Raw genomic sequence first — 85,970 nt, 5'->3', positions numbered from 1 at the left:
CTTGGTAAGATTCATGATTATTTCTGTTATATATTTGAATGTGAGATACTTAAATATACAAAGAATGTAGAATCTTACCAATTTTAAACTCTATTTTTCCTGCCAATTATTAATCGAACTCAGGTTATTAAGATATTATCCTTGCTCTCAATACTTTTAGGTAGTTGCGGTGGTCCGAAGACCTACTCAGAAAAACGAGCAGTAAAGATCGAGGGCAAACCTGTAATAATAACATATCAGTATCATATTAATGCCGGAAGACTTTTATATAAATATAAAGGTTTCCTGGATGGTAAGGTTGGAGTTGGTTATTTCTCAGACTGTGAGAATCGTTCGGATGCTTACCTTATAAAGGAATGTGTTCCTATAGATCATCTGCACGGAAATTTGTCTAAAATAAAGCCAAATGCAACAGGGGAAGAAGCAATGAATGCAGGAGAAACCAGATGTCTGGTTCTGATTCCAGAAAATAAAGATACGATTGGTGAATTTACAATTGAATTTAGCGAAGATCAATTGGGAAGTTGGTAGAGATACCAACAGTGGGTTAAATTGAAATAAAGGAGAAAACCGTAATGACCTCCGGGGGGGACTGAAACAATTTATATATCTAAAATTTTACATTTATGTTTTGGATAGTTGTTGATTACTTCACTTACATACTCCTGGCTTATACAGCTTTAAGAGGCCTTGCTTATATTTTGAGCAAGGCCACAGGGCTTAAAATATATAATTCGCTCATTTTCAATTCAATAGTTTTTATACTGATCCTATTATCGGCTATATTTTCTTATTTCATAGTTATAAATATCCATTTTTTCCCCTTATCGTTACCTTTTAGTTTATATATCTCCATCATAGTGGTGCCTTTATTGTACCTAGGGTGTTATCATCCTTTGTATAAAGAATTAGATTACGAATATTTGGATCGTCCTAACCATTCAAAGTATAAATATACACTGCTTTGGATAGATCAAAACATGACCATGATAACAATATATTCTACTCCATTTTATATTGCAGTTAAAGGAATTTTTGGACAATAAAATTAATGCTCAGTTAAATGTTTTAAGAAAACAGAGTAGTTTTACACATATACGGGAAGATGTTAATTTTTAATATCTTCTTCCTGTGACTCTAAGTTTTTTAAAACAATGCATGACATCATCATTATCGGAGGCGGAATTGTTGGCCTGGCTACCGCGCTTCGTATAAAAGAGCAAAAACCAACGTTAAAGGTTTTGTTATTAGAAAAAGAAAACGGTGTTGCCAAACATCAGACCGGGCATAATAGCGGCGTAATTCATTCCGGATTGTATTACAAACCGGGAAGTCTGAAAGCGACAAACTGTATTCGTGGGTATGATATGCTTCTGGATTTCTGTAACCGTGAAAATGTGCCTTACGATCTTTGTGGAAAAATAGTGGTGGCTACCAAACCAGAGCAAATTCCACTTTTGAAAAACCTTTATGATCGCGGTATGCAAAACGGTTTAACCAAAAACCGGATGATAAGCGCTGCCGAAATTCGGGAAATGGAGCCGCATGTAAATGGTTTGGAAGGGATTGCAGTGCCTTATACCGGTATTATTGATTACACCGCAGTCAGTGAAAAGTATGCTGAAATATTTCAAAAGCTGGGTGGAGAAATCCGATTTGGGGAGAAAGTTGTCAATATAAAAAGTCTGACTTCAAATAGCGAAGTCGTGACTGCTTCCGGAAATGTTTACAGTACAAAACTGGTGGTCAATTGCGCAGGATTATATTCTGACAAAGTGGCACAGTTGACACAACCAGAAGAAATTAAAGTCCAGATCATTCCCTTCCGCGGTGAATATTATAAGATCAAACCGGAAAAACATCATCTGGTCAAAAATCTGATTTACCCGGTTCCAGATCCTAATTTCCCTTTCCTGGGCGTTCATTTTACACGTATGATCGAAGGAGGCGTAGAGGCTGGTCCAAATGCCGTGTTTGCGTTTAAAAGAGAGGGTTATAAAAAAACAGATATCAATTTCCCTGAATTATTCGAAGCGCTTGCCTGGCCAGGGTTTAGGAAAGTGGCTATGAAATACTGGCAGACCGGAATGGGCGAATACTATCGTTCCTTTTCCAAAGCTGCGTTTACAAAGGCTTTGCAGGAATTAATCCCTGAAATTCAAAGTGATGATTTAATTCCGGGTGGGGCGGGGGTTCGCGCACAGGCCTGTGATCACGACGGTGGGTTACTGGATGACTTCTCAATCATTGAAAATAAAGGCGCTATCAATATTTGTAACGCACCATCGCCGGCAGCAACTTCTTCACTTTCTATTGGACAAACCGTTTCGGAAAGAGTTTTAGCAAGACTTTAATAAGATATTCAATTGCTATAAACCAAAAAAGCTTCCTGATTGGAAGCTTTTTTGGTTTATAGCAATGTCTTATTTAAGCCTTCTTCATTTGCGACATTCCAAAAAGAATTACGTGCACAACTGCAAAAATCATTGAAAAATAGAACAAACCTGTTTGTTCTCCATTGGTCATCATCTCATGTGCAATGGCAATACCACCAAGAATCACAGAAAGAACAATTCCAGTCAATCCGGCAACTTTACGGCCATTCATGATCGTTGAAGGTTGTCCGTCAGATAAGAAACTGTTTTTGATACCATACCACAGATACACATCAAATCCGATGATCATCCATACGAATAAACGTATCCAGGTATCAAGCGGCAAAAATGCCATCATGAAGAAACACGTTCCAACACCCAGAATCGGGATCAAAGGCACAAGCGGTGTTTTGAAACCACGCGGAACGTCCGGCATTTGTTTTCTCATCACAATGATTCCGATACAAACCAGGATAAAGGCAAACAATGTCCCGATACTTGTCATTTCTCCAACAACACGTGCAGGTACAAACGCAGAGAACAAACTCACGAACAACATGAACATGAAATTGCTTCTAACCGGCGTTTGATATTTTGGATGCACGCTTGAAAAAATACGTGGAAGCAAACCATCTTTACTCATACTGAAGAATACGCGGCTTTGTCCTAAAAGCATAACCAGGATTACAGAAGCGTAACCACCTAAAATCGCAACGATAATCGCACGGTTCAACCAGGGATAATCCGGGTGAATTACACCTGAGGCATCTGCGCTTCCCATATGCTCAATCGCTACCGCAACTGGTGCAATACCATCCTGACCTTTGAATGAAGTATAATTTGTTACACCCGTCATCACGTGTGCAAAAAGGATGTACAAAACTGTACAAATAACAAGAGATCCTAAAATCCCGATCGGCATATCTTTTTTAGGATTTTTCGCTTCCTGAGCAGCTGTACTAACGGCATCAAAACCGACATAGGCAAAAAATACAATAGCCGCCGCCCGGACAATCCCACTAAAACCATATTCACCAAAAGTGCCTGTGTTGTCTGGAATGTAAGGAATGTAGTTAGAGTTGTCGATATACTGCCATCCTAAAACGATAAAGATTATAACAACCGTTACTTTCAATCCAACGATAACAGCGTTCACTTTTGCACTTTCTTCGGTACCTTTCATGAGCAATAAGCTCACCATGATCACAATAAATACCGCAGGAAGATTTACAATTCCTCCATCCCAGGGTCCGACCGTCAGTGCGGTGGGGAGGTGGACATCAAATCCTTCTAAAAATTTTATTAAATATCTTGACCAGCTTATACTTACCGTGGCAGCTCCAACCGCGTATTCAAGTACAAGGTCCCATCCGATGATCCAGGCAATGAACTCACCCATTGTTGCATAAGAATAGGTGTATGCACTACCTGCAACGGGTATCATCGAAGCAAATTCTGCGTAACACAGACCTGCAAAGGCGCAACCCAAGGCTGCAACCATAAAAGAAATTGTAATGGCAGGACCAGCCTGATTTGCCGCCGCACCACCTGTAATAGAAAACAAACCTGCACCAATAATTGCTCCTACACCTAATGCAACCAGGCTGCCAGGCCCAAGTGTGCGTTTTAGCTGATTACCTTCCCCAGTTGATTCTTTTAATAATTTGTCAATAGGCTTTTTGACCCAGAGTTGATTTGCCATAAAATGTTTTTGTAAATATTATGTCGTTGTACCCTAAAACTAAAATAAAATTTGCTAATTATTGGCATATGCAAAATATAAAAGAGGGAAAGTAAAACACTTTCCCTCTTTTATTATCTAAACCCTTATGCTTTTACAATTTTCCCTTTTGTTGTTGCAGCATCCGAACCACCTGCTACGGCCAGTGAAGCTTGTTTAATTTTTTCACGTTGTAAAATGTCAACTACAATTGGTGCAGCAACAAATAGTGAAGAATAGGTTCCTACAATTACACCCAGTAACATACAGAATGTAAATCCACGAATTACTTCACCACCGAATACCATTAGCACGATCAATACAAGCATTACCGAAATACCGGTTACGGCGGTACGGCTAAGTGTACTGTTCAAAGCATTGTTGATAATCGTTGGTAATGTTTCGGTAGTTGCTTTGTCATCTTTCAAATAATCACGAATCCTGTCATAAATAACAACCGTATCATTCATGGAATAACCGATCATTGTAAGAATGGCTCCGATGAACGCCTGATCAATATCCAATGAGAATGGAAGCCATCCGTTGAACAAGGAATATACAGCCAATAAGATAATAACATCATGGGCAAGAGATACTACCGCACCATAACTAAATGCCAGTCGTTTGAAACGTAAGAAGATGTAAACAAAGTTGGCAGCCAAAGCTAGTAAAACGGCATACAATGCATTGATCATGGTATCGTATGCAATTGTTGGACCTACTTTGTTTGAACTTACGATTGTTCCCTTGTTATCCTTAATCTTGGAAACACCTTCCATGATTTTTGTATCTGCTTTCTGATCAGCGTCAGGAGCAGTATCTTCAATCAGGTAATCTGTTGTGATCTTAACCTGGTCAAATCCTCCAAAAGTTTTTACTTCCGGTGAACTTCCAAGCGCGGCATTCATTACTTCACGAACTTCATCTGTTTCAACATTTTTGTCAAAACGAACTACATAAGAACGACCACCTTTAAAGTCAATACCAAGACCAAATCCTTTGAAGATGAATGAACCCACTCCAATGACCATGATCACAGAAGAAATGATATAAAAACGACGGCGTTGGGATACAAAATCGAAATTATTATCCTTAAACCAGTTTTTAGTCAAACCAGAATAAAACTTGTAAACTTTACCATTTTTGATCTGATATTCAAGGAACAATCTTGTAACGAATATCGCTGTGAACAACGATGTAAGCAAACCAATAACAAGTGTCGTGGCAAAACCTAATACAAGACCTGAACCAAATGTGTAAAGTATAATACCTGTTAGAAGCGTTGTAACATTGGAGTCAATAATGGCTGTCATGGAATGTTTGAAACCATCCTGAACGGCCAGTTTAAATGGCTTACCTTCTGCAATTTCAATCTTTATTCCCTCATAAATCAGTACGTTCGCATCAACGGCCATACCAATTGATAAAACTATACCCGCGATTCCTGAAAGCGTAAGCACCGCTCCAAGAGAAGCCATCACACCTAAAAGAAGGAACAAGTTTAAAAGAAGTGTGATATCTGCAATGAAACCAGCGCCGCTATAATAGGCCACCATGAAAACCAGAATTACAACCAAACCGATCACTGATGATAAAATACCGGCTGTAATCGCCTCTGAACCCAAAGTTGAACCAACAATGGCCTCCTCAACAATGTGCGTTGGAGCTGGCAATTTACCCGCTTTTAGCACGTTTGACATATCTTTTGTTTCTTCAACCGTGAAGTTACCTGTGATACTTGAATTACCATTTGGAATTTCACCCTGAACCGTTGGAGCCGTGTAAACAAGATTATCGATAATGATAGCAACCGGACGACCAATACTGTTGGCTGTCAGTGTACGCCATTTACGTGCACCTTCACCGTTCATACGCATGGTCACTTCCGGACGACCGCGGTCATCGTAGTCATGCGATGCATCAACGATCACATCACCTTCCATAGCAGCCTGGCCATTTTGTTTTTTGATAAAATACAAAGGCAGGATCAACTGATTGTTTGTACCTTCAGTTCCTTTACGATCCCACATGAAAACCAAATCAGCAGGGAACATAGAACGAACTTCCGGACGGGCAAGCATTTCGTTTGCACGCGCTGTATCTTTCAAATAAACACCCAAACCTTGTGGCATTGGAACAAAAAGACTTGTAAGTGCAGCACTCTGGGCAGCCAAAGCAGACGTATCGCTTTTAGCAGAATCTCCTTTTTGTTCAAGCTGAGCAGCCAATCCGGTTACTCCTGATTTCTTAGTAGTATCAGTTGATGACACCGCAGCAGCAGGTTTTCCGGCAGCTTTCACTCTTGCATCTTCTTTGGCAAGATAAGAACCCAACTGATCAATCGCAGGGGCTAATTCGTTGGTAAGATATACTTGTGCAAATTCAAGTTTCGCAGCACCTGATAACAAGCGACGAACACGTTCCGGGTTATCAACACCTGGAAGTTCTACCAAAACGCGGTTAGTACCTGGCAAACGCTGAATATTCGGGTTAGTTACACCAAATTTATCAATACGTGCCTGCGTGATCTGGAATGCTCTGTCAATTGCACCATCAATTTCTGTGTTCAACATTTTAATAACATCGCTGTCAGAAGAATTGCTGTTGATTTTCGTACGGTTGGCACTTGTAGCGAAAACACTTGCAAGACTGGTATTTGGCGCAGCTTCTTTAAAAGCCGATACAAAGATCTTTACGAACGCATTGTTATCTGCTTTTTTATCTGCCTGTGCAGCCGCTAGTGCTTTTTGGAATGCCGCACTGCGCGCATTTCCACCAGCCATACCTTTAAGGATTTCAGCAGGAGCAACTTCCAAAACTACGTGCATACCACCTTGAAGGTCAAGACCAAGGCTAAGCTCGCGTTCCATCACTTCTTGCAAAGTTTGTCCCAAATAGACATCTTCACGCCAAAGTGAATCAATGTAATGTTGTCTTTTCTTGTCATCTACTTTGCCGGAAGCATCCGTAGCGTACACTACTGCCTTTCCTTTAATGTTACGCGAAACGAACGTAAACGAAAGATAATAGGCGCTAATAAGAGCCAACACAAGGGTTAGCCCAATTATTCCATTCTTGTTAGTCATTGTTTTGTAAAAAATGTGATATTTTGAAATCGGATTTATTATGGATTGATATATGAGAATACGAAAGTTCTTCGCAAGACGCGATAATACTCATATGTCAACATGGAAAGATCAAAACGGAACTGTCACGGGGCATTTGTGACAATATATCGGGCAAAAACTCTACTGAAACAGGAGAAAAGAAAATACGATTCCTGGTAATCAACCTCAATGATGTGTTGACTTTCAATAAACTGCCAGACAGGCTGCGGAGCAAAATAAAAATAATGAGAGAAATCAAACGAGATGGACGGTGTAATAACCGCATCCAAAGAAAGTGCACTTACGGTAGCCTGCTGATCGTCCCCCGTATTGGAGGACTTTTCATGGGAAATTCCTTTGGCTATTGATTTTGTATTCTGAGCAAATTTCTGAACCGAATTCACATTATCTGACCACGACCGGGCTCCGGCCACCATGAGTAACATGGAAGCAAGCAATAAGCTAATGGTCTGGTTGATAATTTTTTTCGTCTGCACGATTCGGTCTTCGATTTAAAACGCAAATTTTAAACCAAAATATCACATTCGCAAATGGTTTGCCCGAAATATCTGAATTATCCTTTTGACAAACGTTAAATTATGAGAAGAATTCCTAAGCTTTTACTTCAAACGGCCATATTTCCGCATGATTTCCAATACTTTTTCTTTTGGTAATTCTTCTACTTTGTGTCCCTGAAAACCTTCGGACGTTTTGGCCATAAACAGCGAATTGATAATCGCTTCATTGGTAGCTTCAATGGTTGCCATGAAAAGTGGCGACACAAAATCGTTATGTAAAAGTGTCACACTGGAAGTTCCCTGCGTCGTTTCATGCGGAATTTGGTAAGCTGTTGAAAACGCGATCACATAATCGCCGCTGCCATTTGAAGCAATTCCGCCGGTTTCGGCCATACCCATGATAGCACGTTTTGCCAAACGTTTCAGATTTCTTGCATCCAAAGGCGCATCCGTCGCAATGATCATCATACAGGAACCATCGGAAGATTTGTCCAAAGATTCTTTAAAAGCATACTTCCCTAATTCTTCGCCAATCGGGACTCCATTCACTTTCAAAACACCGCCAAAATTTGTTTGGGTTAAAACGCCAACCGTATAACCACCCAGCTTTCCAGGCAGTTTCCGGGAAGAAGTTCCGATTCCACCTTTCCAGTTAAAACAAACCGTTCCGGTACCGGCACCAACATTCCCTTCCTCTACTTTTCCAGTTTGTGCATTTTTCAACGCTTCCAGAACATTTTCCTTTTTGATATGACGCCCGCGGATATCATTTAAAAAACTGTCATTTGTTTCGCCTACAACTGGATTCACCGAACGTACATTTTCATTACCTTTTTGATTTAATGTCCAGTCAATTAATGCGTCTGCGGCCGTTGGGACGCTTAATGTATTGGTCAAAATAATCGGCGTTTCCAATGTTCCCAATTCCTCCACCTGCGAGTAACCTGTCAGTTTTCCAAAACCATTTCCAATGTAAATTGCAGCCGGTATTTTTTGTTGAAACAGATTTCCTCCTTTTGGAATAATAGCCGTTACACCGGTTCGGACGTCCTTTTCGTTAACCAAAGTTACCTGGCCAACTTTCACTCCGGCCACATCCGTTATGGCATTAAATGGTCCAGTTGGCAAAACACCAATTTTTATTCCCAGTTCGCGGGGACGTTTTTGTGCAAAAAGTTGAACGGATAGAAATAGTAAAATGATTGGGAGTGATTTTTTCATCTCAGGAGTGTTTTAAATGTCCAAGATACAAAGGAACATGCAGCCTGCTAACGCAAATCCTTGATTATTTATAAAAACAAAAGCCGCCAGAAATTTCTGACGGCTTTAAAAATTGTATTATCAAAAATACATTAATCTTCTTCCGGTCTTGCTTTTGCAGGATCAACTATCGTTTCCATCCGGCTCACTGCCGACGCTCCAAAGTAACCCAATGCTTTTCTACCGTTTGGATCAGCATTTGTAACATTCGATTTAATGTTTGCGATAGGCGTAGCATATATCCCGCCATTGGTACTTTGATCAACAACCTGCTGCAAAAAGTAAAATGCTTCGTTGGTAATACTGTGCAATTCAACACCAACGTGACTGCCTGCCTGATATAGAGAATCATAAGTAATTGACCGTCGTAAGGGCTGGATAAATATCAAACCATCCGAAGGTGCACCTGCACTGAAAGCGGCATCATAGGCAATGGAAATTTTCTCGGCTTTATCCACATTCGTTTTCCCGTTCAGTACTTCCTTAATCCAGTAAGTATCACCTGCTCCTACAAAATCCCTGGCATAGAATTCAACAATATATCCTGTTTTCTGGCCTTTATCTTTGTCAGGTTTGATAGGAAGTGTCTCATTCGTATAGGCAATAGAATCTATTTTGGGAACACGTTTAATTTCATTTTGAGCCGTATAGACTTCCTTTTCATATTCAATTCTTAACGTATATTTTCTGCCAATACGGCCCAAGCTGTCCGTCGCCAAGCCCCAGGTATATTTCCCGTTTCCTGCCGAATCGGCGAAATTATAAACATTACCAATGTTGTCTGTAACCGTTACTTTCGCGCCTAAAACAGGCTGAATCGGATTGCTATCAAAGTAACCAGACGACCAGCTAAGTGTAATCGTTTGTTTTCCGGGCTGATTTGTAACCCAACCATCCACAACCAGCTGCGTAGGCCCTGTTTCTGTTTTTAAATCAATCACATCCTCGCAACCAGACAATCCGATGATTGCCATAAGTACGATGGCGATTTGAAAAAAAACTGTTTTTGAATTTATATTTTGTTTTTTCATGGCTAATTAAAACTTGAAATTATACGTAATAGAAGGAATAAGACTTCCAATTACAGAATACCGAACCGCTTGTGTTCTCAGCAAATTCTGAGCTTTTTCGCTGGCCGTTGGCTTATCCTCATTCTGGCGTGTATAAACCGAGAATGCATTTCTGCGGTTGTAGACATTGTAAATTGAGAAAACCCATTCTCCTTCACCAATTCCAAAAAGTTTTTTACGTGCTTTAAGTGTTGCCGCAAGATCCAGACGGTGATAGGCCGGGATTCGGTTGTTATTTCTGGCATTGTTGTAATTGTTGCCCAGTGAATATCCACCCCAGGTGTAACCATTCGTTGGAAAAGTGGCCGGTGTTCCCGAGGTGATCGTAAAGTTGGACGATAATGTCAGCCTTTTGTTAAGCTCATAAATAGCTACCGTAGTGAAGTTATGCGGTTTGTCAAAACGTGCGTTAAACCAGTTTCCATTATTCACGCCTTCAACTTGTCGTTCCGTTTTTGATAAAGTATAACTTACCCAACCTGTTAAGCGGCCTTTATTCTTTTTCAGATAAAATTCCGCACCGTAGGCTCTTCCTCTTCCGGTAAGCAAATCTCCTTCTACAAATTGATTCAACAACAAATCTGAACCGACCACGTAATCAAGCTGATTGTGCAGCTTTTTGTAATAAACCTCCACAGAAGCTTCGTACATGTTATCCTTGAAATTCCTGAACCAACCCAGCGCAACCTGATCGGCGAGTTCTGGTTTGATATTGGAAGAACTCAGCGTCCACACATCAAGAGGAGAACTTGCTGCGGTATTAGACAGCAAATGCAGATATTGTGACATGCGGTTGTAACTTATTTTCAAAGAAGAAACCGAATTCAAACCGATATTCACTGCAAAACGTGGTTCAAAGTTTCCGTATGTTTTGATAACATCTCCGCTTTGATATTCTTTTCCCGGGAAAATAGGCTGCTTTCTGATTCCCGCCGTAGTATCGCGGTAAGAATATTCAATGCCAGCTCCTAAACTCCTGAAATATGAATAACGGATACCGTATTGCAGGGAAATCTTGTCCGTCAGTTTTTGTTCGTTCGCAATATATATGGCAGATTCATCGGCGTGACGTGACGGAAGATCAAGATTCAGACCTTCCCCTTCGGAAACCGCAGTAGCTTTACCCGGACTAGAATCATAGTTGATATACTGTCCGCCAAAAGTCAGCTGGTTATTAGGCGTGATGTAATATGTAAAATCAGGTTTGATGCTTTTTGTCACAATTCTGGAATTCCAGACAAAACGGTCTTTTGCATTTTTATCATTCTCATTTTGCCCCAGATTATAATCGTAATTGCTGTAATAAGCTGTCATATTCATAAACAGTTTATTGGAAAAAATGTGATTCCAACGCCCCGTCAATGTTTTATTTCCCCAGCCAAAACCAAAATCACCACCTCCAAAAACATCCTTTCCTAAATAACCCGAAGCAAAAAATGTATCCTTATTCCCTAACCTGTAATTTACTTTGGCCGTTAAATCGTAAAAGTTGAACTTGGAGTCTTTCAAATCTTTGTTCAAAAATGGTTTTGCCAAAATATCAATATATGACCGACGGGCGGCTACAATAAAGGATCCTTTACCTGCCGCGAACGGCTGCTCATAGGTTAGGCGAGAGAAAATGGAACCAATACCGCCATTAATTTCACGTTTCTTAGAATTTCCTTCCTTCATCCTTACATCCAGAATCGACGAGATCCGTCCGCCATATTGCGCAGGAATTCCACCTTTGAATAACTTTACATCTTTTACAACATCAGGATTGAAAACGGAAAAGAAACCAAACAAGTGAGAAGAATTGAAAACCGGAGCTTCGTCCAGAAGCACCAGGTTCTGGGAAATATCGCCACCCCGAACGTTAAATCCGGAAGCACCTTCTCCAACAGTAGTAACCCCGGGCAATAACTGAATACTACGTATCAAATCAACCTCGCCAAGAAGTGCGGGCATTTTCCTGATCGTCTTCATTTCAACTTTATTGACAGACATTTCAATGCTTCGCACATTCTCATCGTCCTTTTTTGTTGAAATAGTAACTTCTTTCAGGTTTTCGCTTTCATCGGCTAATTCAATACTGACCGTTTGATCGGCATTCAATTCAATCGTCTTTGTATTTTTCTGATATCCTATGTAGGAATAAACGACGGTATAAGTACCAGCAGGTAACGTTAGAGAATAAAAGCCGTACGGGTTTGTTACCACACCCGTCTGTGCTTCACGAACATAAACGGAGACGCCGATCAGACCTTCCCCGTTTGCAATATCTTTAACATATCCGCTCACGGTATGTTTTGTTTGTGCAAAAGATGCTATGCTGAAAAAAGACAGCAAAAGCCCAATCCACTTTTTTTGTATTTTACTTTTCATGCTAATGTTTTGATGATTAATACGAAGACGGTTCAAGACAACTTATTACTTTTAATAAATTGAACTTTTCCTATTTGCAGGACAACCATTGAAAGACTTACCCCTATGATTACCTAAAAATAAAATTAAGATTTTATCCTACTGTAATGTAAAACAAGTGATAATCAGATTACCATAATATAAAAAAATGATAAACAGCTGAAAATGGGGAGTGAATGGGAGGAATTCTCCTCTAATTCGCAAAATCGGAATTAGTATTATTTGTAGAAATAATTACAACAGCTCCGGGATCGGAACATTCTGATAATAATTGACTTGTAGTTTTCTGTAAAACAGGATGAATGAAATCAGGGGCGATTTCATTTAGGGGAACGAGCGTAAACCGTCGTTCGTGTAGTCTTGGATGTGGTAAGGTAAGGCGCGCAGAATCCAGAATAAGGTCCTGATAATAAAGCATATCTATATCAATCACGCGGGCACCCCATCGTTCATAGCGAATTCTCCCAAGCTCATGTTCTATTTCCAGAACAAAGCGCAGGACTTCTTCCGGCATTAATCCGGTTGAAACGATAAGAATCTGATTTAAAAAAGCAGGCTGATCCAAAACGCCCCAGGGAGCGGTTTCATAAATGGAAGAAGCAGATTGAATTTTACCAATTCTTTCCTCAATCAGAGTTTCAGCCGATTTGAGAATTTGGGATCTGTCTCCAAGATTGGATCCTAAAAGAAGAAAAACGTTTTGAACAGGAGAATTCTCAGCCATTAGGATGTTGATAAGTATTTACGTTCTCTGTAATTTCTTTTCCATCTTAAGACTAAAATAATCCCAGCTCAAAGATTTTACGAAAAAAGGACTTCCCGAAAAAAGGAAGTCCTTTCCAATAAATTCGCAAATTTCTTAGAACGTAAGCGTTCCTTTATCGTATGCTTTTTGGATCGTAGCTTCAATACCGTTCTTGTTGATTGTACGAAGAGCAGATGTAGCTACTTTCAACGTAACCCATTCTCCCGATGAAGGAAGGAAGAAACGTTTCTTTTGTAAATTCGGGAAGAATTTACGTTTTGTTTTATTGTTAGCGTGAGAAACATTATTTCCAACGCGTGTTCTTTTACCAGTAATTTGACAAACCTTAGCCATGACGATCAATTTTTCCAAATGAGGGTGCAAATATAGGTATTTATTATTTTGGTGCAAATAAAAATAAAAGATATTTGAAAAATAATGTATTAAAAAGTCATTCTAAACCCCACACCGTGAACGTTATCAATGCGGATTGCAGGGTCTGCGGATAGATATTTACGCAATCTTGAAATAAAAACATCCAGGCTTCTTCCCATAAAATAATCGTCGTCTCCCCAGATCGCTTTCAGCAATTCGTCCCGGCGAATCACCTGATCCGGACGTTCCGAAAGATATTTTAACACCTCCGCTTCCCGAAAAGTGAGCGTTTGGAGGCTGTCATTTATTGATAAAGTCAGCTTCGTAAAATCGAAATTATATTTGCCGACCGTATTCGTTTTAGGCTGAACAGGTGTCGGTTTTCCAGAATTATTTCTTCGTAAAATCACTTCAATCCGTAACATCAATTCCTGAATACTGAACGGTTTGGTGACGTAATCATCTGCACCCAATTCAAACCCTTTGATCTTGTCCTCCTGTAAAGCTCGCGCAGTCAAGAATAAAATCGGGACCTGTTTGTCTGATTTACGGATATTTTCAGCTAACGTAAAACCGTCCATTTTCGGAAGCATTACGTCCAGGACACAAATATCGAAATGCTCTTTTTCTATTACATCCAAAGCTTCTGCGCCGTCGCTGGCGTGCACAACCTCGTAATCGTATTCTTCCAGATTATCTTTCGTAGCAAAGGCCAGATTCGGGTCGTCCTCGACGTATAAAATTTTCTTTTTCAATGTAACTGATTTATGTTTTAGGTTGAAGCAAAAATTATTTTTGAGGAATGCTGATACTAAACGTACTTCCTTGTCCCAGTGCGCTGTCAAGTTCCAGATTCCAGTGATGGGAGCGGACAATCTGTTTGACATAACTAAGGCCAATTCCTGAGCCTTTCACATTATGCACGTCAGCATTACTGATCCGGAAAAATTTATTAAAAATCTTTTTCTGATATTCCCTGGCAATTCCCAGGCCTTTATCCTCCACACAAATCACAAGACAGTTTTTCTTATTGAAAGTCCTGATAACGACCTCCGGCAGATCGGGGGAATATTTTATCGCGTTGTCAATCAGGTTGGTGATCATATTTCTAAAATGGAAAATATCGGCTTCAATAAAATGATTGGCCGCTTCATATTTCAGTTTTATTTTCCCCTCAAAAGGCAATAACAAAGAGTCGATAACCTGGTTCACATCGATTTTTTCTCTTTTTAAATTGAGCGAATTCCTTTCCGCCTTCGCAATGGAAAGCACCATTTCCACCTGCGTTTGCAATCTTAAAATCTCTTCCTGAACTATATGCACATACCGTTTATGACGTTCGGGCTGCGTAACGATGATATCTGAATTCAAAACATCAGCCGCGATACGAATCGTAGAAATGGGTGTCTGTAATTCATGTGTCATATTATTGACAAAATTCCGCTGCACTTCCGACAAATGTTTTTGTCTCAAAATAATGAAGAGCGCGTACGCAAAAAAACCGACGGCAAGCAAAACCAGCATCGACGACCAAATCCAGCCATTCAAATTCCCGACAATGTAAGCGGACTGTTCCGGAAATCTTACGCCGAAATAATAAGGATATTTGTCCGTACGCTCCCAGTTTGATGTTTTCGCGGAAGTTTTGTCATTCGTTTTTGTACTTAACGACATGCCATACCGCATCCGGTCCGTGGTACAATCATAAATTCCGACTTCAAAATCAGTAATCAGATTGTGTTTTTGAAAACTGTCCTTGATAAAATGTTCCAGTAAATCCGGCTGCGTTGTCGCGTTGGTATTGACAAGAAAATATTCCGGCGATAATTGCTCCACCGGATTTGAAGTCTGCATAACGCCATTAACCGACGCAAGTTCCTGGGCAACATCCTGCAAAGCAACATGCGCATTTTGATTAAACTGCCGATGACGGAGATCAAGCGCCTGTTTTACCCAGTAAATCTGGGTAATAACAACACCGATAATCAACAGCGCAGAAAATACAGTAAGCCAGCGAATGGAACGTCTTGGCATTGATGAATTAGTTTCTAATAAAGTTAAAAGTTATCAAAGTGTATGCCAGTCGATATTACAACAAAATTTCCCTTACATATCTCTTTGCAAATGATATTCATAAAGCGTTTCCATGGGCGACTTTGCAATTTTTCCAACTTTCAAACCTTTACTTTCTAAAACGGTTTTTAAAATTTCCCTGTAATAAAAAGCGATAGATCCGGTAAAATGAATCGGATAATTTTCGGCATCCTGATGTTTCAAAATATATTTTTCTGTAAAAAGAATAAACGCATCCTGAACCAGTTTGTTGATAAAATGATGATGAATATTTTTTGAAATAAATTCAGAGAATGTTGCGAAATAACGGTTTGGGAACGGCTGACGATACACTTTTTCAAGTACAAATAATCGGTTTGTGCCGGGATATGTTTCCTCAAACTGCTTTTGGAGATCCTGCGGCAATTCATTTTGCAGGAAATTGACCAGCAAAGTTTTTCCAAGATAAGATCCGCTGCCTTCATCCCCCAGCCAAAAACCAAGGGAGCCGATTGAATGCGCAATTTTATATCCGTCGTAAAATGCATTGTTCGCACCAGTTCCCAAAATACAGGCAATCCCTGGCTTATTTCCGCACAATCCACGTGCCGCTGCAAGCATATCCGAAGCTACCTCAATAATTTCCGCGGAAGGAACAGAATCCACCAACGCATCATAAATCGGGCGACTCGTAATTTTATCAGCACACCCCGCCCCGTAAAAAAATATCTGGTCGATCGGTGACCCTATAAAGGGTAATACTTCCTTTTCTAAAACTTCTGTAACTTCTTCTTTGGTCTGATAAAAAGGGTTAAGCCCTCCAGAATGAAGGCGGTATGGTGTTTTTCCGGTTGTTGCCACCAGCCAATCTGTTTTTGTGGAACCGCTGTCTGCAATCAGATAAGTATATTGTTTCAAGTGCTGTTAATTAAATGGTTCTGTTAATTTTCCTATGACCTTAAATTTCTCAAAAACACGTTCTGTGTGCGGCGCGTCTCCAAGTTCTTTGGTTAGGTCCTGTCCGGCCCAATGCTCATAATGATGTCCGTTTCGCCAGAGCCGGGATGTTGTAACGTCATAAATAAGTCCCTGGTATGCACACCAAATCTCTTCCTTATCCTGTCCGTTTCGTAGCGCGAGCTGAGACTTTGTATATTCTTTCATGTATGCCTGGTTACTTAAAAAACGGTTTTAATTATTTCCGGGGCGGAATTTAAGACGATCATTTCAGAATATTTTGATATTAAGACTAAAAAATCTGAACTTGTCGTTTAATTAGAAAATTATCCGTGAAAGATAGAATGAAAAAAACGTATACTTTACTTTGCAGCATTTTGCTGATCATCACACTTGTAACAGCAGGTTGCAGTAAAAAATCTCCCAAATCAGTTACTGAACGTATTGCAAAATCGTGGGCCGCTGAATCTGTAAAAGAAGGAACCGTTGTGGTTTACACAAGAGGAGGAGCGGGCAATATCCGCGCTGAATACTCCAATTTCAAACTGGTTTTGAACAGCGATGGGACAGCAACGTACACGGAATTTGATAAAAATATTTTTAGTGGAAAATGGACAGTGGACGGAGAGACAAGTTTGACCTTGTCGGGACTGACACCTCAGCCAAGTGGAAGCGGTGGTACCGTAAAATTCACGATTACTTCTCTTGACGATACCAAAGTTGTATTAACACGCGTGGATGCAAGTCCAAAAACAGGAAATACAATTAACCAATATACACTTTCAACACAGTAATTTTTAAGGTTTGAATCTGACTTCGTTTGATTGACTTATCAATTAACAGTCAGTTACTGAACTTTTAATGTTAAAATTTTATTGATAAACGAAGCCATTTCCCGCAAGAGATGGCTTCGTTTATTTTTAGCTAACTTTGCAACATGGCAGAATCAAGAACAGAAATCAGCAATTTAGGCGAATTTGGTCTTATAAAAAGACTGAATCAGGGGCTAAAAAATAATTTACCCGACAGTATAACAGGCATAGGCGATGACGCCGCAGTAATAGATTTAGGCACAGAATTCGGATTATTATCAACCGATATTCTTTTGGAAGGCGTTCATTTCGATCTGTCTTTTTTCCCTTTAAAACATTTAGGCTACAAGGCGATTGCGATTAACGTATCTGACATTGCCGCAATGAACGGAATTCCGCGTCAGGTTACGGTTGGTTTGGCTTTGAGCAATCGTTTTTCTGTGGAGGCCGTGGAAGAATTGTATGAAGGAATGAAAGCAGCCTGCAAGGATTTCAACGTGGATCTTGTGGGCGGTGATACTTCTTCTTCCTTATCCGGATTATTTATTTCGGTAAGCGTTTTCGGACGCGTGGCGAAAGACAGGATTACGTATCGGAATACAGCAAAAGCAAACGATCTTTTGTGTGTTTCCGGTGATTTGGGTGGGGCGTATATCGGCTTACAATTGTTGGTAAGAGAAAAGCAGGTTTTCCTGGCAGATCCAAATATGCAGCCTCAGCTTGATGGGAAAGAATATGTAATTCAAAGACAATTACGCCCGGAAGCGCGCATGGATGTGGTTTTTGAACTTGCAGCAGCAGGTGTAATTCCAACTTCGATGATCGATCTTTCTGACGGACTGGCTTCTGATCTTTTACATTTATGTTCCCAATCAGGCGTTGGTGCGCTGGTTTTTGAAGATAAATTACCAATCGACGAACAGACTTATGTCGGTGCCGTTGAATTAAATATCGGGCCGATAACCGCAGCTTTGAATGGTGGAGAAGATTATGAATTGCTTTTCACGGTACCGCAAAGTGATTATGACAAAATCAAAAACAATCCAAAAATCAGCGTCATTGGTTATATGACGGATAAAAAGGATGAAGTTTTATTGCATACAAAAGGCGACAACCGTGTCCCAATCACGGCACAAGGCTGGAATTAATTTGAATTGGCAAATCTGATTTTCACAATCTGATTTAATCCCAAAGGCTTTTTCACAAGCCACCCGTCCGACGGCTTTTCCGCCGTCGGACGGGTAATAAAAACCAAGAAAAGAGCCAAAAATTAGGAAAAAAATTTATCTCCCCCAGTTCAAAATCACTTTCTTAAATGCATCCTGCAATGACAGGGTTCGCTGGCCCGCCTTACCGTCACCCACAGGATTATCGCCTATCTGAACTACCGGCATTACCCACTTCGTTGTGCTTGTTGTAAAAGCTTCATCGGCTGTTGCCAGCTCGGAGTATAAAACCGGACGAATTTCTATTTTAAAATGTGGCTCAGCCAGCTCCAAAACCGCACGGCGCGTAATTCCGTTTAAAATATTATTATTCGAAGTGATCAGCGTATCACCTTTGAAAAGAAAGAAATTACTTCTCGTCAGTTCACTGATTTCACCATCCTTATGAAAAAGCAGATCAGATGCTCCCTGTTTTTTCATATCTTCAGCCATCAAAACCATATGAACATAGTTTGTCGTTTTGATTTCCGGCAGATCCCGAACGTATTGATAAGGCAAAACTTTAATTCCTTTTAACAATCCTGCCGGATTATCCTGAGGCAAAGCTTCTGTTCTGATCAAAAAATTTGGTTTCACGACATGAACACTATCAGGTGCATAACCGCCCGTCAAAACAAAACGAAAAGCGACTTCCTGTTCACCCGATAACGCATGAAGATCAGCCAGGATTTCAGCCGTTTCTTCCTGGTTTAAAGGAAGGGGAAGTTTGAGAAGCTTGGCCGAATTCTCAAAACGCTGCCAGTAATCATCCCAGCGAAAAGGAATGCCGTTGTAAGTCCGAAAATAATCAAACATACCGAAGCCGCGCAAAATAGCCAGATCGTTTGATTTAAAAATAGTAGAATCCAGGGGAGAAATTTCTCCGTTGAAATATAGATGAAAAGGCATTGGTACAATTTATTTTAGCCACGAATACACCGCGCGGCGGACCGCAAATATTCACTAATGTTTAATCATTCGCTCAAAACATGATTAGTGTAAATTCGTGCATTCGTGGCAGAAAAAAGATTAACGATATCCAAATATGGTAAGAATATTTTTTCAAATAATTCGCTTTGAGAAATAATTAAACGGATACTTCGGATTACTACATTTTCTACTAGTTCAATACATTTAATGCAAATACAGAACCATTCATCCCACTAACCTTTGAGTTTATCAACAGGATTTAGCTACTTTGCGTAGTTCTCATCAAAAGAGAAAATTTCGGATCAAAATAATTCGTTTTCAATAGGATTGAATACGTAGTAACAAGCCAAGAATGACAACAACAGAAAATTTGCTGCAAACCCTGCAAACTGAAATAGAACAAACTTCTTACGGAGAATCTCCTGCTGAACTTTACGAACCGATACGTTACATTATGGCCCTTGGCGGCAAACGTTTCCGTCCGCTTTTAACTTTACTGGCTGCGTCAATTTTTACCGATGACTGGAAAAATGCTTTAAAACCTGCCATAGCCATTGAAGTTTTCCACAATTTCACTTTGATGCATGATGATATTATGGATAAGGCACCGCTTCGCCGGGGAAAACTTACCGTGCATGAAAAGTGGAATGCCAATACCGCAATCTTGTCCGGAGATGTAATGTTGATCAGGGCTTATGATTTTTTGATTGATATAAAAAAAGAAAATCTGAGGAATGTGCTGGTGCGTTTTAACCAGACGGCGGCCGAAGTTTGTGAAGGACAGCAGCTGGATATGAATTTTGAAACCCGCTGGGATGTTACCGAAGAAGAATATTTAAACATGATACGCCTCAAAACGTCCGTCCTGCTGGGCTTTGCACTGGAATTAGGCGGAATTATCGGCGGAGCAGATTCGGAGGCGACAAAGCTGTTATATGAAGCTGGAGAAAGTATGGGAATCGGCTTCCAGTTAAAAGACGATTTATTGGACGTCTACGGCGATCCTGAAAAGTTTGGAAAACTTGTTGGCGGAGATATTATTGCCAATAAGAAAACGTTTTTACTGATTGAAGCTTTAACAAATGCAGAAGGAAAAACCGGTGAAGCATTAAATAACTGGATTTCCGCTGAAAATTTTGACAAAGACGAAAAAGTAGCCGCCGTGAGAGGAATATATGATACATTGGGCATCCGCGCTTTGACAGAGCAAAAGATCAGTGACTATTTTGCCAAAGGAATTGATTGTCTGGAAAGGTTAGCTGTGGATCCGGAAAGAAAAAAATCATTGCTAAAATTCGTTTACCAGCTTGTGGAACGGGAACAATAAAATGTTGATAATCGGTAAAAATTACCGCGTTTCAACTTTCATTTTTAATTTACTAAACAGAAATTATGTCTATCACCCTCATACTGATCATAATAACATCGGGTATAAGTTATTACGCCTTCAATAATTCGCTTCTCATGGATAGGCTGATTATGAATCCTTACAAGGTTACCAAACGGAATGAATATTACAGATTTATTACCTCAGGATTTATTCATGCCGATTTTGGACATTTAATTTTCAATATGCTGAGTTTGTGGTTTGTAGGAGAAGGGATTGAAAGACTTTTCAGTATGCTTTTCGGGCCAAGTGGAACCGTTTATTATCTGTTTTTATACATCGTTGGAATTATCGTCTCTGATATTCCTACTTTTTTAAAGCATAAAAACAATTCCAATTATAATTCTCTGGGAGCTTCTGGTGGAGTTTCTGCGGTTTTATTTGCTGCGTTTTTATATGCGCCGCTTATGCAAGTTTGTCTTTATTTCTTCATCTGTATGCCCGGATTTATATTCGGAATTCTCTTCCTGAGCTACTCGATTTATGAAGGACGCCGTGGCAGAAGTTATGTCAACCACAGCGCCCACATTTATGGTGCTATTTTTGGATTGGTATTTATGGCCGTTGTTTATCCGGCCGCAGTACCTGGTTTCTTTGAGCAAATTGCAACCTGGCGATTATTTTAATTCCGCCAGAACTGTAATACTACCAACCGTTTTATCCTGAAGATTAACTTTAATTTCTGCATCAAGCGGTAAGAAAATATCAACACGGGAGCCGAATTTGATAAAACCCATTTCGGTTCCCTGTTCAACTTTATCTCCTTCTTTTACATACCAGCGAATACGGCGTGCAGCTGCTCCGGCAATCTGGCGGAATAAAACTTCAACACCTGACGACGTTTCTGTAACAACCGTAGTACGTTCGTTTTCCGTACTCGATTTTGGATGCCAGGCTACCAGATACAATCCCGGATGGTATTTAAAATATTTAATCACGCCACTCACCGGATTCCAGTTCACATGCACATTGATCGGCGACATGAATATACTGATCTGACGTCTCGGACCTTTGAAATATTCGCTTTCTACTACTTCCTCAATTACAACTACTTTTCCGTCACACGGAGCGATAACCTGGCTTTCGCCTTTTGATACAACCCGTGTCGGTACACGAAAGAATTGTACGATAAGAAAAAATATAAATATACTGGCAACCAACGTGATTCTCGGGATCCAATATCCTTCGGGAAGCAGCATATTTATGCCCACATTAATCAGAATCAATATAATGGCGGCAATCGCCATGATCGTGTAACCTTCTTTATGAAGTTTCATGAAAGGGGAATTTCGTTTACTCTTTGTCTTTAAAAATACAAATATCGTATAAATCTTGATTTTACACGTATCAAAAAGCCTTGCCGATCTAATTTAGAAAGGCAAGGCTTCTTATTTTTCAACTATATATTCTTTTAGTTATGCCTGATGATTGTCATTATTCAATAACAACACACTCACCATTTTTAACTTCCTGCTCAACTTTTTTATATTTCACATCACGTAAAACACGCCCGTCGCGGTACTGAACGGAAACTTTTTGGTTACGATCCGCGATTTTATCCGCTTTGATTGGCTGAGCCTTTGTAGTGGATTCCATCTGACGGGCGTATTCATTGGGTCCGTCCAGATCAGCATCAAAATCTTCATCACGATTGGTTTGAAGAACAGGAGCTGGTGTCGGGCGTCTTACGGTTTGCTGAACAACCGGAGCCGGAGCAGCATCTTCCTGTGGAATATCAGCCTTCATTAAGAACGAAACCATATCAAAGTTTACTTTGCTAAGGAAGCGTTTGAAAAGCTCAACCGATTCAAATTTGTAGATCAACAATGGATCTTTTTGTTCGAACACAGCATTCTGAACCGATTGTTTCAAATCATCCATTTCACGAAGATGCTCTTTCCATTCCTGGTCGATCAGTGAAAGGACAATCGCCTTTTCCATTTCATGTGTAATCTCATGGCCGCCGTTTGCAAGAGCTTTTTTAAGATTTACAACGATACCAGTCTGGCGAATTCCATCACTGAATGGAATCATGATTTCAGTAATTGTAGCGCCGCGTTCTGTATGAATTGATTGCAGAATCGGCAATGCTTTTTCTGAAATTTCGTGATTTTTATCCTGATAATGTTTTTCAGCAGCTTCGTAAAGACGTTGTGTTTTTTCCTGTGGTTTCAGAGAAACGTTATCGTTTTCGCTGAAAGGAAGTTCAATTCCCAACGTTGTAATCGTTGCAAGATCAAGTTCTGTATAGGTTCCTGCGTTAGCAACCACTTCTTCACAAACATCATAAAGCGTGTTGGCAATATCGACTGCCAGACGATCTCCGAAAAGTGCGTTACGACGACGGGTATAAATTGCATCACGCTGGTAGTTCATTACGTCATCATATTCCAGAAGACGCTTACGCATACCAAAGTTATTTTCCTCTACTTTTTTCTGCGCACGTTCGATCGATTTGGTAATCATGCCGCTTTGGATCACTTCGCCTTCTTCCAAGCCCATTTTATCCATAACCTTCGCCATACGGTCTGAACCGAAAAGACGCATCAGGTTATCTTCCAATGAAACAAAGAACTGCGAAGAACCGGTATCACCCTGACGACCAGCACGACCACGAAGCTGCCTGTCTACACGGCGACTTTCATGACGTTCTGTACCAACAATTGCCAAACCACCTGCTGCTTTCGCTTCGGGGGTTAGCTTAATATCCGTACCACGACCAGCCATGTTGGTTGCAATCGTTACAGTACCTGGCTTACCCGCTTCTGCAACAACTTCTGCTTCTTTCTGATGTTGTTTCGCATTCAATACCTGATGTGGTATTTTACGAAGCGTAAGCATACGGCTGATAATTTCTGAGTTTTCAACCGAAGTAGTACCAACTAAAACAGGACGACCTGCTTCAACCAATTCTACGATTTCATCTGTAAGCGCATTATATTTTTCACGTACCGAGCGGTATACTTTGTCCTCGTGATCTTTACGAACTGCTGTTACGTTGGTAGGAATTGAAACAACATCCAGTTTATAGATTTCCCAGAATTCACCTGCTTCCGTTTCAGCCGTACCCGTCATACCTGCAAGTTTGTGGTACATCCGGAAATAGTTCTGAAGTGTTACAGTCGCGTAAGTCTGTGTCGCATCTTCAACGCGTACATTTTCTTTTGCTTCAATCGCCTGGTGAAGACCGTCCGAATAACGACGACCGTCCATAATACGACCGGTTTGTTCATCAACAATCTTAACTTTCTGATCCATGATCACGTATTCCACATCTTTTTCAAAAAGTGTATACGCTTTCAAAAGTTGATTGACCGTATGGATACGGGCAGTTTTTACAGAATAATCACGAATTAACGCTTCTTTCTGAATGACACGTTCCTGCTCATTTAAGGACTGATCTTTTTCAATCATATCCAGATCAACCGCAATATCCGGAAGGATAAAGAAGTTGGTTTGCTCCGATTCACCGGTAAGAAAGTCAATTCCTTTTTCAGTCAATTCAATGCTATTTTGTCTTTCGTCAATTGTGAAGAAAAGAGGAGCATCAGCTTGAGGCATCAGTTTCTGATTTTCTGCCAAATAAATTGACTCCGATTCCTGCATCAATTGCTTGATACCAGACTCACTCAAATATTTAATTAACGGTTTATATTTTGGCATACCGCGGTGAGCGCGGAAAAGCGCAAGAGAACCTTCCTTTTTGTCACCCGCAGCAATTTTTTTCTTTGCTTCATTCAGCAAATCCATTGCCAGTTTTTTCTGTGCTTCAACGATTCTTGAAACACGAGGTTTTAGCTCTAGATATTCCTGTTCGTCACCACGAGGAACAGGGCCACTGATAATCAAAGGCGTACGGGCGTCATCGATCAAAACAGAATCGACCTCATCCACCATAGCGTAATGATGTTTACGCTGAACAAGCTCTTCCGTAGTGCGTGACATATTGTCACGTAGATAATCAAAACCGAATTCGTTATTTGTTCCGTATGTAAGATTTGCTTTATAAGCGTTACGGCGTTCGTTTGTATTTGGCTGGTGGCGATCGATACAATCTACACTCATACCGTGGAATTCAAAAAGAGGCGCATTCCATTCCGCATCACGTTTTGCCAGGTAATCATTCACCGTTACAATGTGAACACCTAAACCAGCAAGCGCATTAAGAAACGCAGGTAAAGTCGCCACAAGGGTTTTTCCTTCCCCGGTAGCCATCTCAGAGATTTTTCCCTGATGCAAAACAACACCACCAATAAGCTGCACATCATAATGCTGCATACTCCATTTGATCGGCTGGCCGATTACATCCCAGGTGCTATTCCAAACAGCTTTATCACCCGTGATAACAACGTTTTTCTTCTTCGTTGCAATTTCACGGTCAAAGTAAGAAGCAGTTACTTCCAGACTTTCATTATCCTTGAAACGGCGGGCAGTATCTTTAACAATCGCAAAAGCTTTTGGAAGAATATCCAGCAATACTACTTCAAGTTGTTTATTACGATCCAACTCAAGTGCATCGATTTTCTTGAAAATCGCTTCCTTGCTATCCACGTTGGGTTCAGCAGCAGCTTCCTCTCTCAGCGTTACAATCTGATCATCAATCGATTTTAATTCAGAAGCAATATGTGCTTTCAGTCCTTCTGATTGTGCTCTAAGTTCATCGTTGGACAAGGAAGCCAGTTTCGCGTATTCTGCGTTGATCAGGCCAACGTAAGGAGTCAATTCCTTTAAGTCGCGCTCTGCTTTCGTGCCGAATAGCTTCGAAAATATTTTAAACATGATAGTATAGGTATTGTGAATCGTTCAATTTTATTAAAAAATATCAAGCCTGAACAGCCCAAAATGTCAGATTGTCAGCGTTTCAGTTCATTTTTCAATTACAAATGTAATTTATTGCGCATAGTAATCAGCAATATATCAGATAATCCTAAGGGTATTTTAATGTTTATTCTCAATTCCCGTAAAGCTTACATTCTTATTTCAAGACATAATTCCAGCGTTTCTCTACTTTATTAAACGAAACAATTTAAAGGTGTAAGACACAACGCATGTAAATTTTAACAAAAAATAATAGATCAAACAATTCAGACCTTGCTTCCTGCTATTGCTCCTCAAAAACAACCACTTTTCACTTCCTCAAACCACTCATATAGATTAATAACAACTACTGTGTATCACCTAGTACCTTTGAATCAACAATAACAAATAAAACGAACATAGCCATGAACAATAATAGATTATTCCGCGACGTAAATAATAAAGTAATAAGTGGCGTAGCAGCTGGTATCGCTGATTATTTACAAATAGATGTAGTGATTGTCAGAGTACTTTTTGTGATGAGTTTCTTTATTCCATCACACTTTCCGGTTTTCATTTTTTACATCATTTTGTGGATTGCAATGCCTAAAAAAGCAAAAGCTATCGACCACTTTGAAAATCCGGTAGCACATTAAGGACTTCATCAATTACCATATTGAAAACCGACAGAATAAAACTATTCAGTCGGTTTTTTGTTTTACATATAATTCTTAATTTTACGATAGTATGCAGGCATACTAATTTTCTTTTGTCAAAAATCTCACTGAAAATTCAGTTGATAAACTAACCTATAAATCTATGGACGCATATGTTGTTGCCGGCTACCGCACCGCGGTTGGAAAGGCTACCCGTGGTGGTTTTCGTTTTACCCGGCCAGACAATCTTGGTGCTGATGTCATTAAATATATTTTAGAAAAAATCCCGCAGCTTGATCCTGCGCGTGTTGACGATGTCATTGTCGGCAATGCCGTTCCGGAAGCAGAACAAGGTATGCAAATGGGAAGATATGTTGCGCTTTTGTCTCTGCCCAAAAGCGTTTCAGGTATCACCATCAATCGCTACTGCGGTTCTGGAGTGGAAGCGATTGCGATGGCTTCTGCCAAAATCCATGCAGGAATGGCTGATTGTATTATCGCCGGAGGAACAGAATCAATGTCGCTGGTGCCGACGATGGGCTGGAAAACGGCTTTGAATTTCGAAATTGCCCAAAATCATCCGGATTATTATCTCAGTATGGGATTAACGGCCGAGCAGGTTTCAAAAGATTTTAATATCAGCCGTGAAAAACAGGATGAATTTTCTTTTCAATCGCATCAAAAAGCACTGCGTGCACAAAAGGAAGGCTGGTTTGATAGTGGAATTGTCCCGATCAAAGTCCAGGAAACTTACTTTGATCCGATTTCCGGCAAGAAAAAAATTAAAGAAACCATTGTTGACAAAGATGAAGGTCCGCGTGCAGATACAACGCTCGAAGCTTTAAATAAATTAAAGCCGGTTTTTGCTGCTGGTGGTTCGGTAACAGCGGGAAATTCATCTCAAACTTCTGACGGAGCTGCTTTTGTGCTGGTAATGTCTGAAAAGCTTGTAAACGAACTAGGTCTAAAACCAATCGCACGTATGCTTTCCTATGCAACAGCAGGCGTAGATCCAAGAATTATGGGAATCGGTCCAGTGGCCGCTATACCAAAAGCGCTGAAACAAGCAGGATTGCAACTTGGAGATATTGAACAGATTGAGTTAAACGAAGCTTTTGCTGCCCAATCTTTGGCGGTCATTCAGGAGCTCGGTATTAACCCCGAACTTGTAAATCCAAATGGAGGCGCCATTGCGTTAGGGCATGCTTTGGGGTCAACAGGAGCCCGTCTTTCGGTTCAGCTTTTCAATGAAATGGAACGTAGAAACCAGAAATATGGCATGGTGACAGCCTGTGTTGGAGGCGGACAGGGCGTTGCAGGAATTTATGAAAGATTAAATTAAGACCGGTTACTAAATAAACCAGACTTTCTTTTTGTCAACAGGAAAATTAAATAATTTTCCTGTTGACAATTTTCATTTAAAACCAACACGAAAAATATCGCCGTTACGAATAAATTATATACTTAATAAAGTACTCATTGTTAATTAATTGCACTATTTTTCAAATTAAATTTTACAAAATCCGGTAACACTCTTTCCAGGTTCGTTTGAACAAAATTGAATATTAACCGATCATTTTCTATTGTTATAATACTAGAAACGCTATACTTTTTACAATTAACAGGCCATAAAAATATCGTTTATAACGAATCTTTATACTTATTTTACACACACAAGAGTTAATTAAACACCCCTAAATGACCAGCAATTACTTTCCTCCAAAGGAATTAATAAAAACTACCGGGAAGATCGACATCATTCAGGTTCTTCGCGGTATTGCAGTAGTTATGGTTATTATTTTTCATTTTAAGGATACTATTAGACCTGGTGAGTTTCTAAAAAAAGAACTGGATTTTTTATTTAATTCAGGAGCGGCCGGTGTCGATCTTTTTTTTGTGATCAGTGGATTTATTATGGTTTTCGTGACCCGAAATTCATCGGGAGGGATTCTTTATGTGAAAAAATTCTTTATTAAAAGATTCCTACGTATCTGGCCATTATACGTTATCGCAACCCTGGCCTACGCAATCATTGTAGCCCCGGTTGTAGCCAATATATCGCTGACTATTGTGGTCCAAATCCTCAAAAGTATTTTGTTTATTCCGTTGAGCTATCTCGATCCTCCATTCCTGGGCTATGCTTATCTGGGTGTCGGATGGAGCCTCAATTACGAAATGTATTTTTATCTACTTATCTCAATTTCTTTATTTGCCGGGAAATACAAATGGTTTCTTTTTGCGGTACTTATCGTTTCAACCCTTATAATTTTACCGCTTGCTTACGGGAATTTGACATTTAGGCCGTTGGAAACACGGAATTACAATTCATTGCTTGTTAATCTGATAACGAACCCAATCATTTGGGAATTTGTCTATGGGACGATAATCGGACTGTTTTATATTACACCAATTCCGGCAAGTATTTGTCAAATCATTTTTCAATCGCGGACTGTTGTGATCTCGGTAATTGTAATAGCTGTATGGCAGTATTTTTCCGGATTTTATGGCGGGCATGGGCCTCTTTACTGGGGACTTTCGATGGCAATGGCGTTTATGGCAATGATTTTTTATACCCGGGGAAAATCAATAAAATATCCATCCTGGCTAATTTATCTGGGCGACATTTCCTTTTCCGTTTATTTATGGCATGTTCCAGTGGCGGTACTTATCCATTATATTTTTGATCTGCTTTCTATTCCCGCACTTTGGTCAGGTGCTCCAACGCTTTTTCTTAATGTCTCTTTCACGCTTATTCTATCTCACATTTCTTACCAGTTAATAGAAAAAAAATTACATTCCATTTTTATAACAAAATTTAAAATTTAAGTTATAAAATCTACTTATTTCAATTTATATTCTTGTCAGAAATAACGGTGTATTTTTCAGAAATTATCTGCCGGTAATCTTTATTCCAAAACCGTTTTACAAATAATGTATAACGCTGCGAGATATATGTTTCCGGAAAACTTAATAAATGCCCTGTCTCCTTTTCATAATTAAGTTCAAAAGGCATTTTGAATTTCACCAGGGTATCTGATGTAGTTTTCGCGCCGGATATTACCGGATAGGACGAACAAAAAAACAGCGGTCCACTTTCGTACGGTAAAACATTATCCCCTGTTCTCTGGAAAAAAATAGTTGGTTTTATTGTCACCGCCGAAACGCTGCTTCCTTTTAATAAACCATATCCCAAAGAAGTAAGTAGTGCTCTTAATTTAAATCTTCTGGTTGTTTGATGGGGATCCAGCGCTCCTAATAATTTTATAATTCCGGGATCCAAAACCTCAAAATCAGCTTCTTTGGTGTAGGCAAGCGAAGAAATCGTAATATTCCCGGCACTACTGCCTGCAAGAAATATTTGTGATACATCGATGCCTAGTGTTTCTGCGTTGCTGGTAAAATAAAAAAGAGCCGCATAAGTATCCTGAACTGCCCGGTAAATCGTCCGTACAAGTTCCTGTTTATTACTTCCGCAAATATTGCTTTCACTTCCTCCGTTAAAACCTAATCGGTAGTTGATCGCCGCAACTGCATACCCTTTCCGTGCAAAATATTTTGCTTTTCCAATTTCGTTATCCAGCGATCCATACAAAAAAGCACCTTCATGGACAAAAAGAACGAATGGCCGTTTTTTCAATGTATCACTGATTGGAGCAAGAAATGAGAAATTGAGATCAACTGATTTACCTGTATAGTCATTGGCTTTACTATAAATTCCTGTTTTACTTGCCAAAGCCGTTTCCGGGAAAATATCCACATCTCCAAACCGTGATGAATTCCCTAAAATACTATCCGTTTTGTTTATTGCTGCAAATGCTGTTGTATCCGGAAAAGGGAAGGCGATGGTATCCATTGGATCGGTTTTATCGCCATCAGGATTTGGCTGGCTCGTAGAAGCGCAGGAAAAAAAAACGGAAGTAGTTACTATCAGGATCAGAAAACGAAAACAGACATTGTAAAGCATTAATAATTTGCATTGAGCAGGTAAATGCTGATTTAAAGGAAGAATTTAGTTGGTAAAAGTACTAATGAAAACCAACATTTTTAATCACAAAAAATGGAAAACATATTAAATTTTCGTGTAAGGTAGCCGTTCGATAACAAAAGTGCTATTTTTATTCCCTCTTTGCCCGATTTGCTTGTCTTCCAGATAGAATCTTTATTTTTGCCTTATTAACTATACGCCGTATTCATGGATGTGTCCATTATCATTATCAATTATCGTACCCCGCAACTCATAATTAATTGTTTAAAATCCATTTACCAACATACATCCGGCGTTACTTTTGAAATAATAATTGTAGACAACGATCCCGAAAATGGGGGCAAAAATATTGTGCTAGAGCAATATCCTGAAATTAACTGGATCGATATGGAATATAATTCAGGATTTGGGAGAGCAAATAATGAAGGGATGAAAGCTGCAAAAGGCCGGTATTTTCTAATCTTAAATGCTGATACACTTGTAACTGATAATGTAATAGGCCGTTTCCTGACACAAATGGAGGAGCAAAAAGACATATCGGCAGCAGGCGCATTGCAGCAGTATGCGGATGGCAGTCCAATGCCATTTTATAAAAGCTTCAACGAATTCCATAAAACCTTCTTCATTTTGCCTCCAAGCGGAATGATTGACCGCATCTTAAATAAGCTTTATCCTGAACCAGAATACAAAAATGACGGCCAATGCGACTGGCTTGTAGGTGCTTTCATTTTTGTAAGACGTGAGGCAGCCGAACTTTCCGGGAGATTTGATGAAGATTTTTTTATGTATGGTGAAGATGTGGAATGGTCGGGCAGGTTAGCTAAGCAAGGTAAACTATGCTATTTTAAAGACTGTACTTTCATTCATCTCGAAAACGACAATCCGTTCCGCAGGACCAGCATTTCCTGGATTAACAGATTCAGCACACAAATGCAGGTTTCCAATATGCTTTGGCTTAGAAAACAGTATGGCATTGGCCCATATCTCCTGATGATATTGCATTATGTTTCCATGATACCGGTACTTTTCTTGTGGAAAATGCTTTTAAATATTAGACAGAAGAAAAATCCTTTCGGCAATTTAAAAACCCAGATTATTTTTACCCGTAAAACCATGGTTTTGCTGCATTACTTCTGGCCGACTCTTTTTGCCCGGAAGCAATTATATAAAATTAAACCTTCCGAAAATATAGATTTACTCACCATATCATGAATGTTAGCCAACGAAAAAAAATACTTTTTTTTACCCCGTACGCCACACGAACGGGATCTGAAATGCTTATTTATTATATCCTTAAATATTTAGACAGAAGTAAATTTGAAGCTGGGCTCGTGTGTTTTGCAGAAGGGGAACTGATTCTTGATCTGCCCGCAGACATTCCTGTTTTTATCGCACCCGGCAAATTTTCCTTTTCTCAGAAAGTTGCTTTTCACCTTGGTTTTCACCCGATCCACAGAGCAATAAAGAAAATATCCAGGGATTTCCAAGCTGATCTTTGGTACGTCAATACGGTAATGCTGACTGACGTAATCAAAATTGCAAAAGAACTTAGTATTCCTGTGATTTCTCATATTCACGAGCTTTCTGCTATGTATTCACAGGTGAACAGTCATGATTTTGAAACGATAATAAAAGATTCCGATCTGCTTGTTGGCTGTTCTGATATTGTTTGTAAATGTCTTACAGAAGCTGGTGGTAAAACTGTCAGGCGATTATATCCGTTTGTTGATCTGGACGAAATAGCTCCGGATCAAGAGAAAGTACGTAAGATAAGACAGGAATGGGGTGCCGGTCCAACTGATTTTGTCTGGATGATGTCCGGGACTTCTTCTGAACGTAAGGGATTCGATTTGCTTCCGGATATTGCATTACAAATACCAAAAAATGCCAGAGTACACTTGGTTTGGGTTGGTAGTTTAAGCAATGATGGTTTGGTATATTGGACCAAAAAGCGCTGTGAACAGTTAAAAAACGTCAAAGTCCATTTGGCTGGCCCACAAAAAGAAGATTACTATTCTTACATGGAAGCCGCCGACGGATTTATGCTCACTTCCCGGCAGGAGCCCTTCGGTATGGTTTTAGTTGAAGCTGCCTGGTTGGGAAAACCGATTGTTTCTTTCGCAAGCGGCGGCCCTACTGAATTTATTACGCCGGGGCTGGGAACCATCGTACCCAATCTGGATATTCCGTTATTTGCAGAAAGTATTTTGCAGTGGAACAACAAATTATCGAGTTTTGACAAAGATTTTTCACGCAAGAAAGCACTTGCATACAGCGTTGAAAAGGGCGTGTTCCATTGGCAAAATATAATTGAAAACTTCACAACAGGTAAGAATATTTAAGTAGCAAATCTGAGCATGATATGAATGAATTTTTAGTTTCCTGGATTCCACTCAGGAAAATTACTGTGGCGATCGGATTTATTGCATTTTTAATCCATTTCAATTCTTTCGGGAATGTTTTACAAAAAAATACTGCCCGTGTAGAAGCTATTGATACACAGCGGCATATGGCTCTTCTGCTTCTTAATATCTCTGAAAATGAGTCGCAGGGCCCCGAACTGGATCTTATCAAAATGGCCAAACAGTATGGTTTAAATACCGTCTATCTTACTGTTTCCTGGGACAAAGTTTACCTTAATTCTCCAACAGATACACCAAAATGGGGTCGATTTGATGACCAGGTCAAACTGGCGACAAGTCTTGGAATGAAAGTGGCTATTCGCATCCACCTGGGCAGGCATACAACACGCTACGAGAATTTCTGGAAACCTCAAAACGGGGCCATTGATAATTTTGGCAAAATACTTAATTCCGGATATCACGACACGTCTTTTGGCTTTGACCAGCAAGAAATTGTCCAAAAAGGAGTTAATTTTGTAAAGGAAGTTACACAGCGTTATAAGTATCTCCAGACTCAAAAAAGCCTGCTTTTTATTGCTGTTACCAATACACCAACGCAGGAAGCAGGATATCCGGCCGGGAATCTGATTGATGAAAAAGAAAAGCCTGCTACCTTTGATTATTCTCCAAGCATGGTATCGGGGTTCCGAACATGGCTCAGCACTAATTACAAAAAAATTGACAGGCTCAATTATCTCTGGGGCACATCGTTCAAATCATTTGATCAGGTATATGTACCTTCAGCTAATTGGGATCCTTTTCTTTCTTTTGGACAGCGCTCTGGAAAAGACTGGTATTTGTACAGACATATTATCCTGAAAAATTATATCAATCAAATGATTGATGCAGTGAAATCAGTTGATCCTACAATAAAATATGTTTCCGATTTTGGCTCAATTTATGATAATGTATCCGCAAGCAGAGGAACGCTTGCTTACAAAGATCTGAGCGAAAAAGCTGATGGTATCAAATCAAATGACGAGCCTACTGCCGATCATCATTTTTCGATGGATGTGCTTAAAAGCGAGGCTCCTGCTGATTTTATTGTAGGAAATGAAGCTTTTTATAACTCATCCCTGGGATACACCGCAACAGCGGCCCAAATCAATGAAAATTTTGCTAACGGCGCAAATTTCATTGCCCTGCTTGTTTCAACAATATCGGACATTCAGCAACTGGAATCGACGATAAGACAAGCCGGTACGCGCTGGCTCAATACACCCATTCAGCCTGTAATATATAAAGACTCAACCGGATTCAGATTGTCTTCGGCAGTTGAAAAGGGAGGCTCCTGGAACGTAGTTTATAATGACTGGTCAAAAAAGGCCTATGCCAATCCCGCCAGTCCAAAACCGGTTTATATCAAACTGGTTGAAGATTTGCTTACAGCCGAATACTGGCTGGATGCTGCCAATCACGCGCCTTACGTTTTCAGGCCTATTCCAATGCAGATTATTGCAGTTAATAAGGATTTTACATTCAGACTCCCTATTGATACATTTTCTGATGGCGACGGTACAATTGTAAGTTCGAGGGTAGGTACATTGCCAACATGGCTCAAATTTAATTCCGGACAGTTAACAGGAAGACCAACGGCTTTGGGAGATTTCAGAATACTGGTGCAAGGCGTGGATGACGAAGGTGCAACGGCCGATGCTTATCTGACAATACGCGTAGAAAGCAAAGACAACACCAATAAACCACCGACTGTAAGCAGCAATTTCTCCAACATTAAAGTTGCCGTTAATGAGCCATTTACTTTTACAGTCCCTAAAACAGCATTCATGGACAGTGATGGTTCGATATCAAAAGTAGAAGCCAGTGAATTACCATCCTGGTTAACATTTTCAAACGGCGTTCTTACGGGCAGGCCAACGACAACAGGCGACAACAGGATTTCATTCAAAGCGTACGATAATCAGGATGCTTTTGTAGAAATTTATTTCAACGTACAGGTTGTTGAACCTCAGTTTTTAAATGATCTTCCTTACATCACGGCTACTTTTCCGGATAAATATGCCCAGGTAAATCATCCATTTAATTTCATTCTGCCTTCGGATATTTTTGCAGACAATGATGGATATATCTCCTCAATTACGGTACAAAACAGGCCTTCCTGGCTGGATTTTTCACTTAATGTTTTTTCTGGTACGCCAACTGAAGAAGGAGAATACCGCTTGATTATCCGGGCTTATGATAATTCAGGAGGGTCCGTTGAAACGGTTTTGGTGATAAAAGTTGAAATTCCGGTTATTCGTTTTGAAATCGTTAAAGGAGGACGTGCCATTGACCAAACGATTATCCGTTCACTAAATGGAAATGACGTTTTGGCTTACAGCTCTTTACCTTCTTTATTAAATATTTACGCCTACGGAAATTTCGAATATGATCAGGTCAATTTCAATTTGAACGGCCCTTACAGGAAAATATCTACAACGTCCAAATTTCCTTACGCGCTGTTTGAAGGCGAAACAGGGTTTGCGCCTTATGTTGGAAGATATACGCTAACCGTTATCGCTTCTAATAAAGATTCGGCTGTCGTTACAAATTCTATTCAATTCAGTATTTCGTCCGGTGATTCGGTCAATATTACTAAGGATATAACGGAATGGCAGTTTTATCCAAATCCGGTGCAGGATATTTTTAATTTCAAACTGCCCGATCATTCGGCATTAGGTCAGTTTCAGTATTCCATCGTTTACAGCACCGGACAGCATATGCCGGTTTCCAATAATTTTATTACCGTTCAGGATAATCTTGTTAATATGGACCTAACCCGAATGGGTCTTACCTCGGGAATCTATTATGTTCGAGTGGAAACGGATGGAAAGCTTGTCAAACAGTTCCGGGTTTTCAAAAAATAGTAGTTAAAATTGTTAAACAAAATCAGTAATTTTTCTTATTAGTATGCTTGCATAATAATTTGAAAGAGAATATATTTGTTATAAAAATAAATAGTATGCAAGCATACTATCATAGCCACCGGAGTGGTAAAATAATTTTAAAATATCGATCATTATGGCTGTTGCAGAAGATAAAAAAACGTCGATCAAAGGAGGTGAATTTTTAATAAAAGAGACACCTGCATCACAGATTTTTATTCCGGAAGAGTTTAACGAAGAGCAGCAGATGATTGCCAATACCTGCCGTGACTTTTTGCGGACGGAAGTATGGCCAATACTTAACGAAATTGACCAGGCAAAAAGTCCTGAGTTGATGTCGTCACTCATGGATAAGGCTGGAGAACTGGGATTGATGGGAACGGTTGTGCCGGAAGAATATGGCGGGTTTGGGATGAATTTTAATACGTCCATGCTGGTAGCAGAAGCAACCGGCGCAGGAAATTCATTCTCCGTTGCTCTTTCAGCACATACAGGAATTGGAACGCTTCCGATCGTATATTATGGAAATGAATCTCAAAAAGTACATTATCTTCCAAAACTTGCTTCTGGAGAATGGAAGGCAGCCTATTGTTTAACCGAACCAGACTCTGGATCTGATGCAAATTCTGGAAAAACAAAAGCAAAACTGAGCGAAGACGGAAAACATTACGTCATCAACGGCCAGAAAATGTGGATAACCAATGGAGGTTTTGCTGATGTTTTTATTGTTTTTGCCAAAGTGGTGGATGCAAGCGGACAAACGGATAAAAATTTATCTGCTTTCATTATAGAAAAAACTTTTGGTGGAATTACTATGAATGAGCCGGAGCACAAAATGGGAATTAAAGGTTCTGATACGCGTCAGATTTTCTTTAACGACTGTTTGGTTCCAGTTGAAAACATGCTTTCCGAACAAGGAAATGGTTTTAAAATTGCTGTAAATATTTTAAATATCGGCCGCATAAAATTGGCTGCCGCTGCACTTGGCGGGTCTAAACAAGTAACACGTCAGGTAATAAATTACGCCAATGAGCGCAAACAATTTGGAACTTCTATTTCAAATTTCGGAGCTATAAAACATAAACTGGCAGAAATGGCGATTCGAATGTTCACTACCGAATCTGCTGCCTATCGTGTCGGTCAAAATATTGATGACCTGATCATTACGCTAAAAGAAAAAGGTTTAAGCGATGCGGAAGCAAAATTAAAAGCCTTGGAAGAACTGGCGATAGAATGCGCGATCATGAAAGTGCATGGTTCAGAAGTACTGGATTATGTGGTGGATGAAGGCGTCCAGGTTTATGGCGGAATGGGTTATTCAGCAGATGCACCCATGGACCGTGCTTACCGCGACAGCCGGATCAACCGTATTTTTGAAGGCACCAATGAAATCAACCGTCTTTTGGTTGTTGATATGCTTTTGAAACGCGCGATGAAAGGTCAGCTGGATTTGATGGGACCGGCCATGGCAGTTGGAAAAGAAATTATGTCGATCCCTGATTTTAGTTTTGATGAGGATGAATCACTTTTTGCGGCAGAAAAGAAAGTGATCAGAAACCTAAAAAAAGCAGTTCTGATGGTAGCAGGCTCCGCTGTACAGAAATTTATGACCAAACTTTCTGACGAACAGGAAATTATTATGAACCTGGCAGATATGGTGATTGAAACATACGTAGCTGAATCTGTTTTGCTTCGCGTTGAAAAAAGAATTAATCTACTTGGTGCAGAGGCAAATGCGCTGCAAAAAGATATTGCCCAGGTTTATTTAAACGAAGCCGTAGAGAAAATTAATAATGCAGGAAGATCGGCCATCACCAGTTTTGCTGAAAGTGATGAACTAAGGGTTATGCTGATGGGTTTAAAACGTTTCACAAAAATAGAACCGCTGAACCTTAAAGAAGCACGTCGCCGGATTGCTGAGGCTCTGATTGCCAAAAATGATTATATTTTTTGATGTGGCCTTTAAGCCAATAAATAAAACAGAATTTTATTAACCTAGCTAACTAACTTATTCAAGAAGAAAACCAGATAAAAATCTGGAAAACTAAAAACCAAAGACGATTAATTGAAAGGCCGGAGCTGTGTTAGTTCCGGCCTTTTTTAGTCAATTTTTCCGATATATGGGGCCCTGTCGCTTAACAAGTGTTAACGAAGTAGTTTAACTCAGTTTTTTTCATGAACTTTCAGTCGGATTGCATGGTTTATTTTCATTATGCATATCACCCTAAACTCTGAGTACATTGCATTCTTTAATTGAGACTGAAAAACCACCTTTCATGACTGTTCATTCCGTTGATTTGCGTACTACGGGCCAGTTCCCTACGCTCCTTCTCGATTATCTGGATCAAAAACCTTCGTTAAAAGACTTTTATGGCACTTTTCCAACTGTTGAAAATGCCGCCGATATCATAAAACAAAGAGCAGATTTTAGTCTTGAAAAACGTCAGACATTGGTTAAAGTTTTGGAAGAACAGTACGCCGGACAACCATATCTGCCGGATTTCTCAATTCTTTTAGACGAAAAAACATTTACAGTAACCACCGGTCATCAGCTTAATATTTTTACCGGGCCGCTTTATATCATTTACAAAATTGTAACCATCATTAAGCTTGCAAGGGAATTAAAGGAAACTTATCCTGAAAATAACTTTGTGCCGGTTTACTGGATGGCCAGCGAAGATCACGATTTCGCGGAAATTGCATCGTTTCATTTATACGGACAAACGCATAAATGGGAAGGCGAGCATAAAGGCGCTGTTGGTCGGCTTAATCCAAAAGAACTTCACAGCATTCTTAAATTACTGCCAGACAGGCCCTTATTATTTGCAAAAGCATATCTGGAAAGTGAAACATTATCCGATGCCGTTCGATGTTATATGCACGAATTGTTCGGAAAAGACGGATTGATTTGTCTGGATGCTGATAACGCCGACCTGAAACGCCATTTTCTCCCTGTTATTAAAGAAGAGCTTACAACTTCCACTTCTGCTGAAATTGTAACGAATACCACTGCAAAACTTTCTTCGCTTGGCTACCATACGCCGCTGAATGCACGTGAAATCAATTTATTTTATCTTGTTGATAACCTCAGAGAACGCATTGTCAAAGAAGATAATCTTTACCGGGTTTTAAATACAGATCTTGTATTTACAGAAGAAGAAATCATTGAACTTGCCGAGGAACATCCGGAATATTTCAGTCCGAATGTAGTGCTTCGTCCTTTATATGAGGAAATTATTTTGCCAAACCTTGCCTATATCGGCGGTCCTTCGGAAGTACCTTACTGGATGCAGCTTAAAGGCGTTTTTGATCATTACAATGTAACTTTTCCGATGTTGATACCACGGAATTTTGCAATGTATATTACGGAACAACAACGTAAAAAAGTTGAAAAACTTCAAATCAGTTATGAAGATCTATTTCTGGATGAAGTAACGCTGCGGAAGAAATTCGTTGAAACACATTCAACAAATATTTTGGACCTTGATGAAGAAAAAGAATCTTTTTACGCGCTTTTTGAAACGATACTAAACAAGGCAACCGCCATTGATAAATCCATGATCGGTGCTGTAAAGGCGGAAGAAACGCGTATTAGACATTCTTTTGAACATCTGGAAAAACGTTTGAAGAAGGCGGAGGAGAGAAATCACGAAAGTGAAATTGATCAGCTTCTTACGTTGAAATACAAATTGTTCCCTGGAAAATCTTCTCAGGAACGTTATGACAATTTCTTGAATTTTTACCTGAATGATCCAACATTTATCTCGAAACTTATGGTCGCTTTCAAACCACTGGATTTCCGTTACAACGTTTTGATAGAGGAATAATTTAAAATCAGTTTTTTAGTTTCACATCACCATAGTTGGAAATCACGGTAATTTTCGCACCCGAGCCAGTTCCTATTTTTCCCTGGTATTGCTTGGATTGATTCCGGGTCGTTTTTTCTTGTTTAGCGGGTTGTTTGGAAAAATTCACATTAGGCGGACAGCTGAAATTTCCATTCATAACGGTTACATTAAAGCTGTTCGATTCCGCCGGAAGTGTCACGGTAGAAAATTGAGCCTGAATATTTAAATGTTCATCAGAAGAAGGAAGTTCTTCCATCCGGAAATTGTCTGAATAATTTAAATTGATCTTTCCCTTTCCACGAAGTTTCCCGATTACGGCTTCTGAATAATTGATATTCGTTGTCAGATCATTGACATCACCGATCGAAACCTCTCCGTTTTTAAAGTTAAGAATCAGCGTGTTGACCTGATCAAGTTTCAGATTTGAAAATTTGAATTCCATATTCCCACCTTCCATTTTCCCGATTTCTACCTTCCCAAATTGCGAATTGATAACATTTTGCAAATTATCAAGCGTGTTTGCATAGAAATTCCCATGTCTGGAATCAATGGTAAGCGGTGCTTCAAATACAGGTATATTAGTATCTCCGAACTGGTTTTTTACAACAAGCTCGTTTTCCTTTGGCATATAAATCGTGTAATCGATCTGGATAAAATTCTTTTCACCCGCCTTATTCCTCAGCGCATTCCACCCATTGCTAGCAAAACTGTTTTTATCAATTATGGTTTTGAGCCCGATAAGATTTTTTGACCTGCTTTCACCAATCGTTACCGAATTCATATATTCTGCGGCCTTCGGAGCACTTTGAGCGGAAGCCGTAATAATGATTTCAATTTTGATCTCATTTTTTTTCCAAAGATTTACTTTTACCTCTCCGTATTGGTTATCGATCATCAGCTGATCGCGCTCGTTTACTTCGAAAACCTTTACAATATTTTTTCGTTTTTCAACAAGCATAGAAACCTCAGGACCCAAGGCAAAAGCGTATGCAGGTAATAGTAAAGCAAGATTAAACAGTAGGTGAATTATTTTTTTCATGGCTTTGGGTTGCCTTTTTGATACGTTGTAAAATAGTCAGTTGCTGATTTAGTAAATCCACCTGGTATTGCAGATTTTCTATCATAGCACGAATCAACGCTTCCTGATTAGGAGCATTGCCCAGGTCAGATTTGAGATTCTGGTAGCTGTTTTCAAGACTTTTGAGATCAGCAGAAAAATCTTTGTATAATTCAGGATTACTGCTTGCCAGTTTGAAGATTTCGTTTCGTTTTTCATCAATCATTACATTGTACTGATTGAATTCACGGGCGTAAGCAGGCACTTGCAGTGCGACGCCAGGATCACGGGTTACACCATATTCCTTGTTGAGGTAGAAGAGATAACCGACACCAAGAGCCAGAATAACTCCGGCAGCAATACGCCAGTCGAAATAAGGATTGTGAAGTCGTTTTACTTTTTTTTGCGGCTCTGTGACTACCGAAGGAATACTATTTTCGATTCGGTCCCACAAAGAATCCTGAGGTAAGAAAACGTCGAATCCATCCCTATTATCCCGCACAAACCTTTCCAGACGATCTTTTTTATCAGAAGACTTTTTCATTGATTGTTAACATATAAAGTGTAAAGTTTCGATTCAAATGATACTGTTTTTGTTAGTTTATCTACTGTTTGTAAGTACTCCTGTTATCTCGATATCGTTGCGATCACCTTCCGTTAAGCTCTTCCGAGTATTTCTGTCAACTTTCTTTTTCCACGCATATATTGTGTTCTCGACGTCGTTTCGCTGATTCCCAAAACTTCCCCGATTTCCTCGTGGTCGTATCCTTCAAATAAATAAAGACTTACCACTACACGATACCCATCAGGCAATCTCAAAACTGCATTTCTTATCCTTTCCACTTCCAGAGTCGTATCATTTTCATGCCAGCCGAAGCTTTCATCCATTTCCTGACCGTCTTCCAGCGTTTCCTGAAACTCATCCATTTCCACCCATTTTACCTTTCTGCTCCGAAGGTGGTTAATGGATTTATTTACTACAATCTGCTTGAACCAGGCACCAAAAGTCGATTGCTGCCTAAATTGATGGAGGTTCGTAAATGCGTCCACGAATGCCTCTTGCAAGACATCTTCTGCTTCACCGTTATGATTTATTATCCGCATGCAAATGTTGAACATAGCCTTCGAGTAACATTTGTATAGCTCGTACTGAGCTTTGCGCTCTCCGAGTTTACAACGTTCTACCAGGTCCACATGCTGGTCGGTGTACAATTTCGTTTTCAAGCAGAAGGTTTAGATTTGAACGTTCTGTATTAAAGAGGCAGAAGATGATAAAGATGTTGCATCAAGGTACAAAATATTTTGTTGGCGGTTAGCGATTAGTGTTTAGCTATTAGCCAAACCCAATCAAAATTATCTTCTATATACGATCATGTTTTAACTTTAATAATTGTTTCTGAACAAACACAATCCCTCATTTGTTATCAAAAAGAAAAGCTCCCGTTTTGACTATTGCTTAAAAATAGCCTATTTTGTTACTTACAATCCACTGAATCTGTACATGAAGACGTTTAATATACCCGATTTTTACCGGAGCCAGATTATCACACCGATTAAGGAATTCCGTCGTAAAAACGATAAACTGAAACGTGATTTCACGCCAACTGTGCTGGATTTTGGGCCGGTGCAATTCCTGATCGCTCGTCATTTCGGATTTTGTTATGGGGTGGAAAATGCCATTGATATTGCTTACAAAGCCATTTCCGAAAATCCCGAAAAGCGGATTTTTCTTTTGAGTGAAATGATCCATAACCCTGATGTAAACAGAGATTTGACGGATCGCGGCGTAAAATTTATCATGGATACCAAAGGCAATCAGCTCATTCCATGGGAAGAACTGACACCGGAAGATATCGTGGTTGTACCTGCTTTTGGAACAACCATTGAAAATCAGAAGAAACTGGCTGAGCTCGGAATTAATTCTTACATATACGATACAACTTGTCCATTTGTAGAAAAGGTTTGGAATCGGGCAGAGCAAATCGGGCAAAAAGATTATTCAATTATTGTTCATGGAAAGCCATATCACGAAGAAACCCGCGCAACGTTTTCACATAGTAAGGAGAATGCGCCCACGATTGTCGTGGAGGATATGAAGCAAACCATTCTTTTGGCATCCTATATTACGGGTGAACTTCCGGCTCAACAATTTTTTGAAGATTTTAAAGGTCAATATTCAGAAGGATTTAATCCTGAAAAAGATTTGCAGAGAATCGGTGTGGTTAATCAAACGACGATGCTTGCTTCTGATACACAAGGCATTGCAGATTATTTGAAAAATGTAATGACAAAACATTACAGTCTCCGTCCGGAAGAAGTCGAAACGCATTTTGCCAACACCCGCGACACACTGTGTTATGCTACCAATGACAATCAGGATGCGACTTATGCCTTATTGACGCATCCGGCAGATCTCGTTATCGTTGCAGGCGGCTATAACAGTTCAAATACTTCGCATTTGGTAGAACTTTGTGAAGCAAAACTGCCAACTTATTTTATCGAATCTGTTAATAAAATTCTTGACAATAACCTGATCAGGCATTTTAATTTGCATACTAAGGAAGAAACGGTTTCGGAGAATTATTTACCGGTTAAATCGCCCGTTCGCATTATGCTTACTTGCGGAGCTTCGTGCCCTGATGCCATTGTAGAAGGTATTTTAGTGCGTTTATTATCATTTTTCAAAGATATCAAATTAATTGAAGAAGTCATGAAAGCGTTCTGATTCACGATATTTCTCTGACCGTTAACACAAATCAGGACAGACAAAAATAAGATTTGACACAATTACAGTTAATTTAGACGGATGGTTTTTAGTTATAAAAAATCATCCGTTTTTTATATCCGGATTTTGGATAAAAAAACGTTATTGCCGCAAATAAATTCTATTGGTCTGAAAATTCCGTTAACATCCTTATGAAAAAAAACGCTTCCCTTTTACTCCTCCTTATTCTCTTTTCTGCATATTTTTTCAATAGTTGTTCTTCCTTAAATGAAGTAAAAATTGCCGGAACAAACTTCAAAGATGAGATAGGCCAGTCTCAAAATCTTGTTTTTACTTTTAATAAAGATCTCGTTCCAGAAAGTAAGCTTAACGATTGGGATTCAACGCAGTACATTCAATTCGAACCAGCCGTTCGTGGAAAATTTAAATGGTCCGCGCCGAATGAACTGATTTTTTCGCCTGTTGCAGGTTTTGGCTCCGCGACAAATTATAAAGCCAAACTTACCGACAAATTATTATCTCAATCCAAAACAGATAAAAAGTACGACGTTTCCACCGAAACGGTAGATTTCCACACGCCTTATTTACAATTAATTGAAACGGAAAGCTGGTGGACACTTTCAAAAGAAACCAGCCGCCAGGAAGCGCGTTTAAAACTGATTTTCAATTATCCGGTTACCACTCAAAATGTTGCCGAAAGATTGAAATTAAAGCTGTCGGATAAATCTGTTTCTTATAAAATCCTTCCTTCTGCGGAAGGAAAAATAATTACACTGGCATTAGCTAATAGCGGCGCAGCAGATAATAATCCGGTGCCATTGCAGATTACTTTGGACAAAGGATTAAAAGCACAAAATACCACATACGTTACCAACGAAACGCTTGAAAGAACAACCAGTTTGCCTTCGCCGCTACATCTGGAAGTATCTGATATCAAGACAGGTTTTGAAAATAACGCCGCTTTTGTTCGTGTCATTACAACGCAAGAAATTATCAAAGAAAGTATTGAAACCGGATTTTCAATCAATCCAACCGCAACTTTGACCAGTGAATTAACAGAAAACGGTTTCATTCTGAGAGGTGATTTTAATGAAACTGATACCTATGCGCTTTTGATCAACAAAACATTAAAAGGCGTACTTGGAAAAACTTTGGAAGACGAAACTTCGCGTGATCTTTTCTTCGGTAAAATGCCCGCCGGGATATCTTTTGCCAATAAAAAGGCATTATACATGACGCCAAAAGGGTCGCGAAATATGGGTGTCCAGATTGTGAATGTGCCGAAAGTTCAGGTTAAAATTGCCAAACTATACGCCAATAACATCCTTAGTTACGTACGTTCAAACCGTTGGGAAGAATATGGGTATGTGGGTGAAGAATGGAAATCTATCGGATCGTTTAACTATGGCAATGACGAAGAAAATAATTTCACGGATATCGTTGTAAATAAAGTCATTGATACCGAAAACCTTCCAAAAGCAAAAGGAATTTCAGCATTAAACATTGCGCTGCCGGATGATAATGGTCGTCGTGGAATTTATCTTGTTTCAGTTAATTCAAAAGATGAAGCTTATCTGGGCGCCACAAAATTGGTATCAATTTCAGATATCGGATTGATTGCCAAACAAGGAAAAGATGAGCTTTGGGTTTTTGCCAATTCGATAAAAACGAATGAACCGCTGGCCAATCTTGAAATAACCTTAATCAGTACCAATAATCAATCGATTTTTACCGCCACAACGGATGGTGATGGTATTGCGCATATTGAAAAATTGGGCGAAAAAGCCCCTGGTTTTAAACTGGCGATGATTACGGCGGGCAATAAAGACGATTTTAATTATCTGCTTTTAGATGATACCCGCGTAGAAACTTCCCGTTTTGAAGTGGAAGGACAGCGCGATAATACTTCCGGTTTGCAGGCTTTTATTTACAGTCAGCGTGATATGTACCGGCCTGGAGAAACACTTCATTTTAACACGGTTATCAGAAATCAGAATTGGCAGGTTGCGGCGGAAGTTCCTTTAAAATTAAGACTGGTAACGCCAAATGGAAGGGAATACCGGACCTGGCGCAAAAGCACAAATAAACAAGGTGCCGTGGAAACGGAAGTTGCGATGGAAACGGCCGCGCTCACCGGAACTTACGTTTTGGAAGTATACAATGCCAATGATGTTTTGCTGACTTCCCAATCCGTTAATGTGGAAGAATTCATGCCAGACCGCATCAAAGTAGATTTGAGCGGTGCGCAAAAGGAATATGTTTCCGGCAATACCATTTCATTAACCGCAACTGCGCTTAATTTATTCGGGCCGCCGGCCAGCAACCGGACATACGAAATGGAATCCCAGCTGAAACGAAAAAGTTTTTTTGCAGCCGGTTTTCCTGAATACACCTTTGATATTCCCGCCGAAACAACTTTTGAAAAAGAACGTCGACAAGGAATTACCAATGAGCAGGGACAGGCAACAGAAAAATTCCCGTTGGCAGCCGGAATAAAAGATATTGGGGTTTTGGAAGGGAAAATATATGTTACAGTTTTTGATGAAAACGGCCGCCCGGTTAATCGTTTGCAGCATTTTGATGTTTTTACACAAAATGTTTTTTACGGAATTCATCTGCCCGATTCATATGTCGGAGTAAATGCGCCGGTTCCGTTTGAAATTGTTGGTGTCAATAGTAAAGGAGTTTTGCAGAACGGGGCCAAAGCAAAAGTAGAGATCGTCCGGCTTGAATATCAAACTGTTGTAGAAAAGAAAAATGAACAGCTAACGTATACTTCCAGAAAAAGTGAAAAAGTTGTGTACTCCAACATTCTAAATCTCGTCAATGGCAAAAATACTTTTCGGTATGTCCCGACAGTTTCCGGGGAGTACCAGGTAAGAATCCGGAGGCCGGAAGCGGAACATTACAGCGTCTCCCATTTCTATGCTTATGGTTCGGGTTATACCCAATATTCGTCTTTTGAAGTAAGCAATGAAGGACGGGTTTTAATGGAAACCGATAAAGAAAAGTACAATGTCGGGGAAACGGCGAAAATCCTTTTCAAAACACCTTTTGATGGTAGATTACTGGTAACTGTTGAAAGAAACAGCGTTCTGGAACATCACATTTTAACGACAGAAAAGAAAGCAGCTGAATTGAAACTTAGCCTGAAAGAGGAACATTTACCGAATGTTTTTGTAACGGCTACGCTAATCCGGCCGCTTGACAATTCAGATCTTCCGCTTACGGTTGCCAATGGATTTATTCCGGTTTTGGTAGAAGATTCAAAGCGAAATTTACCTGTTTCGATCACAACTGTGGATAAGTCAAGATCAAAAACGAAACAGCAGATCAAAATAAAAACGCAGCCCAATGCAGAGGTAACAATTGCTGTTGTCGACGAAGGAATTTTGCAAATCAAGAATTTTAAAACGCCGGATATCCATGGCTATTTTTATCAAAAACGGGCTTTGGAAGTTACCAGTCATAATTTATACGCGTTGCTTTTCCCTGAATTAAATATTTCAGGCGCATCCAGTTTTGGGGGTGACGGGTATGATCTCGAAAAAAGAATTAATCCATTGAGCAACGGAAGAACGGAACTGGTTTCTTTTTGGAGTGGACAAATTACTGCCAATGGAAGCGGTGAAGCAACTTTTGATATTAACATTCCACAGTTCAGCGGAGATTTGCGGATTATGGCTGTTGCCTATAAAGACAACGCTTTTGGTTCTGCAAATAAAAATATGAAAGTGGCAGATCCGGTTGTGATCAGTGCCGGTTTGCCTCGTTTTTTAAGTCCGGGTGATGAGTTGATTTTACCTGTTAATATCAGTAATACCGAGAAAAAAGCTGCCGACGCAACGGTTACCTTACAAGTGAGCGGACCGCTAAATTCCGGTTCCGTGCCTGCTGTTCAAAAAATGAGTATTCCGGCTGGCAAAGAAACCAGAGCTATATTTTCTTTAAAAGCTTTGGCTGCCATTGGTGTGGGAAAAGTGATTGTGAAGGTGAATGCTTTTGGAGAAACTTTTACACAACAAACCGAAATTACGGTTCGTCCGGCTTCGCCTTTGTTGACAACAAGCAGCTCCGGAGTAATCGCGGGCGGACAGCAGGGATTGATCAATCTTACCCACAATTTTATCCCTTCCACTACGGGAAGTCAGGTTGTACTAAGCCGTTCTCCGCTTGTTGGAGGTGGTGGAAAAGCACTTTCAACGTTGCTGGGATATCCATATGGCTGTCTGGAACAAACGATTTCAAAGGCATTTCCACAGCTTTATTTCGCAGATCTTGCCAAAGCAATGGCTACGCCGGTATATCTCGTCAAAACAGGAGAAAGTGATTTTAATCCGGTTACGAATGTACAGCAGGCAATCCGTAAAATCGAATCTCAGCAATTATTTAATGGCGGTGCCGTCATGTGGCCTGGGGCCGTTGTAGAAGACTGGTGGACAACTGCCTATGCCGTTCATTTCCTGGAAGAGGCGCGCAGGGCTGGATTTGAAATAAATCCAAAAACACTAAGCAAAGCGATTGATTATTTGACTGCCAAAACCGGAACAACCGCGACCAGGGAAATAGCGATTGCCAGTACAAATAATGATCTGCCCAAAGAATCTTTAACCAAAATTCGTAAAACGGTGGCTCGGCGGGAAACACTTTATTCGTTGTATGTTCTTGCTCTTACAGGTTCACCAAACCGTTCAGCGATGAATTATTATAAACAAAATCCTCAATTGCTGACGGTTGATGCCCGTTATCTGCTGGCCGGAGCTTTTCAGTTGATTGGTGACACAAGAAGTTTCAATTCTATTTTACCTAAAAGTTATGTATATCAAAATGGCAGTGCCGTTTTTGATGATAGTTATTCCTCGCCGTTGAGAAATCTTGGATTGGTATTAAACACGCTTTTGGAAACAGATGGAGATAATTTGCAGATTACGCCTTTGGCCCGCCAATTATCGAAGGCAATCCAGTCTGCTTCTTATATCAACACGCAGGAAGCCAGTTTTGCAGTTTTGGCGTTGGGAAAAGTGGCCAAGAAAACTTCTGCCTCAACGGTAACAGGCTCTGCCTTGATTAATGGAAAGAAAATCTCTGCTTTTGATGGTAAGGAATTGAAAATTACCAAAGGAATTGTCAATCAAAAATTAGCTATAACGACACAGGGAAAAGGTGATTTATACTGGTTTGCTCAATCGGAAGGCATGTCGGCAACGGGTACTTTTGTGGAAGAAGATCAGGGATTAAGTATCCGTCGCCAATACCTGACACGGGATGGAAAAACGGTTTCTGTTTTGCATCAGAATGATCTGGTTGTGGTAAAATTATCGCTCTCAAGTACCAATGGACTTCCGATTGAAAATGTAGTTGTGACGGATTTGTTACCTGCCGGTTTTGAGATTGAAAATCCAAGAATTACGGAGCCGCGCGATATGCCGTGGATAAAAAATGCCGCGATCCCAACTTATTATGACATTCGTGATGATCGGATTCATTTTTTTACAACGGCTGATAAAATTGAAAAGTCATTTTATTATCAGGTACGGATTGTTTCCAAAGGAATATTCACAACTGGGCCTGCGGCTGCGGATGCGATGTATCAGGGAGAATACAGAAGTTATTCTGGCGGAGGGAAATTGAAGGTCGAGTAGGTTTTTCTTAACCGCAATGGGCGCAATGGTTTTCGCAATGGACGCAAGGGTTATTTGAAGTTTTCAATACCTGTCGGACGGGTAACAAAAGTTCTAATTATCAAACTCTGGCGTCTATTGCGAAACCTATTGCGCCCATTGCGGTTAAACACATACGGTTAAAAACAAAAAAGACTGCCCCGAATCGGAACAGCCCATTTGAATCACTATGGCGAAATAATATATTTAATTAAATTCTCTGGCTCCATAGGAGCCTCCTGCCAGATTCGTAAATTCCCAGCACTTAACAGGCGACTCCTACGGAGTCTAATTCCCGGCTTTGAATTCTCTTTTCTATAAACAGGATGCTCCTATGGAGCGGTTGTTACTCCTATATTTTGGCATACTACCTTTCTACGGAGTTTCAATCATTAATTTATTTTTACACTTATTTTTTAATAACCGACTTTTCGATCAATTCCGGCCAGGCTGTTAATTCCGGCTGACCTGGTTTACGTTTTCCAAAAAACTGGTTGAACATTACACCTTCTTTATCGATCAATTCAATTCCTGTAACGATTCCATCTTCGGTTGGTTTTCTTACAACCCATGCTTCATCAATTGCATCTTCGCGCAAATGCAGGTTGAATGCCGGATCCATGATATTTAACCAAGGTCCCATAACCAAAATCTTCTTGATAGGTCCTGTATGTATCTGGATACAGTTTGGATTTGAAACAAAAACCATAACAGGCAATTCCGTTTCCGATGCTGCATCAAAAACCGCTTTCATACTTTCCGGTTTGATCTGATACGCATATCCTTCCGGTGCATAGCGAAGCGCTTCTTTTCTTGATAATTTATATTTACGAAGAAGTCCGAAGAACTCATGTGTATCTTTCAAATTCAGCCATTCAGCCTGAAATGCAGCTGCATCGATATCTCCGGCAGGTTCTTCTGCTTTTTTCTCAGGTTTGGCAGCCGTCAAATGCATAGCTTCCTGATCAGCAGCACGATATTTTTCTACTAAAACATCATAAGCTTCCTTATTACTTTGTTCAGTCAGGTAGATTTTATGTGTCGCATCTCCAAAACTGTTGAAAAATTGAAGACTGTGACGATCTCCCTCGTGAACTGCAAAACCGAATTTCCAGTCGCCAAGGAACATTCTTAAATCGATATCCGGCCCCAAAACCAATCCTACATGGTTATTGAAAGAAACATTTTCATACACACCTTTGCGCTCATGCACCACATGATCGTTGCGCGTAAGTGCCATCACATATCCCAAAGAAGGCACATCTTTTAGCAATTCACGGAAATCTCCTTCAAGCAAAATTATGTTTTCACCCAAGCCTGTGGCTACCAGATCCGCTTCGGTTGTATTCAATTCCTTGGCCGCGTCACGGATACGCGTTTTAGGATTTTCTGCTTTAAATTCAGCCCAACGATCTTTTAGTGCTGCACGGTCAGATATTATTTCTGTCTTCATAGTGAATAGGTAATTTATTATACGGAGATTTTTATGTTACTATTTTAAATAAATTTGTCAAACAACAGATACCGGCGTTGCTTCCGGAATAATCACCGGGAATGGCGTATCATCCGGCTGAATAATTCTAACGGATACCCCAAATGCCTCTCTTATATTTTCACCTGTTAAAACCTCATGCGCAGTTCCAACCGCAAAATTTTTACCCTTTTTCAACATCAAAACCTGATCAGCATATTGTAACGCAAAGTTCAAATCATGAACAACGGCGATGACTCCATAACCTTTCCGGGTCATTTCCCTCGCCAGCTGAAATGTTTCATACTGATGCAGCAAATCCATTCCGGAAGTTGGTTCGTCCAATAAAATAAATCCTTCCCGAACCTCCCAGATTTGCGCTAATGTCCTTGCTAACTGAACGCGTTGCTGCTCTCCGCCAGAAAGTGTTGGATAGACCCGGTCTCTGAAATGAGCAATTCCTACCTTTTGCAGACAATGATCTACAATCGCCAGATCCTTCTGCGAGGGTTTTGAATCATAAAAAGGATACCGGCCCATTAACACAATTTCCCGCACCGAAAAAGCAAGCGTGATCACATTTTGCTGGGCAAGTACAGCACGTTTTTGCGCCAGTTCCTTCAAACTATATTTTCTCAGATCTTTTCCATGGAAGGAAACCGTCCCGGAAGTTGGTATTATCTCTTTTGACAAAACCTTCATCAATGTGGATTTCCCAGCTCCGTTAGCACCCACAATAGCCCAAAATTCACCTTTCTTCGCTTTGAAATTGATATCCTGTAAAAGCGATTTATTTTTCACACCAAAATGTAAGTTGCTAGTTTCGATCATACACGGTTTCGTTTTTGATTCCAAAGAAGATACAGGAAAAACGGTGTTCCCAAAAGCGCTGTCAGAATACCGATCGGAAGTTCTGCCGGGGCTACGATTGTTCTTGAAATGGTATCTGCCAATGTCAAAACAATAGCACCGCCGATGGCCGAACCAACCAGTAAATACCGGTTATCCGGCCCAAAAATACTTCTGATAATGTGCGGAACAACCAATCCCACAAATCCAATGGTACCGGCAACCGCAACCGAGGAACCCACAGCCATAGTTGCCAAAATGATAATCGATCTTTTCAGGACTTTCATATTCACACCTAAATGTGCCGCCTGGCTTTCACCTAAAACCAACAAATTCAAAGACTTGGCAAGATAAGGCATAAAAATTATACTGCATCCGACGAAGGGAGCTACTGAGAGAACGGTGGTCCAGTTAGCACCGCCTAAACTTCCTAACGTCCAGAAAGTAATTGTTCTAAGCTGCTCGTCCGTAGCCATGTAAGTCATCAATCCCGTAAGTGCGCTTACAAAAGCATTGATTGCAATTCCACATAAAAGCATGGTTGTTATACTTCCTTCACCCGTAATTTTTGAAAGCTGATATACGAGCATTGTCGTTAAAGCTGCTCCCACAAAAGCGGCGAATGAAAGCGTATATGCGCCAGCATACTCGTTAATAATTCCAAAGAACTTGATATTCAGCATAATCACAATAACCGCAAAAAGCGAAGCTCCGGAAGTAACGCCGATCAATGTCGCGTCAGCAATTGGGTTTCGAAATAAACCTTGCAAAGCTGCACCAGCGATCCCTAATCCTGCACCTACTAAAATTCCTAAACAAACTCTCGGCAAACGGATCACCCAAAAAACAATATCTTTTTGCTCTTCCAGAATCGGATTATTTGTCAATCCTGTTTTATAAGAAATGATCCCGATTATTTCTGAAAATGAAATATGCAAAGCGCCTGTTCCGACAGAAAAAATAATACAGGCAAGCAAAGCAATACTTAAAATCAGGATAACCCAACCTGGCGAAAGTGGCTGTTTCAATTTCTCCTGAACCATTTTCTGATCCTTGCTTTTTAATTTTGCTATGATTTCTTCCTCTATCATTATTTCACCTTTTGAGCTAATTCAGTAGCTGCTTTTCCCAGACGGGGTCCAAATCCAGTCAAAAGCTGACCGTCCATCGATATAACTTTTCTGTTTTTACCGGCATTAGTATACGCAACACCCGGAACTTTCAAAAGTCCCTCTATACCATCAACACTTTCCAGACCGCTTGAAAAAAGAACGAGTACATCCGGATTAGCCGCCAAAAGCGATTCAGATGTTAAAGGTTTAAAATCAGTAAAATCGGTTACCGCGTTTTTATGCCCTATCAATGTGAACATCTTATCAAGAGACGTATTTTTCCCGGAAACCATGAGCGTACCCGTTCCGCGTGCATAGATGAAAAGTAATTTTTTCGGTGTTATAGTTTTTGGAAGTCTTGCCAAATCTGATTTCAATGATTTGATCATTTTTTCTGCCTGCGGTTTTGCATTAAAATAGGTGCCCATTTCACGAATCAGGTTTACAGTACCTTCCTCCGAATATTCCTGTTTGAAAGTCACAACTTTTTTTCCAGAACTATTCAATTGTTTTAGCACATTGACAGATATCATACTTTGGTCACTGGTTACGATCACGTCCGGATTAAGTGCCAGAATTCCCTCAGATGAAATATTTCTGTTGTGCCCGATTTTTGGCAGCTTCTCCAAAGATACAGGGTAAGTGCTTGTGACATCTACGCCAACAATCTGTGATTCGAGGCCCAGGCCCACTAATATTTCACTCAATGTGCCATTAGCCGAAACAATACGTAAAGGTGCCGGTTTGCCGGAAACTGAATTTGAAATCAGATAGAAAAACAAAATCAGCGTGTAGCCAACTCTATAAAAACTTGTGGTACGCATGAGCTTGTATTTTATTTATGATTTGAAAATATCCTGTCGATTTCCAAAACCAGTAAGGTTTCCTGTAAAAGGCATTTTATTTCCTCCACTTCATCATCATTGAATGACAACATGAAATTGGGTATAGGAGATCTTAATAAATGATTTCTTCCGTGAGGCAATGCAGTATCCTGGCTTTGAAACTGGTACTTGTCGTACAACATTTCATGAAATCCACTTAACCCGCCTTCTGAAAAAATGAATAGTACATTACCAAAAACAAAATTGTAATCTTCACAACAGCTGCATTGCCCGATGTATCCGTTTTTCGACTGACTTAAAATCCGTAACGATGAATAGGAATGTGAAGCGTCATGCATAACTGTGTATGGATAAAGTGCTCTGAGATAATTGATTTTTTCGGAAAACTATTCTGTTATCGTTTGATACGGACAAATATAGTAAAATATTATTTAGACCAAATATAAACAATAATAAAAAAATACTTTTCTCTCCCGGTGGCTAAGTGAGAAGTCTGTTAAAATCGTATCTTGACTACCATCTAAAATATGCATAAACTGGTTCATTCATTATTCTGAACTGTTTATTTATACTCCTTAACCACTCATTCCATTGAAGAAGCTTTTTACCAACCTCACCTTTTGGGTTCTTACTGCCATTACAGCTGGCGCCTTGCTCGGACATTATGATCCGGAAACAGCCGTCAAAATGGATGTTTTGGGAAAAGGTTTTATTTCAATCGTTAAACTATTTATCAATCCAATCATCTTCCTTACCATCACACTGGGAATTATTGGAATGGGTGATTTGAAAAAAGTAGGAAAAGTGGGCGCAAAAGCACTTCTCTATTTTGAAATTGTGACGACAATGGCGCTGATCGTTGGGGTTTTGGTTGCTAATATTATTCGTCCTGGTGATGGCGTGGTTACTGCAAATCTTCAAAAAGGAGATATTTCTGTATATGCCAATAAAGTACATGATTTCAGCTGGCTGAAATTTTTTCTTGACAATGTCACTTTACAGGTTCTTCTCGTTTCCCTGATTTTAGGTACTGTTTTAAGTAAATATTCAGGAAAGGACCAGATTATTACCTGGCTGAATTTCGCTTCAAAATATGTGTTCAGGGCACTTCACATTGTCATGATCTTTGCTCCGATCGGAGCTTTCGGAGGAATGGCCTTTACGATTGGAAAGTATGGAATTCACACGTTATTGCCATTAGCGAAACTGATGGGAACTGTGTACATAACAATGGCAATCTTCATTTTCGGCGTTCTGGGATTGGTTTTACATACCTACAAAATCAGTATGTGGAAATATCTGAAATACATTCGAGAGGAATTGCTGATCGTTTTAGGGACTTCGTCTTCGGAAGCTGCTTTGCCCTCTGTTATGGAAAAACTGGAACGAATGGGCTGCTCCAAACCTGTCGTAGGACTGGTAGTACCTGCTGGATATTCGTTCAATCTGGATGGAACAACCATTTATCTTTCCATGGCCACGATCTTTTTGGCGCAAGTATTTAACGTGCATCTGACGATTGGCCAAATGTTATCAATCATTGGTATATTAATGGTTACGTCCAAAGGTGCGGCAGGAGTGACTGGAAGTGGATTTGTGGTCCTTGCCTCTACGTTAACAGCTGTAAAGGTGATTCCCATAGAAGGCCTGGCCTTACTTCTTGGTATTGACCGTTTCATGTCTGAAGCCCGTGCTATTACCAACATCATCGGCAATGGCGTAGCGACGATCTGGATTGCCAATAATGAGAAAGAGTTTGACCGGGATAAGATGAATTATGCCTTTGCCAATGTCCGGGAAACTGAAAATATTATTACAGATAATTTGAAGGACGTAACGCAGGAATCTTCGAAGTGATCAATAATTTTGAAGAACTAATTTTCTTTTAAAAAATCGTTTTTTCAGGTAAAATCCTAATAATACTAAACTCCCAGCAATTGAAGCAATTAAAATGTACATAGTATTTTTCGATAACCCCATATCAACCGGTTCCACATTTCCAACCAATACCATTCCCGCCCAGGAATATGGCAGCTGATCGCTTTTTGACGCCGTTTTAAGCCATTCAATTTGAGCTTGCTGCAAGGCAATATCTAGCGAAACTCCTTTTTTCAACTGGTCATAGAATAATTCGGTCAGCTCATAAATCGATTTATTTTCAACACTCCAGAGTGTGGTCAAAGTCGACGGAATTCCGATCCCGGCAAAACCTCTTGCCAGACTAAAAACACCTTCTCCTTTTTGATTTTTACCAACACCAGTCCGACAAGCAGACAAAACAAGCAATTGTGTTTTTGATAAAACAGATGATGAAAGCTCTGAAAGAGTCAGGGTTGAATCGGCAAAATATAATGTCGGTTCAGCATCAGAACTGTCCGCGCTGGCGTGTGTAAGCAATTGAATGATACTGTGGGAAGATAATTCTTTCATAAAAGCACCTCTTGAAGCATTAACGCCAGTAAGGCTTTTGGAAAAAAAGAAATGTTTATTAATTGCTTCTAAAGCAATTTCAGAACCTGGCAGCGATGCTTGATTTAGCTTTTTAGAAAACCGGACAGGTGCCATTCCAAGAAATTCATTCGTGGAAGACATTCCCTTTTCCGACCGTTTCATTTTTACTAAAAAACTTGCTGAATAGGTATAGCTAAAAGCATATTTAGTAACCAGGAAATCCGCTTTTTCAGCAGAAAAGCTCAAACTTTCAAAAGGCAGAAAATTGCCGTCCGGTGAAATGATCACCCGGTTTGACTGGATTTCAAAAGGTTTTATCAACAATTCATATAACTTGTTTGACACAACTAAATAATGAGCAAATTGCTTATTCTGGATTTCCTTTCCTCCCAGCAATTTCTGAAATTCAGCCGTATATTTTTGATAATCAGCCAGTTTAATCTTTTTGAAATCAACATTTTTCCCGGAAATACTAAGTCCGTAAACAGCACTGTCTCCAACGAAGTAAGAGATTAGATTTTGTCCGTCAGGAATAACTTTTTCACGAACTTCTTCTAGTCCCGGTACATGATTATCGTATTTGTATGAGTAATATTGAGGATTTTCTTTTTCAAGCTTTTTGATAAATATCTGTTGTTCTTCCTGCGCATTGTAAAGATCATTTCGAAAGCCCGCATAAGATTTTGATCCGGGTTTACTTTCACTTAACTGATCCTGTAAATCTGAAATTTTCCTCCGAATTATTCTTTCCCGTTCCGCATCTTTTTCATTTAACCGCTGGTTTGCCCCAAGTTCATTTAATTGGTCATTAAGCATAACCGCGCGACTTTTTTCAAAGAAATAAAATGCGGTTTCAGGATCTTTCAGTAAAAAGCAGGTTTCGATAGCACGCTCATACATTCCTTTTGTGATATTTCTCCAAAAAAGTTTTGATTCTTTTCCTGTATGTTCCCAACGCATATAGTCTATCATGGTGTCAGCAAGCATATACGTTTTGAGCGCATATCGCAGCGTTGCCTTTGATTGGTTTTTATCCTTTGCAAAACTCAGTAAAGTATTCCCCTTATCCATCACCATAGAAAGGAGATACTCTTTTCTGGCTGCTATTTTCATTAAAGAGGCAGGAGGATTATTGGAAAAAGAACCAGAGGAAGTAAGATTTAATAATTGAAATGCCTGATCGAAATAGGCAAGAGACCGGTTCCACTCCTTCTTTTTAGCAGTTGCCAAAGCAATATCATAATTTACCAGTGCCTTATGATAAGGATCAACCTGCAACAGCAATGACTTAATGTAATACTCGACTGCTTTATCATACTGTTTTGCAGAAAAATACATGACGCCCATGTTTGTGTATAAGTAAACAGGAACTTTCTGTTTTTGCTCGTCACAAATGCTGATAACTTTATTGAAAAAATACAGTGCTGAATCCGTTTTATTAACAGAACTGTAATTCGTTGCCAGATATTCGTAGGTACTTATCAGCTCGTTAGTCCTTTTCAATGTTGCTGCCAAACGGATGGCATCATATGCCATCGCGTTAGACTCAGAATATCTTGCTAGTTTTTGATAGGAAAAGATTTTTTCAATAGATAATTCCAGAACTGAAAAAGGATCTTGTAATTCATTGGCCAGCAAAATACCTTTTTCCAGGGCGGAAAGTGCTTTTTCATAATCACCGGAAGAATTACTGATATAGGCTAGTTTTAAGTAACTTTTAACCTGAAAACTACGATGTCCCGGATCCGTTTTTACTCTTACAATTTCTTCAAAAATTGACTCCGCTTTCACATAATCGTTGTCATACAAATAACACTCTCCAATCAAAAACTTGATTTTTGGTTTTGAACTTATTTTGGTATCACAATGCGGCTTTGAAAAAATGGCATTTGCCATCTCGTAAAATTGTAAAGCTTCCTTTTTTCGATTCGTCCATGAATTGATTACGCCCCGACGTTGTAGTAGCAGTCCAAAAACCGAATCCGGTTTTGCACCGCAAGATTTCCACTGATTATACCAGTTGCTCAATAGTTTATCCTGAGCAGCTAGCCCCGGATCATCAATATTGGGATCAAGCGGCTGACTAACATTAAGCCATATTTTTTTAAAATCAGGGCACTGAGCAACCGTTTGCTTCGTGGAAAGCAATAGTAGTGATGATAACAGAAGAAAATTTATCAGACTAAAACCGCTCTTTTTCCACATCTACATCTGAGGTAATGAAATAGCCATTTTTGATGTATTTTTTTAGATTTTCTTTAACCCTTATAAATGGATTGGTATTGGTATTGAGGAAATCCCCTTTACGTTCTGGTAAACCTGAACGTACAATTTTTCCAATCGCATAGGCAGTTGCAAACGATGTACCTCTAATGACATGATTCACTCTGCTTAGTGGTTCAGGAAAACATCCGTCTTTGCCTGCCGTAATAGCAACATCTACAAATCGATTCGAATAATTTTCAAAAGGTTGGATTTCCGAATAAGCTAATCTGCTACTTGAATCAAAATTTTTGATATTTAAAGCTGTGGTGACGGTTAAAACATTATTGAATTCCTCACTATGACAAGCAGGATAACGCTCTGTTGAAGATTTTACCGCCAGCTCATGCACCCGGAAATTATCATCAAAGTCGTTACTATTTCCTGCTGCCGTTACAAACCATATCTTTCTTTTCTCAAACTCTTCTAAATAGCCTCTCAAACCGGGACATTGCTTTCCGTAGAAGCCCCAGCTGGCATTAATGATGTTGACCTTGACCTCTTTATGAAGAAGTATATAGTCAAACGCACAAAAAATATCAAATAAGAAACCTACACCACGATAATCATGCGTTTTTAAAATCATCAATCTGACATCCGTGCTTTTGTCGTAATCTTCTGAATCATTTTTCTTATAATTCCGGCATTGTTGTGCAATAAGGGCGGCAATACGCGTTCCATGTTTGTGTGTGTCATCGTCGTCAAATGGATTATTATGTTGTGAAGGAGCTAAAATATCACCAGTTCCTACAAAATTCCAACCTATCATATCCTTTTGTAGTGGACCTTGCCCTAACTCGTTTTTAGTATTTCCTCCATCATTAAACCATAGCGGACAGTCAGGTTCTGGAAAATCACACATTGTCCAGTCAAATTGAAAATCGATTCCTGTATCCAGAATTGCAACAATAGGAGCTTTCTGATGTTTACTGTTGTGTTCTGCCGCTTTTCTTAGCCAATATTCAGTCAGTGGCGTGCAGGAATTAGTAAAGATGTCTGACTCATCGTTGTTTAATATCCCCCCATTATTCCTGGAAGAACCGTCACTTGTTCTTGTGGGATCATGCGCCTGCGTTCCGGCGGGAGACGTTGTTGTCACAACGTTAAAGGCAACACTTTCAAATATCAAATTTCCATCACGAGTTTCCAGGCGCAAATTCTCTTCTTTGAAATGAAGATCCGCCCCTTCCAATAAAATTAAATTCGGGTTCCATATGCTTTGCCCCACCACTACAATTTCCTGAATTTCGTCTTCTTCTGTTTGATCAACATAACTTTTAATGCGGTCTTTGAAAGGAACTACTGTAATTCTGGCTCCGATTTTTAGTGGATCTTTCGCTACTCCTGCTCCGGAAACTTTAAATATTCTTTGATTGGCAACAATGATCCGTCGCTCATCGACCGGGTCGGCGATATAATGATTTCTATCATCCTCAAAACTATTGAGATACGACAATAAACTTTTTGGAACAGCGGCTCTTAAAGGTTTTGTACTCATAATCTGGGTCTGGGATTATATTCAAGTATAAATTTATCATTTCACCCACTTTTCAGCCTCCTCTTTTCCATCCAAGTTACCATCTATTACCTGCTGTAACAAACTGTCAGCCAATTTTTTATCTAACGGTAAACCACGTTGAATGTGCGCAATAGCTTCATAGAACCTTCCTGGATTTGAAAACAGATTTTTTTGTTCTCCTAGCTGATGAAAATACATAATCGCATTGTCGTAATCTTTCAGTTTTAAAGAAATAATCCCGGCAATTTTTTGTGCTTCTGCATTTTCCGGATCACGTTTCAAGACAGCCTGAATAATCGACGACGTTTTTTCGTAATCACCATTATTATACTCGTTGATAGCCTGTTGAAGGCTATCTGCCTTGCCATCCATTTGTACACTCAGTGTTGAAAAATTTTCCTCTACATAGATATCTGCCAATTGCTCTTTTTCCTTAATTCCGGAACTGAGAAAATACCATCCCAAACCACAAGCAATAAGAAGAACGGCCGCAGCAGCATAATAAACAAGTTGACGTGTTATAGTCTTTCCCGGATTTGTGGAAAGTTTCTGCCATTCCGCGTGTCGTTCAGCCAAAACCTTTTCTCGTCCATCTTCTTTCGCATTTTGTTTTATCAACAAATAAAAAGCAACCAAGTCAGCCAGTTCCGGACTTGTCCGTAATTCCTCCTCAAAGCGTATCCTTTCTTCTTCAGAGAGGTCTCTTTCAAAATAATCCTCAATTCGTTGTTCCATGACTTCCCCGATTTTCCACTATTCTTTTTTAACTCCTTTTAAATACATTTCCCTTAACTTTTCCATGCAGCGCAAACGGCTGGTTTTTACAACGGCGGCAGATTGATAACCCATTTCCACCGCTATTTCCTGATCCATAAAACCTTCGCTCCATGCTTTCAGCATCTGCTTACACTTGTCACCAAGCGCACGCAAACGTTCGTGTAAAACTTCCAGATCATACTGATCAATAAGCTGTTGCACAATACTTCTGGAATCGTCGGGAAGTATATTAATGTAATCATCAATTGTATTTCCCTTATGCACCTGCTGACGATTAGTCGCATTCTTACGGAGAAGGTCAACACATTTGTTATTAAAAATTTGATAGAGATACGTTTTGAGTCCCGAACGCCCTTCAAAACGGCCGTTTTGGATGTGTTCAATAATGGTGAGGATCGTATCTGAATAAACGATCGAGCATTCATCTGTGGAAAGTTTGTGTCTCCACACACCTTCACGAATGAGATAAACATATTTTTCGTAAAGGCGGTTTTCAAAAGAGCGCGAAGAGCCTTCTTTTGAAAAAATACCATCAATCAGGACATTATCAGAAAGTATTCTTTGGAAAAATGGCATGGTATGTGCGAATTACGTACTGGAAATATACATAAAAACGCCTATTTAGCAGAAATTTTTCGCCAGATGTTTCCTTGTCCGCTGTGTTTTTCGATTTAAAGGGCGATTCTTAACGCCGGATATTTTCCAAGTTGCAGTTTAACCCATTTACACATTACCTTTGACCGACAAAAAATTGCAGAAGGTATCATGATAAATCAGGAAACTACGATGTTGGCCCGTTCAGAAAGGGTTTTTATAGGAGAAGAATTTGATCTTAAAAAATGGGATGATCTTCAGCCATTTTATGATAATTTAAAAGACAGAGAGATTAATTCTGCTTCTGATCTGCGTCAATGGTTTTTGGATAGAAGCGAGCTGGAATCTTACTTATCTGAAAACTTTGCGTGGAGATATATCCGTCAAACCTGCGATACTGCCAATTCAGGTTTGATCAACGCACTGCAATTTTTCATTACAGAAATTCAGCCCAAACTCGCAGAATATGGTAACGAGCTGGATAAAAAAGCGGTCGAAAGTCCATATTTGAATGATTTGACAGATCAGGGATTTTCCGTTACCATACGTGGAATGAAAAAGGCCATTGAACTTTTCCGCGAAGAAAACATTCCATTGCAAACCGAAATGCAAACCGAAGAGCGCCGTTATGGAGCTGTTGCCGGAGCTATGACCGTAACGCTGGATGGGGAAGAAATGACTTTGCAAAAAGCCGCTGACCGTTTACAATCGTTGGATCGTTCGGTTAGGGAAGAGGCCTGGCGGACGATTGCCGAAAGACGTTTTCAGGATCATGAAGTACTGGATGAGCTTCTTAACAAACTGGTATCGCTTCGCGACCAGGTTGGAAAAAATGCAGGTTTTGCCAATTACCGCGACTATATGTTCGCAGCCATGGGCCGTTTTGATTATACGCCACAGGATTGTTTCAATTTCCATGATTCCGTAAAAGAAGCTGTCGTACCACTGTTGAACGATATGGCTACGAGCCGTAAAGAGGCTTTGAAGGTTGAACAATTGCGTCCATGGGATACCAAAGTTGACCCGAAAGGATTGGCTCCATTAAAACCTTTCGAAAGCGGAGAGGAGTTGCTTGACAAAACGATCCGTTGTTTCAGCCGTCTGGATCCGTTTCTTGGAAACTGTCTTCAGATCATGAAAAACATGAAACATCTGGATCTCGAATCAAGAAAAGGAAAGGCGCCGGGCGGATATAATTATCCGCTGGAAGAAATCGGTGTTCCTTTTATTTTTATGAATGCTACTTCCAATCTTCGTGATATGGTAACGCTTTTACACGAGGGCGGCCATGCGGTACATTCGCTGGTAACACGTGATCTGGCATTGAATTCCTTCAAACATACGCCATCAGAAGTTGCCGAGCTTGCGTCTATGTCGATGGAATTGATCACAATGGATTTTTGGGACGAGTTTTTTGATAACGATGCGGACCTGCGTCGTGCCAAAATCCAACATCTGGAATCCATCATTGAAACCCTTCCGTGGGTTGCGACGGTAGATAAATTTCAGCACTGGATGTATGAAAATCCGGAACACACCGCCGCAGAACGTACAGATGCCTGGGTTGAAATCTACAATCAGTTTACGGATAAAATAATGGATTGGTCAGGACTTGAAAATCTGCAAAAATATCTTTGGCAACGTCAGCTCCATATTTATGAAGTTCCTTTCTATTATATCGAATACGGAATCGCCCAGCTTGGAGCGATCGGCGTTTGGAAAAACTACCGTGAAAATCCTGAAAAAGGCTTGAAAGGATATCTTGATGCGTTGAAAATGGGTTACACCGCGCCAATTACGGAGATTTATCAGGCTGCCAATATTCCTTTTGATTTTTCCAAGAATTACATCACAGAATTGATGCAATTCGTACAAAGCGAGTTAGAACGATTAAAAATTTGATAATTCGTGTGATAACCATTTGGTGGTTATGTAAAAGGCGGTTATTTTTGTGCGTATTACTATGAACCAGTAGAGAGATGAAATTTAGTAAAATAGCCGCGTTTGTGGCATGTATCGCATTGTTGTCTTCTTGTGATTATCAAAAATATAACCACAAAGAGCAGAAAGACTTAAATGCCAAGAATGACTACGTTTACGGTGTAAGCCCAGATTCTTTACCACGTCAAATGGCTAATAAATATACTGCCGATCCAACAATTGAGCCTCGCGTAGATGCAATTCGTGCAAAATTATACGGCGGATCGGGTAGTGCATACATCAAAGAATAGTATCTGTATTTACAGAATAGATTTTATAAACAGGATATCCTTCAAATGAAGGATATCTTTTTTTTGATAATCCAGCGTATTTCATTTAAACAATATTTTCCATTCCTTTTGATTTGAATAAAAGATTGGGAAAATCTGTTCAAAAAAATTAATCAACTGGTCTGCATCCTATTTTGCTGATGACGTAATCAGAACTTTACTCTTGTCATCATACTTAGTTATAAAAATTCATATGTCTGAACTTACCTAATGATTACTTCATTTTATAGCAGAGACCTTTTTTCATGTTATAAAAATTTATATTGGCAAGGGACAAAAGTTTAAATAGATTAAGGAAATTCAGACAAAAAGAGTTATTTAAAGTCTTAAACAGCTGATATACTGGCTATTTATAACCAGTTATTTCTTATCAAAATTAAAATTGAACCGTAATTTTAATCTCAGTTGTGTAAGCGGTTGGGATAATTGTTCCTTTTTAATTTACTTTACACTCTTATTATACACATTAGAAATATAGTATTATTTTAATACAAGATTAAAAACCGTATTTTAAACTCAAAATGAATATAGCGCTCGTTACCGGTTCAGCCGGATTGATTGGAAGTGAATCTGTCGCTTTTTTAGCTGACAAGTTTGATTTAATAATTGGAGTTGATAATAATTTACGTGAATATTTCTTCGGAGCTGACGGAAATACAGCCTGGAATAAGAGCCGCATAGAATCCGCTTACACTAATTACAAGCACTATTCTGCTGATATTCGTGAGGTTAGCCAGTTGGAACCGATTTTCAAAGAATACGGATCTGATATTAAACTGATCATTCATGCAGCTGCTCAACCAAGCCATGACTGGGCTGCCCGTGAGCCTTTCACTGATTTCGGAGTAAATGCAGTTGGAACATTGAACATGCTTGAAATGACACGTCTTCATACACCGGAAGCAGTGTTCATTTTCACTTCTACTAATAAAGTTTACGGAGACAATCCTAACTACCTTCCACTTGTTGAGCTTGAAACACGTTGGGAAATCGACGAAAGTCATCCTTATTTCAAAAACGGAATTGACGAGCTTCACAGCATTGACCATACAAAACACTCGATCTTCGGCGCTTCGAAAGTAGCTGCTGATATAATGGTGCAGGAATATGGCCGTTATTTTGGAATGAAAACAGCTGTTTTCCGTGGTGGATGTCTTACAGGCCCTAACCATTCAGGAGCTCAGTTGCACGGATTCCTTGCCTATCTTATGAAATGCGCAATCACTGGAAATCACTACACGATTTTCGGATATAAAGGAAAACAGGTTCGTGACAACATTCACAGCCATGACCTTGTCAATATGTTCTGGCATTTTTACCAAAATCCTCGTCCGGGCGAAGTTTACAACGCAGGCGGTGGTCGTTTCGCAAACTGTTCAATGATCGAAGCAATTGCATTGTGTGAACAAATTACAGGAAATAAATTATCTCATTCCTATTCTGAAACCAACCGTGTTGGTGACCATATCTGGTATGTAAGTGATCTTTCTAAGTTTAAAGAACACTATCCAGGCTGGAATTGGGAATTTGGCTTAACTGAAACGCTTACTCAAATACACGACGGCATCTCTTCAAGATTGGCCAGCGTAAAATAATATCTTAGTCTTTATAACCTCCGAACGAGTAAAATCTATTATACTTGTTCGGAGGTTATTTTCATCACTACTATGCCTGAAAATTTTGTAATCATTATTCCACAGTATAATGACTGGGAGGCCCTTAATCTGTTAATACAAAAAATCAATACAGATTTAAGTCCGACCGTGTTGAAAAACTCATCTTTGCTCGTGGTTGATGATTGTTCTTCAAAAGACAGAACGGAGCCTTTCGTTCCTTTTGGTGGAAAAGCAATTCAGGTTTTACGTCTTTACCGGAATCTCGGTCATCAAAAAGCAATTGCAATCGGACTTTCATACGTTGCTGAAAATATTGACTGCGACAATGTGATTGTAATGGATGCGGATGGAGAAGATGCTCCATCTGACATTAACAAACTGGTTCAAAGATCATTAGAGGTTCCTGGAAAAATTATTTTTGCGCAGAGAAATAAGCGTACAGAAAATTTCATCTTTCGGTTTTTCTATATTATTTATAAAAACCTGTTTAAACTTCTTACGGGAAAAGTAATTACATTCGGCAATTTTAGTCTGGTTCCTCAGCAAAGACTCAAAAATCTGGTACGCGTTTCCGAGATCTGGAATAATTATCCGGGCGGAATCATCAAATCCAGAATTCCCTACGATTCAGTATCTACCGACCGGGCTACACGTTTGGCGGGAGAAAGCAAAATGAATTTTGTTTCTCTGGTATTACACGGATTAAGCACCATTTCTGTTCTGGTTGATACTACGGCCGTAAGAATATTGATTTTTTCCATATTCATGTCTGGCCTAGCCGTAGCGTTTATTATCGTTATTCTGTTTTTAAAACTGATCGGAAATGCAACACCGGGCTGGGCTTCTACTTTGGGAAGCACACTTATTATTTTAATGCTGCAATCCTTTCTGATCTCTTTATTCCTGGTGTTTATGGTATTGCAATACCGCTCTCAGCAACACTTCATTCCTGCAATACATTACCGCGATTTTGTAGAAAAAGTAGATACTGTCAGCTAAAAACGTATGGTAACTTTCGACAGCGCTCCCACATTATATTGGCTTCTTGGCTATTTGCTTGCGGGTGCCGTCATCGTATTTGCTGTATATAAAATTATCCCCGTAAAAGTTTTTATCGTACTCGCGATACTGCTTCTCGTTTTCATGCGTATGCCGGTTCTCGTTTTCAACAGAGAAATTAATGCGGATGAAAGCCAGATGCTCAGTCACGCCATTACTTTGTACGAAGATCCGGTTTACTGGCGCTCTGTTGATGGCACAACAATCGGTCCGCTTGATAATTATCTTCTGGTTGTCCCTAAGCTTTTAGGTTTTCAAATCAATTATTCCAGTGGACGGGTCATGGGTTTGCTTTGTACAATAGGTGCATTACTTTTTGTCTTTATGGCGATGAAAAACTGGTTTGGAGGATCCCTGTCCAGAATTGTAATAACGATTCCTTTCATTTTTCTTGCCTTCACGCAGGAGACAGATTTTGTTCATTATTCGAGTGAACAACTTCCTGTTTTTTTATTAGCGCTAATAATCTGGCTGTTGTCAAAAATTACGGAAAGCGAAAATCCATCTTCTGCATCTACATTTACTTTGGGATTCGTTGCGGGAATGATGCCTTTTGCCAAATTACAATCAGTGCCGCAAGCTATGGTTATCGTTCTGGCAGCGCTTTGGATTTGTTATCATTTTTTCAAAATAACAAGGCAGATAAAACCCTTGTTATTTCTGCTTTTAGGCGGACTGGCTTTCCCGGTTCTATTATTTCTCTGGGCAGCTGCAAATCACGTTTTTAGTGATTTTCTTGATTTCTATATATTTGGAAATGCGATTTATGCCGGTGAAAATAATTGGCTGTCGATTCCATTGCAAATGTTTAATCTGATTACGCTTAGCCCTGATTTTAAGATTTATTCTCTTGTATTGATCGTTCCGATTATTTTAGGAATTGCCTATTCATTTCTTCCAAATTCCTATAGAAAGTCGCAAACGCAATTCGTATTGCCAGCCACGTTGATTCTTTTGGTACTTGCAGGAATATATGCAGCTACAAAATCCGGAAATACTTTTATTCATTATCTTAATTTCTGTATCTATCCGTGGATAATGCTTGCAGCATATGGTTCCTTAAAACGACATAAACAGTTTACCGTGTTTTCAGTACTACTTTTATTTTGGTTTGCCGGAAATGACGTAATCAATTACCGCAAAGAACATAGAATTAATTCCTTTGAATCCATAGGAGGAGCAAATAAACTGGCAGAAAATCCTGTTGTAAAAGAGTTGAAAAAATTTACAAAACCAGGTGATTATATGGTTGTTTGGGGTTGGCAATGTCAATATTATGTTGAAGCACAGCTGGCACAGGGGACTGCGGAAAATCATTCTGAACGTTCCATTTTCAAACATGCATTGCAGGAAAAATATTTAAGCCGGTACCTCAGCGACCTCAACAGGACCAAACCATCGGTAATTCTGGATGCTGTCGGGAAAAATAGTATGTGGGTGCAAAATAAAAAAACGCAGGGAATTGAAAATTTCCCCGCGCTTGCGAATTTCCTCCATCAGCATTATACGCTGGTGTCAGATAAAAATGATATAAAATTATTTGTCAGAAAAGACAGGCTTACGACTCAACAGCAAGCAGATGTTCTCCCGTACCTTGCTGCAATAAATCACTAAGTGTTGTCTGGTCTAAAACGGCAAGGTTAGCATCTCTCCACTTTTCCAAAACGGTACGCAAACTACACGTTTCTTCGTCTTTACAGTCTTCACACCGACCATAAAAAAACATGGAAACACAAAGTGCCGGTGCAATAGGGCCGTCGATAATACGGAGTACTTTTGAAAAACTCACCTCGCCAGGTGGAATTCTTAGCAAGTAACCTCCACCTTTTCCTTTTTGGCTTTGTAAAACACCGTTATTTCTCAGATCCAGAAGAATTGCTTCAAGAAATTTCTTTGGAATTCTTTCTTTTTCTGCGATGTATGAAATCAGAACGGGTCCTTTTCCAAACTTTTCCGCTAATACTTTGAGCGCCTTTAGAGCGTACTTTGCTTTCTTTGATATCATTGTTGATAAGTATACTAAAATTTCGCCTAAAAGAATTTACCAGATTCAATACTCTATTCTATCCAGATAATTTCCGGATTAACCTAAACCTCTCGGGACATAACAAAAGATAACTGCTTTTTATTCATTACTTTGCTATTAGTCAAACGAGATGTTCGTAAATCAGAAACATCAAGAAACCACAATTTTAAAAAAATATCCTACTTACTCTACTAATTTATAGACTTTTCAATCTAATTTGTAATAAATACAAATATTAATCAAAAATATACACACTAAATGGCTGCGATTGTAATTCCTGATGTTGAAAAAAATCAGATTGAAATTATTTCAAGATTGTATTTATATGGTTCACAGGCTACTTTGGAAATCGGCAATAAGATTATTGATGAAATAAACAGAATGTATAATGAGCCGGAGGTTTTTGTTGAATTCAACGGAAAACAGTTTAACGTTTTATTTTCAATCGGTTTTAAAATAATCTCAGCAAGCGAAGCAATGATGCGGGCCACGGTCAATTTTAATTACAAAAATAATTTCATCCGGATTGAAGATGAAAATCGCATTACCAGATCTTTCATGGGTTACGGAATAGGAGATAACGTGGGGCATTGGCTTACGAGTGACAATCTGGGAACGTCCACCACCGCCGCACATGAATTCGGGCATAGCCTTGGTCTGGATCATCCCGCAAATCTTGATTTCCGGGGAAGTGATTCTCCGCCGCCTATTATGGCTCCGCGAGGCAGCCTTGTCAATCCGCAATATCAATGGGAGCCAACTGCCAAAGCTGGTGAATTCGGAGGAACTATGAACCCCAAATATAGAAAAGTGACAAAAGAAGAAGTTCTGCTTATTTTGAAAGATTTAAACTTTGAAAACAAGCAGAACAACTATATAGGGCAACTTTCCAATACGCTTTTTGACAAAACCGGCAACCCAAGCCGCTGGCTTGCCTGATTAATTCCTTGGCGGTTTGCCTCCGTTCAAAAGCCCCTGCATTCTTTCAAGCGTTTTCTTTTCTCCGCAAAGAGACAAAAATGCCTCTCTTTCAAGATCAAGAAGATATTGCTCCGTAACATTTTGTGGAGAACTCAGATCTCCGCCGTTGATAACATAGGCCAACTTATTAGCGATTTTTGCATCATGTTCGCTGATATAATTTGCTATTTTCATTTGGGCAATTCCAGTCATGAAAAGTGCCATTCCAGCTTTTCCCTGGACTTTTATATCATTTCTTTGTTTCGGCTGAGTATATCCATTATCCGCCAGATCAATGGCGGCTTGTTTTGCCTCTGCTAGTAAACGACTGCGATTTAACACGATCTGATCCTTATCCTGCAAATAATTCATAGCTCTCGCATCATGTGCGGAAGTTGAAACTTTCGCCTGGGCAATATTCATAAAAGCAGTCTGAAGAATATTCAGTTCTGTGTCGCCAGCCTGATACATATCCGAGCATCTCAGAGCCATCTCCTTAGTACCGCCGCCAGCAGGAATAATTCCAACACCAAACTCTACAAGACCAATGTAAGTTTCAGCGTGAGCAACCACTTTATCAGCATGAAGATTAAGCTCGCAGCCTCCACCCAATGCAAGCGTATGGGGCGCAGTCACAACAGGAATCGACGAGTAACGTGCCCGCATCATTGTTTGCTGGAACTGCGCGATAACCATGTTAATTTCGTCAAATTCCTGTTCGATCGCAAACATAAACAGCATTGCAAGGTTCGCTCCTGCTGAAAATGCCTCGCTCGATTCGTTTCCAATAACCAGTCCTCGGTATTCCTTTTCGGCCAGACTAATACTTTTCTGGATCCCTTCAATAACTTCGGAACCCATTGTATTCATTTTGGATTTGAATTCCAGATTCAGTATTCCATCACCAATATCATAAAGATTTGCACCAGCATTTTTCCAGACAATATTGTTCGTCAGGTTGCTCAGAATAATAAAACTTTCCTGGCCCGGAATCACTTTATATGATTTGGAAGGAATATCGTAATAAAGCTTTTTACCATTTTCCACTTTGTAAAAAGATTCATTTCCCGCTTCCAGCATTTCATAAACCCACGCTGCCGGTTTTGAATCAAGCTCTTCCATGATGCCCAGCATACTTTTTACGCCAATGGCATCCCAGGTTTCAAACAAGCCAAGTTGCCAGCCAAAACCTGCACAAATGGCCTGATCGATCCGAAATATTTCATCAGAGATTTCAGGAATCCGGAACGTGGCATATTTAAAACAATCGGCAAAAGTTCTTCTATAAAATTCTCCTGCTTTATCTTTTCCAGCCAAAAGCACACTGAAACGTTTGGATACGTCGCTGATTGCTTTGGTACCTTCCAAGGTCGCAAATTTCACTTTTTCAGAAGGTTTGTATTCAAATGTCTGAAAATCCAGCGCCAGAATAACCGACTTACCTTTGTCGTCTTTTACCTTTTTATAAAATCCCTGACCGGTTTTATCTCCGAGCCATTTGTTATCATACGTTTTCTGCATGATTCCGGGTAATATAAAAGCATCACGGGATTCATCTGTTCCTTCACCGGAAGCGTATAAATTCGCTGCTACATGAACGGTTGTATCCAATCCGACAACATCGGACAAACGATACGTTCCCGATTTCGGACGACCAACAACGGGTCCGGTCAATTTATCTACTTCATCCACCGACAAGCCCATTTCTTCGGCTACACGAATGGTTTGGATCAAAGCGAAAATACCAAGCCGGTTGGCGATAAAACCGGGTGTATCTTTGCAAAGAACTGTTGTTTTACCCAAAAATAAATCACCATAATGCATCAGAAAATCAACAACCGATTGATCAGTTTCCGGTGTTGGAATAATTTCCAGCAATCTTAAATAACGCGGAGGATTGAAAAAATGGGTACCGCAAAAATTCTTTTTAAAATCTTCACTACGCCCTTCCGCCATTAAATGGATTGGAATTCCGGATGTATTGGAAGTGATCAGCGTTCCGGGTTTCCGAAGCGCATCCACTTTTTCATATAAACTTTTCTTGATATCAAGGCGCTCAACAACTACTTCTATCACCCAGTCGTAGTTGCTGATATCTTTCAGGTTATCATCAAAATTCCCAAGTTTCACTCTTGATGCAAAAGCAGGACTATACAAGGCAGCCGGTGTCGCTTTTAAGGTTTGCTGAAAAGAATCGTTGACAATTCTGTTCCGAACAACGGGATGATCGGTTGTCAGCCCTTTTGCTTGTTCAGCATCGTTGGCCTCCTTCGGGACAATGTCTAATAGTAAAACTTCTACGCCAATATTGGCAAAATGGCAGGCAATACGCGACCCCATAATACCGGAGCCCAAAACGGCGACTTTACGAATTGAACGGTTCATTGATTTTTTATTTGTTGGGGCGGCCCTCGTGGCCGCCCTTTCTTCTATAATTAATAATTGTATCTTCCCGGATGACGTCGAATCATACTGGATATTTCAAAAGGGCGACCAAGACCATCTAGGATATTCGAGAGGGCGACCACGGATATTCGAGAGGGCGACCACGAGGGTCGCCCCTACGTTTTTAATTTTTGATTTTCTTCTTCAACCAGTCGGTTAATATCATTTATTACATCAAAAAAGACTGCAAGTTTTTCAAGCGGGATTTTATCACGGATCATGTTATTAAAAGACAAAACACCCTCCCGGGAAAGTTCTCTCTTTTCTTTGCCAAGATCGGTCAGAACAATCCTTACAAAACGCTTGTCGTTTTCATCTACTTCACGCACGATCAAAGCTTTTTCTTCCAGATTTTTCAGCATTCTGACCAGGCTCCTCGGCTCCATACCCAATAACGGTGCTATTTTTGTTGCCGGTGTACCATGCTCTAAATCAATGTTCAACAAAACATATCCAACCGCCATCGTAGTATCAAACCGTGCTGCATAAGCGTTATACATCCTGGAAATGGAATGCCATGCCCACTTAATCTGGAAGTCAATTGTCTTTTCCTTGCGCATCTTTTAGATTGATAGGTGTCGGTGATGTAACGTTTACAAATGTAATAAATCAAATTAATATTATGCAAGCATACTAATTTTGTCGCAATAAAAAACGCATCAGGTTTTTTATTGCCCGATGCGTCTGATTTTGATTATTTCTCGCTGATCAGTTTGTCCATCAACTGATTAAAGTCCGCCACAAATTCATCATAATATTTACCCGTTCCCGGACCAGAGAAACCTGTATGTATTTCTCTTACTTTTCCCTTTTTATCAACAAAAATTGTCGTTGGATAGGACATTACCTTGTTCAGCATGGGCAACGCTTTTGCTGTTGCTTCGTTGGTATTAGTACCAGCCAGCAAAATTGGATACGCTATTCCAAACCGACTAACCATTCTTTTAAGCTTCGGAGCAGAAACTGCTAAATCCGCGGAATGCTCAAAAGCAAGCCCGATAACTTCAACTCCGCGGTCTTTATTCTTTTTGTACCAAGGCGCTATGAAATTGGTTTCATCCATGCAATTCGGACACCAGGAACCCATAAGCTGAATAATGACAGGTTTTCCTTTAAAACGCGGGTCGTTAAATGAAAGCGGTTTCCCGTCTGCATCGGGAAAAGTAAAATCTATTGTTTCCAAACCTGGTTTCAAATAAGTCAATTTCGTAGCATGCGGCAATTTTGCGTTTTCATTCAAAATGGAAGTGAACGTTTTGTAGCCTTTAATTCCGGACCACATTGCACCTTTTAAAACACCATCTTTTAAAATGGCTGCCTTGATCAGATATGCATTTGAGCCGTCGAAAGTAGATAAATACAAACTATCGCCCTTCACATTTCCCGACAGAAAACGGTAATCGCCGGTTGGGGTTAAAAAGGAACCTTCAACAATACTTCCTTTCTGTGTAAAATTACCAACGGCTTCGGTTGAATCTTTGGTTACCTCATTTTTAAAAATCGTGGCATATTTTCCGGCAACATTTTTTACGCCCTCAAGTGCTTCTTCTTTGAAAAAACGATAATTTGTTCCGAAAGTAGCCTGGAAGGGTAACGAACCTGTTACGGTTTTCCCATCCAGTCTTTTATAAAGGCCGGTTAATTTTTCACCATCGACCAACGCCGTGATTTCAGAATCAAAAAGCTCCATCGGAATGTGCAGGGAATCTTTTTCAAAAAACGCACTATCCAATTTCAGACGTTCATTTCCGTTAACCGAATAAACGGTATAAGTTTTACCATCAGCGTTTTGCACGATGTCCAGAATGAACGGAAGTGTTTGTCCGTCACGGCTTAAAGTAGCGCGCCAGGTTCCGGGTTTCACTGAAGAATCTGCGGAAGACTGACAGCCCCAGAGACTTACAACGGCAAAAAACATAATAATCAATTTTATTGCTCTCATATTCAATTTATTAATATAGAATTACAGGTGTAACAAGAAAATTAAATCCCTCCTTAAACACAACTCGTACCATTGAAAATTGCTAAGTTTGTAACGGCCTGTTGGCAAGAAATAGTTCCTATCTACGTTGCTTTTAATAAATGGATCTTCCAAGTACATATCATGAACCTGTAATGCTGTCCGAATGTCTGGATGGATTGAATATTCGTCCTGACGGAACCTACGTAGATGTTACGTTTGGTGGAGGAGGGCATTCACGGGCGATTTTAGAAAAATTAACAACGGGCCGTCTTTTGGTTTTTGACCAGGATCCTGATGCTGTGGCTAATGCAGCGGAATGGAAAGATGATCCGAGATTTACCTTTATAGCTGCTAATTTCAGACACATTAAACGATATTTGAAATTACATAAAGCTGAAAAAGTAGATGGCATTTTGGCCGATCTTGGTGTTTCGTCGCATCAGATCAATACCCCTGAGCGTGGATTTTCAACCCGTTTTGATGCGGATCTGGATATGCGGATGAACCCGAGCAATGAAAAAACGGCGCGGGAAGTTTTAAATGTTCGTTCGGCTACGGAATTGCAATCTATTTTGAGCCGCTATGGAGAAGTAACAAATGCCCGTACGGCTGCGGAAGCAATCTTTTCATCGAGACATAATGCGCCGATTGAAACCATTAATGACCTGAAAGGAATATTGATGCGTTATGCGCCGAAACATCGTGAAAATAAATATTTTGCTCAGGTTTTTCAGGCACTTCGGATTGAGGTTAACGATGAAATGAAAGTGCTTGAAGAGTTTTTAATGCAGGTCCCGGAAATATTAAATCCTGGCGGAAGGCTTGTCGTCATGTCATATCATTCTCTGGAAGACAGGCCTGTCAAAAATTTCATTCAAAAAGGAAAATTTGACGGAGAAGTTGAAAAAGATTTTTATGGCAATGAATTGAAACCGCTTAAAAGTATTACACGAAAACCGATTGAAGCAACACCGGAAGAAGTAGCCAGAAATCCACGGGCAAGAAGTGCGAAATTGAGAATCGCAGAGTTGCCGCTTGTTTAAAATAATACGTTTCTGTCTTCTATAATATATAAAGGTTCAGCAGATTCCGTTTCTAAAATCCCGAAGGGATGACAGTATTATAGAAAGACATCGCCCCTGAACGGATTTCCAAACCCCAACGGGGTGGCATAATTCAGAATACTAAGACCTAATTTTTGACAAATGATTTTTAATAACACATACTGTTGTAAAAAACATGGCTGAGAATAAAAGACGACCAAAACCAACACCTGACAAACCGCCAAAACAACGGCGGGAATATAGTTTGTTCAATTGGTTGAACAAATTTTTTCCGCTGGATAAGGTTTTTGGTGAAAAATTGCCGGGAAAAGAAGAGCGGGTTCCTGTGAAATATTTCTATTATTTCGGTTGGATCGTGATTCTTTTGGTGATTTATGAAAGAATCGGTTTTCAGTCTGAAGAGTATGTCAGAAGCAGTATCAAATTAAAAAAAGAGGTAGAAGATTTACGGGCGGAATACACTTCTATCCAGGCTGAATATGAGAAAAGCGGAAAACAATCCGTTGTAATTGAAAAAGTAAAACCGGACGGTTTGGAAGAAAACCTGAACCCGCCAAAGAAAATTATCATTAGAAAAGAATAATACACTTCATTCCATTATTGTAACATCGGTATGAAAAGCGATACAGACAGCGGCCAGAATAACAAAAAAGCACTGATTTACCGGGCCCGCATAGTAGCCTTGTTTTTGATTGTTTTTGCTATCATGGTTTTCGGAAAACTTATTCAGGTTCAGTATTATGCCAAATTTAAAGGCAAAACATGGGCGGAATATGCCGAAAAAAATGACTTGAAACTGGATACAATTCCGGCCATGCGCGGAAGTATTTTTTCGAGCGACGGCAGTTTGCTGGCCACTTCATTACCTTATTACTATGTTGGATTTGACACCAAAGTGGCCGATTCAACTTATTTTTATGATAATGTCGATCAGCTTGCCCGGCTGTTGGTCAAAAATTTTGGTGAAAATACTTTTGATGGTTACAGAGATAAAATGATCCGGTACCGGAAAAGCAGAAGTAAACGGTATTTAAGATTAAAAAATAAGGAAATTGGTTACCTGGAACGTGAAAAAGTAAAAGAATGGCCATTCTTCGCCCGCGCAAAAAAGGGTGGGGGAGGAAAGTTTGAAATGATCTACAAACGTTACAAACCTTTCAGTCCAATGGCTGACCGAACCATTGGCGGAACGGATCCTAAAAGCGGCCGTGGATATATTGGTATTGAAGCAAGTTTTGACAAAAAACTGGAAGGAAAAGATGGAATAAACTGGGTTGAACTGGTAGAAGGCGGAATAAAAATTCCTGTGGGTGACAATTTAAATATTCAGCCGGAAACGGGAAAAGATATCTATACAACGCTGGATATGACTTTTCAGGATATGGCAGAAATTGCGCTGAGAAGAAAATTAACCGAATCACAGGCCGATTTCGGTTGTGTTATCGTCATGGAAGTAGCCACGGGTGAAATCCGTGCTATGGCGAATTTGACCAAACGGCCGGACGATAAATACGAAGAAGTTTTTAATTATGCATTAGCTGGCAGTACCGATCCGGGATCGACTTTCAAGCTGCCAACCATGATGGCGCTTTTGGAAGAAACCAAAATGGATCCGAATAAAGTGACGGTTAATACAGGCAAAGGCTCCATTCGTTTCAGGGGACTTTCCATTAATGATTCCAAACGAGGCGGACATGGTATTTTGACAGCCGCCCAGGTTTTTGAAAAATCGTCTAACATTGGTGTCCATTTGCTAATGCAGCGTTATTTTTTCTCCAAACCGGATAAATATCTTGGGTATCTGAAACAATTCCACTTGACGGAACCGACGGGAATTCATATGAAAGGAGAAAATCCTCCTTATATCAAAAACCGCTCTTCAAAGCAATGGAACAATTATTCGTTGACTTTTATGTCGTACGGATATGAAATGCGGATGACGCCGTTGCAGACGCTTGCGATGTACAATGCCGTGGCAAATGATGGCTATTGGGTGAGACCAATGGTGGTAAGGGAAATCCGCAGTGCAGAAAAAGTAGAGGATAAAATCCTGCCCTATGTTTCAGAAAAGCCGATTTGTTCACCTGAAACTTTGCGCAAAATAAAGATTATGCTGGAAGGTGTGGTGGAACATGGTTCAGCAAAAAATATCAAATCAGACCTTTACAGAATAGCCGGAAAAACCGGAACTGCTCAGAAATTGATTAACGGAATTCATACGGCCGGGAAATATTACACTTCTTTTGCAGGTTATTTTCCTGCCAATAAGCCTAAATACAGCTGTATTGTCATTATTGATACCCCTCGCGGTGCCAAGGAAAATTACCAGCTTTATGCGGGAAGTGTGGCTGCACCGGTTTTCAAAGAAGTTGCCGACAGGATTTATGCTCATGATGTAAGTATACAGAAAACCCAAAAAGATACGACCAGCGGTGAAGACAAACTGGTGAAATGGGCGGGTAGAACATCTGATTTAAAAGTAATTGGCGAGGAATTAAAACTTGCCGCACTTCCGGAAGATTCAGAGGAATATACTTCGGGTTCGGTCATTGCCAGAAATAAAACAAAATGGAAATCACGGAATATTGAATCAAAAGATGTTCCGGATTTGCAGGGAATGCCGATGCGCGATGCCTTATATATTTTGGAAAATAAAGGTTTCCGGGTAACCTTTAAAGGTTCCGGGAAAGTCGTGGACCAATCACTTCCTCCCGGCAGCAATAAAAGCGGACTTAAAACGATCCTGTTAACATTACAGTAAAATCCATTTATGGAAAGTATTCAAAAATCAATTCATAGCTTAGTCAGTGGCATTTCAGATGTGGTTATTCACGGATCTGAAAATGTTGTTGTCAACAAAATTATAATCGATTCACGCCGGATTATGCCAGGAAATTTATTTGTGGCATTAAGAGGCACGCAGGTAGACGGGCACCAGTTTATGGACATCGCGGCTGATCTGGGAGCTTTTGCGATTCTTTGTGAAGAGTTACCGAAAACTTTGCGGGAAGGAATTTCCTATATTCAGGTTATTGACTCGGCCGAGGCGATGGGCTACATTGCTGCTTCGTTTTATGATCAACCATCAAAAAAAGTAACGCTTATCGGTGTTACAGGTACCAACGGAAAAACCTCGGTAGCCACTTTCCTTTTTCAGCTTTTCCGCGCTTTAGGTTACCGTTGCGGCTTGTTATCAACGGTTCAAAACCAGATTGAAGACGAAGTCATTCCTTCCACCCATACGACGCCTGACGCTGTTGCGCTTAATGAACTTCTGGCTTTAATGCTTGAAAAAGGCTGTTCTCATGTTTTTATGGAAGTGAGCTCTCATTCCGTAGCGCAACACAGGATTACGGGTTTGAAATTCGCCGGTGGGATTTTTACCAATATTACCCACGATCATCTCGATTTTCATAAAACATTTGATAATTACATCAAAGCAAAAAAAGGGTTTTTCGATCAATTGCCGAAAAGCGCTTTTGCCCTTGTCAACATTGACGATCGTCGTGGTTCGGTGATGGTGCAAAATACCAAAGCGCGGATAGAAACGTATTCACTGCAAACCGTAGCAACGTATCATGGAAAAATCCTTTCGGATACGCTTACAGGTATGCATATGGAAATCAATAATCATGAAGTCTGGTTTCGGGTAATTGGTCGTTTTAATGCTTATAATTTGCTTTCCGTATATGGTGCTGCCGTGGCACTTGGAGAAATGCCGGAAGAAGTTTTGACCGCACTTTCCAATCTGAGCCCCCCTCCGGGAAGATTTGAACAAATTCATTCGGCTGATAATATTGTGGGTATTGTGGACTATGCCCACACGCCGGATGCTCTGGAAAATGTACTTCAAACCATTGCCCATCTGCGTCATGGGAATGAACAGGTGATTACGATTGTAGGTTGCGGTGGAAATCGTGATGCTGAGAAAAGACCGAAAATGGCAGAAATCGCTTGTAATTTGAGTACAAGGGTAATTCTTACTTCTGACAATCCGCGCTATGAAGATCCACAGGATATTCTTGACCAGATGTTAAAAGGTGTTCCGCCTTTGAAATATAAAAATACGACTGTCATTCCCGATCGACATGAAGCGATTCTTAAAGCGGTGGCAGAAGCTAATCCTGAAGATATTATTCTGATAGCAGGAAAAGGCCATGAAACTTATCAGGATATCCAAGGTGTGAAACATGATTTTGATGACAGACAGGTATTAAGAGAGGCTTTTTTAAATTTTCATTCCCAAAAAGAATAAAAATACAGGCCTCCATTGCGTATCCTGCAAGAAAAAGGCAACTTTGCAAGTGCTAATCACGATTTTACATGCTTTATTACCTATTCGAATACCTCGACAAGCAATTTAATATACCCGGAGCCGGCGTATTTCAATATATTTCTTTCCGTGCACTTGGGGCAACGGTGTTATCGCTTCTTATAGCGGCCACGTATGGAAAATGGATTATCAATTTTCTACGCAGGCAACAGGTAGGAGAATCCATCCGTGATCTGGGTTTGGAAGGACAAATGGAAAAATCAGGAACGCCAACCATGGGAGGGTTTATTATCCTGGCTTCGCTACTAATTCCTGTGCTTTTATTCGCAAAGCTTACTAACGTTTATATTGTTTTGTTGATCATAACAGCTATATGGACCGGGATGATCGGTTTTGTTGATGATTATCTTAAAAAATTTAAAAACAATAAAGAAGGACTTCACGGAAGATTTAAAATTGTCGGCCAGGTTGGGCTTGGATTGATTGTTGGATTAACACTTTCTTTCAACGACCACGTTAAAATCAGGATTTACGATCAACCTTTATTGAGCTCTTCGCTTGGTGAGGTGCAGCGTTACCGGGATATTGTTCATCCCATGGTAACAACACTTCCATTTTCGAAAAACAATGAATTTGACTACCGGACTTTGCTTTTTGGCTGGCTTCCGGAAGAATATACCTGGGTGATTTATACCATAATAGCCATCTTTATTATTACTGCTGTTTCAAACGGAGCCAATATTACAGATGGAATTGACGGTCTTGCTGCCGGTATTTCAGGAATTATTGCGCTTACATTAGGCGTACTGGCCTATCTTTCAGGCAATACCAAATTCTCTCAGTATCTGAACATCATGTACATTCCAAATTCGGGAGAGCTCGTGATTTTTTGTGCGGCATTTGTCGGGGCCTGTGTCGGGTTTCTCTGGTACAATGCATATCCGGCCCAGGTTTTTATGGGTGATACAGGAAGTCTCATGCTCGGAGGTGTCATTGCAGTTGTAGCGCTTGCGATCCGTAAAGAACTTATGATCCCCATTTTATGTGGGGTTTTCCTTTCGGAATTGGTATCCGTCATTATGCAAGTCAGCTATTTTAAATATACCAAAAAGAAGTTTGGAGAAGGCAGGCGAATATTACTGATGTCTCCGCTCCATCACCATTACCAGAAAAAAGGTATACACGAAGCAAAAATAGTAACCCGTTTCTGGGTTGTAGGAATTATTCTGGCAATTTTTACACTTGCAACTTTGAAATTGAGATAAAATAAACGAGCCCGTCGGAAAATCCGGCGGGCTCGTTTATCTTTATATCTATCTTCCAACCGCCTCGCTATATCGTCTTGGATCATATCCTTTCGCAAATAGCGGATATTGATCAAAAATTCTCCTTACGACACTTCGGTAATGATTATTTGAGTTATCAACACCTTTAAAAATACCGGAAGCATAACCTCTCCACACCACCTGATCACTCTCAGCATCAATCAAAGAAACGATTAATGTTCCCTTATCCAAGGCATATTTTATCGGCTCATACCGGAAGCCATCATTTTCAGTATCCACCCAGTTTTTGATAACCGGCTGCATATAACCCTGATATCGAAGGTTATCATAGAAAATACCATAATTCACTAATAATGTAGGTTTTTCAGCAGTAAGTTTGTAGCCTCTTACTTGCATCTGGCGACGAATGGCCTCGTAAATTTCTGTACAAAGATTGTTGGTATCCCGCTCACATTCCAGAAACGTATAGGAAGAATAATCTTTAAAATTTGTTTCATAACTGTAGTCGTGTTCAACAAACACTTTACGACCACCCGAGCAACCCGCTAACATCAATATCACTAATAAAGCGGCATAAGGTTTAATAGACTTCAGCATAAGCAATTCATTTTGTCAGGTTATAAATAGATATTATTCACTCTAATTTTGAAAACCCACTAATCAATAGCTTATGCCGTCCTGTCACCAGATCTACCCCATATAATAAGCTACTGCTTTACGCATTTCCGGAACAGAAACCACAATGTCATACGCACATTTGCCAGCTCCTTCCAGAAGAGAAAAGCGAACTTCGCTTCCTCTGTTCTTTTTGTCTTGTCGTGTCAACGCAATAATTGCCTCAACGTCCGACTCTTTAATCATTACTCTGCCATATGTAGCAAAGATAAATTCTTCAATATCAATCAACGTTTTCTGATCAATAAGACCTCTTTTATAGGAAAGGCAACTTTCCATGACCATACCTACGGCAATTGCTTCTCCGTGATATAATCTTTCATTTTCACTTTTTCCAAGGAAATACGTTTCAACAGCATGCCCAAGTGTATGTCCAAAATTCAAAATCTTTCTTAATCCTTTTTCAGTCGGATCCTGATTTACAATTTCCTGTTTGATCTTTACTGAATGTGCAATAAGATCTTCCCAATTCTGTTCTTCAAAATCATTCTGACGTATCACTTTCCATTTGTCTGCATCTGCAATCAGGCAATGCTTGATAACTTCAGCAAAGCCTGAACGTATTTCTCTTTCAGGCAAAGTTTTAAGAAAAAACGGATCAATTAATACACTTTTTGGAATATTAAAAACACCTAAATGATTTTTAAAACCCTGAAAATCAATTCCCAATTTCCCTCCAACACTGGCGTCAACCTGTGAAAGCAAGGTCGTCGGTATCTGTATAAAATCTATTCCACGTTTGTAAACTGCTGCACAAAACCCTCCCATATCCCCTATCACACCACCTCCGATATTGATCACCAAGGCATGTCTGTCAAGCTCTCCGGCGGTCATGGATTCCCAAATGGTTTCACATGTAGCCAATACTTTATGCTTTTCACCGCTTGGCACTGTCACAAGTTTATGTTTCCCCAAAAGAGGCTTTATCAATGAATAACAATACTTGCGGGTGTTGTTATCTGCTATTACAAATACTTTTGAATACTGCCCGGAATTAATAAACTCTGGTAAACTTTCAGTAATGGGTGCTAAAACTACGGACTGAGTCATTCTAATAATTTCAATAAAATACAATGCTCATCAAATATACGATGACGAGCGGCTAATGGATGCGTGGAAATTTAAATAATTTAATATATAATTTCGAAAATATTGGTTTAAGGTATAAAATATTGGGTTGAAAGTCAAAAAAAGAATGATTTGTATACTCATCATTTTTACAAAAGTTACTCCATATCCCTGAAAGACCTTTTTTCTCTGCCAAATTTAAGAGCCAGCGTTACAATATGTGCGTTCAGCCCGTTGGATCTGTGAAAATAAGTATAACGCAAATTTAACTCATCGAAAGAAATTCTCTTTGTTAAATATTGAGATGGAAGAAATCTCAGATTTAGACCGGGCTTATATGTTTGGAAAGAGGACAGATCATAATCCGAGGTATAATACTTCTCCGCTATACTGTGTTGTTTGTAAGGCTTGAAATATTCAGAACCAGACTGTTTATAATATCTAAAAAATGGTGCAATAGTCCATTGCGGAGAAAGTTTCACGGCCGCTTCCAGTTCAATACTGTTGCCAAGTATGTCAAAACTATCCCAATAAAAACCGTAGTTCAGTTTCAGGATTGTCCGGCTGCCCATGAAATAATTTAATCGTACACTTACCGGAAATTTAAAACGATCTCCCGGCAAATTTTCTACTTTCAGCGAATCATTATTGAAATAAACCCGGTGAAAAGAAGTTGAAAGCAATCCTTTTTGATAGGCAAATTCCGGAAAAATACCGAGCACGAGGCGCGGATTTATACTTTGGGTGAAACCGAGTTTGAAATTATAAGAATCCCGCCGGTAATTGTCAAACCACTTTTTATATCTGAGCTCAACGGGATAAATTAATTTTACAGCATGATAATAATCCGGATCGAGTCGTCCCCACCTTAAATCATCAAAATAAGCCTGTAAATCAATAGAAAAAGTTCTGGTCTTTGTAGGATTAACATAGTCCGCCGAAAGGAAAAACGGAATTGACATATAGTCGGACTCAATAGAAAAACCGGAACCGATTCCCAGTCTGATATCTTTCTTTTTTAATTGGCGCTGATAATTCAGTGTCCCATAAGACCGCGTGTCTCTTATGGATGCAGACGACATCACGAAATCGATATTATCAACTGACGCAGAACTGATTACGTCCGCACCACCAATAAAACGAATCGTATTAAATTCTTTGAAAGTATGAGCAATCCGCACGGAAGGAGAATAAACCGTCATTTTCTCGGTACCAATTCCACCGGTCACAGCCGAGTTATGTCCGTCCTGAATATAATGGGAATAAACGACTTCAATATCGGTTTTTGAGACAGTACTTTTTTGATACGTACTATCAAAAGATTGCGCTTTCGCTTTTAATAAAAATACACTTAGTAATCCTGCCAGTAAAAAATTTCTTTTCATAATATGCTAATTACATCCGCAGCCGCCACTCGATTTTGTGCCCGCAGCCGGTGTATCACCTTCGCGGATACTTTCTACGTATTCCTCAAATTTCTTCCCGGAATTGCTTCCCATCTGCATTTCCGGATCATTGAGGTACACACGTTGATACGGTTTTACAGCCTTGCAGCCGAATCCACCAAGTAGCAGCATGACGCCAAAAATCCAGGTATATAATTTATTGCTCCGCATATTTAAAGTTAAGGTTTCGTGAGGGAAACACTTCATTTTTGTCATTAATTATCAAGCAATGTGTTTGCGGCAATTGATTTATAAAATACAGGCCTACCTCAACGCCCATGACATAAACGGCCGTAGCAAGTGCATCACACAATTCAGCTCCGGGACTTATTACCGTTACGCTTTTAATACCACTGACAGGCCTTCCATTTCTCGGATCAATGTTATGCGAATACCGCTTTCCTTTATGCATAAAAAACTGCTCATAGTCCCCGGAAGTTGCGATAGACGCATTTTCTATTGGTAAATAACATAAAACTTCATTGGAAGAATCCGGATTGGCAATACCAATCTGCCAAGGTTTTTCTTCCGACTTTTTGCCAATGACTGTTAGATCTCCGCTTGCATTGATTACACCATGCTGAACGCCTTTTGCCAGCCACAACTGTTTCACTTTATCCGCCGCATAACCTTTCCCGACTGCTGCAAAGCTAATGTGCATTCCCTTCTTTTTTAGAAAAATAAAATTATCATTCAAAAAGGAAATTTTTTGAGAACCAATGAGCGAAACCGTCTTTTTTACCGAATGTTTTTCAGGATAAACAAATTCCTCATTCTTGAAATTATATAATTTTTTCAGCGGCCCGACTGTGATATCAAAAGCGCCTTGTGTCAGATTTGAAATGTTAACACAGCGTTTGATCAGTTCATACACTTCTGTATCAACCCGCACCGGTTTTAGTCCTGCATTTATATTGAGCTGAGAGGTAAAAGACGATTCGTCAAATTCCGTTAGCAAACTTTCCAAACGCTTGATTTCATCTCTTCCTTCCTGTAAAAGTTCTTCCGCTTTCGACTTGTCTTCATCAACAATGATCAGTTCAAAAGCCGATCCCATCAACTTTTCGACTAACCGGAACTCACTCATTTAAGCGCTGTAAACGATTTTTCAATTCGTTTACAAATTCCTGTGGTGTTTGATTTGAATACTCGATAATTTCAGAATGTGAGCCGTTTGGAGAAATCAGTACCAGATTTGGGAAAACCCCTTTGGGATTATATTTTTCTGCCAAAGCTTCATTTTGCTCGATAACATCTTTCGGAAGTTTTATTCTTTGCGGAAAATCTGCAACCACAACATCCAGATTCTCATTGGCAAATGTTTCAAAAGCAGGATCGCTCAAAACCTTCTTTCTAAACTGAATACAGCCTTTACACCAGTCAGACCCTGAAAAAACTATAAATTTCGTTTTCTCAGTAACTACATTTTTTGTTGTAGGAATAATCGGTTGCGTCAAACTTTCCGTTGAAAACGGTATAAATATATTTGTAAAAAAAACTAAGACCAGTGAAATCATATTTGTCAGGAGTTAAGGTCATTCTTTTCAAACAGCGAATGGGCGAGTAAGTTCCCATTATTGAAACGTCTTTTTTTAAAATCAACGTATACGAATTGTATCTAAAAAGATCGTACTCAAAACATTCTTTACGGAAAAAATTCTATCAACAGTTGCGTGCCGACAATCAATTATTATCTTTTGCCACCTACCTTCCTGTTTATTTTGTAAAATTGCGGTTCCTTTGGCTTTGGAAGAAAAGACCTCAGGTGTGAATCTGTTTCTATCATTTTTAAAAATATATCTCTTTCATGAGTGCTGCACTTATTTCCGGAATTCAGCAAGTTGGTCTTGGCGTTCAAAATGTACCTGAAGCATGGCAATGGTACTGCCGTATTCTGGGTTTTGATGTTCCCGTTTTTGACGACAAGGCAGAAGCTCCTTTAATGACTCCCTATACCGGAGGCACTGTTCATCAGCGACATGCAGCATTGGCATTGAATTTAGCGGGCGGTGGCGGATTGGAAATATGGTCATTTACAAGTCGCGTTTCCCAACCTTCAAATTTCAAACTTGAACTGGGGGATTTGGGAATTAATGCCATCCGCTTCAAAGCACCGGATGTAAAAAAAGCACATGAATGGGTAAAATCGCAGTCAAAAGAAGCTGTTGGGCCGCTGGTAACGCTTCCGGAAGGAGAAGGTTTTTGGGGAAATGATCCTTACGGAAATATTTTCCAGATCACCAGTGATACTTCCTGGTTCCAGAATACCGGAAAACCACTTGGCGGGGTAGCGGGAGTTGTTGTGGGCGTTTCTGATGTTCATAAATCAATTTTATTCTATCAGACACTGATTCAAAATCTGGATGTGGTTTATGACAAAACCGGTGTTTTTGATGATTTGCCAACTTCTATTTCCGGACAACGTTTCCGTCGCGTTTTACTTCGTAAAAACTTTACAGAAGAAGGTGCTTTCAGCCGTTTATTAGGAAATATTCAGATCGAATTAATTCAAGCACTGGACCGCACACCTAAAAAACTTTTCGAAAACCGATACTGGGGGGATTGCGGTTATATTCATTTGTGTTTTGACGCGCTGGATCTTGCAACGTTAAAAACAAAGGTCCAGGCGCAAGGTTATCCATTTACTGTGGACAGCGAATCTTCCTTTGGTATGGAATCGGCAGCTGGCCGTTTTGCTTATGTGGAAGATCCGGATGGTACTTTGATCGAAATGGTAGAAACACACAAACTTCCGATTCTGAAAAAAATAGGCTGGTTTTTAGACATACAAAAAAGAAAACATCAAAAACCGCTGCCAGATTGGATGCTCAAAATGATGGGGCTTAACAGGGTCAAAAATTAACTAAAAATTTTGCCACGAGTACACGAATTTTCACAAATTTATTCGTGTACTATTCGTGCATTCGTGGCAAAGATAATTTTTTAAAGATATCTCTACCAATATCCGTTTCCCAACCCGCTCAATCAATGATGAGACTGAACACGGTC

67 protein-coding genes are annotated in these 85,970 nt (G+C 39.8%); 29 read left to right on the top strand and 38 right to left on the bottom strand.

Features of this window, described 5'->3' with window-relative positions; genetic code table 11:
- Nucleotides 1–141 precede the first annotated feature (141 nt).
- On the top strand, nt 142–531 hold the full coding sequence (locus tag FZF08_RS28545) for a hypothetical protein (protein WP_159477220.1): 390 nt from the start codon (nt 142–144) through the stop codon (nt 529–531).
- Nucleotides 532–1,154: 623 nt separating this feature from the next.
- Nucleotides 1,155–2,354 (top strand): L-2-hydroxyglutarate oxidase, encoded by a 1,200-nt coding sequence (gene lhgO / locus FZF08_RS28540; RefSeq protein ID WP_159477217.1) that lies wholly within the window; start codon nt 1,155–1,157, stop codon nt 2,352–2,354.
- A gap of 73 nt (nt 2,355–2,427) precedes the next feature.
- On the opposite strand, the gene FZF08_RS28535 is transcribed toward lhgO, so the two are convergent.
- From FZF08_RS28535 to FZF08_RS28480, 12 genes are all read right to left on the bottom strand, one after another.
- Nucleotides 2,428–4,077 carry an amino acid permease gene (locus FZF08_RS28535; RefSeq protein ID WP_159477214.1) on the bottom strand — a complete coding sequence of 550 codons (1,650 nt, stop codon included), beginning with the start codon at nt 4,075–4,077 and terminating at the stop codon, nt 2,428–2,430.
- Between the two features lie 125 nt (nt 4,078–4,202).
- Nucleotides 4,203–7,181 carry a protein translocase subunit SecDF gene (gene secDF / locus FZF08_RS28530; RefSeq protein ID WP_159477211.1) on the bottom strand — a complete coding sequence of 993 codons (2,979 nt, stop codon included), beginning with the start codon at nt 7,179–7,181 and terminating at the stop codon, nt 4,203–4,205.
- Between the two features lie 125 nt (nt 7,182–7,306).
- Nucleotides 7,307–7,699 (bottom strand): hypothetical protein, encoded by a 393-nt coding sequence (locus tag FZF08_RS28525; protein WP_229216736.1) that lies wholly within the window; start codon nt 7,697–7,699, stop codon nt 7,307–7,309.
- Between the two features lie 123 nt (nt 7,700–7,822).
- Nucleotides 7,823–8,941 carry a P1 family peptidase gene (locus FZF08_RS28520; RefSeq protein ID WP_159477208.1) on the bottom strand — a complete coding sequence of 373 codons (1,119 nt, stop codon included), beginning with the start codon at nt 8,939–8,941 and terminating at the stop codon, nt 7,823–7,825.
- Nucleotides 8,942–9,072: 131 nt separating this feature from the next.
- Nucleotides 9,073–10,011 (bottom strand): DUF4249 domain-containing protein, encoded by a 939-nt coding sequence (locus FZF08_RS28515; protein ID WP_159477205.1) that lies wholly within the window; start codon nt 10,009–10,011, stop codon nt 9,073–9,075.
- Between the two features lie 6 nt (nt 10,012–10,017).
- A complete protein-coding gene (locus FZF08_RS28510; RefSeq protein ID WP_159477202.1) occupies nt 10,018–12,417 on the bottom strand; it encodes a TonB-dependent receptor in 2,400 nt (799 codons plus the stop codon).
- A gap of 232 nt (nt 12,418–12,649) precedes the next feature.
- Nucleotides 12,650–13,180 carry a 2-amino-4-hydroxy-6-hydroxymethyldihydropteridine diphosphokinase gene (folK, locus tag FZF08_RS28505; protein ID WP_159477199.1) on the bottom strand — a complete coding sequence of 177 codons (531 nt, stop codon included), beginning with the start codon at nt 13,178–13,180 and terminating at the stop codon, nt 12,650–12,652.
- 135 nt (nt 13,181–13,315) lie between these two features.
- Nucleotides 13,316–13,555, bottom strand: coding sequence for a 50S ribosomal protein L28 (rpmB, locus tag FZF08_RS28500; RefSeq protein WP_031528537.1), 240 nt, complete (start codon nt 13,553–13,555; stop codon nt 13,316–13,318).
- An 89-nt stretch (nt 13,556–13,644) separates the two neighbouring features.
- Nucleotides 13,645–14,331 (bottom strand): response regulator transcription factor, encoded by a 687-nt coding sequence (locus tag FZF08_RS28495; protein ID WP_159477196.1) that lies wholly within the window; start codon nt 14,329–14,331, stop codon nt 13,645–13,647.
- A 34-nt stretch (nt 14,332–14,365) separates the two neighbouring features.
- On the bottom strand, nt 14,366–15,610 hold the full coding sequence (locus FZF08_RS28490) for a sensor histidine kinase KdpD (protein WP_159477193.1): 1,245 nt from the start codon (nt 15,608–15,610) through the stop codon (nt 14,366–14,368).
- 72 nt (nt 15,611–15,682) lie between these two features.
- Nucleotides 15,683–16,546 (bottom strand): N-acetylglucosamine kinase, encoded by an 864-nt coding sequence (locus FZF08_RS28485; RefSeq protein WP_159477190.1) that lies wholly within the window; start codon nt 16,544–16,546, stop codon nt 15,683–15,685.
- 6 nt (nt 16,547–16,552) lie between these two features.
- Nucleotides 16,553–16,792, bottom strand: coding sequence for a cytochrome b5 domain-containing protein (locus FZF08_RS28480; RefSeq protein ID WP_159477187.1), 240 nt, complete (start codon nt 16,790–16,792; stop codon nt 16,553–16,555).
- A gap of 137 nt (nt 16,793–16,929) precedes the next feature.
- On the opposite strand from FZF08_RS28480, the gene FZF08_RS28475 reads away from it, so the two are divergent.
- Nucleotides 16,930–17,379: a hypothetical protein gene (locus tag FZF08_RS28475; protein ID WP_159477183.1), complete on the top strand. Its 450-nt coding sequence runs from the start codon at nt 16,930–16,932 to the stop codon at nt 17,377–17,379.
- Between the two features lie 143 nt (nt 17,380–17,522).
- Entirely contained in the window at nt 17,523–18,545 is a 1,023-nt protein-coding gene (thiL, locus tag FZF08_RS28470) for a thiamine-phosphate kinase (RefSeq protein WP_137341055.1), read from the top strand.
- A gap of 135 nt (nt 18,546–18,680) precedes the next feature.
- On the opposite strand, the gene FZF08_RS28465 is transcribed toward thiL, so the two are convergent.
- Nucleotides 18,681–19,511 carry an aminotransferase class IV gene (locus FZF08_RS28465; RefSeq protein ID WP_159477180.1) on the bottom strand — a complete coding sequence of 277 codons (831 nt, stop codon included), beginning with the start codon at nt 19,509–19,511 and terminating at the stop codon, nt 18,681–18,683.
- A 373-nt stretch (nt 19,512–19,884) separates the two neighbouring features.
- On the opposite strand from FZF08_RS28465, the gene FZF08_RS28460 reads away from it, so the two are divergent.
- Both FZF08_RS28460 and FZF08_RS28455 read left to right on the top strand, forming a co-directional pair.
- A complete protein-coding gene (locus FZF08_RS28460; RefSeq protein ID WP_159477177.1) occupies nt 19,885–20,859 on the top strand; it encodes a polyprenyl synthetase family protein in 975 nt (324 codons plus the stop codon).
- 65 nt (nt 20,860–20,924) lie between these two features.
- Nucleotides 20,925–21,545, top strand: a complete 621-nt coding sequence (locus tag FZF08_RS28455; RefSeq protein ID WP_159477174.1) for a rhomboid family intramembrane serine protease — start codon at nt 20,925–20,927, stop codon at nt 21,543–21,545.
- On the opposite strand, the gene FZF08_RS28450 is transcribed toward FZF08_RS28455, so the two are convergent.
- On the bottom strand, nt 21,537–22,196 hold the full coding sequence (locus tag FZF08_RS28450; protein ID WP_159477171.1) for a phosphatidylserine decarboxylase family protein: 660 nt from the start codon (nt 22,194–22,196) through the stop codon (nt 21,537–21,539). The two genes, FZF08_RS28455 and FZF08_RS28450, sit on opposite strands and share 9 nt — an antisense overlap.
- Before the next feature lie 157 nt (nt 22,197–22,353).
- The gene (gene secA / locus FZF08_RS28445; RefSeq protein WP_159477168.1) at nt 22,354–25,698 is read right to left on the bottom strand and encodes a preprotein translocase subunit SecA; all 3,345 of its coding nucleotides are present in this window, start codon (nt 25,696–25,698) and stop codon (nt 22,354–22,356) included.
- A 443-nt stretch (nt 25,699–26,141) separates the two neighbouring features.
- On the opposite strand from secA, the gene FZF08_RS28440 reads away from it, so the two are divergent.
- The 3 genes from FZF08_RS28440 to FZF08_RS28430 all read left to right on the top strand — a co-directional run bounded on the left by FZF08_RS28440 (nt 26,142) and on the right by FZF08_RS28430 (nt 29,198).
- Nucleotides 26,142–26,372, top strand: a complete 231-nt coding sequence (locus FZF08_RS28440) for a PspC domain-containing protein (RefSeq protein ID WP_159477166.1) — start codon at nt 26,142–26,144, stop codon at nt 26,370–26,372.
- 163 nt (nt 26,373–26,535) lie between these two features.
- Nucleotides 26,536–27,714, top strand: a complete 1,179-nt coding sequence (locus FZF08_RS28435; RefSeq protein WP_159477164.1) for an acetyl-CoA C-acyltransferase — start codon at nt 26,536–26,538, stop codon at nt 27,712–27,714.
- A gap of 356 nt (nt 27,715–28,070) precedes the next feature.
- The gene (locus tag FZF08_RS28430) at nt 28,071–29,198 is read left to right on the top strand and encodes an acyltransferase (RefSeq protein ID WP_159477162.1); all 1,128 of its coding nucleotides are present in this window, start codon (nt 28,071–28,073) and stop codon (nt 29,196–29,198) included.
- 19 nt (nt 29,199–29,217) lie between these two features.
- Here FZF08_RS28430 and FZF08_RS28425 read toward each other — a convergent pair whose 3' ends face one another.
- Entirely contained in the window at nt 29,218–30,336 is a 1,119-nt protein-coding gene (locus FZF08_RS28425) for an alpha/beta hydrolase (protein WP_159477160.1), read from the bottom strand.
- Nucleotides 30,337–30,564: 228 nt separating this feature from the next.
- On the opposite strand from FZF08_RS28425, the gene FZF08_RS28420 reads away from it, so the two are divergent.
- The 5 genes from FZF08_RS28420 (at nt 30,565) to bshC (ending at nt 39,468) form a co-directional block, all read left to right on the top strand.
- Nucleotides 30,565–31,569 carry a glycosyltransferase family 2 protein gene (locus FZF08_RS28420; RefSeq protein WP_159477158.1) on the top strand — a complete coding sequence of 335 codons (1,005 nt, stop codon included), beginning with the start codon at nt 30,565–30,567 and terminating at the stop codon, nt 31,567–31,569.
- 62 nt (nt 31,570–31,631) lie between these two features.
- A complete protein-coding gene (locus tag FZF08_RS28415; RefSeq protein ID WP_159477156.1) occupies nt 31,632–32,699 on the top strand; it encodes a glycosyltransferase in 1,068 nt (355 codons plus the stop codon).
- A gap of 20 nt (nt 32,700–32,719) precedes the next feature.
- The gene (locus tag FZF08_RS28410; protein ID WP_159477154.1) at nt 32,720–35,623 is read left to right on the top strand and encodes a putative Ig domain-containing protein; all 2,904 of its coding nucleotides are present in this window, start codon (nt 32,720–32,722) and stop codon (nt 35,621–35,623) included.
- A gap of 154 nt (nt 35,624–35,777) precedes the next feature.
- Nucleotides 35,778–37,595 (top strand): acyl-CoA dehydrogenase family protein, encoded by a 1,818-nt coding sequence (locus FZF08_RS28405; protein WP_159477152.1) that lies wholly within the window; start codon nt 35,778–35,780, stop codon nt 37,593–37,595.
- Nucleotides 37,596–37,917: 322 nt separating this feature from the next.
- A complete protein-coding gene (gene bshC, locus FZF08_RS28400; RefSeq protein WP_159477149.1) occupies nt 37,918–39,468 on the top strand; it encodes a bacillithiol biosynthesis cysteine-adding enzyme BshC in 1,551 nt (516 codons plus the stop codon).
- A 7-nt stretch (nt 39,469–39,475) separates the two neighbouring features.
- Here the strand turns inward: bshC and FZF08_RS28395 are convergent, their stop codons facing one another.
- The 3 genes from FZF08_RS28395 to FZF08_RS28385 all read right to left on the bottom strand — a co-directional run bounded on the left by FZF08_RS28395 (nt 39,476) and on the right by FZF08_RS28385 (nt 41,770).
- Nucleotides 39,476–40,528 carry a hypothetical protein gene (locus tag FZF08_RS28395; protein WP_229216735.1) on the bottom strand — a complete coding sequence of 351 codons (1,053 nt, stop codon included), beginning with the start codon at nt 40,526–40,528 and terminating at the stop codon, nt 39,476–39,478.
- Nucleotides 40,500–41,090: a hypothetical protein gene (locus FZF08_RS28390; RefSeq protein ID WP_159477146.1), complete on the bottom strand. Its 591-nt coding sequence runs from the start codon at nt 41,088–41,090 to the stop codon at nt 40,500–40,502. Before FZF08_RS28390 ends, FZF08_RS28395 begins: the two co-directional genes overlap by 29 nt.
- A gap of 113 nt (nt 41,091–41,203) precedes the next feature.
- Nucleotides 41,204–41,770 carry an RNA polymerase sigma factor gene (locus FZF08_RS28385; protein ID WP_159477143.1) on the bottom strand — a complete coding sequence of 189 codons (567 nt, stop codon included), beginning with the start codon at nt 41,768–41,770 and terminating at the stop codon, nt 41,204–41,206.
- A gap of 277 nt (nt 41,771–42,047) precedes the next feature.
- Here FZF08_RS28385 and FZF08_RS28380 point away from each other — a divergent pair, with 277 nt between their 5' ends.
- Nucleotides 42,048–43,271 carry a 4-hydroxy-3-methylbut-2-enyl diphosphate reductase gene (locus tag FZF08_RS28380; protein WP_159477140.1) on the top strand — a complete coding sequence of 408 codons (1,224 nt, stop codon included), beginning with the start codon at nt 42,048–42,050 and terminating at the stop codon, nt 43,269–43,271.
- Between the two features lie 191 nt (nt 43,272–43,462).
- Nucleotides 43,463–48,913: an alpha-2-macroglobulin gene (locus tag FZF08_RS28375; RefSeq protein WP_159477137.1), complete on the top strand. Its 5,451-nt coding sequence runs from the start codon at nt 43,463–43,465 to the stop codon at nt 48,911–48,913.
- A 427-nt stretch (nt 48,914–49,340) separates the two neighbouring features.
- Here the strand turns inward: FZF08_RS28375 and FZF08_RS28370 are convergent, their stop codons facing one another.
- Genes FZF08_RS28370 through FZF08_RS28350 form a run of 5 tightly spaced genes read right to left on the bottom strand, consistent with a single transcriptional unit; the run spans nt 49,341 to nt 53,546 of the window.
- Nucleotides 49,341–50,384, bottom strand: coding sequence for a hemin-degrading factor (locus tag FZF08_RS28370; RefSeq protein ID WP_159477134.1), 1,044 nt, complete (start codon nt 50,382–50,384; stop codon nt 49,341–49,343).
- A 57-nt stretch (nt 50,385–50,441) separates the two neighbouring features.
- Nucleotides 50,442–51,233, bottom strand: a complete 792-nt coding sequence (locus FZF08_RS28365; RefSeq protein ID WP_159477131.1) for a heme ABC transporter ATP-binding protein — start codon at nt 51,231–51,233, stop codon at nt 50,442–50,444.
- The gene (locus FZF08_RS28360) at nt 51,230–52,342 is read right to left on the bottom strand and encodes an iron ABC transporter permease (RefSeq protein WP_229216734.1); all 1,113 of its coding nucleotides are present in this window, start codon (nt 52,340–52,342) and stop codon (nt 51,230–51,232) included. Before FZF08_RS28360 ends, FZF08_RS28365 begins: the two co-directional genes overlap by 4 nt.
- The gene (locus FZF08_RS28355; RefSeq protein ID WP_159477128.1) at nt 52,342–53,187 is read right to left on the bottom strand and encodes a hemin ABC transporter substrate-binding protein; all 846 of its coding nucleotides are present in this window, start codon (nt 53,185–53,187) and stop codon (nt 52,342–52,344) included. The genes FZF08_RS28360 and FZF08_RS28355 overlap by 1 nt, the downstream gene beginning before the upstream one ends.
- Nucleotides 53,188–53,198: 11 nt before the next feature.
- Entirely contained in the window at nt 53,199–53,546 is a 348-nt protein-coding gene (locus FZF08_RS28350) for a DUF6686 family protein (RefSeq protein ID WP_159477125.1), read from the bottom strand.
- 253 nt (nt 53,547–53,799) lie between these two features.
- Between FZF08_RS28350 and dctA the strand changes: the two genes are divergently transcribed.
- Nucleotides 53,800–55,065 carry a C4-dicarboxylate transporter DctA gene (gene dctA, locus FZF08_RS28345; RefSeq protein ID WP_159477122.1) on the top strand — a complete coding sequence of 422 codons (1,266 nt, stop codon included), beginning with the start codon at nt 53,800–53,802 and terminating at the stop codon, nt 55,063–55,065.
- Here the strand turns inward: dctA and FZF08_RS28340 are convergent, their stop codons facing one another.
- From FZF08_RS28340 to FZF08_RS28325, 4 genes are read right to left on the bottom strand one after another with little or no spacing between them, the layout of a single operon-like run.
- Nucleotides 55,066–57,864, bottom strand: a complete 2,799-nt coding sequence (locus tag FZF08_RS28340) for a CHAT domain-containing protein (RefSeq protein WP_159477119.1) — start codon at nt 57,862–57,864, stop codon at nt 55,066–55,068. It lies immediately after the preceding gene.
- Nucleotides 57,842–59,419 (bottom strand): S8 family serine peptidase, encoded by a 1,578-nt coding sequence (locus FZF08_RS28335; protein WP_159477116.1) that lies wholly within the window; start codon nt 59,417–59,419, stop codon nt 57,842–57,844. Before FZF08_RS28335 ends, FZF08_RS28340 begins: the two co-directional genes overlap by 23 nt.
- Before the next feature lie 36 nt (nt 59,420–59,455).
- Nucleotides 59,456–60,175: a hypothetical protein gene (locus tag FZF08_RS28330; protein ID WP_159477113.1), complete on the bottom strand. Its 720-nt coding sequence runs from the start codon at nt 60,173–60,175 to the stop codon at nt 59,456–59,458.
- A gap of 18 nt (nt 60,176–60,193) precedes the next feature.
- Nucleotides 60,194–60,793 carry an RNA polymerase sigma factor gene (locus FZF08_RS28325; protein WP_159477110.1) on the bottom strand — a complete coding sequence of 200 codons (600 nt, stop codon included), beginning with the start codon at nt 60,791–60,793 and terminating at the stop codon, nt 60,194–60,196.
- A gap of 189 nt (nt 60,794–60,982) precedes the next feature.
- Between FZF08_RS28325 and FZF08_RS28320 the strand changes: the two genes are divergently transcribed.
- The 5 genes from FZF08_RS28320 (at nt 60,983) to FZF08_RS28300 (ending at nt 67,370) form a co-directional block, all read left to right on the top strand.
- Complete coding sequence (locus FZF08_RS28320; protein WP_159477107.1) at nt 60,983–62,713, top strand: M3 family oligoendopeptidase; 1,731 nt, start codon at nt 60,983–60,985, stop codon at nt 62,711–62,713.
- Nucleotides 62,714–62,790: 77 nt separating this feature from the next.
- Nucleotides 62,791–63,042: a hypothetical protein gene (locus tag FZF08_RS28315; protein WP_159477104.1), complete on the top strand. Its 252-nt coding sequence runs from the start codon at nt 62,791–62,793 to the stop codon at nt 63,040–63,042.
- A gap of 560 nt (nt 63,043–63,602) precedes the next feature.
- Nucleotides 63,603–64,676 (top strand): NAD-dependent epimerase/dehydratase family protein, encoded by a 1,074-nt coding sequence (locus tag FZF08_RS28310; RefSeq protein ID WP_159477101.1) that lies wholly within the window; start codon nt 63,603–63,605, stop codon nt 64,674–64,676.
- 72 nt (nt 64,677–64,748) lie between these two features.
- Nucleotides 64,749–65,696 (top strand): glycosyltransferase, encoded by a 948-nt coding sequence (locus FZF08_RS28305; protein ID WP_159477098.1) that lies wholly within the window; start codon nt 64,749–64,751, stop codon nt 65,694–65,696.
- A gap of 6 nt (nt 65,697–65,702) precedes the next feature.
- Entirely contained in the window at nt 65,703–67,370 is a 1,668-nt protein-coding gene (locus tag FZF08_RS28300) for a hypothetical protein (protein ID WP_159477096.1), read from the top strand.
- On the opposite strand, the gene FZF08_RS28295 is transcribed toward FZF08_RS28300, so the two are convergent.
- Nucleotides 67,315–67,761, bottom strand: coding sequence for an Rrf2 family transcriptional regulator (locus FZF08_RS28295; RefSeq protein WP_159477092.1), 447 nt, complete (start codon nt 67,759–67,761; stop codon nt 67,315–67,317). The two genes, FZF08_RS28300 and FZF08_RS28295, sit on opposite strands and share 56 nt — an antisense overlap.
- A gap of 279 nt (nt 67,762–68,040) precedes the next feature.
- Here FZF08_RS28295 and FZF08_RS28290 point away from each other — a divergent pair, with 279 nt between their 5' ends.
- Nucleotides 68,041–68,721 (top strand): peptidase M10, encoded by a 681-nt coding sequence (locus FZF08_RS28290; RefSeq protein WP_159477090.1) that lies wholly within the window; start codon nt 68,041–68,043, stop codon nt 68,719–68,721.
- On the opposite strand, the gene FZF08_RS28285 is transcribed toward FZF08_RS28290, so the two are convergent.
- The 3 genes from FZF08_RS28285 to FZF08_RS28275 all read right to left on the bottom strand — a co-directional run bounded on the left by FZF08_RS28285 (nt 68,722) and on the right by FZF08_RS28275 (nt 73,129).
- Complete coding sequence (locus FZF08_RS28285) at nt 68,722–71,127, bottom strand: 3-hydroxyacyl-CoA dehydrogenase/enoyl-CoA hydratase family protein (RefSeq protein WP_159477088.1); 2,406 nt, start codon at nt 71,125–71,127, stop codon at nt 68,722–68,724. It abuts the gene before it with no gap.
- Nucleotides 71,128–71,303: 176 nt separating this feature from the next.
- Nucleotides 71,304–71,747, bottom strand: coding sequence for a MarR family winged helix-turn-helix transcriptional regulator (locus tag FZF08_RS28280; RefSeq protein ID WP_159477086.1), 444 nt, complete (start codon nt 71,745–71,747; stop codon nt 71,304–71,306).
- Between the two features lie 134 nt (nt 71,748–71,881).
- Nucleotides 71,882–73,129, bottom strand: coding sequence for a TlpA disulfide reductase family protein (locus FZF08_RS28275; RefSeq protein WP_159477084.1), 1,248 nt, complete (start codon nt 73,127–73,129; stop codon nt 71,882–71,884).
- Between the two features lie 140 nt (nt 73,130–73,269).
- On the opposite strand from FZF08_RS28275, the gene rsmH reads away from it, so the two are divergent.
- From rsmH to mraY, 5 genes are all read left to right on the top strand, one after another.
- Nucleotides 73,270–74,193 (top strand): 16S rRNA (cytosine(1402)-N(4))-methyltransferase RsmH, encoded by a 924-nt coding sequence (rsmH, locus tag FZF08_RS28270; RefSeq protein ID WP_159477082.1) that lies wholly within the window; start codon nt 73,270–73,272, stop codon nt 74,191–74,193.
- A 196-nt stretch (nt 74,194–74,389) separates the two neighbouring features.
- Nucleotides 74,390–74,797, top strand: a complete 408-nt coding sequence (locus FZF08_RS28265) for an FtsL-like putative cell division protein (protein WP_159477080.1) — start codon at nt 74,390–74,392, stop codon at nt 74,795–74,797.
- A gap of 30 nt (nt 74,798–74,827) precedes the next feature.
- Nucleotides 74,828–76,975: a penicillin-binding protein gene (locus tag FZF08_RS28260; protein WP_159477078.1), complete on the top strand. Its 2,148-nt coding sequence runs from the start codon at nt 74,828–74,830 to the stop codon at nt 76,973–76,975.
- A 9-nt stretch (nt 76,976–76,984) separates the two neighbouring features.
- Nucleotides 76,985–78,469, top strand: a complete 1,485-nt coding sequence (locus FZF08_RS28255; RefSeq protein WP_159477076.1) for a UDP-N-acetylmuramoyl-L-alanyl-D-glutamate--2,6-diaminopimelate ligase — start codon at nt 76,985–76,987, stop codon at nt 78,467–78,469.
- A 68-nt stretch (nt 78,470–78,537) separates the two neighbouring features.
- A complete protein-coding gene (mraY, locus tag FZF08_RS28250) occupies nt 78,538–79,752 on the top strand; it encodes a phospho-N-acetylmuramoyl-pentapeptide-transferase (RefSeq protein ID WP_159477074.1) in 1,215 nt (404 codons plus the stop codon).
- A gap of 48 nt (nt 79,753–79,800) precedes the next feature.
- Here mraY and FZF08_RS28245 read toward each other — a convergent pair whose 3' ends face one another.
- The 6 genes from FZF08_RS28245 to FZF08_RS28220 all read right to left on the bottom strand — a co-directional run bounded on the left by FZF08_RS28245 (nt 79,801) and on the right by FZF08_RS28220 (nt 84,478).
- Nucleotides 79,801–80,376 (bottom strand): DUF4136 domain-containing protein, encoded by a 576-nt coding sequence (locus tag FZF08_RS28245; protein WP_137341099.1) that lies wholly within the window; start codon nt 80,374–80,376, stop codon nt 79,801–79,803.
- A gap of 87 nt (nt 80,377–80,463) precedes the next feature.
- Nucleotides 80,464–81,498, bottom strand: coding sequence for a 3-dehydroquinate synthase (aroB, locus tag FZF08_RS28240; RefSeq protein ID WP_159477072.1), 1,035 nt, complete (start codon nt 81,496–81,498; stop codon nt 80,464–80,466).
- 176 nt (nt 81,499–81,674) lie between these two features.
- The gene (locus FZF08_RS28235; RefSeq protein WP_159477070.1) at nt 81,675–82,901 is read right to left on the bottom strand and encodes a DUF3570 domain-containing protein; all 1,227 of its coding nucleotides are present in this window, start codon (nt 82,899–82,901) and stop codon (nt 81,675–81,677) included.
- Nucleotides 82,902–82,907: 6 nt separating this feature from the next.
- Entirely contained in the window at nt 82,908–83,132 is a 225-nt protein-coding gene (locus tag FZF08_RS28230) for a DUF4266 domain-containing protein (protein ID WP_159477068.1), read from the bottom strand.
- The gene (locus FZF08_RS28225; RefSeq protein ID WP_159477066.1) at nt 83,119–84,048 is read right to left on the bottom strand and encodes an FAD:protein FMN transferase; all 930 of its coding nucleotides are present in this window, start codon (nt 84,046–84,048) and stop codon (nt 83,119–83,121) included. The genes FZF08_RS28230 and FZF08_RS28225 overlap by 14 nt, the downstream gene beginning before the upstream one ends.
- Nucleotides 84,041–84,478 (bottom strand): thioredoxin family protein, encoded by a 438-nt coding sequence (locus tag FZF08_RS28220; protein WP_159477064.1) that lies wholly within the window; start codon nt 84,476–84,478, stop codon nt 84,041–84,043. Before FZF08_RS28220 ends, FZF08_RS28225 begins: the two co-directional genes overlap by 8 nt.
- A 290-nt stretch (nt 84,479–84,768) precedes the next feature.
- Between FZF08_RS28220 and FZF08_RS28215 the strand changes: the two genes are divergently transcribed.
- Complete coding sequence (locus FZF08_RS28215; protein ID WP_159477062.1) at nt 84,769–85,824, top strand: VOC family protein; 1,056 nt, start codon at nt 84,769–84,771, stop codon at nt 85,822–85,824.
- Nucleotides 85,825–85,970: the final 146 nt, after the last annotated feature.

It is taken from the genome of Dyadobacter sp. 3J3 (genome assembly GCF_009801115.1).
Lineage (GTDB): Bacteria > Bacteroidota > Bacteroidia > Cytophagales > Spirosomataceae > Dyadobacter.
The sequence above is the reverse complement of the archived record's forward strand: the minus strand, read 5'-3'. Positions and strand labels throughout refer to the sequence as shown.

Coding starts and splice junctions, on each gene's coding strand:
- FZF08_RS28340 (WP_159477119.1), bottom strand. CDS start 57,864: ATGTGGAAAAAGAGCGGTTTTAGTCTGATAAATTTTCTTCTGTTATCA.
- rsmH (WP_159477082.1), top strand. CDS start 73,270: ATGGATCTTCCAAGTACATATCATGAACCTGTAATGCTGTCCGAATGT.
- FZF08_RS28440 (WP_159477166.1), top strand. CDS start 26,142: ATGAACAATAATAGATTATTCCGCGACGTAAATAATAAAGTAATAAGT.
- FZF08_RS28285 (WP_159477088.1), bottom strand. CDS start 71,127: ATGAACCGTTCAATTCGTAAAGTCGCCGTTTTGGGCTCCGGTATTATG.
- FZF08_RS28230 (WP_159477068.1), bottom strand. CDS start 83,132: ATGCGGAGCAATAAATTATATACCTGGATTTTTGGCGTCATGCTGCTA.
- aroB (WP_159477072.1), bottom strand. CDS start 81,498: ATGACTCAGTCCGTAGTTTTAGCACCCATTACTGAAAGTTTACCAGAG.
- FZF08_RS28490 (WP_159477193.1), bottom strand. CDS start 15,610: ATGCCAAGACGTTCCATTCGCTGGCTTACTGTATTTTCTGCGCTGTTG.
- secDF (WP_159477211.1), bottom strand. CDS start 7,181: ATGACTAACAAGAATGGAATAATTGGGCTAACCCTTGTGTTGGCTCTT.
- FZF08_RS28425 (WP_159477160.1), bottom strand. CDS start 30,336: ATGCTTTACAATGTCTGTTTTCGTTTTCTGATCCTGATAGTAACTACT.
- FZF08_RS28295 (WP_159477092.1), bottom strand. CDS start 67,761: ATGATATCAAAGAAAGCAAAGTACGCTCTAAAGGCGCTCAAAGTATTA.
- FZF08_RS28450 (WP_159477171.1), bottom strand. CDS start 22,196: ATGAAACTTCATAAAGAAGGTTACACGATCATGGCGATTGCCGCCATT.
- FZF08_RS28275 (WP_159477084.1), bottom strand. CDS start 73,129: ATGAGAGCAATAAAATTGATTATTATGTTTTTTGCCGTTGTAAGTCTC.
- FZF08_RS28315 (WP_159477104.1), top strand. CDS start 62,791: ATGAAATTTAGTAAAATAGCCGCGTTTGTGGCATGTATCGCATTGTTG.
- FZF08_RS28475 (WP_159477183.1), top strand. CDS start 16,930: ATGAAAAAAACGTATACTTTACTTTGCAGCATTTTGCTGATCATCACA.
- FZF08_RS28355 (WP_159477128.1), bottom strand. CDS start 53,187: ATGCGTACCACAAGTTTTTATAGAGTTGGCTACACGCTGATTTTGTTT.
- FZF08_RS28265 (WP_159477080.1), top strand. CDS start 74,390: ATGGCTGAGAATAAAAGACGACCAAAACCAACACCTGACAAACCGCCA.
- FZF08_RS28360 (WP_229216734.1), bottom strand. CDS start 52,342: ATGATAGAGGAAGAAATCATAGCAAAATTAAAAAGCAAGGATCAGAAA.
- FZF08_RS28330 (WP_159477113.1), bottom strand. CDS start 60,175: ATGGAACAACGAATTGAGGATTATTTTGAAAGAGACCTCTCTGAAGAA.
- FZF08_RS28410 (WP_159477154.1), top strand. CDS start 32,720: ATGAATGAATTTTTAGTTTCCTGGATTCCACTCAGGAAAATTACTGTG.
- FZF08_RS28335 (WP_159477116.1), bottom strand. CDS start 59,419: ATGAGTACAAAACCTTTAAGAGCCGCTGTTCCAAAAAGTTTATTGTCG.
- rpmB (WP_031528537.1), bottom strand. CDS start 13,555: ATGGCTAAGGTTTGTCAAATTACTGGTAAAAGAACACGCGTTGGAAAT.
- FZF08_RS28405 (WP_159477152.1), top strand. CDS start 35,778: ATGGCTGTTGCAGAAGATAAAAAAACGTCGATCAAAGGAGGTGAATTT.
- mraY (WP_159477074.1), top strand. CDS start 78,538: ATGCTTTATTACCTATTCGAATACCTCGACAAGCAATTTAATATACCC.
- FZF08_RS28455 (WP_159477174.1), top strand. CDS start 20,925: ATGTCTATCACCCTCATACTGATCATAATAACATCGGGTATAAGTTAT.
- FZF08_RS28380 (WP_159477140.1), top strand. CDS start 42,048: ATGAAGACGTTTAATATACCCGATTTTTACCGGAGCCAGATTATCACA.
- secA (WP_159477168.1), bottom strand. CDS start 25,698: ATGTTTAAAATATTTTCGAAGCTATTCGGCACGAAAGCAGAGCGCGAC.
- FZF08_RS28280 (WP_159477086.1), bottom strand. CDS start 71,747: ATGCGCAAGGAAAAGACAATTGACTTCCAGATTAAGTGGGCATGGCAT.
- FZF08_RS28305 (WP_159477098.1), top strand. CDS start 64,749: ATGCCTGAAAATTTTGTAATCATTATTCCACAGTATAATGACTGGGAG.
- FZF08_RS28535 (WP_159477214.1), bottom strand. CDS start 4,077: ATGGCAAATCAACTCTGGGTCAAAAAGCCTATTGACAAATTATTAAAA.
- FZF08_RS28520 (WP_159477208.1), bottom strand. CDS start 8,941: ATGAAAAAATCACTCCCAATCATTTTACTATTTCTATCCGTTCAACTT.
- FZF08_RS28395 (WP_229216735.1), bottom strand. CDS start 40,528: ATGAAAAAAATAATTCACCTACTGTTTAATCTTGCTTTACTATTACCT.
- FZF08_RS28460 (WP_159477177.1), top strand. CDS start 19,885: ATGACAACAACAGAAAATTTGCTGCAAACCCTGCAAACTGAAATAGAA.
- FZF08_RS28325 (WP_159477110.1), bottom strand. CDS start 60,793: ATGCCATTTTTCCAAAGAATACTTTCTGATAATGTCCTGATTGATGGT.
- FZF08_RS28365 (WP_159477131.1), bottom strand. CDS start 51,233: ATGATCGAAACTAGCAACTTACATTTTGGTGTGAAAAATAAATCGCTT.
- FZF08_RS28515 (WP_159477205.1), bottom strand. CDS start 10,011: ATGAAAAAACAAAATATAAATTCAAAAACAGTTTTTTTTCAAATCGCC.
- FZF08_RS28220 (WP_159477064.1), bottom strand. CDS start 84,478: ATGATTTCACTGGTCTTAGTTTTTTTTACAAATATATTTATACCGTTT.
- folK (WP_159477199.1), bottom strand. CDS start 13,180: ATGGCTGAGAATTCTCCTGTTCAAAACGTTTTTCTTCTTTTAGGATCC.
- bshC (WP_159477149.1), top strand. CDS start 37,918: ATGACTGTTCATTCCGTTGATTTGCGTACTACGGGCCAGTTCCCTACG.
- FZF08_RS28310 (WP_159477101.1), top strand. CDS start 63,603: ATGAATATAGCGCTCGTTACCGGTTCAGCCGGATTGATTGGAAGTGAA.
- FZF08_RS28235 (WP_159477070.1), bottom strand. CDS start 82,901: ATGAAAAGAAATTTTTTACTGGCAGGATTACTAAGTGTATTTTTATTA.
- FZF08_RS28255 (WP_159477076.1), top strand. CDS start 76,985: ATGGAAAGTATTCAAAAATCAATTCATAGCTTAGTCAGTGGCATTTCA.
- FZF08_RS28260 (WP_159477078.1), top strand. CDS start 74,828: ATGAAAAGCGATACAGACAGCGGCCAGAATAACAAAAAAGCACTGATT.
- FZF08_RS28415 (WP_159477156.1), top strand. CDS start 31,632: ATGCTTATTTATTATATCCTTAAATATTTAGACAGAAGTAAATTTGAA.
- FZF08_RS28480 (WP_159477187.1), bottom strand. CDS start 16,792: ATGAAAGAATATACAAAGTCTCAGCTCGCGCTACGAAACGGACAGGAT.
- thiL (WP_137341055.1), top strand. CDS start 17,523: ATGGCAGAATCAAGAACAGAAATCAGCAATTTAGGCGAATTTGGTCTT.
- FZF08_RS28510 (WP_159477202.1), bottom strand. CDS start 12,417: ATGAAAAGTAAAATACAAAAAAAGTGGATTGGGCTTTTGCTGTCTTTT.
- FZF08_RS28215 (WP_159477062.1), top strand. CDS start 84,769: ATGAGTGCTGCACTTATTTCCGGAATTCAGCAAGTTGGTCTTGGCGTT.
- FZF08_RS28430 (WP_159477162.1), top strand. CDS start 28,071: ATGACCAGCAATTACTTTCCTCCAAAGGAATTAATAAAAACTACCGGG.
- FZF08_RS28375 (WP_159477137.1), top strand. CDS start 43,463: ATGAAAAAAAACGCTTCCCTTTTACTCCTCCTTATTCTCTTTTCTGCA.
- FZF08_RS28320 (WP_159477107.1), top strand. CDS start 60,983: ATGATAAATCAGGAAACTACGATGTTGGCCCGTTCAGAAAGGGTTTTT.
- FZF08_RS28290 (WP_159477090.1), top strand. CDS start 68,041: ATGGCTGCGATTGTAATTCCTGATGTTGAAAAAAATCAGATTGAAATT.
- lhgO (WP_159477217.1), top strand. CDS start 1,155: ATGCATGACATCATCATTATCGGAGGCGGAATTGTTGGCCTGGCTACC.
- FZF08_RS28370 (WP_159477134.1), bottom strand. CDS start 50,384: ATGAAGACAGAAATAATATCTGACCGTGCAGCACTAAAAGATCGTTGG.
- FZF08_RS28390 (WP_159477146.1), bottom strand. CDS start 41,090: ATGAAAAAGTCTTCTGATAAAAAAGATCGTCTGGAAAGGTTTGTGCGG.
- FZF08_RS28435 (WP_159477164.1), top strand. CDS start 26,536: ATGGACGCATATGTTGTTGCCGGCTACCGCACCGCGGTTGGAAAGGCT.
- FZF08_RS28300 (WP_159477096.1), top strand. CDS start 65,703: ATGGTAACTTTCGACAGCGCTCCCACATTATATTGGCTTCTTGGCTAT.
- FZF08_RS28465 (WP_159477180.1), bottom strand. CDS start 19,511: ATGCCTTTTCATCTATATTTCAACGGAGAAATTTCTCCCCTGGATTCT.
- FZF08_RS28225 (WP_159477066.1), bottom strand. CDS start 84,048: ATGAGTGAGTTCCGGTTAGTCGAAAAGTTGATGGGATCGGCTTTTGAA.
- FZF08_RS28350 (WP_159477125.1), bottom strand. CDS start 53,546: ATGCATGACGCTTCACATTCCTATTCATCGTTACGGATTTTAAGTCAG.
- FZF08_RS28420 (WP_159477158.1), top strand. CDS start 30,565: ATGGATGTGTCCATTATCATTATCAATTATCGTACCCCGCAACTCATA.